This window comes from Fervidobacterium pennivorans DSM 9078 (assembly GCF_000235405.2).
Classification (GTDB): domain Bacteria; phylum Thermotogota; class Thermotogae; order Thermotogales; family Fervidobacteriaceae; genus Fervidobacterium; species Fervidobacterium pennivorans.
Map to the genome: position 1 here is coordinate 1,745,586 of NC_017095.1, position 115,343 is coordinate 1,860,928.

Consider the following 115,343-nt stretch of genomic DNA (forward strand, 5'->3'; position numbering starts at 1 on the left):
TCCAACAATTAGAGCAGGCATAGGTCCGAACTTTGGATTACCCGTTGGTATTATTGGTGGGTTGTTGGGAATGCTTATCGTCATGGAAAATCAGATAATGGGACCTATAGGTTTTTTTGTGGCAGTTGTTATTTCGATAGGCTTTAACCTGATTTTTGGTTGGATATACGCTTGGTTGCTTGACAAGGTGCGTGGTCAGGAAATGATGGTGGAAACATATGTTGGATACTCGATAGTTGCGTTTATGTCTATTATGTGGCTTGTGCTTCCTTTTAGAAATCCTGAGATGGTATGGGCAATTGGTGGCGTGGGATTGAGATATACGCTAACACTTCAGGGATACTTTGATAAAGTTTTGAACAACTTCCTAAGGTTTAGAATCTTCGGAGACCTATACTTTCCAACTGGTTTGATACTGTTCTTTGCCTTAATGTGTTTCATTGTATATTTATTCTTCAAAACACGGGCGGGATTGTCTATCGATTTGGTAGGTCAAAATGAAATGTACGCGATTAGTTCAGGTATAAAGCCAAGAGCTGCGCGAAGAAATGCGGTTATCCTGTCAACAGTTTTGGCAGGTATAGGTATCATTGTGTATGCTCAAAGCTATGGTTTTGTACAACTTTACCAGGCACCTTTGTTTATGACATTTCCCGCGGTTGCTTCAATTCTAATAGGTGGTGCTTCAATAAGGCGAGCTACTATAACAAACGTTGTAATGGGAACAGTTATCTTTCAAACTCTTCTGACTGTCGCGTTGCCAGTGCTGAGTCAAGTAACACGTGGTGATATCACCGAGGTTATGAGACTCATAGTCAGTAATGGCATGATACTCTACGCACTGACGCGCGCGCCAAAGGAGGCAAACTGATATGGAAAAGAATGTAAAAAACAGAATAAAATTAATCCTTCTGAACAATATAGTTCCCATAACTTTCTTCGTACTTACCTTAGGGGCTGTTATTGCAGCAAAGATTCCTCCTTTGTTCCTGATATCCGAAGTTGTTCGAAGACTTAGTAGAAATACATTCTTAGTCCTTGCACTTATAATACCAGTTGTTGCGGGGCTTGGCTTGAATTTTGCGATAGTCTTGGGTGCTATGGCAGCTCAAGCTGCACTCTTTTTCGTTGTGGATTGGAACATCACGGGTGTAAAAGGTGTTCTACTGTCAATGATTATCGCAAGCCTACTTTCAATCTTTCTTGGTTGGCTTGTCGGTTTAACACTAAACAGGGCAAAAGGACGAGAGATGATAACGTCCATGATTCTTGGGTTCTTTGCAAATGGTGTTTATCAGCTCATATTCTTATTCTTTATTGGTTCACTTATACCATTTTCGAAGACAGATATGCTCTTACCACAGGGTGTTGGTTTGAGGAACACCGTAGACCTTTATGGGACGGTTGCAGGTGCATTGAATGATATACTCGTTGTGAACATAAAGTTTATAAACATATTTATCATCCCGCTTCTATTTGTAGTGGGGTTGTGTTTATTCATAACCTTTCTTTTGAAGACAAAACTTGGGCAGGACTTCAAAGCAGTTGGTCAGGATATGCACATCGCAAGGACTGCCGGTATTGACGTCGACAAAACAAGAATTATAGCGGTCATCTACTCAACTGTACTTGCGGCAATTGGGCAGGTCATATATCTACAAGACATAGGAACGATAAATACATACAACAGTCATGAGCAGATAGGTCTTTTCTCAATTGCTGCGCTCTTAGTTGGTGGTGCGTCCGTTAGAAAAGCCTCTATATGGAACGCTATAATCGGCGTAATACTTTTCCATACACTCTTTGTCGTTGCACCAAGCGCAGGTAACAGATTGTTCGGGCAGCCACAGATAGGAGAGTTCTTCAGAGAATTTATGGCTTATGCTGTTATCGCATTTGCACTTGCAATGCATGGTTGGAGGGCAAGAAAGGCAAAACATTAATTGAATATCTCGAGAAACAATAACGGGGGACAAGTCCCCCGTTTTTTCATAAGTTGATTACTATTCACCGTTCAAATCATTTTCTGTACCAGTACGAAATCATAACCTTACCTGTAGAGGTTGGTAGTGCACTTATAGCAAACAAAACATCTTTTCCTGAAAGAATAATTAGATAGGAAGGTCCTGAGCTTTTTGCAAGTTCAAAGCGATACCTGTTTTTCCCAAGTTCTTTAACCGTGACATTCTCTGTTTTGAAAGTAAATCCCGAATCGAGGACTAGTTCAACCTCAACACCTTTCTTGCCCTTAGGATACTTAATCTCAATGTCATGTGGGTGTTTCTTAGGTTTTGGCAACTTCACTGATTTTCCTTCAACTAAATCATAAGTGGCTGAGATTCCAACGGAGAAATTTAAGCCAAAATTCTGGCTTAGATAAAACGAAAGTTGCAAAGTTATATCGGGCACTTTTGACTTTTGCTCTTTCGAGGCAGCAAATATCAAGATAAATGATAGTAAAAGCACCAACAGTATGGAAAGACGTTTCATAAGCAGCACCTCCTTGATTTTAGTACATAATAATTATACCACTAATGGAGGTGAAATGATATGAAGGATGAGTTCCTAACCTCAGATGGTATAAAGATTGAGTACGAGTACAACTGCCAGAAAAACGATGATTTGGATGGTGAAACTGTCGCGATAGTCTTTTTGAACGGCATATTTATGCACTATGAAAGTTGGAAAATACTTTCAAAAGGTATTCCTCAAAACATTCCAGTGTTGTTTCACAATTTCCGCTGTCAGTGGGGTTCTGGCTGTGCAGAAGATAAAGAATGTTCATTTGAAAGACATGTGGAAGATCTAAAAGAACTTTTAGATTACCTTGGCATTAAAAAGGCTAAGTTCATTGGCACATCGTATGGCGGAGAAGTTGGTATGCTTTTTGGAGCAACGTATCCAGAATACGTAGAGGCGATGATGATTATCACTTCTACAGCACGTGTTGACAAAGTCATGGAAAGCAAAGTTTTGAGATGGAAAGATGGTGCCAAAAGTAGAAACTCTGAAATTTTTGTCAACAGCTGGCTTACAGATGTGTACAGTGAAGGGTACATAAATTCTATCAACAATCTATCTCAGATTATTGCCTCAAGACTCACAGGATTTAATTACGAAGGTGCTGTGAGGTTGCTCAATGTGTTTCTTAGATTAAACGACCTAAACCTACTCGAGAAAGTCAAGAATTTTGAATTTCCGGTTTTAATTATCTCAGCTGAAGAAGATAATATAAAACCAAAGAAATTTAGCGAAGAAATTTACAGACAACTAAAAAATGCCTTGCATTTAACAATTCCAAATTCAGGACATGCAGTTGTAGTTGAAAAGCCGAAAGAGATTGGTTATTTGATAAGTACATTTGTTAGAAACTGGAAATTATAAAAATTCTTCAATGGGTTAATTAAAACGCGAACGGAGGAGATTTATTTATATGGTGTATATGAAAAAGCACGTAAGTTTTCTCTTATGTCTATTGTCTTTTCAATACTCAGTTCTTCCCATTCACCGATAGTTTCAAACATGTCCGGCACAGATATATCTAACGCTATTCCAAGAAAAGGATGGTAGTTTTGTGTGGTTGACATTCCGAGCCGTAAAAGGCGAGAGTTTGTACTTTCAGGTGGGTACACCTAAAACTGATAAGTACAAAGAATTAAAGCCAGCAGTTGCAATCGTAGGTCCGGGATTGCCAAAAACAAGCAATTTGCCATTTGAAATTCCACATGATATGGGTGCATTTCTATTTGAATCAACAGACCCACCACAAGCGTTCTATGAATCTGTGACCGATACAAATTCCTGGATTCACATTACAAAGACGATAGCTGTGCCAAAAACAGGAAAATACTACCTTGTAGGATATTTCGCGCCTAACGGACAAGTGGGAAATCTGTTTATCACTGTTAGAAAGCCGGAAAGATTCACTTAGGAGGACATTGTCAACGTTTTCAAAATCTTGCCGGAAATAAGAGCGTTTTATGGACTTTCTGGTCTGCCTGGATGAATGATGTTGTTATAGGGTTATCCATAATAGGCTTATTAGCTTTATTGGTATATTTTTTTCGCTAATTTGAAAGGAAACATGAAATAATCTCACTCATAAATATCACTGATACCTCCCAAACCGGCATTTGTATTCTGTTGCATCTTAACTTTTCGATGCCAGTAGAATATTTCTGCTATCTTTGCTCATTCTAACATCGAGTGACAATTTTCTTGTTTTAAGATGTAAATGAGTGTGTTATCTTTCAAAATAACTCCACAAGAAAGGCATGTTGACAACGTATGGTTTAAAAAACACCTACTCTAAAAACAGAGGTCCATATAAGTCTTTTATCAAATCTTTCAGAAGTTTTTGTATATTTTCATCACTTCTCTTGAACAACTTTTTCAAATCTGGATTGATTTCGTTGCTTGGACTCTCCCACGGCCTTATACCGTTCAATTTCCTGTATTCTCCTGAAATCCAAAGGTATTTATGCAATTCTGAAACAGACGTTTTAAAGTCAAGAGAATTCAAAAGCATATAAAAATCGTGATAAAAATCGCTGTAAGTTGAGTATTTCTTGCTAGCTTTAATTTCCTCGTTTAGGTGGTAAACTACCATACGGGTTGTGACGGAATTGTAGATAGGGAATTTCTCACTTAAGAAAATATGAGCTAAAGCTGAAGAAAAGCTTATGTAGTGTTTTTCTTTTCCATTGTCTCCATTATTTCTAAGTACAACAGTTGACAATTTATCCACAAATTCAGGTTCTAAAGTAATCCCTTCCTGCGAGACAACTTCTGATATATGATAGGCAACATCATACACCCTGAAGATATTGGTGTTATAAAGTGAATTTACAACCGCAACTTTGACAAGTGTGGATTGCAGTGTGAAGTCTGGGAAGGTGTTTCTAACTTTTTTAAGTGCTTTCTCAATGTTTAGAAGTTCGCTAGATAAATCGTATAACTTAACGGCCGACTCAACTTGTTCTTTAAATATCTTTATCATCTTACCACCTCTATGGTGTTTTCGACGTGCTATCACTATTCTACAACAAATAGTCTTATTTTGTTCCGGAGTATTTGCAAAAGATTGCTACAAAAAAAGCGGAGCTCTTTACCAGCCCCGCTTTGTTACCTACATTTTAGTTTGCTTTTTGATTATTTGATTATCTCTTCCCAGGCTTTGTTGTACAGATCAATATGTTCTCCAATGTAGTCTATTATTTCGCAGTTGCCAAGTTCGTCGAGCGTGTAGAGTGGCTCAACTTTTTTATATTTTTGTGCATCGGTGATAGGAGATGGTATCATCAAATAGTCAGATATCTGAGCTGCAATTTCTGGTCTCAGAATGAAGTTTATAAATTTGTATGCCAGGTCCTTGTTTTTGGCATCCTTTAGAATTACCATGTTGTCAATCCAGAGTGTTCCACCTTCCTTTGGAACAAAGAACTCAAAATTCTCTAAATCTTCTTCAGGAATCAGTTGGAACACGTTCTCAGGATATCCGTGCACAACCCAGAATTCCCCATTCACAACACCTTGTGCATAAGTTGTTGCATCAAATTTGACGATATTTTCTTTCCATTTCAATATGACTTGCTTTGCTTGTTCGATTTCGTCTGGATTTGTTGTGTTCACCGAATACCCAAGGTATTTCAACGCAGCTCCAAAAACTTCGCGCATATCGTCAAGGAGTGTCATTTTGCCTTTCAAATCAGCACGTTCGTATATACTCCAAGACTTTTCGTAGTCTTTGAGGTATTTCTTGTTCACTATCAAACCTGTAGCGCCCATCATATATGGGACTGAGTATTCGTGATTTGGGTCATATGTTGTTTTAGATAAGACGATAGGGTCGATATTTTTGAAATTTGGTATTTTGCTTAAGTCAAGTTTTTCCAAAAGTCCTTCATTAATCATCATTTTAACGTGGTCACCTGAGGGAAAAACTATGTCGTATCCTGTTCCGCCCGATTTAATCTTTGCAAACATCTCTTCGTTTGATGCATACGTGTCGTAAATGACCTTACAGTTGTACTCTTTTTCAAATTGTTGGATAACTTCTTCTGGGATATAATCTGCCCAGTTGTAGATGCGCAAAACACTTGATTTGTTGCATGAAGAAAGTAAGAAGAATACCGAAAAAACGACTATCACAAAGGCAAACAACAAGAATTTTTTCATGCCCATCCTCCTCCCCGTTAAATTTGCGACCAGAAAAGTTCATTTACTCTAATAATTATAACATAAAGTCAGAAATTTATGTAAAAGCAAAGTTGTAAAACCCAAACGTTTTGGGGTAAAATAATAAAAAACAAATAACCACATCCCACATAGTGTATGGGAACGCCGGTGCAAATCCGGGGCTGCCCAGCAACCGTGAGTGGGGACGAAATCCGCATAAAAGCCACTGGCTCAGGTTTTTGAGCTGGGAAGGCGTGGAGAGTAGGATGATCCACGAGCCGGGAGACCGACTATGTGGGAATCAATTCCCGACAGCTCGGGCTGTTTGGGAAATTTTTTCTTTGATTAATAAAAGCAGATAGTGTTAACTTGTAGTGATGAAAGAGTGTAAGTGTGAAAGAATGAGATTGATATTACCATTGTGCGTTTTCCAAAGATTCTTCACTACACAAAATCCTTGAATATATTTCGCTAAATTCTTCGTATTCTTCAGCCCTCGCTTGAGTCGGAAAAAGTCTTTCAACAATGAAAACTTAGATTCACATTGATTGTTTTTACCGAGCGGTACCACTACGTGATTGATATTTCTGAACAACAGCTTTACTGCACTTTCATATGCACCAAGTCCATCAGTAATAAGTTCAATGTTTCTAGGTTTTGAATTACCAAAGAACTTCTCGAGCAATACTTTGACTTGTCCCATATCACGATACTTTGAGACATGCCAACAAAGAATTAAGTTAGTTTCGTGATCAACTAATAGCCAAACATAGTACTTTTGTTCTTTGAACACAAGAACAGTTTCATCAGCATGAACTGAGAAAACATTTTCGATGGTAAATGTTGGAAAAAGTACAGAGAATAAAGTACACAATTTAATAACCCATTTGTATATGGTGACATGAGATACTTTGATATTAAGAGAATGAGCAAGAGAGCGATAAGACATATTGTGTTTCATATACAAAACAAAAGCCTTTAAGACGAAAAAGATAGGGAAGCGGAAATATTTAAATTTCTCAGGAATAAGGGTGACTGGTTCGGGGAGGTTAAAAGGTACTCTATCTTTGGTACGACAAGCTCTACAACGGAAGACAACGAAAGAGCGACGGACTTTGTAAATTTGCATAGATTTACCACAAGAAGTGCATTTGGGATAAGGGAAAGAGAAGTTTTTGCGTTTGTGAGAATGGGAGAGTTTGAAAGAATGATGGCAGAGTTTGCAAAGGAATTGTTGGTTACCGTATTTGTCATGACCGTTTTTGTATAAGCTGGTGGAACCGCATTTTGGACAAGAGAGCGTTGAGTTGTTCATATCGGGATACCTCCTTTGTCGAGAGTTGGTTGGGGGGTGTCCCCTCTTTATAAGGATAATGCGGTTTTTGGAAAGTTTCAATACTTTTAGTTAACATTATCTAAAAGCAAAAGGGGGGTTTACGTATGGAAAAAGGAATGTTTGAAAACGTTTTGAAAGACAGTATCATGAGACGTCTGAACAATTTGACAAAACCTATTGGTAGCCTTGGATACTTGGAAAAAATCGCTTTGAAGATGGGACTAATCCAGAACAAAGTAATACCAGACCTTCCGAAGGTTAAAAGAATTTATGTTTTTGCTGCCGACCATGGTGTGGTAGAACAGGGGGTTTCTGCTTATCCAAAACAAGTTACATACCAAATGGTTCTGAATTTTCTTAACGGCGGTGCGGCCATAAACGTATTTGGTAGACATGTTGGAGCGGATGTTTACGTGGTTGATGCCGGAGTCGATGGAGACTTTGAATTCACACATCCAAATTTAATCAATGCAAAAATTGGTTATGGTACAGCCGATTTTACAAAAGGTCCTGCAATGACAAGAACGCAAGCAATTGAGTGTATTGAAAAAGGAAAAGAGATAGCGAAGAAAGCGATAGAAGAAGGTACAGACCTTCTTGTTTTAGGTGATATGGGGATTGGTAATACTACAACTGCAACGGCTATTTCTGTAGCATTTGGATTTGATATAGACGAGATTCTGGACATAGGTACTCCTATCGATAACGATACATTAGAAAGAAAGCGTCAAGCTGTAGAAAAAGCTATAGAAATAAATAAACCCAATGCCGATGATCCTATTGATGTACTCGAGAAAGTCGGAGGTTTTTGTATTGGTCAGATGGCAGGATTTATAATTGAGGCAACAAGCAGACATATTCCGGTCGTCGTAGATGGTTTTCCGACAACTGCAGCACTTTTGCTAGCTTGGAAGCTTGAACCTAGTGTGCTTGATTTTGTTTTCGCTGGTCACAAATCTAAGGTGAAAGGGCACAAGGTTTTACTTGATGCTATGAACCTTAGACCAATTCTTGACTTAGATATGAGGCTTGGAGAAGGAACTGGTGGAGCTTTGGCAATTTCTATTATAGAAGCGGCAATAAAGATGATACGAGAAATGGCGACATTCGACGATGCGGGTGTATCGAAAGGAAGTGATTCAGTTTGATACTTATAACTGGTGGAATGAAATCAGGTAAGAGTACGTTTGCACTAAACATGGCTTTAAAATACACCAAACGAGCTTTTCTAGCAACTGGTGTTCCGTTTGATGAAGAAATGAGGTTGAGAATAGAAAAGCATAAAGCGGAAAGAAAGGAGCTTTTCGATACTTTCGAAGAACCTGTCAATGTGACGGAAGTTCTCAAAAATATAGATAACAACTACGATGTTATCCTTTTTGAATGCCTTACAACCTACCTTGGCAACCTTTATTATTATCGACTTGATGTTCAGGAGCGTATTGATGGGCTCGTTGATGTTCTAAGCAATATGAGTAGTGATGTTATCGTAGTCACCAATGAAGTTGGTTGGGGAATTATACCTGAGAATCCAATAGCCAGGCAGTATGCCGAAATACTTGGAAAAACTAATACGCGACTAGCTAAGCTCGCAAAAGAAGTTTATCTTGTTGTCTCCGGAATAGGAGTGCGTATTAAATGAGCCAACTATTAGGTACAACATCTTGGGTCATACCTGGCACTTATTACGAAAACGTTGAGTATATAACTCGAAAGTTTCGTAACTTTGAATTCATTGAGCTACTTGTTTACACTTGGGATGATGATACTTACAGGTTATTTGAGCAAGAAAAGGAGCATTTACGCAAAATTGCACTCGAAAGACAAATTAAATATACTGTCCATCTTCCAACAGATAACATTACGAACGTTTTAAATGCATTTAAATACCTTGAGATGAACTTGGATATAGTAAATTATGTGCTACATCCTTTTGAAGATTGCACGGAAAAGGATAAGAAATTATTCCGCGCTCTTTTGTCACATCCAAAGATTTCTATTGAAAATCTAAAAGAGCGAGTATTTAATCATTTACGAACAGTCTTTGACGTAGGGCACCATATTCTAGGAGCCAAAGTGGAAAACAGCTTCATTGATAACATTGTCGAAATCCATATGATGGGCGTTATTGAGGGAAAAGACCACCAAAAACTTGATTTGGAAACACTTGACAAAGTTTACCAAATACTTTCAGGTAGGCTTTTCACGGTGGAGTATCTTTGTTTTGAAATATTTGATGAAGACGAATTGGAGCAGTCCTTAGAATTGTGGGAGGAATTCAAAGACAAAATTTATAACACTGGGAGCATTGAATAACATGTGGAAAGAAGTCCTTACTGACTTTTTACTTACTTTATCATTTATCTCAAGGCTACCTGTCAAGATTAAAAATATTGACGAATGGGAAAAAAGAATAAAACGAATTCCCGTATATTTTCCCGTGATTGGATACATCCCTGGTACTATTTATTCCATTGGAGTTTTATTGGCTCATTCCTTGAGTAATTACAAATTGCTTTTCATTTTCGGAGCGATGGCTATTGGATACTATTTCTTTGACCTCTTCCATTTCGATGGTCTTCTTGATATGTTCGACGGCTTTTTAAACCAGTCAAACAAAGAACGCAGACTTGAGATAATGTCCAAAGGTAATGTTGGACCATTCGCTGTCTTTTATGGCATGCTCCACATCTTGCTCTTTTACCAACTCATGTCAACACTAAACTGGCAAGCATTCCTTTTTGCCTCTGTTTTTGGAAGATATGAAATGGCACTTTTGCTCACCTTTTCGAAACCTGCCAAACCAAAAGGATTGGGTGCTATGCTCTTTCCATACAACAAGCGATACACAGCATATTCGATGATTTTCCTGATACCGTTACTTTTCATTAGCCCGCTAATGTTTTTTATTTCTCTCGCTTTAACCATAACCACGGCATACTTAATCTCCAGAGTTTCGGAAATTAAAATCGGTGGAATCACAGGTGATGTGCTTGGTGGGAGTTGTTTAATATCCCAAATGGTAGTCTTATTAGCATTTTATATATTCCATGCCTTTGGAAGGTGAGAAGATGTATTTAATGGTTGCAGGTACAATGTCGAACGTTGGAAAATCAACGTTAGTAATGGCTTTGTGCAGATACTTTACAAGAAAAGGTCTAAACGTAGCACCTTTCAAATCCCAAAATATGTCAAGAAAGTTTATCAACATCCAAAACGGGAAAGGGAAAATAGCGATAGCCCAGTATGTTCAAGCAATTGCATGCGAAAAAGAACCTACCATGGAATTCAATCCGATATTGATAGTCCCAAAAGAAGGAAAAACACAGGTTTATTTCATGGGTGAATTCATCGACTACTTAACATCTGAGCGTTACATGTTTGATTCAAAAGAAAAATTGTTTGCGCAAATCAGAGACATGCTTGAGAAATTGTCGAAAAACCATGATTTAGTAATCATCGAAGGAGCAGGTGCGTTCGTTGAACCGAACCTCAAAGACTCAGAGATAGTAAACCTTCGAGTTGCAAAGAGTGTTGGTGCGCAAGTTATTCTTGTTTCGGACATCTCAAGGGGTGGAGCATTCGCACAAGTTGCAGGTACCATCGAACTGATGGATAACAAAGAACGAAAACTTTTAAAGGGCTTTGTATTCACCAAATTCCATGGTGACAAATCACTTCTGAAAGACGCCCCACAAATACTTGCTAAAAGATATTCCATCGAATATCTTGGAACAATACCTTACTTTGAAAACAAAATTCCAGACGAAGATTTGTTGACCAAAAAAGAAGGGGAAATCGCTTTGGATGATAAAGCGCAAATTATCAAAGAAATCGATAGAATAACAGACTTCATTATTGAACATATCGACATATCGAAAATTGAACGCATCATTTCTGAAGGGATGTAAAAATAAATGTTGGATACAATTTTTCTTTCTGGAGAGCTTTTTGCTTTACTTTTTGCCATAGTATACGATTTACTTTTCGGTGAATACCCTTCTCAAATTCACCCTGTTGTTTACATGGGATTCGTTGGTAAATGGCTTGACAAAAAACTCAACAAACCTGAAAAAAGTAACTTCCTTAGGTTTATTTTTGGCATGATAGCGCAGACTATTGAAATTGTGCTTTTTCTGGTGATAAGCTTATCACTCATGGTTATATCAAAAAGTGACAACAAAATTTCGCGAATCTTAGGTTTTTTGGGTTCAATTTACTTACTAAAATCTACATTTTCTATCCGGAGCTTGTATGAGCATGTTGCAAGATGTTACACAGATGACGTAGAACTCTTGAGGAAGAACGTTTCGCTTATTGTTTCTCGGGATGTATCAAAGCTTGATAAAGCTCACCTTTACTCTGCTGCAATAGAGAGCTTGGCAGAGAACATCTCAGATAGCATAACCGGTCCGTTGTTTTATTATTCGCTCTTTGGACTTCCCGGTGCAGTTATCTACAGGGTAGTCAACACTTACGATGCGCTCTTTGGCTACAGGAATGAGAAATACGAGTGGTTTGGAAAATCTTCAGCAAGGTTCGATGATTTATTAAACATCGTACCTTCAAGGATTACGGCTTTTGTGATTTCACTCTTCAGTCCTATCAGTTCCTGGAAATACATCTTAAAATACGGAGCAATAAAGATTAACGCGATGTATCCGATGAGTGCTTTTGCGGGAGTCTTAAAAGTGGGGATTGAAAAAATAGGATACTACAAACTTGAGGGAAAAATACCAGAAAAGGAAGATGTCAAAAAAGCACTTAAATTGTATAAAAAGGTCACTGCGATTATCTTACTCATAATAATAACGCTAACGGTGGTGGTGAAATGAATTGAAAGGCGCAAATAACTTTCGCAAGTTTCATGGCGGTATAAAAGATGAAGATATCTTAGATTTCTCAATTTCTGTGAACCCGTTTGTTCCTGGATTTATACTTCAAGTGCTGAGGAAGAAACTACAAAACCTAAGAAGATACACATACATTGAATGGGTTGAAGAGCTGTTCAGAAAATACTTTGGAAGCAACTGTGTAATCGTTGGTGGTGCAACCGAGGCGTTTCATATACTTGGTTGGACATTGATGGAAGACGCACATGTGATAATCCCTACTCCGAATTACACGGAATACGAAAGAGTTGCAACATTCAAAGCAAAGGAGATTATAAAAGTTAATTACGTTGAAGCAAAAGAAATTGAGCTTGATATTTTAAAAAATGTTTTAGAAACTACAGCAACTAAATTAAAAAAGCACAAGAAAATAATTGTGATTACAGGAAACCCGAACAACCCAACAGGTATATACAAAGATTACTCTAATTTACTCGATTGGTCACTAAACAGATATGGAACCGATGTAATATTTATTATCGACGAAGCGTTTATAGACTTTGTGCCCGAAAAAATGAGAGCAGAATTGGATGAAAAGATATATCCGAACTTAATTTTAGTCCGAAGTTTCACGAAAATTCTGGGATTGCCTGGTGTGAGGGTTGGATATGTGAAATCATCACAGTTTAAAGGATTATTTGAGAAATACCGAATGCCGTGGGCGATAGGCGGAGATGGATATACTCTTTTGGAAGCGATAGTGGAAAATAAACAAAACTACGAATACTTTGTGAGACAAACTCAACAATATTTTGCTGAGCAAAGAGAAAGATTTTCTGAATTTATTTATTACCCATCACTCACAAATTACATCGTTGCCAAAGTAGGTGATGTGAAAAAATTCATCGCCAAGCTGAACAAAGAACGCATGCACGCAAGGGAGATGTTCGATTTTGGAATAAATGATAGTGTCAGAATTGGACTTAAAAAGCCAGAAGATAACGAAAAGATGTTGGATTTTCTTATACTTTGGACAAAGGAGATGAAAGGATGAATAAATCTGTAGAACCAGACCAAAAAGGCTATATCCACGTTTACACAGGTAATGGTAAGGGAAAAACAACAGCAGCTTTCGGTTTAGCGTTGAGAGCGGTGTGCGCGGGTAAGAAAGTGTACATCGGGCAGTTTATAAAAGGCATGAAATACAGTGAACTCGATGCACCGAAATACCTGCCAAATTTGGTAATTGAACAATACGGACGAGATTGCTTTATTTTTAACTCACCTACCGAAGAAGATATCAGATTGGCAAAGCAGGGACTTGAAAAGATAGCACAAATTATCTTTTCTGGCGAATACGACGTAGTCGTTATGGACGAAGTGAACGTTGCAGTTTACTACAAACTCTTCCAGCCAGCAGATGTGGTAGAAATTTTGAAAAACAAGCCAGAACATGTGGAAATCATTCTAACTGGTAGATACGCTCCCCAAGAATTCATCGATATTGCAGACTTGGTAACCGAAATGAGAGAAATCAAACATTATTACCAAAAAGGTGTTCTTGCAAGGGAAGGGATTGAATATTGAGCTATTAGGATTTCACAAGAAAGGATTATAAAACCTTCCATTGTTCACAAATACTCCAATAGCTATAGATATGAACAATATCAATCCAGATATTCCAAGTGCAATATAGTCTTCAAACGTGAATTTCTTTGTAGTATACCATGTACGCTTTTTGTATTTGCCAAATCCTCTCAGATCCATTGCGTTACTTATCTTTTCAACACGCTCAAGGCTGGAGAAAAGTTAACGGGTCTACTCCAGAATTATTGGGTATTCTCAGAACATTTTCTTTTCCCTCGACCTTCTTTTTGTTCCTTTGAGATTACATACAGCAAACATTACCTCTTGTTTTCAAATCTTCATGTGGAAGGAAAGAAACAAACAAATGATTTATGTGCTATAATTTGAATAAGACAGTTGTACAGGTACTGTTCAAAGGAAGGGAACGTATGAGTAAGTTAACTATGATTAATTTTTTCCAAGATGAAATATTAAATTTCCCAAAAGCAAAGCCTTTTCTGAAATGGGCTGGCGGGAAGTCGCAGCTTATCGAGGAACTAGAAAAACGGCTTCCACAGCCGATATTGAGAAGCAAAACGATAGATGTATATGTTGAACCTTTTGTTGGTGGAGGAGCCTTTTTCTTCTACTTGAAAAGTAACTACATAATCAAAAAGGCGTATCTTTTTGATATAAACAAAGACCTTGTAATAGCATACAAAGTGGTGCAAATTTCTCCTCAAGCACTGGTAGAGCAACTCTATTCAATTGAAAAGAAATATTTTTCATTGTCGGAGAATGAACAGAAAAAGTTTTACTATGAGATTAGGGATTTGTACAATATGCAGAAGAAAGAATTCGATTTTTCGAATTTTAACGAAGACTGGATAGTTCGTGCAGCCTATATGATTTTTTTAAATAAGACGTGTTACAACGGTCTTTACAGACTGAATAAAAACGGAGAATTTAACGTACCGTACGGAAAATACAAAAATCCGAAGATATGTGATGAAGAAAATCTTTTCGAAGTAAGTAAGGCTTTGCAAAACACGGAAATTATTTGTGCCGATTTTGAAGAAAGTAAAAGATATATTTCTAAAGGAACACTTGTATATCTTGACCCTCCATACAGACCACTTTCGAAAACTTCAAACTTTACGAGTTATACAGAAGATGGATTTAGCGACGAAGACCAGATAAGACTTGCTAAGTATTTTAGAGAAATACACGAGCGAGGGGCTTATATCTTATTGAGTAATTCCGACCCGAAAAATTTTGACCCAAAGGATGATTTCTTTGAAAAACTTTATGAAGGCTTTATTATAGAAAGAGTTCCTGCCAAAAGATTTATAAACAGTGATGCCAGAGGCAGAGGTTCTATAATGGAATTAATAATACGAAATTATGAAGGTGGAATGGAAAATGGATAGTACATATCTGCACATTCTACAAAAGAAAGGGCTAAAGGTTTCAAATACGGAAGACCTAATGAAAATCTTTTTAGACACACTTCTTGAAACGAACAAAACATACGACTTTTTCGTAGATTGGAAGAAAGTCAGAACTTTTGTCGAAAAAAACAAAGTGGAGATAAATATACTCAACTCGTTGCTCCACTCAGAGGACTTTGATAACGAACTGAGACGAATTCTTAGAAAATATCCTGAGGTTCTCAAGGTTGTTCCTTTATTACTGGCAATTCGTGACAATTCCGTTTCAATAATTTCAGAATTTGATCTGGAAAAAACGAACGTTATTAAACTTGATTTCACAGAACGCAATTTAAGAGAAGAGGAGATTGAGATTTTTGTAGACTTCTTTAAGAAGACGGGGCTGAAAGATTTTTTCCTTAATGTTGCTGATAAAAGTTTGCTTGACTATATCCTGGGTGTTGAAGTCGGTATGGATACAAATGCAAGAAAAAATAGAAGTGGCAAAGTTTTAGAAAACTTCCTTAAACCAATTATTGAAAAAATTGCCAATGATCTAAAGTGTACTTTCCTTACGCAAGAGAAATTCTCCACTCTTGAAAAATACAGCATAAATATTAACAAACTCAAAGACAGAAAGGCGGATTTCATACTGTTAAAGCCCAGAGGAGATGGCTCATATGGAGTCGTAAACATCGAGGTTAATTTTTACAACGTTTCAGGTTCGAAACCGCAGGAGATTATAGACTCATACATTGAAAGACAAAAGGAACTGAAAGAATACGGCTATGAGTTCTTACTCATAACAGATGGTCCTGCTTGGAAAGAGCAAAAAAGCCAGCTGACCAAAGCTTTGGAGAACTTAGACTTTGTTTTGAATACTTATTTAGTTCGTCTTGGGATTTTGGAGGAAGTTATATGCATGATTTAAACGTAGAGTTCGATTTCAAACCGGAAATAACAACCGTATGGTCTTTTCCTGAACGTGGAAAATGGAGCACACATAAAGGTACATACAGAGGTAACTTTGCACCTCAAGTTGCTAGAAATCTTCTACTAAGATATACAAAAGAAGGAGATGTTATTTTGGACCCTATGATGGGTAGCGGCACAACATTAATTGAAGCAAAATTGCTGAAGAGGAGAGCAATAGGTATAGACATAAATCCCACCAGTGTAGAACTTACAAAACGTAATCTTTCATTCAACTGTCCCAATTCTTATGAACCTGAAGTTTTTATCGGTGATGCTCGGGATTTAAGTTTTATCGAAGATGAAACCGTTGATTTTGTTTTGTTACATCCGCCATATTTGAATATTATCAAGTACTCAGAAGGAAATATCAATGGTGATCTATCCAATATATCCGATGTTAAAAGATTCTGTACAGAGTTAGAAAAAGTTATTATTGAGCTTTTCAGAGTGTTAAAGCCTGGGAAGTTTTGTTCTGTTCTCATCGGTGATACAAGAAAAAATGGGCATTATGTACCACTTTCTTACTACGTTTTAACTTTATTTTTAAAAAACGGTTTTGTCTTGAAGGAAGAAATAATAAAGATACAACATAACTGTACCTCTACTCCTTATTGGCGAAAGAAAGTTTCCGAAAATAACTTTTATTTGATAATGCACGAACATTTGTTTGTTTTCAAAAAACCTGAGCTCGGTGAAAACGTTTCGAAGATCAAATATAGTGCAGGGGGTTTTGTTGATCTTCTTTTGAAATACCGGTACACAAAGAATAATAACGGATAACCTACAGTAGGTGGCTTTCGAGGGATAATACTTCAAAAGTTTAACCGTTTCTCCTAGCTCAAAGGAGCTGATTTGTATGGATAACTCTGATGAGGAATTAAAAAAAGCTATCCACACCGTCCAAATAATAGCATACGAAAAGGGTGGAGAAAAATCATTTGGTATTTTCAGCAAGCCTACGTTAGATTATTTTAAAATCGCAAGGGATTTACTAAAAACTTACGGTGACTTAAAAGTTGTTGGACAAGAGTCAAGTCAGTTTGATGCCAGAATAATCATACAAGCTGAAGAAAAAAATAACAGAATCGATGGGACAGTGACATTCGAAAAAGAAGAGAACAGCTGGAGTTCAAAATTCACAATAGACCTTTCAGCTAAGTCAAAAGGGCAACTACCTACGTTTGAGTTTGAGACAATTGTTCTGGAAATATTATCCTACATAAAAGGAAGCGATATACTTTTTGCAGTTTTAAAAGAAAAGGATCTCAACAGAAAGAAAGCAGCGATAAAAGCCATCGGAAATTTGAGTGCCCCAAAATTTATCCCTGCCTTGGTTGAAATCCTCCAAAACTCTCCCTCGGATTTGAAAAAGCTAATCATAGAAACGCTCGGAAAAATGAAGGACCCAAAGGTGGTCCCTCCGATAGCTCTATCTTTGAGAGATGGTGACCCTGTTGTGCGTGCATCTGCCAAAGTTGCGCTTTTTAACGCACTTCGTTCAGGGCTTCCTATTGATGAAACTGTGCTGTTTTTGTTAGAAGATAAGGATGCGGGAATTCGGTCTGCGATTGTTGATATTCTTGCAAATGTAAGCAACGAAACTGTTTTTGAAGCTTTGCTCAAAGCGTTAAACGATGAAAATCCTAATATTCGACTGCGCTCTGTTCAAGCGTTGGAGAAAATAAAAGACCAACGAGCTATCGGACCTCTTTCAAAACTGTTGCTGGACAAAGATGTTGGAATTAGACTTGCTGTGGTTCAGGCGATAGGAAGTATTGGGCATGAAAAAGCAGTTGAATACCTTTCGATAGCTCTGAAAGACAGTGAGTGGAAAGTGAGAAAAGCACTTGCCACAGCTCTTGCAAACACAAATAATCCCTCTGCCACACCATACCTTGTCGAGTTGCTCAAGGACGAAGCATCAGAAGTGAGAAAAGCTGCGGTTGAGGCTTTGCAGATTGTTGGTGATGAAACTTCTATTCCTGCACTTATTGAAGTGCTCAGAGATGGAGATTCGTGGGTGAGAATGACAGCTGCAGAGACGCTTGGACGGTTGGGAAGTTTGGAATCTGTTGAAAAACTTATTGAATTACTTCAGGACCAATCTGCAAACGTCAGGAAGACAGCGCTAGAAGCTCTCGGAAAAATAGGTGATTACCGAACTGTAGAACCTGTTTTACAAAGGCTCAAAGATGATGTTGCAAGCGTTCGAGAAGCTGCCGCAGAGGCTCTCGGGAAACTGCGCGATAGCCGGGCTTTAGAACCGCTCATTGAAATTTTAGAAAATCTAACAGAAGAGAACTCAGTTAAAGAAGCAGCGATAAGAGCTCTTGGGAATATAAGGGATTTTGAGTCAGTTGATGCGATTGTAAGTATGATGAACGATGAAAACCCAAACATCCGCAAAGCAGCTGTTGAAGCTCTTGGAAAAATTGGTGATATTAGGACTTTGAATTTGTTGATTAATACAGCTATTGATTATGAAGAAGAACATTCGGTAAGAAAAGCTGCAGTACTTGCATTGGGTCAATTGGGTGATGAACGTTCAGTTGAAACTCTTATCAAACTTTTAGATGACAGCGATCCAGAACTAAGGAAATCGGCGGCTTTTGCACTCGGAGAGATTGGAAGTTCCCAGGCTGTTGATTCCCTTGTTAAAAAATTCGAAGACGAAAACATTGCTGTGAAATTAGCAGCTATCGAAGCAACGGGAAAAATAAAAGACAAAAAATGTATAGATAATCTTGTCGCTACACTGAAAAGTAATCAGCCAGAAGTGAGAAAAGCTGCAATCCAAGCACTTGGGCAGATAGGTGATGAGGTTGCAATCACGTTCATTATCGAGGCATTGAATGACCCATTCGTTGACGTTAGGAAAACTGCAGCCGAGGCTCTAGGATTAATGAGAAGTAAAAAAGCTGTAGGTTCACTCTTGGAAGCGCTGAAAGACAAAGATAAAGGTGTGAGGATGGCCGTTGTCGATGCTCTAAGCAAAATTGGAGACTCAAGAGTCCTTCAAGAATTACTAGTCTTAACAATTGAAGGCAAAGATGACGGCGCAGGATACAAAAAAGGTGAAGCCCGGCAGGAAGGAGTGACAAGCGTTGAAGGACTCATGAGTGCTTTCTCGTCAGTCTTTGGACCGGAAGCAACAAAAATGCAGGCAGAGCCTTCCAAGAATGAAGGAGCGTTTAAGGAAGAAGACGCAGAAATCTTAATACGAATGGCTAGTGATAATAGATTAGATGAAGACTTACGTCAGCGAGCTATTTTTGTGCTTGGTGAGATGAAAACACCTAAAGCAATAGAAACATTAACGGAGCTACTGAAAGAAAAAAATCAATCTCTAAGAGAGTTAGCAGCCCAAGCCTTAGGAAAGATAAAAGCGCAAACTGCTTTAAAGCACCTGGGGGCTATGTTAAATGATAAAGCACCTGAAGTAAAAAAAGCAGCAATTTGGGCAATAGGAGAAATCGGAGGTATGAACGCAATAGAACACTTAAGGCGTGCTTTGAAAGATAGCGATTTTGTTGTACGTGAAGCTGCCGTTAAAGCACTTGGGGTTGTTGGAAAAGCGAACATTCATGAAGCTTACGAACTACTTGCCGAAGCCCTGAAAGATGAAGATTACCGCGTAAGAAATAGTGCAAAGATAGAGCTTCAGCTTGCTACAAAATCAGGGCTTCCTGTAACCAATGTGTTGATTCAACTTTTAAAAGACAAAAACCTTTTCGTAAGGCTTGCGGCTACGGAAATTCTTAGTTTTTCACAAGATTCTCAGGTAGTTGATGCTCTTATCGAAGCTCTAAAAAGTGAGGATGTTGCAGTTCGTAAGACGGCGGTAGAATCACTTGGCAGAATTGCACATCCAAAAGCGGTTGAGAAATTGGCAAAGCTGGTAAAGGATAAAGACCTAAGCGTGCGTTTGGCGTTAGTTAAAACTTTAGAAAATATCCATGACGAAAGCACAATTGACCCTCTCATACAAATACTCGATGACCAAAGTGACGAAATCAAATTGTTGGCACTACAAGCTCTTGGAAAATACCAAAACGAACAATTAATAAGTGCTGTCGGGGATTTATTGAAAGAGGAAAATAAAGAAATACGCTTAGCAGTTGTACAAGTACTTGATACTATAGGAAAGAGAGAAGCTTTGCGATTTTTGCTTACAGCCATAAACGACGAAGATTGGAGAGTCCGAAAAGCCGGTATTGAGGCTGTAAAAAATATATCAGAAAAAGAGAAAATAGAAGACTCAGGAATAGTAACTGAAATCATTAAGCTACTCAAAGATCAGAACTCGGCAGTTAGAAAAGCTGCTGCTGAAGCACTTTACACAATAGGCAAGTCTCAAACCCCCGGACTTTTGGAAGCATTACTCGAAACTTTGAATGATGAAGATTCGTGGGTGAGGTTGGCGAGTGTTCAAGCACTTGGAAAATTTGGCGGATGGTCAATCGTTGACCAGTTAATAAAAGTGTTGAGAGATCCTGCTCCCTACGTAAGAAGAGCTGCTGCCGAAGTGCTAGGAAAGATAGGTGATTCAAGCACAGCAAATGCATTGATAGAAGTTCTAAAAGATAAGGATTGGAAAGTTCGTAAAACAGTTGTAGAAGCACTTGGAATGGTAGGTGACGAGACCGTAGTCGATGCCCTTGTGGATATGCTCAATGATGAAAGCTCGGAAGTTAAAATAGCAGTATTGGAAGTGCTTGGAAAACTAGCTGATGCTAGTGTTCTTGATATATTGGAAGTAGCAATTAATGACAAAGATGTTGAGGTAAGAAAAAAAGCAGTTGAGGTAATTTGGAAAATAGACACTCCAAGGTCGGTTGAGCTAATAATAAGGGCTTTAAAAGATGAAGACTTGGAAGTTAGATTCAAAGCTCAAGAAGGACTGCTCCGTGTTTGTGATTTCAGTGTGCTTGAAAAAATAGAAAAACTTCTCAAAGATGAGGATCCAAACGTAAGGTGGTTGGCGGTGCAAGCGCTAAAGAAAATTGGTGGGGGATCTGTGCTCAAACCATTGATGGAAGCAGTAAACGACAATGTTTTCAGCGTCAGGTGGTTCGCAATTGAAGCACTTGGAGAAATTGGAAACCAAAAAGCAATACCGGTTCTGTCAAAATTCTTGGCGGACAGAGACTACACAATACGCCGGTCAGCGGCAGAAGCAATAGGAAGAATTGGTGGTCAAGAGGCATACAATGTCTTAAGTGAATCATTAAGCGACAAAAATCCAGAAATAAGGGAAGCAGCTGTTTGGGGAATATCAAAGTTGACAACGCACGAGCCAGAAAAAGCCATAGAACTTCTCATCAGAATGATTGACGACACAAGCCCGAATGTTAAAAGAGCAGCTGCACAAGTTCTTGCAGGTTTTAGAAACAGAAAAGCTTTGGAGGTTGTTATTGAAAAACTTAGAACTGAAGACCAAAATACAAAAAAGATAATATCCGAAGTGCTTGAAGAAACCACAGGAAAGAAATTCGGCCTGGAATATGAAATATGGAAAAAGTGGTTAGAGGAAAACCTATGAAACCAAAGTCGTTTTAAATAAATTGTGAGCTGTTGAAACCTAAGATTACTTATACCAATAGTAATATTTAGTTTTATTTTATGTAACACAAAACAGTCAATCTCAAGTGTAATATCTTGTATCAAAAATATTGATTGCAAATTCTATTTGATGCGACAAATTCGGAACTTGCTTAATTATAAAGAAATATAACAACAATATAAATGCATAATAAAATAAACACAAAAAACCACAAATCTGGCATATTATCGTCATAAACTATTAAATCCATTCCTGTAGGCTCTTGAAATCAAGGTTTTTCAAAACCACTATGTAACGCTTATGTAAACTCGCAAAATTCACCCAATTTTTGCCCCCTTATCCAAAATAAATTTTTTCCAAAAAGCTCATGTATAAATCACTTTTGATTTTTACAAATGTAACTGTCAAATTTAACAAAAATAATGGTATAATATCTATGAGGGTTTTACGGGGCTTTAGAAGTGACTATGAGGGATGGAAACTTATTGAATATTCCGGCATATACACTGTGCCAATAGCAAAAGCTTTAGAAGTGACTATGAGGGATGGAAACGTCTTAACCTCAACGACGGCATCCTCTTCAGGAATGTAGGCTTTAGAAGTGACTATGAGGGATGGAAACGGCATTCCTCTACGAGTAGTACCTATCTCATAATGCTTTAGAAGTGACTATGAGGGATGGAAACCAGTCCTTTGAGTTTGATTCCTTCTACCTCTAAAATCGCTTTAGAAGTGACTATGAGGGATGGAAACCAAGCCTCCCTTTTCTTTCTTGCCCGTTGACCCTTACCACGGCTTTAGAAGTGACTATGAGGGATGGAAACAGAAAATTTCATTTCGATACACCTCCTTTTTTCTTGAGCTTTAGAAGTGACTATGAGGGATGGAAACGCATAGGGTATCGATAGAGCATCAACAAATTCGGTAAATTGTTTATGCTTTAGAAGTGACTATGAGGGATGGAAACTTTGTGGAATTTCGTGAATACTCAACATACTCCCATCTCCCTTGCTTTAGAAGTGACTATGAGGGATGGAAACTCTTTTGCAAGATTTCTGATTTCATATAGGCTCTTTTCCAGCTTTAGAAGTGACTATGAGGGATGGAAACTCTTTGAAATATTTTTTTGCTTTTGTTGGTATTAACATTTGCTTTAGAAGTGACTATGAGGGATGGAAACCTGAAAACCCTATAAACACCGTTTTTACCTTCTACAATATAAGCTTTAGAAGTGACTATGAGGGATGGAAACAAAAAAAGAAGACGCTTTAAGCGTCTTCTCAGACTGTTGACAAAGTATAACTTGTTCAAGTATAATCTCTTCAAAAGAGGATCCTTTCCAAACAGGATCCTCTTTTTTTTACACAAATAGTAGGAGGAATATACATGCTGACCATCAACAAAGATAAATCACGCAGAGAACAAATCGAATCCGTCTCCATCGAGCAACTCGTCCCTCATGACCACCTCGTCAGAAAAATCGAATCCGCCATCAATTTCGATTTCATCTACGACCTTGTCAAAGACAAGTACTGCCTCAATAATGGCAGACCTAGTATTGACCCCGTTGTGTTAATTAAAATTACCATTATCCAATATATGTTCGGCATAAAATCCATGCGTCAAACCATAAAGGAAATACAAACAAACGTCGCATACAGATGGTTTCTCGGATTCGGGTTTTCTGATACCATCCCTCATTTCAGCACGTTCAGTAAAAACTACGAACGTAGGTTCAAAGGAACCGATTTGTTTGAGCAAATCTTCAACAAAATACTGCAGCAAGCAATCGAGCATGGCTTGGTAAATATGGATGCCGTGTTCATGGATTCAACACACATCAAAGCAAGTGCGAACAAGAAAAAGTACGAGAAGGTATTTGTAGAGGAGCAAACCAAGACATACAAACAAGCTTTAGAAGAAGAAATAAACAAAGATAGGCAAAAACACGGATTGAAGCCTTTGGATTTCACACATGAGAAAGTAAAACTGAAGGAAATAAAAATAAGCACGACAGACCCAGATAGCGGGATGATAAACAAAAATGAAAAAGAACACCAGTTCGGATATTCTGCACACATAGCATGCGATAAGAACGGGATAATACTAAGCTGTATAACAACACCAGCAAATGTCCACGACAGCATGGTGTTTGAGAACTTATTCAATAAAACAAAAAAGAACGCTGGCAAATCGAAAAGGGCAGCTTTGGATGCAGGATACAAGACTCCACCGATATGTAAGCTATTGATGGACGAAGGTATAGTCCCGTGCATGCCATACACACGTGCACAACACAAAGAAGGGTATTTCAAAAAAAGACAATTCGTATACGATGAATATTACGATTGCTACATATGTCCACAAGGGCAGATATTAGAATACTCAACAACAAACAGAAAAGGGTACAAAGAATACAAATCGGATCCGAAGGTATGTGAGAAATGTGAAGATTTAGGTAGATGTACAAGCAGTAAGAATCACACGAAGATAATCACCCGACATGTATGGGAAGAATACATGGAAGAAGTAGAGTATTTAAGGCACACGAAAGAATGTAAAGAGTTGTACAAAGAAAGAAGCAAGACGATAGAGAGGGTATTTGCGGACTTGAAGGAGAAGCACGGTATGAGGGTGACGATGCTGAGGGGGATAGAAAAGGTGCACATGCAAGTGTTATTGACTTGCACATGTTTTAACATGAAAAAATTAGCGAATTGGATATGGAAAAAGGGGAAGGGAGGTCCAGGGAAGGGCAAAAATTTGGAAGTTTTATTAGAATTTTTCTCAAAAGTTGTATTGGCGATAATAAAACCCCACCTTTCGTTTATCGAAAAGTGGGGGTTTGTCAACAATCTGATGCGGGCATAGAAATGCCCGCATTTGTTTTTTGCAAATTTAATTTTCGATTATCTTTTTCATTTCTGCAATTACAAACGGATAAAGTTCATCGATTAATTTCTTAACTTGCTCACTACTTTTTGTTCTCCAGTCCCGTTCAATTATATCCGCGACGAGTTTTGTATCTTTTTTCAAAAACGCCTCAAGCGCTTGTTTAGCTAATAAAACCCTTGGTTTTATATACCAGTTGATAACTCTTTCTGGCAGGTGTGTTTCTTCAAATTCGATATTTTCACCACTCACCCATGCGCATATTTCAACAGCAACATCATCGTCTATACCTTTTATCTTACCTTTGTTTATCATATTAACGACGAATCGCCTTTTTGTACCATTCACAACGCTATCAATAAATGGAACATGCTGTTCGCCACTTAGTTTTTCACTATCAAGTAATTCATTAACCATGTTTTTCCAATCATCTTCTAGCCAAGGCATTAAGTTCATGGAATCTTTTACTTTTTCCAACGTAAGACCATTTTCGATAGCTGTTGCAAATTGGTTGATGATTTCGACAACTTTGTATAATTGTTCTACATACCATTTCCAACCTAATTCCGAATCGGCACCACCCCATGGTTCACCATACCATCTTTTCTTTGTTTCTAAATCCCTGTGGTATTTCCATGTCGAATTTCTCACAGTATCGCCTATTGGGAATAGTCCATAAAAATCGTACATATCCCATGCAACAGGTGACAATTGGTCGTCAAATGGATTTGATGGCTTGTGTTGAATTTTACCTTTGTATTTATCGATTTCCGGGTAAAGATCTTTCCCATCTTTTGTTGTAAATTTTGTTAGCCAAATACCGTGGTTGACACCACCCACTTGCCAATCATATTCTTTCACCCCAATTAAATTGGCCAAACTCTCAACTGCATAGTGCCCGTGACAAAAGCCTACCATTTTTATTGATGTTTGCGTCGAAACCAGGGTTGTACCTTCAAACACTGGATTTGCAGCTTGCAAATACCAGGCGTTAGGTGCAAATTTTTCAATCATCTTAGCTATTTTCAAAAAAAGTGAAAATTGATTCCAATTTGTGAGGTTAAGATAGTCAGAAACGAAGTTATAATTTTGCGCATCGATACCTCTGTAGTATCCGTGCTTTTCCCCAATTTCTCTGACTTTGTCAAGGTAACTATGCCCACCAGCCATAGCTGTGTTAATTACGAAATCTGCGCCATCTATTACTTTTGTCATATCCGTTGTAGTTTCTATCTTCAAATTTGCACCGAAAACTCTTGATAATTCGTTGGCGAGTATACCAGTGTTTCTTAGCCTTGCTTCGTCGATATCCATCAGTACAACGTGTGAGCCGCTGAGTTTTGGCATTTTACAAAGGTCCGAGATAATTCTCATCGAAAAAACGGCGCTACCAGCTCCTATGATACCTATCTTCAGGTTGTTCATCGTGTTCCCCCCTTTTTGCTTCGGATAGTTTGGATAGTTTATTAGATTATACCACTTTATTTGTTATGATTTGCACCATTCAAATACTTCATCGACACTTATCGTTGCAAGTGCGATGTAATTATCGGCAGCACCGTAATAAACGTAATACTGACCGTTGTATTCAACCATCGCATCACTAAATACCACATTCGGTACTCCACCAAATATCTCCCAATCTTCTTCAGGTTCAAGTATTGGTTTTTCGCTTCTTTTCAATACTTTCGTTGGATCGTTCAAATCAAGAAGCATAAATCCGAGTCTGTATATCGGTCTTGGTGCATCTTCAACGCCATGATAGAGTAATAACCATCCATACGGAGTTTTTATCGGTGGAGCACCCGCACCAACTTTGAGATTATCCCAGTAACCTTCCCTTGGACCTGCTACTTTAACGTAATTACCCCAATTGATAAGGTCATCGGAATATGCGAACCATATATCAGGGGGGAACCTATGAATCATTATGTATTTACCATTAATTTTCTCTGGAAACAAAGCTGCATCTTTGTTGTCAATTTCATCTTTTATCACAATGCCATATCTTTCCCAAGTGATGAAATTCTTTGTTGAAGCCATTGCAACTCTTGGACCTTTCGGGGAATACGCAGTATAGAGCATATAATATTTATCTCCTAACTTCGTGATTCTTGGATCCTCCACACCGTAAAGTTCATCTTGGCAAGCCGGTGAGAAGACGGGTTTTTCCAACCTGTTGAAATGTACACCATCTGTACTAACTGCGTAACCTATCCTTGAAACCATATCCTGTCCTTGCGCTCTGTAAAGAAGATGGAACAATTCACCATCGTAAACTACTGCGCAGTTGAATACGAACTTATCTTCCCATATATGACCTGGGACTGGTGCTAATAAAGGGCTAAGCGGGTGTCTTTTCAGTTTTAAATCCATCAACATGCTCCTCCTTTCACTCAACGAGTTTATCTTAACGACATTGATATACCTTGCAAGAAGTATTGCCTTAACACAAGGAAAATTAATACCATTGGAATAGTCTGGATAACTGCACCTGCAAGTACAGGACCTATGTAACTTGCGTATTCATGATTGAAAGATGCAAGCAAAACTGAAAGTGGCATCCTGTTGTAATCTTTCATCACCATAAGTGGCCACAGGAAGTTATCCCACGTACCTATGAATGTGAACATTCCAACTATCGAAGCGGTAGACTTTGCCAGTGGTAACATAATTCTAAAAACAATCCAAAAGTTATTTGCACCATCTATCTTTGCGGCATCTATGTAATCTTTTGGGATAGTCTTGAAAGATTGTGCAAACATGAACACGCCCCATGAACTTGTCAAAGATGGTACAATAAGCGCTTGATAAGTATTAAGCCATCCAAGGTTTCTTATCAAAATGAACATAGGTATCATGAACATAAATCCCGGAAAGAGCATCTGGTATATCAGGAAATTGAAAACGTACTTACCAATTTTGAACTCTATCTTTGATACAACGTACCCTATAATTGCTGATGTGATCAAAACAGAAAACGTAACAGTCGTGGTTATGAAAAGACTATTCAAAAAAGCTCTTACAAAAGGTCTTTGGAACTTGTTGGCCATTAGGAATATAAACTTGTAATGCTCAAGGGTGAGCCTTTTTGGTAAAAATGTCGTGTATATATCCTCTGCTGGTTTAAACGAAGACATTACAAGCCATACATACGGGTAAATCCACAAGAACGCAAGTGCCAGAAGCACGACAGTGATAACCCATGAAACGATGCGTTCTCTTTTCATACGAACACCACTTCTTTCTCAAAGAACTTTCGTATAAGCATTACAAGTGCATAACTAACTAAAGCTGTTACTATTGCCACTGTAGTTGCGTACGATGGATCTATTCTCTTAAAAGCAGTGTCGTACATGTAAATCAAGAACGTAGTCGTTCTTTGCATGGGTCCGCCACCTGTAATCATGTACGGTTCGGTGAAGATACCAAACGTTAGTGTGATTGCAAGCACCGTCACGGTGATAAGCGATGGATTGAGTAACGGAAGAGTGATTTTCCAAAATATCGTCTTTTTATCGGCACCGTCAAGCTCTGCGGCTTCGTAAATCGATTGGGGTATCGAGAGCAACCCTGCGTATATTATCAACCCATAGTAACCTATGAATTTCCACGTGATGATCAGACAAATCGAAAAAACTGCCAATTGCGGATTACTGAACCAAGGGATTGTGAATCCAAATAAACTATCTACAAGTCTGTTTATTGGTCCGTTGATAGAAAATAGATTCGAAAACAAAAGCGAATAAGCAACACCTGATGAAACATTCGCAACCAAAAAGCTGAGCATGATGAAAGTCTTACCAAATTTCACCTTTGTCAATGCCATTGCAAAAAGGAGTGAAGCAAATAACACCATTGGTATCAAATAAGCAAGAAAATTCAAAGTATTAAGGGCTATCCGAATGACCAAACTATCGGTGAATATTCTAAGAAAGTTGTTCAAGAATACAAACTGTGGTTTTGAAAAATAATTCCATTTTGTGAAAGCCAAGACAACCATCCAAATGAACGGATAGCCCCAAAAAACCGCCGTGTAAGCTAAGTAAGGAAATATAACCGAATAACCAAATGCTCTTTCCTTCTTACCAAGTTTCGAGCAATTTGACATAATTTCACATCCAATCTTTTCCTCTCTTTTCCTCCAAGAATTCAAGAAATAAAATTAAAACACTCAGAATAATAATTTGTTGATTTCCTTCACAGCCTTATCAAGGATATCGAGTGGTTTACCTTTAAGATACATCAAAGGTTCTATAAGTTGTGTGGTCATAGCTTGTTGAATATCGATAGTCTTATCGATAAGTGCGGGTGGTACGGCGTATGGAACAAACTCACAGTACGCTTTGAAGAACTTGTCATCCATGTACTTTGCAAAGAGCGGATTTGTCGTTAAATCTTCCCTTGCAGGTGGCATCTTAGTCTTTTCTATCCACAGAGCATCGTTTTGTGCATTTGAAAAAACCCAAGAGATGAATTCAAAAGCTTCCTTTTTGTACTTTGATGTCGAGTAAATAACTAATCCTTTTGAATCAGCAAATGTATAAATGGGTTTATCTTTCGGATAATTATCTGGAACAGGTGGTGCTGAGAACCAGATTTCTGGAACAACTTTCGGGAATGTTTCCTTTGCCCAGTTAACTTCCCACGGACCTGTGATCTTACCAAGTATTACACCTTTATAGAATGGATTATCACCGAGCTCAACTGCTGTGTATTTCTTTTCAAACATCGTGTAAATAAATTGAACTATCTGCTTTCCAGTATCATCACCGAAGTTTACTTTTCTTTTTGCAACATCTATGTACGGTTTACCACCAGACGCTGCGTAATAATAAGTTATAAAATCGAACCATCTATCCCACCAGTTTCTTCCCACGACAACTTGCATTGTGAATTTCGTCTTTCCATCTGCAAACTTTTTACTGACTTCGTAAATATCGTTGTACGTCCTTGGTGGGTTGTTGTAACCAAGTTTCTTAAGTAAATCGCCTCTCCACCAGAACAACATCGGGTTTGAATAAATTGGGAAAACGTAATACTTGCCTTTAATCTTCCAACCTTCGATGATGTTTTTCATCTTCCTTGTTTCTATAAGCTTTTGAAAATCAGCACCAAAGGTATCCAATGGATAAATCGCACCGATATCGGCAAGTTGAGCAGCAAAGCCGCTGAAGATGTTTTCAGAAAAATCTGGTGCGTTTCCTGCGGCAATTGCTGTAAGTATCGCCTCTTCCGAACTTCCGGCTGCGGGTATAGTTTGAACTTTAATTTGTATATCTGGTCTTGCTTTATTCCATTGAGCTACGATGGTTTTCCAAAACTCTTCTTGCAAAGGATTTGGTGCAGTCCAAAAGACAAGTTCAACTGCCCACGTCAACGTAACAATCAGACCCAGTATCAAACCGATCAAAACTTTCCTCATACTGACCCCTCCTCGAGAAAGTGTGGAAACGTGTTAAATATTTAATATTTAAATATTTAATATTTAGAAGAATTTCTTTTAACAAATAACGTATACAAACACTGTTTGTATGGATGCAAACTCTGACCTGTCAATAATTCGTAAATCCTCTTTACTGCGTTTAAACCAAGTTCTGATTTCTGAACTCTCAGTGTCGATAACCCTTCTCTTTCCGCTGCTGGTATATCATCGAACCCTATAACACTGATATCTTCTGGAATCTTGTATCCCAATTCTCTGAGTTTTGAAAGCGTTCGAAGAGCTATCACATCGTTTGAACAGATTATTGCTTCAGGAACCCAATCTCTCAGCATTTTTTTTAGAACATTGTCAACATCTTCGTGCAAATCATCGTACTCGTACGTGATAGGCAATTTTCCATACCTTGTCATCGCACTTACATATCCGTTGTACCTATCTCTAAACCCGTAATACTTCAACGGGCCGTGTAAATGCACGATACGATTCAAACCCTTACTTATAATTTCCTTTGTGACAAAGAACACACCATCGTAACCATCACTCACAATGCTATTCACTCGCAATCCGTCTATATAGTGATCAACAAGCACAACTTTTGCTTTAGAGCTAAGCTTAAGTATCTGTTCTTCCGTTGCATCACTACCAACCAATATATAACCATCATGATTTGTTTTAAAATCCCAATCATCTAAACAAATCGTTTCAGTGGAGATCTTGTACATAGCCGATGCACTTTCAATAGCTTCCAAAATAATCTTGTAAAAGACCCCTATTTCCGTTGAAAGTATCTCTTGAATTCTCCTACTTACTACTATCCCAACCTCAAAATTCTTCCTTCTGGCAAGTGCTTGTGCAGAAAAATGTGGTCTATATCCAAGTTCTTTTATAGCTTTAAGCACCTTCAATTCAGTTTCTTCAGAAACATATCCAGTTCCATTGAGTACCCTCGAAACTGTGGCAATCGAAACACCTGCTTTCAACGCAACATCTTCTATCGAAACCATTGTCTTATCACTCCTTTCACTTAAAAACATAAGAACATCACTTTTAATGTTGATAAGCTGTAAGCGTTTACATACTGTCTATATTATACATTTCCGTTTTTGGAATACCAAATATTGAAAAAAGAAGAGAATTATAAAAAATATAAGTAATGTGATGATTAAACTCATTAAACACGTATAATAAACATTTTGAGTAAAATGTTCCACATATTAGAATTGAGATAATTTAAACCAAAACATTATAATATCGTTAGTATGTAAACGCTTACCTATTTTTCCATTTCCACCACATTAGAGGGAGGTGTAGGTATGAAGAGGGTACTTGGGATTTTAGTATTGTTAAGCGGTTTGGTTGTTCTTGGTGCTACCGTTACCATACCAGTTGTTGCTGGAAACGTAGAAGTCCCTGTTGTATTGCAGATGGGAAAATTAGTTGATATTCTTCCTGAAGATTTCGAACCTGACTGGACAAGCTTAAAGGTCATTGTTGACAACAAGGAAGTTCCTTATCAAATTGACGATGTTGATGGTAACAAGCGTGTATCTGCACCAGATTATTTGGTGTTTGTAGCAAAAGGTAACGGTAAGATACAAGTATCGGATCAAGCTGCAAAAGCACCAAGTTATACAAAAGCATTCACTGTTACAAAATCAGACAAGGGTTGGACAATTAAAACAACGGATAACACACTGGAGGTGTTTGTTAACGGAATTGCCAGGATCAACCAGTTTGGAAACATCAAAGCGAATTTGGTCGACGAAATAGGAATTGCGAGGATAGCAGGCTGGTCAAGGTCAACATATTTTGTTAATGGAGACATTGGTAATCAACACGATGAAGAAACATCACAAGGCTTAAGAGCAGTTGACGTGAAAGTTTTTGAACCCGGTCCGGTTGCAGTTGGAATAAAGGCGCTTTTACAATCCGATAAGTTCTTTGGACTCTTCCAAGATTTACTCATCTATGTCTTCAAAAATGGTGATATTTACGTTGACAACAATTTCCTCTTCTACAACTATGCTGATATCATGAAACTTCAGACGATGATTACAAAGCCTATCATTCCTGCATTTGACGATACAGTCCATATACTCCCCGTCTTCAGAAGATTGGCATGGGCAGACCAACTTGGCATTACTCCATACGAATACTGGCTTGAAAGGAATGCCGTTACTTGGATAAACAAGATACCGTACATCGTATTCCCAGCAGGACAGAGTATGAAACCACTCTTCTGGGGTGCAACTTACATATTTGCTTCAGCGGAAAGATGGAGAAGCAACTATTCACCAAAGGGAAAAGTTGGTATCGCAGAGATATTCCCAACAGTGCCAATGGTCAAAGCGGACTATGCAAAGTGGCTTGAGGGAGACACGTGGGTGTATGAAAGTCTTGAGTTCAGAACCGGTATATTCAAATGGGTTGCCGATGAATTCAATGCATATCCAGCCACTGAAAATGTCTATCCTGTATGGGGTACAAAGAAAGAAGCTATGCCAAATAGATACAAAGCGGGAGATAAAGTTGAACATACGATGCTTTACACACTTTACAGCGCAAACTCTGTCGAAGATGCTGTGAAACTCATTGAAGAAAAGAGTAAATCATTCAGGTCGCTTAAAATAGGCGAGTAAGAATTCACCTCTAAGGTCAGGCGAAAGCCTGACCTTTTGTGTTTATCATTCTAAACGGGGTTGGTGATGCAGATGAGAATGTACAGAGCGCTTGTGGTGATGGGAATGTTATTAGCTATCGTGGGATTTTCCAATTTGAACTTCAATATTACACATCTTGAAAGACTATCTGAGTGGTTCGCTCTTGATGGTGAGATGGTCAAGGGATACTGGGTTTACGCAGAAAACAAAGGTAATGCATTTATACCCGTTAGTGCACTAAACGAGGGAGATTTTTGTGTTGATGATGTGGCAAGAGTGGTATTGCTTTATTCCGAGGCGTATGAATTAACGAAAGATAGTAAATATCTGAATTTAGCTTTAGATGCAGCGAAGTTCGTTGTAAAGATGCAAGCAAGTGATGGAGAGTTTTACAACTTTGCATACAAAGATGGCACAATCAATAAGTACGGTATCACGAGTCAGAAATCCGCAGGTTGGTGGGCTCTGAGAGCGTTTTGGGGGTTGTCAAAGCTTGCAAAATTCACCGATGATAGTAAGATCCATGAAGCAGTCAAGAAAACGTACAACGCACTCAAAAGAAAACCACCAACTTCAGCTGATCAATTAGCACTTTACATCCTTGGGCTTTGCAATTATTACGAAGTTTACCAATCATCAGAAGTTCTCAAAGAGATAAATAAATACGCCACAGATTTACTGGATTATGAAATAAAAAACTTCGATAGTTTGAAAGGCTTTTTTACCGTTTACAAAGACAGATTGTTATGGAACGGATGGGGAAACCATTACATAGAAGCACTGCTACGTGCTTACAAAATCACAGGTAACGAGAAATTTCTTTCGGTTGCAGAAAAATCACTCATTTCACAAGCTTCTATTATGATTTCAACAGGTTTGATCTATTCAATCCAAAATTATTTCAAGTTGTACCCAGAATTAGCTTACGCACTTGAATGTACGGCAGTTCCTCTTGTTCTGTTGTACGATATCGAGAAAGATGAAAAGTACGCCTTGCTTTCCTCTTTAGCCATTTCTTGGTTGTTTGGCGGAAATAGACTTGGTGTTAGAATGTTTGGTGAAAATGGAGAAGGTTACGATGGTATGGAATATATGCATTACAACAGAAATGCCGGTGCGGAATCAACAATTTGCAGTCTCAGAACGATTCTTCATGGTATGAAATTACCAGAAACTTACCAAACATTAGCAATGAATCCAGAGTTAATTGGTCGTTCTGGTGTAATTGTACTTGAAGCAGAAGCTTTTGACATTGGCATATCTTCCGCCAAGATGGTAACAGGAGATTACGGTTCAGGTGCGAGCTTACAAATGGACGGAAAAGGGCGAATACGAAAACAAAATATTGAAAATGGAACGTATTATATTCTCTTATCTGGTAATTTTTCTAATACAACGATAACTGTATCTTCCAAAACGAGTGTTAAAAAAGACTTAACTGGTAAGGGACTCTTTGAAATTGGTATCGTTGAGATAGAAGGTAATTTATCTGTTTCAAATTCAAACAGTTGCAACATCGACCAGATAATATTGATTCCACAACAATTGGGAATCTCATTCGATAAGAAAAATCCTAAGACTGTTCTTTACGATATACCATCTCAAACATTGAAGATTAAAAATAGACAAATTTTCACATCGAAGAGCAAAGAATTTTCTTTCGAATCAATAGCTAAACTTGAATACTCCGGAACCTTTGGTTTAGTGGATCTGTCTGATTTTTACAACAACGACGGCATTGGAACACCTCAAAATCCTGCAAACTTCGATAACTTAGGTGGTGTTGTTGGAGCGTATTTACCACAAAACGAAATCGATGAAGGTATTATATACCTCAACAACGTACCATTTTACTTGAAAACAATTGGAATGGATAACATAAGATGTGATGGACAGGTTATAGTTCTTCCGGAAAAACTTTACGTGAAAAAAATATACATCCTTGCTGCCGCCAATCATGGGGATTACAATGTCAAATTCACTATAGATAACTCTGATTATGAACTAAATATACATGACTGGTGTAACTCACCAAAAGATATAGTATTTGATTACAGATATATATCTTCAGGGGAGAAGCAATACATAAAATGCGGTATAGATACGTACGTGTTAGAAATTAACGACTTTGTGAGTAAGATAATCTTACCTCAGCAAATCAATGTACACATCTTTGCATTGACGATTGAAAGATAAAATATAGCTACAATTCTTAAACCACCGGTTTGTACCGGTGGTTTTTTACATGAAAAAATTCCAAATGCATTGCACAAAATTCGCGAAATGTGAGAAAATATATTTAGTCTACCATTCTTAAAAAGGGGGTAAGTGTATGAAAGCGTTAAGAGGTATTTTGATAATTTTCCTTGTTTTGTCCATTTTCTCTTTTGCGGCGTTAAAGATTGATGGTAACAAGGTTGTATTCACATTCAGCTATCCACAGGCAAGTACAGTGCATTTGGCAGGTACATTTAACAATTGGTCGACAAACGCTAATCCGATGAGAAGAGAAGGCGATTTGTGGATAACAGAACTTGAACTTAAACCGGGTACTTACCAGTATAAGTTCGTTATCGATGGTGGTAAAGTTTGGAAAGAAGACCCAGATGCTCCAGGATACACAGATGACGGATTTGGTGGTAAAAATGGTGTGTTTACTCTTGCACAAAAAGATGGAAAACTTGTTATCGTTGCACCAGCAGCTGAAATAAAAGAAAAAGTTGAAATTAACACAGAAAGAAAGGAAAACTTTTCCATCGAAGATAATGCATATGTGGTTATAAAATTCTACAAACCAGAAGCTAAATACGTTTTCATAGCGGGGTCTTTCAACAACTGGAGTATGAGCGATACTGAATGTTACAGCTCTGGCGACGGATGGTGGGAAGCCGTTCTTGAACTTTCAGCGGGTGTTTACCAATACAAATTCGTTGTCGATGGTAAAGATTGGGTGGCTGATCCAAACGCTCCAGCCTACGTTGATGATGGTTTTGGTGGTAAGAACGGTATCTTCGAAGTGTGGAAAGAAGATGGAAAACTAAGAGTTGGTGCTCCAAAGGTTCAGAAAGAAGAAGAACAAACCAAAGTTGAATTACCTAAGGAAAATATTATCAAGTCAGTTCAATACGAAATCGATGGAAAATTATCTGATGTTGAAAAATCAACGGCGATGTACAGCGGAACAGTTATAAAACAAGCTTACGTTGCAAGAACATCAACAGCTGCGTACGTGAGCATCGTACTTGACAAACCAGCAAGAGATTACGTTGGACAAAATGTTCTCTTTGAAGTTTACACCGACGCACCAAAAATGACAGCGTCGAACAGAAAAACATCCGGTGGTACAATACTCAGTAAACCAGTTGGTTTCAGATTCTCACTCAACATGAGAACATGGCAAACAAGGAAACGTGGTACATTCTTCGCAGCTGCAGGAGACGATTCTTGGATACTCCAAGCAAATGTCTTCAAATCAGCAGTTGATGATGTTGTCGAGATTGAAATACCATACGATATACTCGGAATCAAAAGTGGGGAAAATTTCAACATTTACATCGTATGTTCTGTTGATGGAAAAGATGAAGTACTGCCGCAAGAAGGCATAGCTATAAAGACACCTACGATGCTTTCTGGAAATGTGATAGCAAAATTCGCCGATAAAATTGGCGATGATTACGGCTTTGGTACGTACGTTTATCCAAAAGATCCAGCTTTTGCGCCTTACAAAGGACTTTGGGACATAACAGAAGTTACCGTACTTGAAAATGACGAAGCGTACGTTTTCAGCATCAAATTTGCTGAAATGACCAACCCATGGGCGTCACCAAAAGGCTTTTCACACCAACTTGTGAACATTTACCTTGACACAAAGGCTGGTGGAAAGACGTCAACATACAAAGAAGGGGCAAGGGTACAATTCAAAGAACCTTGGGATTACTTCATAAAGGTTGCAGGATGGCCAGATGATAGAATAGTCTTTGCCACAGCCGATGGTAAAGAAATACCAGAAGCTATAATATACGAAGCCGATCCAGCAGATAAAGTGATACATATAATCGTATTCAAGAAATACCTTGAAGTGAAAACTGGTATAAAAGCATACATCTTATCACTTAGCCAAGACGGATATGGTACTGATCACATCAGACCTGTTTCAAAAGACCCAACACAATGGACACTCGGTGGATACCCCGTTGATTCAAAAGACTTTGCACCATACGTACTTGATACAATAGTTCCAGAAGGTCAAAAACAAGAAGACATACTTAAATCATATGTTCCAGGACAATCGTACGCAACATTGATACCAATCGTGGTAAAATGACATAAGCAAACATAATTTGAAAACCTCGCTGGTGTAAAACCAGCGAGGTTTTTGTTTTTTTGATGAATTAGAAGAGATAGTGATATAATATTTTCGAGATTTAAACTTCAAAACAAAGAGGTGAGAATAATGAAAGAACTGCCGATAGGTGTAATAGATTTCAAAGATTTAATAAATGGAAATTTTACATACGTGGATAAGACAAAGTACATATACGAACTGGTGAAAAGAGCAAAAGGATACTATTTTCTTTCCCGACCAAGGAGATTTGGGAAGAGTTTGACAGTGAGTGTACTTGAGTATTTATTCAAAGGAGAGAAAAAACTATTCGAAGGCACATGGATATACGACAAATGGAATTGGGAAAGCTTTCCTGTTGTTAGGCTGGATATGAACGAAATAGATACAACTTCACCGGAAGATACGTACAATTCTCTTTTCTTAAGATTAAAACGTATAGCCAAAGATTACGATGTTTCATGTGTTGACGGCACTATTTCCGATGTATTCTATTATCTTGTGCAGGATATAGGTCGGAAATACAACAAACCCGTTGTCTTACTCATCGATGAATACGAAAAGCCGATATTAGATCATATTTCAGACAAACAAAAGGCACACGAAATGAGAGAAATACTCAGACAACTGTACACAAAAATCAAAAGTCTTGATCAATATCTTCGCTTTGTCTTTCTCACTGGTATTACCAAATACACCAAGGCTGGTGTGTTCTCCACTTTGAACAACCTTGTTGATATATCTTTCCATGAAGATTTTTCTCAAATGCTTGGATATACACAAGAGGAAATCATTCAATATTTTCCTGAGTACATTGATATGGCTTGTCAAAAGTTAAATATGAGCAAGGATTACTTACTTGAGCAACTTGAGAAATACTATGGCGGTTTTTCTTTCGATGGAAAACACTTTGTGTTCAATCCATTTGCGGTACTTTTGTTTTTCTTTCACAAAAGCTTTCTTGTATACTGGAACGATTCAGGAGCACCGAAGTTTTTACATGATTATCTACGTGCAAGGAAAGTCAAGCTTGAAGATATCCTCAAAAAAGATTTACTCATCTCATATATCGAATTGACAAGTAGAGAAATAGAAGAGAGCGTTGCTAAATCTTTCCTTGTTCAAGCAGGATATCTGACATTTTACAAGGAAATAGACAGCGGACTGTACGGGTTAAAAATACCAAACATAGACGCTGGGCAATCATTGTCTCAGATGTTACTTGAATTGAATTACGAATTGGATATAGATGATTTAAACAGAATAGGAGTAAAGATAAAGGATGCTGTGAAAAAAGAAAACGTTGATGGGTTGATAGGTGGATTAAAAGAGATACTTGGTAAGATGAGCTATCGGTTGAGTGAGAAGATAAAACAAGTAACGAAGAATGAAGAACAAGAAGACAAATTAAGGACGATAGAATCGCACTATGAGATGGTGATAAGCGGGATATTATTTGGAAGTGGAGTGTACCATGAGATAGAAAAAGAAGTATCCGGAGGGATAATAGACATTCTGATAGAAAACAACGGGGTTGCGTATATAATTGAGCTGAAGGTTGACAAAAGTGCAAAAGAAGCGCTTGAACAGATAAAGGAAAGAAGATATTATGAAGGATTCACAAGCAAGAAATGTTATCTTATAGGTGTGAGTATAGATAGTCGGTTAAAAAACATAAAGGAATGGACCTACGAAGTTATCGAGGCAAAGTAAAAAGCGAGGTTGATAACGATGGAGAAATTTCCACCTATGCGTAGAAAAGATAGAGAATTACCAGAACAACAAACGTTTGAAATACTCAAATCCGGTGATTATGGTGTCTTAGCAACATTTAACGGCGAATATCCATATGGGATACCAGTAAACTATGCATTTGATGGAGAGTATATCTATATTCACTGTGCTAAAGAAGGTCATAAGATAGAAAACATAAAAAAATTTTCAAACGTATGCTTTACTATTGTCAAAAGCTACGAAATTTTGCCTGATGAACTATCAACTGCATATGAAAGCGTAATTGCCTTTGGAAAAGCTTCAATAGTTGAAAATGAAGACGAAAAGCGCGGAGCACTTGAACTGATAGGAAAGAAATATTCAAATAACTTAGAGAAAATAAAAGGCGAAATCGCAGATTCAATACAGAGAGTGAGCATTATAAAAATAGAAATCGAACACATATCTGGTAAATCAAGAAAAAGATAGTATATCGCAAAATGCGATATCGCATTTTGCGATATATTTTTTTCATTTGTCAGAAATTTCCATCCTGGGTGTCTATATATATGAAAAGGAAAAAATCCCAATAGACTGTTCGGTGATATGAAAAAGTAGGGCAAAAAAGTAAAATTCTTGTTCTTCATCAAGATTTGTTTCTGAAAACCTTTGTCGTTTTTCTTCGTCGGTTTTTGAAATTGGTAATTTTCGTTCTTTGATAGTCAATTTCTAAGCTTTTTTCACTAAAAAATATCTTCACTGTCTCCACATTGCTTTTTTACTTGGATTTGATTTTTCTTTACTTGTTTGTTTTACTGTAGTGCAAATAGTTCTTGATGGTGTTCAAACAAGTAATTCAGTAACGGTTTTTGTATCTTTGTCCAGTTTTTTGCTTGATGTTTTATTCTTAGTTCTCTTTTGATATTGTGCATTACCACAAACGCTTTGATGTAATAAAACACATTCGATAATTTTTTGAATCCTCTTCTAACTTGAGTAAACATTGCAAGAAGACTATTTCTTGATTCAGCTGGTTGATTTTTCTTTGAATCGATGATTTTGTGCTTGATATTGAGTTTTTCGCAAGCTACAGCATAGGAAGGTAGACCGTCAGAGTAAACAAGTTTAGGTTTACATGGAAAGATTAGTTGCAAAGCTTCAAAAGTATCACGATTAGTGGAAACAACAAAGTTAACGATTCTGTACTTACTCACGGCAAAGAAAATGTACAAATTACGTCTTTCATCACCGATTTTGATTTTCTCAAACTTCTCATCGACGTTGATAATATCAGACAGGATAGGAGAAAATACGATAGCTTTAGAAAGATTGATGATCCACTGATAAATAGTAGATACACTTGGAGAGTAACCTTGAGAAATTAAAACATTTCTAATTTGTCTGATAGACAAATTAGAATAGAAAAGCTCAAAGGCATGCAAGCAGACAGAAATAGGATACTTAGGCGAAAAACGGATAGAAGAGAAATACTCAACCAAAGAAAGAGTAAAAAGGTCAACGTTAGTTTTGAAATCACAAGTGCGACAACGGAAACGGACGTAAGAATGACGGACTTTGGAGATTTTCATGGGGCGATCACAATGAGGGCAGCGAGGATAAGGGAAATCGAAGCGTTTCTTACGCTGAGCTTTAGGGAAAGAGAAAGTGCGTTTACATTCAGAACAGATGAAACTGGTAACTTGAACCAAAGAACCATCGGGAGCACGACGATGATAGTGAGCGTTGATGTAGACTTTAGTTGGATGATCGCAGTAAGGACAGCGAGGACGATTGGAGAAGTCGGATTTACGTGGCATAGGGTAATCTACTTTCGTGAGGATGGAGGGGGGTGTACCCCTCTTTAAGAATTATACAACGAATTCGGATGGTTATCATAATTTTATCGAACAGTCTAGAACAGTCTCTAAATTTCAAATTACCCTTTTCATCTGTATAAGGTTCACTTCTGCCAAAAAATCTAACCTTTACCGCTTCTTCCGGCTTTGGAAATTCCCATGGATATCCATTCTTTAGCCAATCATCTGGGAGTTCCTTTTGAAATCCATTTTCGATAGCTTGTTTAAACAGGCCGTATTGATACCTAATCGTGTATCCGTAAGAAAGGCAACCGAGGGTGGCTAAGGAATCGAGAAAACAGGCGGCAAGTCTTCCAAGTCCACCGTTACCAAGCGCTGCATCTTCTTCCAAAAGCGCAATTTCATCGAGAGATACGTTGTATTTACTCAAAAGTTCTTTAACTTCATCTTCCGCTTTCAAGTTCAAGATATTGTTGTACAACAACCTACCTATCAAAAATTCCATCGATAGATAATTGACTATTTTCAGATCTTTCTTTTTGTAGATTATCTCTTCTGTGTTGAGCCATTTTTCGGCAATCAGGTCTCTAACAGAGTAGGAAAGTGCAAAGAATTTCTGTAGCAACGTGGAATACTCCGTTTTTTCCGCCAAGGAATGATGCATGTGGTACTTAAATTGCGTCGATAAGTCTAGTTTTTTGCTATTTCTTGCCACCATCCGCACCCCTTTTCTAAAACTTCAGAACCGTTTCCAACAAAAATCCATCTTAAAATTTACACTAAATTCGAAAAATGTCAAATACACAAGGAAAAACGAACATACTCTTGAATTCTCAAATTTTAGACGATTAAATGTTGTTTTGTGATGCTAATGCCTCCTAATCAGTTCATTTACAAATTCACTCCATTCAATATCCTTCGCCGACAACAGTAACGTGAGGTGGTACTTCAAATCGGCTAATTTGTATATCAAATGCTCTCTATCTTCTCCCATGGCTGCCAATACAACTTCGATACTTTCTTCACCGAATTTTTTGAATCGTATTATAACAAGAACCTTCTACAAGCCAAAATAATAAATAATCATAAGATTAGAAAATATATTGAGCATTAATTAATTAGATTTCTTTTTTTTTTACAATTACTCGCGATTGTCATCAAAAGAAGTTGTACTATAATAAAATTAGTCAGAACATCAAACCGGTTTGATGGATATAAATCAATATTACGGGGAGGAAGTATTATGAAGATTCAAGAAAGAAGTAGATTTCTTTTGATAATGGTAACATTATTTTTTTTGTTCATTAATGGCTCTGTCCTAAAAGCGGAAACTCTGAGATTGCAAAATAATTCGTTCAATAATTCGTTCTCTGATTATCAATTAAATTCACCTTGGCAAGGATTTATAGTGGTAGCAAAGTATGTGTATAAATTTTTTAATATCGTAGGTGTAGTAGAAACTGGAATCAAGACTGTCAGAGCAATTGGGCAAACTACAGAAGAAGCTATATGGAAGCTTTACAATGCAATTCAAGAGGAAGAGATGATGGAGTATAACAAAAAGGTTATTTCAAGTACATTGACTATAGAACAAATATATCCAATCTCTTACTTCACAATGAATAACTTTGAAAAAACCGAAAATGGAGAGTGAAATGAAACAGTCAAAGGATAGTTTTTTAAACCGATTTTTGAGCCATCGTGGTAGAATTTTTGAATATGTAATTTTCGTAACCTTATTTGTAATATTCTTTTCTTTAATAAACGGAGCACAAGAAAGCTTTGTCCCCACATATGGTGGGGTATTTTATATGTTTGTTATTGCATTTTTTGAAGAGCTTATATTCAGGAAATTTTTGTATGGTTTTTTAAGAAAAAGGAAAAATTCCATAATCGCCGCTATATTTTCGTCAGTTATCTTTTCAATTGCGCACACACAATATTATTCTTCACCTCTTTTGTTATTTAACATTTTCATTTTGGGGTTAAAGTATTGTGTAATATTTGACTATACGAATTCCGTTCTTTTTACTTCCTTAATGCACTTTTTGGAAAATGTATTTAGGCAAAAAATTCCAAAACAATTTTTCCCTATTATATCAGTTTCCTATTCAGATTCTGCAGTTATATCTTTTGTTTCGTTCTTTTTAGTTTTGTACTTTTATTATAAGAAAAATTCAACTTTACCTATTCAAAAAGAAGAAAGAAAAAAGCTCAATTTTATGGATTTTTTGCAATGGTGTTATCTTCAATCTCAGCATTTTCTCATTATTTTGTCAATTCCGTTTTTGTACGGGTATGATTTAAAAAAAGAAGAGATATTTATTGATCCTAAGTATAACAATATTCAAACGTACGTGAGCGTTCTTTTTGTTTTAACATCAGTATCGATCTTTATTTTCTACTTCTCTGAAAAATTCAAAAATTTCTTTTCGGTGTTTATGGCATACACTTACACAACATTTTGGTACATATTTTTAAACCTCTTTCTGAATGTAAAAGAAGGAAAAAACATTATAAACTTTTCTATTTTATACATATTTCTTTATGTTCACCTAAGAAAACAAAAGATTATACATAAGCTTGAATACATTCTTATTCCAAGCCTAAGCACTGTATTAATAGTAATCGAAATTGTTTTGAAAATGAAACTTAGTGTAATACTTCTATCAGTAGCAATTTTAGTAGCAATTCTCGTACGTGAAAACGGTTTGTTGTATAATTTTTTAGCTTTTACAATTTCATCACTTATTTCAAGGTTCAGTGGGGATGAATTTCAAATTTTTTACGCTTACTTTTGGGTAATTTATTCTTCAATACTGGTTTTTATTTTTTCATTGAAGTATTTAAAACTTGCATCAAATTCTTCAAAAGTTACTGTCTCCCAGGATGCCTGCTAATTAACTGGTGGTGGTGAAGACATATTTACCAGTTAATTTATTGAAAAGATGATACAAACTCCCCACTTTTCTGAATACCTCCTCAAGTAATACCACAGGATATTCGTATACATGTCCTGATACCATTATTTTGCTTTCTGTAAATTTTTCATATGGCGTCATCCCTTTCATCCCTTTTCCGTTGCTTGGTCTGGCTTTGTTCCACGTGTCTTGCCATCTTTGTGCCTTGTCTAAAAATTCAACCTTATTCTTGCATCTTTCAGCATGGTTCATCAAAAAGTATTCATCATCCGCTCTATGGCTGTTCTCTATTACTCCCATCAAGTGTTTTGCTCTCGGTGGTATTGGACTTAACTGTAAATCTAACTTTTCAAATATCTCGTTCCATTCGTTCAATTTCCTTTCGCTTCCTGCGCAAAACTCCATTCCGTTATCCATCCGTATTTTCATTCTCCATCTTACATTGTGCACTCTTAACCATAACGCTACTATCGAAATGAACATAAATCCAAACGTTGAATTTAATTCATATGAGTATGCTGTAAATCTTGTCCTGGTTGCTACGTCTATCATATTCCATTCGTATCTTGGCAATCTGTAATTTTTCATGTGCTGATATACTTCTTTGGGTAAGCTTTCTTTGTCTAATGGGAGTTTTTCGGTCTTCTTGACTTATCTTCCAAACAATCGTATACAGCTCTTCTTACTGTTGCTCTTGCAATACCTAATATCTTTGCTGTCTTTGATACATTCTGGTTGTTAGCTTCAAAAACTTTACGAACAACTTCTCTTGCTTTTTGAGGGGACAGTTTTCTTAGTTCATGATATGATTATTCATAGGCTGACCTCCCATCCTGGAAGGGATAATGTTAACTAAAAGTATTGAAACTTTCCAAAAACCGCATTATCCTTATAAATAGGGGACACCCCCAACCAACTCTTGACAAAGCAGGTTCCCCATGATGAACAACTCAACGCTCTCTTGTCCAAAATGCGGTTCCACCAGCTTATACAAAAACGGTCATGACAAATACGGTAACCAACAATTCCTTTGCAAACTCTGCCATCATTCTTTCAAACTCTCCCATTCTCACAAACGCAAAAACTTCTCTTTCCCTTATCCCAAATGCACTTCTTGTGGTAAATCTATGCAAATTTACAAAGTCCGTCGCTCTTTCGTTGTCTTCCGTTGTAGAGCTTGTCGTACCAAAGATAGAGTACCTTTTAACCTCCCCGAACCAGTCACCCTTATTCCTGAGAAATTTAAATATTTCCGCTTCCCTATCTTTTTCGTCTTAAAGGCTTTTGTTTTGTATATGAAACACAATATGTCTTATCGCTCTCTTGCTCATTCTCTTAATATCAAAGTATCTCATGTCACCATATACAAATGGGTTATTAAATTGTGTACTTTATTCTCTGTACTTTTTCCAACATTTACCATCGAAAATGTTTTCTCAGTTCATGCTGATGAAACTGTTCTTGTGTTCAAAGAACAAAAGTACTATGTTTGGCTATTAGTTGATCACGAAACTAACTTAATTCTTTGTTGGCATGTCTCAAAGTATCGTGATATGGGACAAGTCAAAGTATTGCTCGAGAAGTTCTTTGGTAATTCAAAACCTAGAAACATTGAACTTATTACTGATGGACTTGGTGCATATGAAAGTGCAGTAAAGCTGTTGTTCAGAAATATCAATCACGTAGTGGTACCGCTCGGTAAAAACAATCAATGTGAATCTAAGTTTTCATTGTTGAAAGACTTTTTCCGACTCAAGCGAGGGCTGAAGAATACGAAGAACTTAGCGAAATATATTCAAGGATTTTGTGTAGTGAAGAATCTTTGGAAAACGCACAATGGCAATATCAATCGCATTCTTTCACAATTACACTCTTTCATCACTACAAGTTAACACTATCCGTTTTAGAAGTGACTATGAGGGATGGAAACGAAACGAATCTGTCAGGATCGTGCAACAGCTCCTTGGTCAAAAGTTTTAGAAGTGACTATGAGGGATGGAAACTTTTTCTGTCTCCTCATACCCATCGTTTCTCAGCAGAAACGTTTTAGAAGTGACTATGAGGGATGGAAACAGTTAACCATTATATATGTACCTGGCAGTAACTTGTACACGTTTTAGAAGTGACTATGAGGGATGGAAACTGTCTCCAACTCGTTTTTCAGCCACTCACCAACTCTGTTTTAGAAGTGACTATGAGGGATGGAAACCCGCGTGGGGTTCCACCTCCTTTTTTAGTTTTTGTTTTTGCCAGGGTTTTAGAAGTGACTATGAGGGATGGAAACTACCTCGGCCCGTTTTTCGGGCCGGATACCTAATCTCAACTGTTTTAGAAGTGACTATGAGGGATGGAAACTTTCTCATCCATTCAGACAATTTTATGAACCTAAAGAAACCCTTCGTTTTAGAAGTGACTATGAGGGATGGAAACCAAGGCGGCATTCGTCTTTGGACCAATCGAAACCGAAGGAAATACCCGTTTTAGAAGTGACTATGAGGGATGGAAACTATCCGTTGCATAATTAATAAATAACCTCTTTGCCATAGTTTGTTTTAGAAGTGACTATGAGGGATGGAAACCCTCTTGATTTTCTAAATACTCCAACACACGCATATAGAAGTTTTAGAAGTGACTATGAGGGATGGAAACTCAGACTACCCCAAAAATCGTACTTCACATGATACAATACAAGTTTTAGAAGTGACTATGAGGGATGGAAACCAACACTGCCTCTTTTCTGAAGCCGCGGTATTCTCTCTCGACGTTTTAGAAGTGACTATGAGGGATGGAAACTCCAACTGATACAACCCCCTTCCGATTTGCTTACATAAAGTTTTAGAAGTGACTATGAGGGATGGAAACTTCACGTCTACTGATGAGAAATTTTCAAGCCCAAGTTTAATTGGTTTTAGAAGTGACTATGAGGGATGGAAACAAAGGAATGCCTTCCACGGTTCTATCAAATTTATGTCTACGTTTTAGAAGTGACTATGAGGGATGGAAACCTTAGTAGCGCTTTCATCATACTTTTTTCTTGCTAAACCTCTTTAGAAGTGACTATGAGGGATGGAAACTTTTTAACGAAAAATCTCACTTTCAACCAAACCATACTTTTAACCTTTAGAAGTGACTATGAGGGATGGAAACCTTCTGGATAAGCTGGCATTCTTGAAGCTTTGATTATTCTGTCGCTTTAGAAGTGACTATGAGGGATGGAAACAAATATATAGCAATACTTACTTCGATTGGTCTAAAGTCATCAGGCTTTAGAAGTGACTATGAGGGATGGAAACGCAACGAACCATTTGGCTTTGATTTTACCATCAATGTCACGGCTTTAGAAGTGACTATGAGGGAGGGAAACAGATCGTTTTGCTGTAATGCTTCCAACGTAGTGTAAATTTTGGTGTTTTAGAAGTGTGTATAATTGATGGAAACTTTTGAAATCAAGCGTTTCAAGCCCATTTTGAATTTTTCTTATGTTTTAGCAGTGAGTATGAAGGTTTGAAACAGCATGGGTTCCTGTGTTATAATAAAAGCGGAAAGCGAAGTTTTAGAAGTTGACTATAAGGGATGGGAACGAAGAGGCAAGAGAAGAAGATGATGAGTATAGAAAATGGTGTTTTAGAAGTGACTATGAGGGATGAAAACAATCCAATATCACTTTGCCGGTTGTTTGTCTGTGATCATTTGTTTTGGAAAAGACTGTGAGAGATGAGAAATCTGAAATGGTTAGGAGATTTTGTTTTAGAAGGGACTAAGAGAAAAGTAGCATGTGAGAATTGATAATACCAAAAAATAAATGCCCTGGTGTTTTTCACCAGGGCGATTTGGTTTATTTTGGTTACGGAATCATATTCCCGGCTGCGATGTAAAGGCTGTACCACTCTTCTCTTGTAAGATCAACATTTTGTGCTTGTGCAATCTTTTTTAATCTTTCTGGATTTGTTGTTCCAACGATTGGTTGAATCTTTGCTGGATGCCTCAAAATCCAAGCAATGGCGATTGCTTCTTTTGAAACGCTATATTTGTTTGCCAAATATTCTAATTTAGCGTTTAAATCAGGGAATAATGGGTTGTCTATAAATACCCCCTGTATGTTTCCGTATTCGTTGCCGTATTGGAATGGAGACCATGCTTGAATTGTTATTCCTTTCAGCCTGCAGTATTCAAGGATACTCCCGTCTCTATTAATTGCTTGATGGAATTTTGTGTTTGCAAATATACCAGAGTCAATCATTCCTGTATTCGTCAAGCTTAGTTGAAGTTGGTTGGTTAGTAATTTGTAGTTCACTGCACTGCTTAGCAATTCAATTTGCATGGAATTGAAATTGCTAACTCCAAAATATCTCACGTAGCCTTTTGAATGAACGTAACTGAAAGCTTCGGCAATTTCTTCAGGTTCCATTAGTGTATCTGGTCTGTGTAAAAGCAATACATCGATGTAATCTGTATCCAATCTTTTAAGAGCTTTTTCAACAGATGTGATGATGTGTTCTTTTGAAAGGTCATAGAACCCGCTTCTGATGCCACACTTTGTTTGGATTATTACTTTATCCCTTGATATTTGGAGGTTTTTCAGTGCTTGAGCAAATACTTCTTCAGATTTCCCTCCACCGTAGATATCTGCGTGGTCGAAGAAGTTGATACCAAGCTCAAGAGATGTAGCAATTAGCCTTTCTACCTCTGAGATTGGCTTATCCCAAATTCTCATACAGCCAAGCCCGATAACTGGAACATCGAGTTCGTTACCGAGTTTCATTCGCTTCATACCCAATCACCTCTCTACATTTTGTAGGCATTTTAATTATACTACCTGAAACAATTACAAGTTCTTTCCTAAAAAAGTTTGCTTTTTACATTTGATAACGCTTAAACGCTGTTTTTTTCTTAAAAAGCCTGTCTTGTATATCTTATTTTTGAATTCTAAATTTTCTTATTTGCACACCAAGAACTGGTAGTATAATAATGTATACTGATTGATGAGCCCTCTAATATTTTTATGTGTGTTAAAATATTTCTGTAAACAACGCGAGGGGTGAGGTTAAATGGAAAACTCAGGACTTAATTTAGGTGCCGAACAAAAGGTCACAGTTGCTGAGAAGGTAAGGAAGGAACCGAATAAGAATTATTTTATTTCGGCGTCTGCTGGCACAGGAAAGACATATACGCTTACGAATTATTACATAGGTATCCTTGAGCAGCATGAAAAAACAGGAGAAAGTGATATCGTTGACCGTATTGTAGCAGTTACGTTTACAAACAAGGCAGCGAATGAGATGAAGGATAGAATTGTCAAAGAGATACAAAAAAAGCTTGAAAGTTTGAGCGAGAATGATAGAGCCTATAAATACTGGAAAGATGTCTATAAAAACATGTCCAGGGCAATTATTTCTACTATTGATAGCTTTTGTAGAAGGATACTCATTGAGCAGAACATAGAAGCAGGTGTTGATCCGAATTTTAAGATAATAAACGAACTGAAGCAGAAAAAATTAATCGACAAGGCAACGCAAAGGGCGATTCAGCTCGCATTTGACGTGTATGATGCCATTGAAAGCGGGGAAAATTACACTGAGAAAGTCACAAATTATTTGTATGGTTTGACAACGGAAAGGAATAAGCGTATACGAGAACTTTCAGATGAACTTGCAAAAAGTAAGGAAGATATTTTTAGGCTGTTTGAAGTTTTTGGAGATATATCTGACGTTGCGGAGAAAATTAAATCTGTTGTTACAAATTGGCGTTTGGAGTTGAATGAATCAAAGGTTAGTGAAAGGCTCTTAGAGGTTTTCGAAGAAGCCGGCGGTGCGTTGCGGGCATTCAGAAATATTTCATTGATTGCAGCTGAGTTTTATGAGTCTGAAACGCTCGATAATTTTGAGTATGATTTCAAAGGTGTGCTTGAAAAGACGCTAAGGGTTCTCGAGAATAGTGCGACAAGGGAGTATTACCAAAAAAGATTCAAATACATCATTGTTGACGAATTTCAGGATACAAACGAGTTACAGAAAAAGATTTTCGATTTAATTCACACAGACAATAACTATATTTTCTATGTTGGTGATAGAAAGCAATCGATATATAGATTCCGTGGCGGAGATGTTTCAGTGTTTATTAAAACGATGAACGAGTTTGAGGAAAAGATAAAAAGTGGAAGAACAGACTATGAAATGCTCTCGCTTAATGTAAACTATAGGTCCCACCCCGAGCTTATAGATTATTTCAATTACATATCCGAAAACACGATTTTCAACAACCATGTATATGAGGCGCTCTCTGAAAGTCCAGAAAAATCGAAGACTACCAACAATAAATCAAAGTCGAAAAAGAAAGACAAGGATAAGTCACAGGCTAATGCGGAGGATATGGGCTTAAATGACGTATCACAAAACATTGGTGAAATACTTTCAACAGAGAGAGATGAAAATATCTACATTCATGAGGTCTTTAGATTGCGCTACCCGGAACTTTACCAAAAACTTTGGTTTATTCGAAAAGACGATGAGTCAAATGCTGCATTTTTCCCAGATTCACATGAGTTTTTACCGGGGGATTTAAGGAGGGTAAATTACGTAACTATCTCTAAAGCATCTTTTTTTGGGAATACCCAAGAAAATGATGGGAACACCGAAGAAGTTGGATTAGATGAAGATGACCAAGGTCCTGGAAAAATGAAAAAGTTGAAAGAGATGGACGAGAGAGAACTTGAAGCCTTTTATGTGGCTAAGGTTATAAAATCCCTTGTTGGTAAAGAAATGACGTTCTATGAAAAACAAGACGGAAAGTTCGTTCCCACTTCAAGAAAGATAACGTTTAAGGACTTTGCTATCCTTTCCTACAAGCTAGAAGGGATTGAGGATGTCTACAGAGAAGTTTTTGCAAAAGAAGGCATTCCTCTTTATATAGTCAAGGGTAGGGGGTTTTACCGAAGACCTGAAATAAAGGCGGTTATATCTGCATTGTATGTTATTCAAAACCCAAATAGTAACTACTACTTCACGCAGTTTTTCTTTACACCTTTCACAGATAATGTAGAACAAAATCCAGAAGTCGGAGTTCAGAATGGTAAGGTTAAGATTTTCCACAAGATAGTGACGAGATACAGAGAGTCAAAACAGCAAGGACTGAAAAAATCACTTTTCCAATGTGCGAAAGAACTTGCCGAAGAAAATGAGTTGCCTGGGAATGTTACTAAGATGATTAAGCTTGTTGCAAAATACGACGAGCTCAAATATTACCTAAGACCAGCAGAAACTTTAAAGTTGTTCGTTAAGGAGAGTGGATATTTAAGAAAAATAGCACATTATCCGAATTCTAGTCAAAGGTTGAGGAATGTTCGGAAGTTGCTTGAACAGGCTACAGAATTCGACGACCAAGCACCAACTTTCTTCGAACTGACAAGGCTCCTTGAACGTATCTCAGAAGTTCAGGAAGTTGAAGCCTCTGAGATTTCTGAAGAAGAAGATGTTGTAAGAATGATGACAGTTCATGCCTCAAAAGGTTTGGAGTTTAATATTGTCTTTCTTGTGAATAACGATGGTGTCGACAGAACCGAAGAAAAGACATTCTTTCCGGAAAGTGAAGATGGAAACGGAAGGTATGTCTATATAAGTCAGTTCCTGGACAAAGCGCTCAAAAAGTTTGAAACATCCAAAGTGACAAAGGAGTTGGAAAAAGAACTCAAAAAACTTCTAGAAGCGGAGGTCATATACGATAAAACTGAAATCTTGAGAAAAGTATATGTCGCCATTACAAGAGCGAAGGAAATGCTTTTTGTTGTGGACTTGCAAAGAAAAAACAGCAAAGGAACTCCTGCTATAAAATATCTAAACCCTAAGGGATTTGAGGAAAAAATTAAGATAATTTCAAGTCTTGAGGAGATTGATAAGCTGGCTGGTGATAATCTTGAATTTGTATCAGAAAAGGAAGAGTTTTCTAAACAAAAAAATATCCAATCTCTTCGAGATTTAGAAAACGTGGTGGATACAAGCCTTATTTTCTCAGATTTCACACCGAAAGCTTACAAACGTTATATTTCACCAACCCTGCTCTATGGTATTAAAGACGAAAAAAGTAGTCTTGAATCTGTTGATGAATCAAGTGAGGATTTTGAAAGTTCAGAGACAATTTCAATCACATCAACAAGCAATTTCGAAGCATCGAAAGCCAAAGCAAGGTTGAAGGCGTTAAATTCGCTCTTGGAGAAAGCTTCTGAAATTGCACGTGGTAAACAAATCCATTCAATGCTTGCGAGTGTAACAAAGTACGAACAGTTGAAGTTACTTGTTGAGCAGAACGTTCTTCCAGAGAATATACTCAATGTGCGTATTCTTGAATCGCTCTTCAATGAAAGTGAAAAGATATTCTCGGAATGGAGATTGGCAAAGAGCATGGAGATATACGATGAGAAGTTAAAAGAAAGAAAAAATTACATCCTCTTCGGTGTTCCAGACAAGGTCTTTTTGAAAGATGGAGAATTTTACGTTGTGGATTTCAAGAGTGCAGACTTATACGGAGAAGCAGAAGAAATCGAACGATACATGTTCCAAGTGAAATTCTATATGACGCTTCTTTCGGACCTTGGAAAAGTTCATTGTGGCTACCTCGTTAGTGTTCCAAGGGGACAGGCGTTGAGAATAGACCCACCAGGTGAAGATTTCCTCGATGAGATAATTGACAGAATTAAGCAATTCGAGGAGTTGATGAGTATATGAGCAATAAGAAAAATGGTAGGATAGCTTACGTTGTTCCTATTGACAGGAATCATTTTGAGTTCGTTGCAAATCAAATTGCAGGAATTTACGAAGAGGACCCTTTAAACTTTCTTTTCATCGGTCCTTCTGGATTTTATGTTAGACAGATTGCAGATAATGTTGCAAGGCAAATCAATAAAACCATCAACAGGGATGCGTTTAGAGTTATCAACCAATACGTTACTGAAGTACTCAGGTTGAACAATTACGATGCGGAAGTTTTTGATAGAGATTTCTACACGGTATACGTTACGGATGTTATTGATAAAATTCAAAGTGATGCGAAGTTCGCTGGTGACAGCCAAAAGCAGATTATTCTGAGGACACTTTCCAAGTCACCAACGGTAATTGAATACATTGTAGACCTTTTCGAAAAAATCTGGGAGTTGAACCTTTATGGAGAAACTGGGAAAACTGAAGCGGAACTGACAGGCACGTATGCGCTAATTCGGGATATAATGCAAAATCCAACGACGCCATTTGCTGAAATACTCAACGAAATTATCCGCAAAATGGAGCAATCTGCAGAAAAACTTAAAGGCAAGAAGATATATGACCCTATAAGTGTTTACAGATGGTATGTAGACCAGGCGGAATACGTAGAACCAAGTAGGAAATACCTTGTTCTGAGCGGATTCCTCGATATCTCCCCGCTTATTCGAAAGGCATTAATGAAAATGATGGAAAAAGCGGAGAATGTATTCTTCTTTGCTTGGCAAAAACCTGCAGATTTTTCTTTCGACCAGCTCGACGAAGTCTACAGCTTCCTTGAGTCTGCTGGATTCGAAATAAAAACAGATTTCTGTAAGCAAAAGATAATATCATTAAGAGAGTTAATTGATAATGTACGACGGATAAAAATTCCGGTTGAAAACGAACTTTACCAATACAATTATGTAGCTGCTCAGGTGAAAAAGTTACTCTTACAAGGTGAACGCCCCGATGATATAGCGATTGTTACGCCATCAGGTTCTGTAGCCAAAAGGCTTATGGAAGAGTTCAATGAAGCGAAAATCCCCTACAGATATAGTGGAAAGATACCTATTACTCAAAGCAAAGTCGTCCAAATCCTCACACAGCCTTTGGAAACGTATTTCAACGAATTTAAAACGGAAAACTTGCTTGCGATAATTGAATCTCCGTTGATACCTGAACGAAAGCTCACAATGGATGAAGTAGAAGACCTTTTCAGGCAATTCGGATATTACTCGGTAAACTTAACACTCAACATCCTGAGAGACCACGAGAAAAGATATGAGATATTCTTTAGAAGCCTGGATAACGAAATAGAAGAAATAGAACGGCAGAAAGAAAAGGGAGAAATAGAAGAAGATGTGTATTTTGAAACTGTAAAGCGCTTGGAACAACTCAAAGAATTCAGGAGCATCATCGAGAAACTCTTTATTATACTCGACGAAATAGATCAAAACAACGGTAAAACAAATTTCTTCGAATGGTATCGAATGTTTATATTGCGATATTCGAAGAACTTTGAAAAAGCTTTCGAAGAGTCAGAAAACGAAGAATCTTTCGAGCACAGAGCGGAAAGGGCTGAAGTTTCCCGCAGTCTTGGGAACGAAGTAAACGCATTTTCGAAATTTGTAGAGACGATAAACAAACTAGAAGATTACGTTGCAAAGATTGTTGAACTTGGTGAAAGAACAAAGATAGAAGGATGGAAAAAAATATACAGGCTTCTCACAGTGATGCTTAATTCTTCGGGCTACAGAGAAACTTTCAAATCTGCGAATGTTGTTGATATTGTTGACCTGTCAAATGCAAGGTTTTTGAGTAAAAAATACAAATTCTTCCTTGAGTTTACAGATGATTATTATCCGTCTATTGAAAAGATAAATCCACTACTTTTCAAAACAAACAGCGAGCGGTCAAAGATCTACGAAATGATAGAGGAGCGGGAACGTAGGTCACTTATACTTTCAGTCATGTTCAGTAATGAATCGCAGTTTGTTGTCCCTCTTGCTACGAACACTGGTGATATGCTTGTTCCTTCGAAATATCTCAGTGAATTTGTGGATTTGGCAAACGAGCGGGAAAAATTTGTTCCTGCTTTTTCGGACATATATTCCGAAATTGATTACGAAATTGAAAAGTTGAAACTCGAAAAATTAGAAAATTCATTGAATTTTGGTTTATCCGAGGCTGACTTCATACTCGGTGGAGTGGAGGTTAACGAGTTTAGCTACAACAAGATAAACACGTATATGAAATGTCCTCTACAGTTTTACTTCCAGCAGGTAGTAGATATTTACAAACCAGGAGCGGCTATTGAAAATAAAAAATCTATTAACGATGGTTTGATTGTCCACCGCGTGATGAACAAATTTTTTGGAGAGTTCTTGAAAAAGACGATTTTTGAGGTGGATGAAAAGCAAGTAATTAGCTGGATAGATGAAGAATACAGAAAACTTTATTCTGAAGGTATTTATGCACATTCCATCCCAAGACAGATGAAGGTTGAAGAAATCTCAAAAAATCTTTTGCCACTTTTAAAAGCATTTGTGCGAGATAAAAAGGTTATAAACTTAAAACAAAGAAGTATTAGTGTTTCTGAGGGGTATCTGGAAGGAGAACCGGAGAAATCAACAACTGGAAGCAAGGAAGAGCTTATTTCAGAAAAAATCCTGAGTCTTGAGAAGGAATTTACAGCACAGTATGGGAAATATTCTTTTGTCGCGAGAGTAGACCGAATTGATGAAGTTTCCGTGTTGGCAAATAAAAGTTCTGAAACTAACGGAAAGACTAATGATTTTTTAGATGATGGAAGTGATGAGGGAGAAGGATACGCAATTCTTGATTACAAATATGCAGATGTTAGAAATTCCGCTATTGAACAGCTGATGTTTTACGATTGGATTTTGCAAAAATCAAACGACAGTGCACTCAATAGTAGTGACAGAGTTTATTTCATACTTTTCTCCCTCAAACCAGACGACAAAGGAAAGTACACCTACGAGTATGAATATGCAAAACGCCAAAACGATAATGATTTACCAAAAATATTCCTACCAATTGGTAAGAAAGGAAAAATATCTGGGTATATTACTTTCGGTTATCAGGTGTTTGAAAACTGGCTTATGGAATTAATTAGTATGATAACAGAGGAAGGTAGATTTACTCCTGTTTTCTTGGAGAGTGATATGAAATCATTTGTTAAACTTGCCATGCGGTTAGTTAACGAAAAAGGACAAGAACTAATCGTTCCAAAAGGTTCAAAGGAAACGAGAAATTGCAGGAGTGCTATAAGTCGTGCCTACAACTGTCCGTATGAGCCTATATGCTCAATGTTCGAAATCTACGGAGTAAAACTGAAGAAGGGGTGATAAAATAGTATCAGCCATTATCTATTTGAGGGGGTGGTCGCTGTGAGAATATACTTCGACAAGGCGTTCCAATTACAAGAGCTTATGCAGTACGCGGCACCGAGTATTATCCAAATAGGTAACGAACTGAAGATCGATTTACATTCGACAAATGTATTGAACTTCATGATGCTTGAGCCTATCGGTGAATCTGTTGAAGAACTCATGGGTGTTGAGTTAAACTGCATAGAATATGACCCAACAGCAAGTGTCGAATTACTAGAATTTAGGAACTTAATCGAACTTGATGAGAAAAACTTTGAAAAATTCAAGGTGGCAAATGTTGTAGCTCGATACGTGAAAAATCAAAAATCTTCGAACGAGCCAAGGTTTTTGAAGGTTGAGAATTCTTTGTATGGTGTTGAAGTTGTCTTAAGTGTCGAGCAAAAGTTTTTGCTTAGCCATGCAGAGTTCTTTGCTCACAAAGGGTTTACCTTTTTACTCGATTGCATGATAGCCTCGATGCTTGGTCAACTCATGAAAAATGAACCAGTAAAAATTTCAAGCGCGGAGCCTTTGATGTATCGCTTAAATTTGGAAAATATTACTGGGGAGAAAGCTGAGGAACTTGGTCGAAGATTTTCCGAAGTTAATGCTAAGATGGTTGATACAATAGATGGTATGTTCGTTTTATTGAGAGGTATTTCCGAGAAGTTTAAAGATAGCGTTTTGGAAAAGCATCGAGAAAGTATAATCCCCATTTTGACTGAAGGTGTTGATTTAGATAAGTATATAAGTGAACTTCAAATGCTTGATGGAGTATTGAAGAGATTGAAAATGTAACTTCTAAAGAAGGGGATTGGATTTGAAATGTTGCAATATGAAAAGTTAATTACGTCTTTAAAAAAGAATGAAAAACAAAAAGTTGCGACGATTTGCTATGCAGAAAATGATGGGAAAATATTGTTTCTACTTAGGAAAAAAGAACCTTTTTCTGGGTATTTGGTGCCTCCGGGAGGACATGTAGAAAAAGGGGAAGATGTTGAATCGGCAACGAAGAGAGAATTTTTGGAGGAAACAGGACTTGAGCCTGAAAATTTGAAGTTGAAAATGGTGACTTCTGAGATAGGACCGGAGCATTATAATTGGATACTTTTTATATTTGTTGGAAAGACAAAAGGAACCGAATTTGTTGAAAGCGAAGAAGGTGAGTTAGTTTGGATAGACAAGGATAGAATACTAAACGAAAACCTTTCTCCAATAGACAAACTCCTTGTTCCGTATATACTTGATGGAACGGACATTGTGTGGAAAGCAGAGATTGAATACAATGGCGAGAAAGAAGTATTTCGGTGGCATGTAATAGAATTACAAAATTTAAATACCAAAAGATAACATTACATATAGAGAGGTGACTCGAAACGTGGAAATACAACTTTGGACTAAAGGAGAAGAAGCGGAATTCTTCAGAACCTATTTAAAGAGAGTCAAACCAGAAAAACTGTTTTATTATCTTAAAGAAGAGGATCTCTATTATGCATATTATCCTAAGAGTTACAAAGGTAAAAAAACAACACTTCAAAGCAGAAATACACTTATCGGAGAATACACTGAAGAATGGGTTTGGAAGCTTCTAAGTAAGGTTATTGAAGATGGTTCTAAAGATCCACAATTTAAAGAATTATTTAAGGACCGAAATCTGAGCGTTATTAAGCATCTTGTATGTGAAGAACTTGGACTGGGTAGTGAATCTCCTGCCGATATAGCTATTATTAGATCAGATAAAGTAGATAAAAATAAGATGAACTCCGAAGATATACTCTTGATTTTTGAAGTCAAAATGTCGATTGTTTGGAATTGGAGCTATTCATCAAAAACAAATGAGTTAGAATGCAAAGGAGATTTCACTGAACACCAAGGTAATCCTTCGTTGTTAAGATCAGACAGCATGTTGAAAGCAATTGGAAAATCTTTAAGCATTAGATTAAAAACTGCTGAGAAATCGCCAATACCCATAATTGTTTTGGGTAATACACCGATAACAGAGCATTATGCAGAAATGGTTGATAAATTTAAAGAGAAGGGAATTATTCAAGGATTCTACTCTTTGAATCCTTCAGTGGTTAAGGGTTTACAATCAGCTAATGATGTCGCACACAGTAAAGGTAGAAAAGAGGGCTATATTATAAAAACAGAACATGAGGGGTTCTTAACAGTGGAAAGTTACGAGGATTTTAAAAACAGAGTATTAACTCTTATGAAAGACTTTGTCGAAAACAAATCTGTATTCCTTTCATGCTTGATTGACAAAGTGGTTCTTGGTAGAATAATAGAAAAGGCAAGCAAAGAGGAGAACTATGAAAAAATGGCAGAAGTCTTTGTTGAGCTTCTGCAGGATGGTGAGTAGAATGCCTAAGAAAAATGGTACTATCACAAGCCCGTTTGGTGTTTCTGGAAGAAGCAACCACGATTCTACACCTTTCTATAACAGCAATTTGTATAGTGGACTACAAAAAGAAAAAAACGTAGAGTATGTCGAGAATCCATTAAACAAAGATGTTCTAAATAAAATTTTCCCTAAGAGTAGTGAAAATATGGATGAACTACCAGATAACAGTGTACATCTCATGGTCACTTCCCCACCTTACAATGTTGGCAAAGAATATGATAAGAACCTAACTTTTACCGAATACAGGGAATTTTTAAAAAGAGTTTGGAAAGAAGTATATCGTGTGCTTGTTCCTGGAGGGCGGGCATGCATAAACATAGCGAATTTGGGGCGTAAGCCATACATTCCATTGCATGCATATATTATAGAAGATATGCTTGAAATAGGATTTCTAATGCGCGGAGAAGTCATTTGGAATAAAGGTGCAACAGCTAGTTCATCTACAGCATGGGGGAGTTGGATGTCAGCAGCGAATCCAACATTAAGAGATGTGCATGAATACATTTTGATTTTTTCTAAGGAGAAGTTTTCTAGGAAAAATCCAAGTGGTAGGAAGAGTACAATAACAAAAGAGGAATTTTTGGAATTCACAAAGAGCGTATGGACGTTTTCTGCAGTATCTGCAAAAAAGATAGGACATCCAGCGCCTTTTCCAATAGAACTTCCATATCGTTGCATTCAGTTATACACGTTCGAAAGTGAAGTAGTCCTTGACCCATTTATGGGAAGTGGTCAAACAGCAATAGCTGCACTCATGACTAACAGATTCTATATAGGTTATGAAATTAATGAAGAGTACGTAAAACTTGCTAATAAGAGAATTGAAGAGATTCGTATGAAACTGGAAAATAATTTTCCACTTTTTGAATGGGCGAGGGAAAATAAGTAATAAGGCGAGTGTGCAAACTCGCCTTTTTGTTGATATTTATATCCCAACTATCAAATACTCGTTTTTCTCAGTCGAGTAATTCCCAACAATCTTTATCCTAATCGGCTTTTTAAAAATGGGTCCGTCGTAAACTACTGTATGATATTCGCCATTTTCACCTGAAAGGTCGATATTGAGTTTTTCGATAAGCTTTAATGTTTCACTTTCTTGTAGGTCTTTTCCAAGCAGTTCTTTGTATTCCTTTTTGGTTGCTATAATCTTTGCTTTAAAGCCTTCTTTCAAAAATTCTTCCAGCAATTTCTCCCTTGGCTCGAGCCATAAGGGTTCTAACGCTGTTACGTTATACGTTTTGCATACACGTTCAACCCAATCTCTGTGTTCTTGTAAGTCGATGTCTCCGAATATGCCTATGCCATTTTGTGTATGCTCTTTTAGAAATTCAAGAAACTCTTGTTCGTAAGTTTCCCAAGCGGCACATCTTATTATGGAACGTGCTCCTATACTTTCAGCCTGCGCTGTGATGATTTCTCTTGGCAAACCGTGTGCACGGGTATGAATGCAAGTTTCATCAAACATGGTGAAGAGAATGTCTACTTTTTTCAGTTCTTTTAAAGCTCTGTTCAGTGCTAAGGCGGAATCTTTTCCGCCACTCCATGAAGAGAAGATAACTTTGTCTTGTGTAAGCAATCGCGATACCTCCAAATCTTTATTCTTTACTTAAAAGTCTTATTCCATCTCTAAACTGAAATCAATGTATTTTACCTCGCTTGTGAGCCTTCCAATAGAGATTACGTCTATATATTCGCAGAGGTATTCTTCTATTTTATCAGGATTCACCCCTCCAGAAAGTTCGATTATCACATTTGGGTATTTTTCCTTTAATGCCTTTGCCACTCGACAAGCTTCTTGTGGGGAAAAATTATCAAGCATTACTATATCTGCACCTGCCTCACATGCCTCGAAAGCCATCTGCTCAGTTTCCGCTTCTACCTCTATCTTTTTACTGAACGAAAGTATTTTTTTCACTTGCTTAACGGCTTCAGAAATCGAACCATAAAGCTTTATGTGGTTGTCTTTTATCATTGCACAATCGGATAAGTTCAATCGGTGAGTATCCCCTCCACCGTGGATAACAGCAAGCTTTTGCAGTTCACCAACGAATGGAATAGTCTTTCTTGTTGCTGCAATTTTGACCTTTCCATTTGTTTTTTCAACGATATTTCTTACTTTTGTTGCCACACCGCTCATGAATGAGAGAATATTCAAAATTGTGCGCTCACATATGAGGAGGTTATAAGCATCTCCGGAAATTTTAGCGACTGAGCCTTTTTTCACAACATCTCCATCTTTACATGAAAATTGTATAGTCAAGTTAAACCGTTTGCATACATCTTGAACAATCTCCACACCTGATACGACGGCTGACGGTTCTTTGAGTAATATCTCACCTGATACATTTTTTCCTCTGAGAGGATATGATGCGAAGTCTATGAAATGCTCATCTTTTCTTATCAATTCAACAATGGCATCAACTATCTTTTCATGCACTTTTCATCACCTTCGCATCTTTTGATTCGGTTATTTCAAGCATTCTTTCGATAGCTTTTCTTGCTTTTTTGGCGATTTCTTCATCTACATGCACTTCAATTTTTTCTTCCAAAAGAGCGACGTAGGTATTTTTAAGATTGTTCTTTTTCATATTGTAACAAACCATACTGGGGACAGGAATGAATATTTTATCTGGATAGAGTTTTTGGAGTTTTGCAATCATTCCAACTTCGGTAACTACGATTAATTTCTTTGCGTTTGTGGTTGCTGGATATTTCTCCATTTGAGATGTACTACCGACAAAGTGTGCTAAGTCTCTAATGCCTTTTGGAACTTCAGGATGTGCCATTATTTCTGCATCCGGATGGAAGTTTATAAGTTGTTTCAGTTGGTCTTCTTTAACATAGTTATGGACATAGCAATAGCCTGTTTCGCCTGGAATTGGGATAATGTTTTTGCCTGTTTTTTCCGCAACATATGATGCAAGGTTTTTGTCAGGACCAAAGAGCACGGTATCCGAATCAATGGCTTTAACAATGTCAACAGCATTTGCGGAGGTGCAAACAATATCTGCGTAAGCTTTAACTTCTGTTCGGCTATTGACGTAGACAACAAACGGAGCATTGTATTTTTCTTTGAATTTGATAACATCTTCCACTGACAATGAATTTGCCATCGGGCATGTTGAGTGCCTGACTGGAACGATAATTTTTTTCTCGGGATTTAGAACTTTCATGACCTCTGCCATGAAGTCGACTCCAAGGAAAAGTATTTTCTTTGCATCTATTTTTGTGACCATCCGTGCCAGTTGGAGTGAGTCACCAAGATAATCAGCAATTTCCTGTAACTCAGGAATTTGGTAATTGTGTGCTACAATCACATACCCTTTCTCATCTGCAAGCTTTCTTATGTCCTCAGGTCTTACGCTCACTGCACTCATCAACATAGTTATCAACCCCCGATTCTGAATTTTTCCGTTCTCTTTTTCAATGCAGCGGCAAGTGACAATGGAGCGAGATAGCTTGTTTTTGGGTTTGGCGATGGTTTGTTCTTATGGATGATTTTGTATTCCCCGACAGATGAGTAGATATTAATCTCGTGTATATTTCGGTCAACGTTTGGATCAGCAACTATACGTACATTGACTTTGTTGAAATCACCAACAGCGAGTGAAAGTGTAACGGAGACGTTTGTGTTTTGAGGAAACTTAGCTATGGCTTCGCGTGCGTTACCTGTGAAGATAGTTTGTTCTTGGACTGTGTCTTCAAGTCCGAATGCTTTTGTAGGTTTGCGCGTAATTATTTCAACTCTTTCTATGAAATTGCGAATGGAGTATATTATATCCAAACCTCCAATTGCTCCCGATGGAATATAAACTGTAGAATCCGAATTTTTCAACTCTGCCATAAATCTGTCAAAAAAGTCTTCGTCAGAAAAAGCTCCAGAACTAATGATGTAAAAATCTTTTCCACTCTTTAGGATATCTAGACCATATTGCTTCACAGCTTCTACACTGGCACATTCAACAACAACATCTGCTTCATTCGGAACGGTAAAATTATTTATTCTTTCACATGGAAGGTTTGTTTGGACTACATCGTAATACCAGCATTTTTCAATATGGTCTTCGAGCTCGCTGTACACAATGTTCGCTATATTACCACCACCGATGAATAGTATTTTCATTTTTGAACGCTCCTTTCAGTCTTAAGTATAGTATCTTTACGATGTTCTAACACAATTATACCTATAATAATACCTGCTGTCAAATTCTGTAAAGTGGCTAATAAACGAAATAGATTTTTTAACTAAAACGGAACTAATTTTGCGAAATGGTTGTAGAATAGTACTATGATCTAATTTCAAAATACATTTTTTGAAGGTTAAATAGCACTATTCTCTCAATTTTTTAAGTTTCGATTACGTTAGGAGGCGATTCTATGAAAAAAGAGGAGGACATAGAATTGAGGAAAATTGAGTTAAGAAGGAGAAAAGCGCTTTCTGCTATCTTTAATATTTTAATTAGTTACGGTCTGGTTTGCGGCAGTATATTTTCGGCTTCGAACTCTCTGAAGGGCTTTCTGCTATTTTTGGCTCTTATTTTTCTTGTCGTTTCCGTTGTCAAATTTCTTTTTGTGAGAGCTTATAGAATCTTTGCACTGATTTACTTGTTTGGATTCTTGTTACTAGCAATTTATAGTTTCAAGGTTATGTTTCCTACACTTATGCTCTATTACCTTCTCATGGCTCTTGCTCACATGTTGTATTTCAAGAAAACGAAGAAAAAAATGTTCTCCATTCTTTCATCGTTATCTTTTGTTTTTTCAGTAGTTGATGCATTGTTAAATCTTCTAGGTCTGCATTTTGCTAGTTTTCTCCTACTTTTAACCCACCAATTTCTCCTTGCGTATGCCTTTTCAAATGCATGGTACATAGATGCATTCTACTTTATACCAAGGCGAAAAGAATACATAGATGAGAATATTTTGTTAAATCGCGAAATCAATTTGCCATTTGAATTGAAACAACCAGCTCGGCTATTTAAAACGTTCGGAGAGATATATTCTTCCCCGTTTGTTGATACTGAAGAAACAGTTTATATCGTGTCTGCTGATGCAACGTTTTACAAGTATGCTTTCGATGGAACGTTAGTATGGGGCATTGAGCTTGGTTCGGAGAGTTTTTCAGGACCCTTTGCTGACAAAAATGGGAATTTGTACATTGTGGATAGCGGTGGTGAAGTTAGAAAGTATACAATTAATGGAGAAAGACTCTGGAGCTCTAAGATAGGGAAGACTCTAACTTTTTCAGCAGCACTGTTTGATGATAAGGTTTATGTGATGACTTTTGATGGAAAGTTATACGAAGTAGATTCGAACGGGAAAAAAGTGGTATTAATAGATTTGTCGGAACCAGTTGAAATTACCCCGATTGTGACAGAAGATGGAATATATGTGGTAACATATGAAGGTAAACTTTACAGATTTTCAGGAGATGGAAAGAAGATCTGGAAATTCAATGTGGGAAGTGTAATGTCTGCACCGGTAACGAATGGCAAAGGTAGTGTGTATGTATGTGGTTGCGATGGATATTTGTATTCACTTAATTCAGAAAATGGAAGTATAAATTGGGTATTTAAAACAAAAGAAATGATTAAACTCTCGCCTACTTTGGATGATATGGGTAACTTGTATGTTGGTTCTGGAAAGGAAGTGTTTTGCATAAATTCAAAAGGTGAGTTAACTTGGAAGGTTAAATTAGATTGTGAAATTTCCGTTTCTCCTACCGTTCTTTCAGATGGACATATATATGTCGGTTGCAAAGGTGGAGATTACTTTGCTTGGAGAAATGATGGGAGAGTTAAATGGTATTGGAAAATGATGACGGGAGTATACGCAAAACCTGTTATGTCCAAATCTGGAAGGTTATATGTAGCATGTACGGATGGAAATGTCTATTTGTTTGAGTGAACTTGAATAAGTTTACCTAGTTGGGAGGTGATATTATTGGATAGGACGGATATATTTAGGATCGGTAGTTGGAAATGGATAATAGTCAGTTTTGGTTTCACTATTTTCTTTGGTTGGTTCATTTTCGGATCGTACAGTACAAACGCTTATATTTCGATCGGGGAAAGAGGTATTGATTCCAAGTTCTTTTTGTCTTCAGAATATATTTCACGCTATGTAGATAAAGTTAGAGAAGCTCAACCAGAAAATTTTGTTTATTTGCATGTTCTTGATTCATTTTTTGCTTTGAGTTACTTTTTTTTTCTTATGATCATCATCTGTCAGAATTTTTCTTAGGCATATAGGAATGGAGAACGAATTTTTGACATTGTTGTCACTATTTGGTGGAATGTTTGACTTGATTGAGAACATATTGCTGATTTGTGTTGTGTTTTTCAAAGAGAAAGTCCTAGTCTACCTTAGTAGGCTTTTGATTTTTGTAACGCCCTCAAAGTTTGTGGCTTTATCCATTTCGGTTGTTGTTTTAGTGATAGGTATTTTTGTAAGTTTTTTTCAAGAAAGGAGAAACTAGAATGGAAACATTACGGATTCTGACGCTGAACTTACATACGTACCAGGAAGTGGTTTTCGAAAAAGGCGATACTTTAGAGATGTTTTTGGGAAAGTATAAACCTATACAGCAAAAGATTGCGAATTTCATTGTTGAGAATGATATTGATTTTGCATTTTTTCAAGAAGCTGGGCAATACATTGACGATTTATCAGACAAAGAAGTGTTTGGAATAAAAATTAAGAAGAGCAATTACGTGAGGATTTTATCTGAACTGATTGCTGGGAAAGAGTATTACTTTGCTTGGGACATTTCACACTATGGTTTTGGTGTGTGGGAAGAAGGGCTCGGGATTATTTCCAGCAAGCTATTTGTGGAGTTCGAAAGTAGGTATGTTTCTAAAGAGAAAGATTTGAGAAGTTTTTATTCAAGGAAAATTGTTAGGGCAAGAGTTAGAGATGGTGATGACTTGATAGATCTTTATTGTGTTCATCTAAATTGGAAAGAAGTGGGATTTGTGGAAGAATTTTTAAATTTGGTAAACTGGATTGAGGAAATTGGAAACGATAGATTTGTGATTGCGGGGGATTTCAACATTCCGTATGGTTCTGAAGAATATCAGTTTGTGATTAACACTAAAATTTTTGGAAAAAGATTAATCGATACCTGGGCTATTGCCAATCCTGAAAAACCTGCTCAACCAACTTTTCGGGGAGACATACTTTCAAAAGCAAGTGAACGGATAGACTATATCTTTATTCCGGAAGGATGGGAAGTGAAGATGTCAGAGATTGTGTTTGATAAAGAAAAAGTATCTGACCATATGGGAATATTTTGCGAAGTTTTTAATAAATGCAATAGCAAAAACAAAGGGGCTTAACGCCCCTTTGCATTTTTAGATTGTCTGAATCCACAAAATCTTTGCTTTCTGTTTTCCAGGGTTTCTCATGTAATGGATGCAATCACCTGAGTAATAGAAACAGTCTCCTTCATTGGCGCGGTATCTTTTTCCATCGATGTAGATATCAACGGAACCTTCGATAACGTAACCGAATTCATCACCATCGTGGTAACCTTCTTGTTCGGTTTGCGCTCCAGGTTCTAATTCAACAATCTTGGCATCGAGTTCCTTATCTTCTACAGCATCCATGAGGATTTCGATATTCACACCCTTTGGTAGGTCGTACACAGGCACACGTTCATCCTTTTTAAATATTATCTTTTTCTGTTCATCGGAGAAGAAATGCTTCAAATCTGTTCCCAGAACGCGTAATATCCTTTCCAGTGTTTCAACCGAAGGAGAGACTTTGTCGCTTTCAAGTTGGGAGATGAAACTTCTTGATAAGTCACATCGGTCAGCCAATTCTTCTTGGGTATAGCCTCTTGCTAAACGGAGTCTTTTCAATTTACTTCCCAATTTCATCGTTTCACCCCTAATTGATTGTACGTTTCTCGTAGTATTCAAAACCATTATACAACAATCCCCAAGAAATTCAGCAAGGACGAAAAAACGGCAGGAGTACTCCTGCCGCAGGGGGTGTGAACATGTCCTTTACTCTTCTTCGATGTATTTCTTAACAAAATTTGGAAGTGCGAATGCTGCTTTGTGGATTTCTTCGTTGTAATATCTCAATGGTTCTTTGAAGTTTCTTACTTTTTCTGGGTTGTAGTCTTTTATCGGGTCCCAACCGGCCTTTGATGCATATGTATAGCTCCAAATTCCGCCTGGATATGTTGGCATAAAGCCAAGATACATCTTAACCAGCGGGAAGTTGGCTTTGATTCTCTTGTAGGCTGTCGAACCCCATTCCCAGTCGTAAGCCATACCTTCCGTTTGTGCGCAGAGAATACCATCCTCTTTAAGTGCTTCGTTACAAGCTTTGTAGAATTCAAGTGTAAAGAGGTGTCCTCCCTGTCCTGCTGTTGGGTCTGTAGAGTCGATGATAATAACATCAAATTCGTTTTTGAATTGTCTTACGAATTTTGAACCATCTTCAAAGACCAACTCCACTCTTGGGTCGTTGAGCTTGGATGCTGTGTACGGAAGGTATTCCATGGCTGCCCTAACAACCATTTCATCGATTTCGCACATGACAACTTTTTCTACACTTGGGTGTTTCAATACTTCTCTAACACTTCCTCCATCTCCGCCACCGATGACGAGTACTTTCTTTGGATTTGGGTGCATGAACATCGGTACGTGGACAAGCATTTCGTGATACATAAATTCGTCAATTTCCGTTGTCATCGTGATACCATCAAGTGCAAATACACGACCGTAGAAAGGTGATTCAAATATGTCTATCCTCTGATAAGGGCTTTGCGCAGAATAAAGCCATCTGTTTACTCTCATGAATAATCCGCCAGGGTCTCGAGAATACCATTCCATGTATAGCATATGTCTTCCTGGTTTGAGTTCCATTTCTTCCATAGGCATTCCCTCCTTTTCCTTATATTTTATTTAGCTTTCTCGTGTCAGATAATTCACATGCATCAATTAAAGACTGACAACTACCTGTTCATTTTCGTTAACAACAGCCTTATGAGATGCAGTCTCAGGAATGCCTATTTCGTCGTATCTGCCTCTTAGGTGTTCAACAACATGCACTCTCTGAGATTTGAAAACTTTCTTGAGATATGTGAAAGCCTTCCACGGATCTACATGGTCACCACATGTAAATAGGTCAACGGCTGCATAGCCGTATTCTGGCCATGTGTGAATTGTCAAGTGCGACTCACTTACAACAACTACACCGCTCACTCCATAGGGGAGGAACCGGTGGAAAGATGAGTTGACGATGGTTGCTCCGGTCTCGTAAGCTGCCTGTTTCATGTGAAACTCGATAGCATCGATGTTATCAAGTATTTCTTTGTCACAGTCGTAGAATTCCGCAATGATGTGTCTGCCCAAGCTTTTCATCGCAATCCCTCCCCGATAAAAGATTTTCTGAATGTTCACTTAAGTAGACATACTTTTTCCATATACATTGGCATGTCTATTTAAATGAACACAATGCGTCAGTATTGCGAACAATATTATATACCCTTTCTTAAGATTTTTTAGTTAAGATAATGTAACAGTTTGTGTAATTTTTGAGTGCTAAATGTGTGTTGAATAGAGAGGTAGATTATAATATTTTGCCTTGAAATTTTAAATAGAAGAATAGTTGAAAGGAGAGGTGGAGTGTGGACAGGCAAGAGAGAAACGCTATGATTCTAACAACTTTATTTATCACCGGAATTGTTGTCTCAAACGTTATCGCGGCAAAAGTTATTAAACTTGGAGTGTTTCTGTTTCCAGCATCGATTGTTAGCTACACTTTTACATTTATAATCGCAAATATGATGTCAGATGTAGTTAGTAAAGAGCGTTCAAAATTTTTAGTTTTCATGGGTTTCCTCGCTCAAGTGACTGCAAGTGGTTTAATTTTGCTGGGATTGTTTTTGCCATCGGCAGATATAAACAGAGGAGAAGCTTATCGGTTGCTTTTGGGAATTAATTGGAGGTTTACACTTGCTAGTTTGTCCGCATACGGAACTTCTCAGTTGTTGAATTACTATATTTTTAATTCTAAATTCTTCAAGAAAGCGTCTACTGCAAATTTAATTTCTGTTCTTGTTGCTCAATTTTTTGATACATTGATATTCACACTTGTTGCATTCATTGGTGTTTACGACGGTTTGTTCAATATGGTGTTGTCTCAGTATGTAATAAAGATTATAATAGTAGTGATAACCAATCCGATATTTTTGTTGACGAAAAAAATGAAAGGTTAAGACTAAAGTAATAGGAAAAAGGTTCCAAAGGAGTTGATAAGTTGTACATTTTTGAAACATATGGGTTAAAGGGTTCAAGGAATATGGCAATTGATGTTGCGCTTGGCCAATTAGCAGTCGAGTTAAACGATGTGATTCTTAGGTTCTATACATGGGAACATCCGACGCTCTCTCTTGGCAAGCATCAGAAGGCAAGCGATGTGGATTTTGATTACCTTGAAGAAAACGGATTTGATATTGTTCGAAGACCATCCGGTGGACGTGCAGTCCTACACTGGGACGAAGTGACTTATTCGATAATTATTCCTCGAGGTCATGAGCTTTTCAAACTTGGAGTACTTGAATTGTATAACCTGATTTCTAAAATCATCGTAGCTGGATTGAATAAACTGGGATATCCTGTAGAATTAACAACGGGAAAAAACAAGCCGTCCAGTCACATTTGTTTTCAAGTGCCTTCTGCCTATGAAATTACTTTGAATGGTACAAAAGTAGTCGGAAGTGCCCAAACCAGAACGCAAGATTACATACTCCAGCATGGTTCGATAGTATTAATCCCACACGAGGAAATCAAACATTGTTTTAAAAGCACAAAGAACCTTGATATACCTTTAATAGGGCTCTATGACCATGCATACAACGAATTTTCGCAGATAGTGGGAAGTTTGAAAAGAGCGTTTGAGAACTATTTTGGTAAAGGAACAGAATTTGACGAAAATTTGCAAACGAAGGTTTTGGAAATCAGCACGGGATTTGAGAAAAATTTCGTTGTTATGAAAGATGAAATTTTGGCAAAGGAATAGAGGGAAGTGGGATTATAGTCAAGGATGGGAAAAACGAAAACATCTTGATTGGTAATGAAACTCTTGGCATATTGTATGTTGTTGGAACACCGATAGGTAATCTCAAAGATATTACTCTTAGGGCTCTTGAAACTCTAAAAAGTGTAGATTTAATACTTGCGGAAGATACCCGAAGAACTTCTCATCTGCTCTCTTATTACGGTATCTCCAAACCTATGGAATCGTTTAACGAGCGAAATTCTTTCAAAAAGATGGACAACATAATTGGGCGTTTGAAATCGGGGATGAAGATTGCCCAAGTTTCTGATGCGGGAATGCCGGTGATTTCTGACCCAGGTTGGAATCTTGTTAGAAGATGTCATGAAGAGGGAATAAAAGTGGAGGTAATACCAGGACCAAGTGCTTTGACAAGTGCGGTAGCTATAAGTGGCTTTCGCGGAACTTATTTTTATTTTATTGGCTTTATGCCAAAAGATAAGAACAGAAGAAGGCTTCTGAGAAAAATCAAGGATAACGAATTGATTGAACGCTTTGCTTTTTTCGAAAGTCCAGAGAGGTTGAAAAAAACGCTGGAAGATGTATACAATATCCTTGGAGATTGCAAAATCTTTATCGCAAGAGAACTCACAAAACTACACGAACAGCACTTTTATGGAACGGTTTCTCAGGCATTGAAGCATTTTGATAAAGTCAAAGGTGAGATAACGGTTGTTGTAGAAAAGTTAGAAGCCACACAAATTCCAGAAGGTGAGGAAAGCCAGAATTTAGAAACCGGTGAATAAATACAATAGAACCATAGGAGAGAAATTATATGCTTAAAATTGAGACAGGGGAATTGAAAGGCAAGACGGTCGATACTGTTCCAGACCCAAGAACAAGATATACATCAGCGATAATTCGAAGAAGTCTGGCAAACATGGTAGATTTTGAAGGAATGACTTGTTTAGACATATGCGCAGGTAGTGGTATTGTAGGTATTGAGATGCTAAGCAACGGGGCACAGCATGTAACTTTTGTCGATATTTCTAGTTTATCTATATCAACGATAAAAAAGAACATCAGAAAGTTAGGTTTAGAAGAAAAAGTTGATATAAAAAAAATTGATGCACGCCGGTTTTTGGAATCTTATACCGGCGTTTTTGATATTATCTATTCCGACCCACCATATGAACTGGGACTTGTTGATGAAATTACCTCGCGTGTTCACAATGTCATGGGAGAAGGTTCTCTCTTTATCCTTCAGTGTTCCAAAAGAGAAAAACCGAGTGAGAGTATAATTGAAAAACTGAGAGTTGTAAAAGAAAAAGACTATGGGGATACTTTGTTGATTTTCTTTGAAAAAGCATGAAATTTGGGAAAGTTGTGATATAATTAGTTAGGGGTGTTAAATATGCCACTATCGTTTGCAAAAAAAGAGAGAGAAGTGATAGAGCGCTTACTTGCTCTATCCAAAAAGACAGTGGAAGCAAGTGTTACGCTAAGAGAATTTTTTGTCTGTTATTTTGAAAAAAGGTGTGACAAAGCTCAGAGTTATTTTCTGAGTATTAAACGCATAGAACATGAAGCTGATGAGCTCAGGCGTGAAATAATTTCTGAAGTTTATAAGGGACTGTTCTTACCCGACATGCGTGAGGTTATCCACTCATTAACAGAATCTGTTGATAAGATTGTCAACAAATGTGAATCCGTTAGCAAGATTATAGATTACCAACGCCCGAATGTTCCTGACGAACTGAAGGAAAAGATGATTAAACAGCTGGAGTGTGCTGTAAAGGCTGCAGAATCGTTTGTAAAGGCAGTTGAGAAACTTTTTGATAATCTTGATGAAGTGAAACATTACGTAGTTGAAGTGGAAGGGTTCGAACACGATGAAGACGTGCTTGAAGAAGAATTGCTAAAATCGATATTTGGTAAAGATTTGCCACTTGCCGAAAAGATGCAGTTGAAGGAATTGGTAATAAACATAGGGGACATAGTTGATAGGACGGAAGACGCCTCTGATATATTGGAGGTATTGTTATTAAAGCTCGCGTACTGAACATGCGCAGTTTTTTGTTAATATTTTCTCTGACGTTTTTAATGTCTTCAACACTCACTTTTGCTCAAGGTAATGATGATTATGGAATCTACTACGTTTACTATAATACTATAGTCCCTGTTTACAAAACGCTTTATAAAATAGATCCCTTTTTCGAGTATACCAAAGTAGTTGAATATAGATGGAAAAGATCAGAAACAAGACTTGTAGAAATTAGAAAACCAAGAAATCAAGAACCTTCGGTAATCCTTATACACGGAATTGATCCTAACGAAATAAATGGAGAATGGACAAACTACAAAAATTACTTTGTCGATACTTGGAAGAGATGTTTACCGGAAGAATATGGGCTATATATTTTTGTTTATCCATCTTTAGATATCCCGTTAGAAGAAAGTGCTAAAAAACTTGTGCAAGAAATTCAAAAGTTAGCCTTAAGCACGGAGCAAAAATGTTTTAATTTCTACGCCCACAGTATGGGTGGATTGCTTTTAAGGTATGCGTTGCAAGATAGTGGTTTTAGGAACCACGTTGCAAAGGTGATTTTTGCTGGAACTCCTCATATCGGTTCGCCATTTGCAAATTTTATTGTAATGAACAAAAAAATATTAAAGCTTAGAAATGATTGGGATTATCTCAAAATGATTTTGATTAGCGCGAACTCGGTAGGAATATTTATAGAAGCGCCAAACTATGATTATTTGCTGTATGGAAGAGAGCATCCAGGTATTCCGGAAACTGTTGAATTTATGAATTTCGCAAGTGTAATAAAAAACAACAATGACCCCATTGTTCAGAATATCTTGAGAACAGAGCCTTTTTCAAGCGTAGTCATGATTTTTCTGAATTCGGTAAGCAGGGTAATATTTCCAGAAGGGGAATTTACAAAAAACGATGGCATGGTTCCGCTGATTAGTGCGACAGCTTTTGGTAAAAGTGAAATATTTGAAGGTTTTGACCATGCGGATTTTATTTTGAGTGATATAATTGTAAAGAATGCAATAGAATTTTTCTATCCAATCGAGAAACCAGAAAAAGTTTCATGGAAGAATTGAAGAAGAAGGTGATGAACATTGCTATCCAAAACCATTAAAAGTGTTAGCTGGACTTTTATAATTTTAGTAAGCTTGTTCCTTCTCACTTCTTGTTCAATACCATTTGTTCCCGAAGTTCCGCCTGCAAGTTATTCAGTTGAGGCGGCGATAAACGTTATCGCAAATAAATACATGTTGTTAGATTCAGGATGGGTAAACGGATTTGGTGATATGGAACTTGGTGAAGGTAGGTATGCAACTTTTGATGGTGTAGATGGATTTTTAATGGTCTTTAAATACGAAGACCCAGACCAGGCTAAAGCATCGTGGGACAAGATAACAAAAAGGTATGGAAACCCTCTTAGGTTGAAGTATTTGAAAATAAATATGGGGACTTACGGTGTTTTTACAATTCGGTTAGAGAACACAGATTTGTACAGTTGGTATAAAGAGAATTGGCTCTTTGTTATCACAGGTGACAAGATTGAAAAATTCGTGATGGACGTGAACAATATCTACAAGACCATAAGAACTGCAAGATAAAGGTGCGATATGAAATCAATGAATGAGGATAAGTCAAAAAAGATGAATGTCACAAAAGAAACGAAGCACATTGACTATTCTATAATCGGGGTAGACGAGGCAGGACGTGGACCATTGTTTGGACCAGTTGTTGCAGCAGCGGTTTATTTCGATGAAGGGGTTTATGTAGAAGGCATTGCTGATAGTAAGGCTTTGAGTGAAAAACAGCGCGAAGAACTTTACAATGAAATTTTTGCGCGTGCAAAATTTGGGTTAGGACTTGCGACGCCAGAAGAGATAGATTTGTACAACATTTTCCACGCTACTGAGCTTGCGATGAATCGCGCACTTAAGATATTGAGCCAATTTGTGGAAATCAAAAATGTCTTTGTTGATGGAAAGAATTTGAAATTGGAATTCCCTGCTGTATGTGTTGTTAAGGGTGATTCAAAAATTTACCAAATATCTGCAGCATCTATTTTGGCGAAAGTTACACGTGATAAAATCATAGAGAAATTCCACTTTCAGTATCCAGAATATAACCTGATAAAGCATAAAGGTTATCCTACACAAGAACATTTAGAACTTCTAAAAAAGTATGGTCCAACACCTTTTCACAGGTTGAGTTTCGAACCAGTGATTAGTTTAGTTTCAAAAAGTCTTCTTGATGATTGGTTTGACAAAGGATTAATTACAGAACCCAGATACAGACATCTTCTTAACTTGTTGGAGGTGGATCTCTTTGGTAACACGAGAAGAGCTAAACGAAAAGCCAGAAGCGAATGAACACAATCTGTTCGAAGCAAAGGTCTTAGATAAAGGTTTTGTACGTCTCGTTGATATGATGGGCGATGATTATGCTGCAGTCAAAGCTGCCCGCGTTTCATACGGTCAAGGTTTAAAGACCCCGGAACGTGATAAGGCCCTGATATTTTACCTAATGGAGCACGGCCATGAAACTCCATTTGAACATATTGTTTTCACTTTTCATGTAAAGGCTCCACTTTTTGTTGCAAGACAATGGTTTAGGCACAGAATAGGCTCGTTCAACGAGATAAGTCAACGTTACACAGAGATAAAAGAAGAAGAGTTCTATATTCCCGAAAATGTTCGTGTTAATGTTCCTGAGGACAGACAAAAGGCAGTTCCTGTGGAAGATGAGGGACTGCTGGAAAAAGTTAAGGATTTAATGGTAAAATCTTTTGAGGAAAGCTATAAGGTTTACAAAGAATTATTGAGTCTAGGTGTTGCCCGAGAACTAGCGAGAATAGTTCTCCCGTTGTCTACTTACACGCAGTTTTATTGGACAGTCAATGCACGGAGTTTGATGAATTTTCTAAACCTTCGTGCAGATTCGCATGCACAGTGGGAAATTCAACAATATGCGATAGCAATTGCAAGGATGTTCAAAGAAAAATGTCCGTGGACATATGAAGCCTTTACAAAATACGCTTACAGAGGTGATTTACTTGAAGCTTAAAGAAGTGTTAGAGCTTGTCGAAGGTAGAGTAGTTGCACCCGAAAATGCAGATTTAGATATAGAGATTTCTAAAGTTGCGGCTTCTGACCTAATGAGTGATGTTTTAGCTCTTTCTGAGCCAGGCTCTTTGCTTGTGACAGGACTTGCAACACCGCAATGTGTGAGAACTGCAGGTGTTGTGGGAATACCAGTGGTTTTAATTGTAAGGAATAGGGATATCATGCCAGAGACAGTAAAGGCTGCAGAACTTTCTGGTGTTGTTTTGTGTGTAACGAAAAAGGGAATGTACGAAGTTTGTGGTATACTTTACTCCGCAGGTCTTCAACCTGCTTATAACCGAAGTTGAAACTTATTTATTGCTTAAGAGGTGGTAAGTTTATGTTTTTGAATTTGGAACCGCTTTACTCATCAATTGTTGAGAACATAAAGGAACGAGTTTCAAAATTACCAAAACCACCGAAGTTGGCTGCCGTTACGTGTCAGCCGGACCTTTCTACACTGAGTTATTTGAGAAGCCAGGAAAAGCAAGCAAAAAGGTTGGGAATAGAGTTCGCTGTTTACGAGGCACTGAAGGCTTCTGATTTAAAATTACTTTTACCCAAACTTTCTTCGGATGATACAGTCAATGGAATTTTTTTGACCCATCCGCTACCATCAGATATTTCAGAATTGGAAGCAGTTTCTCTGATTTCTCCTGAAAAAGACGTTGAAGGAAGGCATCCTATCAACCTTGGTAACATTATGTATGATAACCCTATTTTTCCACCATGCACCGCAGAAGCGGTTTTAAGAATAATAAAATACGTTACGAACCCAGCTGGCAAGACGATAACGATAGTTGGTAGAAGTGTCACTGTTGGAAAACCTCTAAGTATGTTACTTTTGCAAAAAGGAGTAGATGCTACTGTTACTGTGTGTCACTCAAGAACTAAAAACCTTGCTGAAATAACGAGAAACTCAGAAATCGTGGTTGTTGCTATAGGAAAAGCAAAAGCACTCGGCAAAGAATACTTTAGTCCAGGGGCACTGGTTATAGATGTAGGTATAAACGTTGAGAACAATGAAATATTTGGTGATGTGGACCCATCAGTTGCTGAGATTTGTGACCTCACACCAGTTCCTGGAGGAGTAGGTAGGATTACGACACTTGTTTTAATGGAACATACCGTTAAAGCAGCCGAAATGGCAAGAAAATATTGATATATACCTTAGGAGGTGTTTATAGTGAGATTAGTATTCGCTGGTGCACCAGACGTAGGTGCAACGACATCGACAGGAACACAAACAAGTGCTTCAGGAGCTTTGATGCAAATGTTGATAATGCTCCTGATATTCTTCGCAATGATGTATTTCTTGGTTATTTTACCACAAAGAAGAAGGGAAAAAGAATTTAGGCAGATGATTGAGAGTTTGAAAAGGGGAGACACGGTTATTACAACTGGTGGAGTTGTTGGAAAAATAGTTGATATCAAAAAAGATGTAGTGAAAATAAAGAGCGCAAATTCTACTGAACTAGAAATTCACAAGGCTTATATAGCCAAAGTCATCAAGGAAAAGGAAGAGACAAAAGAAGAAACAGAATCCAAAGACTAAACATTCGGGGGAGGGTTTACTGATGCGCTCAGATCGTGTAAGACTCATAGTCTCATTAATTCTACTTGTTGCAGCGATTGTTGCTATGCTCTTGCCAGGTGGACGCCAGGCTAAAGGTCTTGCTAAGCTTTTCAGCCGTATCAAACTCGGTTTGGACCTCAGTGGTGGTGTCAGGCTTGAGTACAAAGTAGATATCGAAAAAGGAGTGGAAAATCCTGCTGCAGTTGTGGATGATGTCTGGACAGTCCTTAGAAACAGGCTCGACTCAGCAGGATACACGGAAGCAGTTGTTAAAAAGAGTTTCAGGGAGAACAATTCATTTATTATCATAGAAATACCTGATGCAACTGATACCACAAAAGCAGAAAAGCTCGTTGGTTCAACTGGTTTGCTTTGGTTTGGCCAGGCTATCGACGAAAGAGATTACGATCCTACAGTAAATCCGGATGATGTTAATCTCGCTTTAAGAGAAGGCGCTCAGTGGTATGCAGATAAAAATGGGAAAAAGTGGTATTTGATAAAGAAGGAAATAAACAACAGAAAGGACTTGGTCCTTGTTGGTCCTAAGGTTGTCGAAGCAGTGCCGACTATAGACCAGAAAGGAGTTGCTAACTACGTTGTTTCTTTCACCCTCGACAGGCAATTTGTTGAGCTGTTCAAGAACATTACAAAAGAACTTTACGTTCCTGAACAAGTGCTAAACGCAGGCACGACTCAATATCAACTTGCATTAAAAAAGAGACTTGCAATTGTGCTTGATGACAAGGTTCAGTTTGTTGGGTTTGTCGTTAGTCCTATCGAAGATGGAAGAGGACAGATTAGAGGTAACTTCACATTCGAAGAGGCAAAAGAGCTTGCAGCGATACTTAGAAGCGGTGCATTGCCAGCAAGGCTTGAAAAGATTTCAGCGAGCCTTATTTCACCAACACTTGGAAAAGATGCCCTTGAACAATCACTCAGGGCAGGTATCATAGGTGGCATACTTGTTATGGCTTACATTTTGATCTTCTACGGTGTTATGGGTATAGTGGCAGTCATAGGTATTTTCTATGCCCTAGCGATTATCTTTGGGTTCCTTGCGGGAACTGGAGCAATATTGACACTCCCTGGTATAGCGGGTATCATCTTCACAATCGGTACATTGGTTGATGGTAACATAATCATTTACGAAAGAATCAAAGAAGAGATGAGAGCTGGGAAAACACCAAAAGCGGCTATCGAAATCGCTTTCTCGAGGTCTTTCTGGACACTATTTGACGCGAACCTTACAACTATAATCGCAGCCTTGTTCCTGTATTATTTTGGAACAGGAACTATAAAAGGATTTGCAGTAACAACCATCGTAGGTATCTTTGCAGCAATGTTCATGAACCTTGTCTTTAGTAAATTCTTACTCGATGCAATGTCCGGTGCTATCAGAGTCAGAAAAGCAGGGGGTGCTCAATAATGAAGATTGATTTTGTCGGAAAGAGATATTACTTCATAGCACTTTCTCTTGTACTTATAGTCGTTTCACTTATCAGTATATTTACAAAAGGATTCAACGTGGGCTTAGAATTCATTGGTGGCAGTGAAGTGATACTCAAAACATCAAAAGACTACACAATTGTTGATGTAAGAAACAAAATAGCTGAGCTCGGCGAAGAGTTTAAAAAAGCAAGAATAATTGAAGTTCGTGCTCTTGGTCAGGAGGAACACAGAACATTTTCGATAATTGTTTCGCCAAGAAACGAAAATGGTGCCTTGAGAACCTACAATGCAGATGAAAAAGCAGAAATTTCAAAGAAGCTAGAAGAGATTTTAGATGCAAAGGTTGTTTCTTTCAACGAAGTTAGTGGAGATGCTGCAGATGAAATTAAAAACTTGACTTGGAAAGCTGTAGTTTTCACTCTCTTGGGTATACTTGTATACGTTGCTCTCAGATTCAAATTTGCATTCGGTGTTGGGGCGGTTGTTGCTCTAATCCACGATGTAATTATTACACTTGGTTTCTTCTCTATTTTCGGTTTTGAAATGAACATAGCTGCGATAGCTGCGATTTTAACGCTTGTAGGTTACTCTGTTAACGACACCATAGTAGTCTACGACAGAGTTAGGGAGTTTGGTAGAAAGTTCAAAGGAAGAGATATGGCATCCATAGTCAACGACAGTATAAACTCGGTTATAATCAGAACAATTAACACGTCACTCACGACCTTCTTTACTGTCCTAATGCTACTCCTCTTCTCAACAGGTAGTATTAAATCTTTTGCATTCGGTATGACAGTGGGCGTTGTAGTTGGAACATATTCATCAATATTTATAGCATCGCCTATTGTTATTAGGTGGGGAAAATCAATATAAAACCAATCTGAGGAAAGCACGGGGGCACCCACGTGCCCCCCTTTTTATAATACAAAAAATAGACCTTGGAGGTGGGATTTTGATACTCTTATTTTCCTCCATAATAGCTGGTGTAGTTTTGATCATCTATCTCACACTTACCGTCCTTGATAAAAGTCCAGGAAATGAGAAGACAGAGAAAATTTCAAGAATCATTCAAAGAGGTGCCAGGTCGTTCTTATTTCAGGAATACAAGGTCTTTTTTCCCATAGTCTTTGTGCTCGCGATACTTTTTGGACTCTCCTCTGGTTGGACAAAGGCAGTTGCGTTTATAATAGGCGCTACATTCTCTGTTCTTGCAGGTTTTTTTGGAATGAGCATTGCCACAAAGTCTAACGCAAGGACAGCGTGGGGTGCGACCAAAGGTGTTGGTGAAGCACTTGATATTGCATTCTCAGGCGGAGCAGTTATGGGGCTTGCCGTTTCTGTTTTAGGTCTGCTTGGTTTGAGTGTGGTTTACCTCATATTCGGACTTGAGGCAGTCAGTTTCTACTCTCTTGGTGCTTCTTTTGTTGCATTGTTTGCTCGTGTTGGCGGTGGAATTTACACGAAGGCAGCAGACGTAGGTGCAGACATCGTTGGAAAAGTTGAGGCGAATTTGCCAGAAGATGACCCAAGAAATCCTGCAGTCATAGCTGACAACGTTGGTGATAACGTTGGTGACGTCGCTGGTATGGGAGCAGACCTTTATGAATCATATGTTGGTTCCATTTTCTCAGCAATAGCAATAGGATACGCATTATTTGGAGCCAAAGGTGTTTACAACACAATTTACATCATTTCCTTTGGTCTTATAGCTTCAATTTTAGCGATTATCCTTGTAAAGGTACTTTCAAAATTGAATACCGAACCTGCTTCTGCTTTGAGAATGGGGACCGTAGCTTCAAGTATTATCTTCTTAGTTTTCTCGTTTGCATACGCAATCATCGAGAAAAATTTAAACCTCTTTTGGACTGTCTTAACGGGAAATATAGTTGGTGTTTTGATAGGTCTCATTACTGAGTGGTACACTTCAGGAAAGAAAGTAGAGAAGCTAGCCCATTCTGCTGCAATGGGACCAGCGAACGTGATAATAAGCGGAACGGCACTTGGTATGGAATCTACCGCTGTTATCACCATATTAATAGCTCTTGGAACCTTGGTTTCTTACAAACTTGCAGGTCTTTACGGTATTGCGATGGCTGGTGTTGGTATGCTTTCAACTCTTGCAATGAACCTCTCTGTTGATGCGTACGGTCCAATAGCGGATAACGCCGGTGGGGTTGCTCAAATGGCTGGACTTGATAAAAGTGTAAGGGAAATAACTGACAAACTGGATGCGTTAGGAAACACAACTGCTGCTATGGGAAAAGGGTTTGCAATTGGTTCTGCTGCATTGACTGCGATAGCACTTTTCGCAAACTTTGGTTCTGTGGCACACGTTCAACAAATCCAACTCCAAGACCCGAACATGTTTATTGGTGCTCTCATTGGTGCAATGTTGACATTCTTCTTTTCAGCACTTACTATGAACGCTGTGGGAGATGCTGCAAATGACATGGTTGAAGAGATAAGAAGACAGATTCGGGAAGTGCCGGGCATCTTGTCTGGAACAGTCGACCCTGATTACGAAAGTTGTATAAAGATTGCTACGAAAGGTGCATTGAAAAGGATGGTATTACCTGCGGTTCTTGCTATTTTGGCACCTATAGTACTCATGATAGGTTTAGGTGTCCAAGCAGTTGTAGGATTACTCATTGGTTCAACTGTTACCGGTGTTGCCTTGGCTATCTTTATGGCGAACTCGGGTGGTGCATGGGACAACGCAAAGAAATATGTAGAAGAAGGTCATCTTGGAGGAAAAGGTTCGTTTACCCATAAAGCAACAGTTGTTGGTGACACGGTTGGTGACCCATACAAGGATACTGCAGGGCCTTCGTTGAACATTCTCATAAAGTTGATGGCAATAACATCCATAGTATTCTACTCAATTGTGGGGAGGTGGCTATAAATGAGAAGAATAGGTGTTCTTTCTGTTGGAAATGATTGTCCAGGTTTGAACCCAGCAATCAGGTCGATCGTTGTTAACGCTATAGAACAAGAAATTGAAGTGATGGGTATAAAAGATGGATTTGAAGGATTACTGAACGATAAAGTTGACATACTTGTTAGAAACAACGTATCAGGTATTCTTCACCAAGGGGGAACGATACTAGGAACTTCGCTTTTTATTCCTGAAAGGGACGAGGATTTAACTGCCATTAAAAACAAGACGATTCAATATGGCATAACTGGATACATAATTCTTGGTGGAAGAAATGCAGTTAGAGCTGCACTGAACCTACAAAGATACGGAATACCATCAATAATCGTGCCTGCAACAATAGACAACGACCTCTCATTTACAGATTTTTCCATAGGGTTCATAACAGCGCTTGAACGTGTAACACAGGCGCTTGACATTATCCATTCGACGGCGGAATCTCACCACAGGGTTATGATTGTAGAGACGATGGGCGCACCTGGTGGTTGGCTCGCAACTTTTGGTGGTCTTGCTGGAGGTGCCGATTTCGTCATAACAAGCTCGGATGTTTTAAATCCAAAAGAGCTTTTAGCAACTATCCAGCACAGATATGAGAGCGGAAAGAGATTCTCAATAGTTGTAGTAGAAGATGGTGTTAAATTACCCGAAGAGATAATCGACGAATGCAAGTGTTCCCACGAAACAGACCCGGCTGAAGTTGTTGGAATATACATAGGTAAAAAACTCAACCTCGAATGGCGATATACAAACCTTGGATACATTCAAAGAGGTGGCACACCGGCAGCAATGGACAGAATCATTGCAACACAACTGAGTGCAAGAGCTGTCGAACTTGTGAAAATGGGTAAATTTTACCATGCGGTTGGTGTAAAAGGTTTTATCGTAACAGAGGTGCCTTATAGTGAAACCCTCCTTAACGTGAGACCAGTTGACTATTACATCAAACAACTTACAAAGCTCTTCTATTAATCTTCCATATTCAGTATATCAGCGGTGGCGTTAATTAAACAACGCCATCGCTTTTTTTTTTATAAAAAAATCGAGCGAAAGAAAAAGCACAAAGTAGTGAATGACAAAATACACAAGGTAAAAACGTCTGACCACAGTATTTTCACAATTTTCGAAGATTGGAACGATAATCTTTTAAATGATATAATAACAACGATATCGGTAACGTTACCAATAAAAACAATACACATTTTTGAGTTATTAAGAAAGGAGTGTTGAGGAGATGGTAGAAAGATTGCCGTTGTGGAAAAAGTGGATGTATGCACTTGGCCAGCTTGGTTGGTCGCTTACCAGCTTTGCTATCGGAAACGCACTCGTTTATTTTTACATGCCGCCTGAGGGTGTGAATTTTCCACAGTATATAACCAGGGGAGCTGTATGGGCTGGACTGACTATTGTGGGACTTGCCTTGGGGACTTCCAGGCTTTTTGATGCGATTACAGACCCTATTGTGGCTACTATGTCAGACAGAAGTAAATTAAAACTTGGCAGAAGAAGGGGATTTCTGGCAATCAGCGTGCTTCCATTTGCGTTGTTTTCTTTTCTGCCTTTCTTTCCACCATCGGCGAGTTATACAATCAACACTATTTGGCTTTTTGCCACAGTTATCGCATTCTACTGGTTTATGACGATGTACGTAACTCCGTTCTTTGCATGGATGAGCGAACTTGGACATGACCCAGATGAGCGTCTTGGACTTAGCACGATGATTTCCATTACATGGGCTCTTGGATACGTTTTAGGAACGCAAATTTACCTTTTCCAAACCGTTTTGGAAAAACGGGGTTTTGAACCCGTTAAAGCATTTCAAACAGTTACAGTGCTTTATGGATTGATAGGTTTTATCTTTATGCTACTGCCTGTTATATTTATCGATGAAAGGCGTTACTGTGAACAACACACGGTAAATGAAGGAAGTTTAGAATCTATAGTCAACGCATTCAAAGAAAAGCACTTTGCAGTCTTTGTTATCCAGGATTTACTTTACTGGATTGGTTTAACAGGCATAAGCCTTGGGCTTGTATATTACATAACGGTCTTGTTGAAACTTCCAAAAGAGCAAGCATCTCAAGTTCAGCTCATAATGTTCCTTTTGTCTTTCTTATTCTACGTTCCTGTAAATTTCCTGGCAAAAAAATTTGGTAAGAAGAAAGTTCTTATGGTTGGGTTTATTATATTTGCTTTAAACTTTGCATTTGCCGCAGTTTTAGGTAAGTTGAATATGTCACCGTACGCCCAGAGTTATATTGTAGGGGTCCTGGCGGCAATACCACTCGCAATATTTGGAATCCTACCAAACGCAATGGTAGCTGATATCGCTGAAGCACATGGAAGAAAGACGGGTAATTACAAAGCAGGAGTTTTCTTTGGCGCTAGGACTTTTATGCAAAAAATGGGACAAACGATAGCGGGACTCGTATTTCCATCTATATACATTCTCGGAAGTAACCAAGTTAACGAATTCGGACTTAGAATCAGCGCTATAATTTCGCTAACTTTAATGATTCTTGGCTATATCGTAATGCTTTTCTATAACGAAAAGGAAATCTTAAAAACACTGGGAATTAAAGTTACGGCACAAGAGAATTAAAAGAGTGAAATGACAAATTAGGTTACATGCTTTCTTTTAAACCCAGCCCCTATATCGTTAGTAATATTCGATATAGGGGCATTTTTATTTTGTTTATGTTGCGAATATTTTCACAAGTAATCTTGACGAGAGTTGTAAGAGGTGATAAAATAGTAATAGATTTGTGAAAAATTATCACGATAAATGTAGAGGTTCTTTACTTTGAAGACAAGGAGGTAGAAGGAGGTAGAGAGTATGTTTGAAAAGAAGGTAAACATCTACAACGTGTTTGAGTTGAGATGCAAAACAACATGCTATTTTGGTGTAGGTGCGATAGATAAAATGAGGGATATTTCTGAGTATCTTTCAAAGCGCGGTATGAAAAAAGTAATTGTTGTAACGGACCCTGTTGCGTACAAGGTTACAGGGGCATGGGATGTTGTAACAAAGTACTTCAACCAATTTGGCATAGAATACGTTCTGTATGATAAAGTTACACCAAACCCAACAGTAGAGCAGATTGATGAAGCAACAAAACTTGGAAAGGAATTTGGTGCACAAGTGGTGTTTGGTATAGGGGGAGGTAGTCCGATAGATACAGCAAAAAGTGTTGCAGTGCTTTTGGAATACGAAGGAAAAACAGGAGCGGAACTTTACGAAGGAAAATTCACCCCGGAAAAGGCTAAGCCAATTATTGCTATTAACACAACACATGGTACAGGAACGGAAGTGGACAGATTCGCTGTTGCCTCGATACTTGAGAAAGAGTACAAACCAGCGATAGCCTACGACTGCATATATCCTCTCTTTTCTATCGATGACCCACAACTAATGGTTACACTCCCATACAAACAAACACTTTACACAACCATTGATGCGCTTAATCATATTACAGAAGCATCGACAACGCTCGCAAGAAACCCATATTCCATACTTCTAGCAAAAGAAACCGTGAGACTTATTGCCACTTACTTGCCACAGGCACTTAGTAATCCAAATGACCTCAACGCAAGGTATTGGCTACTTTACGCATCGGCTATCGCAGGTATTTCTTTTGACAACGGACTACTCCACTTCACACACGCACTTGAACACCCACTTAGCGCAGTAAAACCAGATCTTGCGCATGGGCTTGGACTTGCAATGCTACTTCCGGCAGTTGTGAAAGAGATTTATCCATTTGTTGCAGAGATTCTTGCGGAGGTATACGAACCGATAGTTCCAGGCCTTGAAGGAAAGCCAGGAGAAGCAGAAAAAATAGCAAAAGGAATTGAAGACTGGCTTTTCAATATGGGTATAACGGAAAAACTTGAAAGCGTAGGGTTCAACGAAGGGCATGTTGAAAAGCTCACGGAACTTGCAATGACAACCCCTTCACTTGGCTTATTGCTAAGTGTTGCACCAATAAAGGCAGAAAAAGAAGTAATAGCTCGGATATACAGGAACTCTTTAAAGAGGATGTAAAACATAACGCTCTGGCTTTCGTCCAGAGCGTTCTTTTATTTTTGTACTTTCTTGCGGTTTCATCAACTTACTCGAAGGTATGCTTTTACGTATTCATATACTTCTTCACATATTCGAAGTGCTTCGATTGGAAGCTCTTTGTGGCTGTATGGTTTTGAGATAAGCAGCTGTTTATCTTTGTACACAACACCGACAGATTTAAAGTTCATAAGTTGCTCTTTTAATTCGTAAGGAAGATTGTCAATTGTATTCTTAGGTTTAACGATGAATAATTTTATAAATGCATTTTTCTTAGAAATAAACATCTTTGAGAAAAAATTTCTTGGGACTATTGCAACTTCGGGCACGGACAGATCTATTTCTTTGATTAGCATGCAGAAGTACTTTTGATAGTAATTTCTACTCGAAACGTTCATTTCAAAATATAAGCGCTTTTCTTCATCATTCTCATTTAAGAAAACATTGCTTACACTAAGGTGATATCCTCTTAAAGTGGGATAGTATTTTGCTATACCGGTTTTTATGTGCTGTTCAAATTCTTTATCGTATCCGATATATTTGTAACCAAACCTCTCGACGTATTCTTTTGCTCCATTTTCTCTATTCTTAGATTTTCTAAGAAATAATATCAGTAATATCTCTATTAATGTACTTGTGACAATTATTATGACCACAATTGGAATGAGCATGATTTTACACCCACTCTGCTCGCGATTTTCCAGAAATGTATTCTATCGTTATCTTAATAATCGCTGTATTTTTGCATTCTTCATTTTCTTCTGTCTCATCGATATGGCTGTATTTTTTAGCAAATTGTGGTGAATACTTTTTAACGAGTTCGAAAATAGCCACTTTCTTTTCAGGACCTTCTAACAATTCGGCACTGCCAAATGCGATTGCACTTTCATATGCAGTTGTCAATTTTTCTGGCAATACTTTTGATTTTGCAATTACACTGAAGCTGACTTTCGGGTGTTTTGATATATTCTCAAGTTTTTTGCCATCTAGTGCGCAGTGGATATATATTATTCCGTCTTTATATGCATAATTAACGGGCACTCCGTATGGGTATTCCCCATCGAATGTTGAAAGCACCCCATATTCACCTTTTTCTATTATTTCTAATGCCTTTCCGATAGGAAGTTCTCTGTCTTTTCGGCGCATCATTTTAAAGCTACTAACACCCATTATTTGACGGATTTTTTCAACTATTAACCTTGGAGGGATGGAGCTTACAATAGCTATATTTTTGTTTGTGTACCTATCAAATTCTTCGTAGTTAAGACCATTGCCAAGTTCGTATTCTTTTTCATATATTTCGAAATCTTCATGTGTTTCGATTTCGACAAGGTATTTGACGGATACATTGTATGGTTTTTCGAGTTCAACGAATTCGTCGAGCACGATTTCAGCAGGTTTTTCGCTGATGAAGTATCTTACCTTTGCTGCGACAGGAGTTCTTATCAAATTATTCCATAGAGCTTCGTTAGGTCTTATTTCGTATTCTTCTTCAATTCTTTTGAAACCTTCCATCAACTCCGATTTAAAAGCAACAATCCATTTTTCGTTTCCTGTTTCATCAACCATGTATCTGACACGGCAATTTTTGATATTCTTATCCTTGGCAAAATCAAAAAAGGAGCAGTCCTGTAGATACCATTGGACCACTCCTAGTTTCCATTTTGAAATTGCTTTAAGTTTCTGGGCTTTTTCTTCACTAACGAGGTACTTTTTTTCGCGTTCAATGCTTTCACTCATCTTTAACTGTTCTCCTGTCTACATTTCTTGGCACGATTACATGATGGTTGCCGATTCTACAGGATAATCAATTTCTTCGAGCTTTTGCACTACCCCCTCAATGTTATCCGTTTCAATGACAATTTCCTTCTGAGCAACCCTAATTTCAAAGTTGGTTTCACCGATTTCCTCGAGTGCCTTCGAAATTCTCATTTTGCAGTGATTGCAAGAAATGTCAGGGACTTTCAATAAATATTGTGCCATCTTTAACCCTCCTTCAACCTTCACTTTTGAATTTCTTTCGGATGTTCATAGAATTCAAGATTACTGTTATTGAGCTCATCGCCATGGCTCCTTCTGCAATGGCTGGGTGCAAAAGACCAACCATTGCTAAGGGGATAGCCACCACGTTATACAAAAATGCAAACAAAAGGTTTGTTTTGATTGCACCAAACGTAGCTTTCGATATCGATATTACATCTGAAACTTTTGATATACCACCTTTTGTTATTATGATATCTGCACTATCTATCGCCAAGTCACTTCCACTTCCGATGGCAACCCCAATATCTGCAGCTTTCAAAGCAGCTGCATCATTAATACCATCACCAACCATAACTACTTTCTTACCCGTTGCCTGGTATTTTCTCACAATGTCCATTTTTTCTTCTGGTTTTACATTAGCATAAATTTCGTCTATGCCAACGATTTTTGCAACATGTATTGCGGTTTTTTCGTTATCACCAGTTACCATCACGGGTATTATACCATGTGATTTTAGTTCTTCGATAGCTTTTTTCGAATCTTCACGAACAGTATCTTCCAACGCGAAGAAACCTATGATTATGTCGTTTTTACACACTTCAACAATGGACATACCTCTAGAAGTGTATTCTTCGTAACTCGACACATCCTTAGGTTTTCCAATGAAGTATTCGTCAGTTCCAATTTTTGCTTTCAAACCCTTGCCGTGTATTTCTTCGAATCCGTTGATTGTTTCACATCCATCAGTTGTGTCGATTATTTCAGTTGTGTTTAAATACTCTGAAATGGCTTTAGAAAGAGGATGAGTCGATAATTGTATGATTTGTTTTACTTTTTTGCGTTCGTCAACCGGTAGGTTCTCTACCGCTACACGAGGTTTTCCATAGGTTATCGTTCCGGTTTTGTCAAAAAGAACATATCCTACATTCTTAACCGTTTGTATCGCCTCTGCGTTTTTTATCAAAAGCCCTTTCTTTGCTGCAAGAGAAGTTCCAACTATCAAAGCCATCGGAGTTGCAAGTCCAAGTGCACAGGGACACGCAATGACAACTGTTGTTAAGAAGACGAAAATTGAAAACGACAGTCTATCAATTTCATGCAATGACCATGGCAACATCAAGCGTATCGAATGCGTTAAGTCGCTTAAAGAATCAAAATTGAAATACCAGAGAAATGCACTTAGAAGAGCTAAACTGATAATTGTTGGGACGAAATAATTCGTTATCCTGTCAGCAAGTTGTTGGATTGGGACCTTTGCCCCCTGTGCTTCTTGAACAAGAGCTATCATTTTAGATAGGAACGTATCTTCACCAACTCTTGTAACCTTAATTTTCAAAACACCTGTCAAATTCAAAGCTCCCCCGACTACTTCATCGTTTACCCCCTTTTCAACAGGGATGGATTCACCTGTTATCATAGATTCATCGACAGAAGAATGCCCTTCAACAATTATTCCGTCAGCGGGTATTCTCTCACCAGGTTTAACAAGAGCTAGTAGTCCTTCCTTAACAGCCTCGATAGGAACCAATAATTCGCCTTTGTCTGTAATTATTCTTGCCTCTTTCGACTGTAGTGCCAGCAATTCCTTAACCTGTTTTGATGCTTTGTCCCTAAGGGTAGATTCTATATATCTTCCTACAAGGTGGAGAGAGACTATCATTGCACCAATCGTACCAAATGGGTGTATAGATAGACCAAAGTAAGTAGTAACATTTGTTAACCACGCAGTTACAGCTCCAAAAAATATCAAAGTATCCATATTCGAATGTTTGTGCAAGAGTGCAATTGTTGCACCGCGGATAGTGTCTCTTCCTGCATAGAAAATGACAATCGCTGAGAAAATTAGTTCTATCTCTTTGAAAAACGGGACGTGTTTTCCAGACATGTGCAGAAACATAAGGACCATGAGGGGTATAGTTATTGTAAGAGAAATGTATGTATTCTTTTTGATTCTTTTAAGCCTTTTTTTTTCGATGGCTTCAAGAGGTTCGTCTGAAACCCCGTAACCAACACTTTCGACAGCTTTCTGAAGAACTTCATCAGGTACATCTTTTTCCAACACAACGAAAGCAGTGTTTGTTGCCAAATTTACAGCTGCAAACTTAACCCCATCAACTTTTGACAGAGATTTTTCAACTATCCTTGCACAATTTGCACAAGTCATTCCGGTTATCTTTAAACTCTTTTTCTGCTCCATACATCTTACCTACGCTTTTGAAAAAATGCGTTTCAAATCTTCATCGAAGAATAGGATGATCATAGATACAAAATAAATTCCAATGAGCAACAATTCGTAAAATTCACCAGCTATTTCAAATAGATCCACAATCCCCTCGCCGAACATTTCTGCACCCAGGACTATTAGAACTACACCCAAGAACTTGAAAATCCTCTTAATGTTTATCTTGATAGCATATTTGAACATTGCAAAAACCAAGCCAACTGCCAAAACCAAGCCAATTAAGATCCCAGTTATAGTTTCGAACGAATTCTTCCCAATACTTGCGAGTGTAAATACAACCAACTCTATGCCTTCCCTCAAAACTGATATGAAGGCTAATGAAAACAAACCAATTGAAGATGAACGCCTATCGACATTTTCCTTGAGATTCTTAGCTATGTTTTTATTCTGCCTGCCAATCCAAACAACCACATATGTTATTAAGACTGATGCAATGAGTTTCATTAATGCTTCAAAAAACTCTCTTTCCGCACCTTCCGACGTACTCATTTGTAAATAACTTAGTAGACCTACTATCAAGCTTGCTATAACCCCACCAAAAGTTCCGTAAAGCACATACTTAATCAAAGTGTCCCTTCCAGATTGTTTTAAATATGTGAGTATAATACCAACTAAAAGAGCAGCCTCAAAAACCTCGCGAAAAGATAGGAAGAATGTCTGTAACAAACCAAGCACCTCCTCGACTTATTTGAATTCCCAATAAAATTATATCAAATGTATTGAATAAGTCAATAAGGTAAAACTAATTAGAAATACGAAATAATTTAGAAAAAACAAATATGGACAGAGGATACGATTTTAAGGCATTTAGACGAGGGGTTAATTGAACTGAGTAATACTAAACGTTAAGGTTAGAAGCGAGGAAGAAGTAAAGGTTGTTATTTTTTGCATAGTACATAGCAACATCGGCTTTTAATAACAAATCACCGAAGGATGTTGCATCTTTTGGATAAATTGCTATGCCGAAATTTGCGGATACGTTTATTGTATTTTCTTCATACTGTATGGGTTTTTCGAGTTCGTTAATAACTCTTTCTACAAATTGAACATACTCCTTGCAATCGTAAAGGAGATAAACAAATTCATCTCCGCCAACTCTTGCAAGAAAATCACTTTTTCGCATGACTGATGAGAGTCGCTGAGCTACCACTGAAATAACATAATCACCAGCTTTATGTCCAAATCTATCGTTAACGGGTTTAAAATTCTTCAGATCAACATATACAACGCACACCTGTTTTCCTTCCCTATTTGCTAGTGCGAGCATTCTTTCTGCTTCATTTTCAAGAGCTCTTCTATTTGGAAGGTTGGTGAGCGGGTCTCTCAAAGAGATGTATTCAAGATATTCTTTTTGTTTTTGTAGTTCATTTTCAAGCTTTATCCTTTCGAAAACAACACCAACTTGATTGGCAAAAACTGTAGCTATTCTTATTGAAAATTCATTAAAAGCTTTTTCGTCTTCAAAATTATCAAGGTTAAGGAGAGCTACTATCTCATTTTCCACAGATATCGGAACAGAGAGCATGGCTTTAATTTCTGAGATTCTTCCGTATTTCAGAAGAATTTCCTGACGCTCGTCCATAATTTTTGTAGAATCAAATTCGTCAAGATGCGTGATAATTTTCACTTGCCCGTCTAAGCTTTGTGCAAGTTCTTCAGGTTTGAATTTTACCTTCGATAACTGAGCAAAATCGTAACCTACACACGCAGCAAATTCATAGTAGTCTCCGTTTTTAATCAAAACAGAGCCGGCTTGTGCACCAGGAATAATTTCAACCGCTTTTTCAAGTATGAATTGATAACTTGGAGCAAGAATACCCTTAAGGAGCCCTTGAGTCAGTTCGGTTATCGCTTCAAGGGATTTATTCAATGTTTCTTCCATTTTTAACAGTTTTTGTGTTTTGAACTCGTTTACAAATAACGTAATCGATACAATCAGAACCAAAAAGAGCAGTATTAGGAATATTTCTTTAATAGTCAAAAATCTTTCGTATTTTAAACCATAGACAAAGTCTTTTGATAGTGTTCTATCACCAGAAGAAATTTTTATCCCTTTTATCTGATATTTTTCGAGGATATAGCTTGCGTCTAATTTGACAACAGCAAACTTATCAGGCAAATATGAATTACCGAATGAGTCCAAAATCTTAAAGCGCATCAATAACAAGGTGCCTTCTGATGTGATTTCAAAATAACCAGTTGGGGGATAACCAGAAGAGAACTCCACATAATTCACATATGGATAGTCTTTTCGTATAATTTTCTTGACGTTATTGATGAAATTGGAATCATTATTTTTGAGTGCTTCATAAAGCTCGGTCCATTGGAAATATGCAAATGAGATGTTAACCGCTTCATTTTCAATGACTATACGTGCTAACTTTTTTAAGTTTTCGTCTTCATTATAGATGAAAAAATTCATTCCTATGATGAAAGATATGATAATTGTCAAAAGAAAAATTAGAAATTTCCAATTTGCAAGTCTTAGGAAACCCATCATACCGACCTCTCATAGAATGGATTTTCATGTGATATTATACCACCTAAACAAGTAAAAATGATGAAATGTCTATAAAAATCTTAAGCTCTTGTGATAAAATATAATAAAAAAACCAGAATCCCAGCAACTAAAGAGGTGATATGAATGATATTTACTTTAACTATGAACCCATGCCTTGATAGGTACATTTATGTTGATGAATTAATTGTGGATGATACTATCCGTGCCAAGAAAGTTGTTGATTACCCAGCAGGTAAAGGAATAGACGTTTCGCGTGTAATCAGAGAACTTGGAGGAGTATCGATAGCTATTGCGCTTGTTGGTGGAGCTAACGGTAGAAGGCTTGAAGAGATGCTTGATAAGGAAGGAGTCATATACTCATCCATACGCGTTCCTCAAGAGACGAGAATGAATATTATCTTGGAAACGAGCAAAGGGCAATATCGAATAAGTATGCCCGGTGAAAAAATAGGTGTGAAGAAATTGCAGGTTGTTTTGGAAGTGCTCAATGCCTTGGTGCGCCAGGGAGATGTTGTTGTAGTGTCCGGTAGCCTTCCAAAAGGAGTTGCAGCCGAGTTCTATACTGGAATCATCTTTACTTTAAAACAATGGGGAGCAACTGTTTACTTTGACTCTGATGGAGATAAACTAAAAGCTGGGTTGATAGGCCAACCGGATTATATTAAGCCAAATTTACACGAGTTTCAAAGATTGATAGGCAAAAATGTATCCTCTAGAGAAGAAATTATCTCAGAAGCGAGAAAGGTTATAGAAATTCACGAACTGAAGGCTATTCTTTTAACTCTTGGCGGTGAAGGTGCATATTTTATTTCTAACGAAAAAGTATTGTACACAAAAACCATAAAGGTTCCTGTTAAAAGTGCAGTTGGCGCTGGTGATTCTTTCCTTGCGGGGTTTGTGTTGAAGAAAACAGAAGGTGCTTCTGATGAGGAAGCGTTGAGATGGGCGAACGCATCAGGAACAGCGGCAGTCATGACCCCTGGAACGAGGCTGTGTAGAAAATCCGATGTGGAAAAATTACTTGAGAAAGTGGAAGTGGAGAGAATAGAGTAGAATTTAAAATTATCAAAGAAGAAGGGGTGAGCCCCCTTCTTCGTTTTTGAAAGGTTTTGCTTATATTTTCCTACACCATTCCAAAACTTTTTCTACATCAATTGTTGCAAGTGCTATATAATTATCAGCAGCTCCATAGTAAACGTAATACTTGCCCTTATATTCAACCATAGCATCACTGAAGACTACGTTTGGAACTCCACCGAAAACCTCCCATTCTTCCTCTGGTTCAAGGATTGGTTCTTCACTTCTCTTAAGTACTTTCGTTGGGTCATTCAAGTCAAGCAACATGAAACCTAATCTGTATATTGGCCTCGATGCATCTTCAACACCGTGGTACAGTAACAACCATCCATATGGTGTTTTGATTGGCGGTGCACCGGCGCCGATTTTTAAGTTATCCCAGTAGCCCTGTCTGGGACCTGCTATGCTTACGTAATCTCCCCAGTTAATCAGATCATCGGAAAATGCAAGCCAGATATCTGGTTCAAACCGATGCATCATAACGTATCTTCCGTTTATCTTTTCAGGAAATAGGGCAGCATCTTTGTTATTTACCTCGTCTTTTATAACAATTCCATAACGTTCCCAAGTTATGAAATTTTTAGTTGATGCAAGTGCAACCCTCGGACCTTTTGGTGAATAAGCCGTATAAAGCATGTAATACTTATCTCCGATTTTCGTAATTCTAGGGTCTTCCACTCCATAGAGTTCTTCTTTTGACGCAGGTGTGAATACGGGTTTTTCTAATCGATTGAATCTGACACCATCTACACTTACAGCGTATCCTATGCGTGAGACCATGTCCGCACCTTGTGCTCGATAAAGCATATGGAACAACTCACCGTCAAAGACTACTGCACAGTTGAAAACAAACTTGTTCTCCCACAGATGTTCTGGAACAGGACTTAATATTGGGTTAAGTGGGTGTCGTTCAAGTCTTAACTCCACAATACTTCGCCTCCTTGTTCTTGTTGAAGATTTCACCTTAGGGACATTGATATACCTTGCAAGAAATAGTTTCTAAGTGTTAGAAAGATAATAACCATCGGTATCGTTTGAATCACTGCACCGGCAAGTACGGGTCCGATATAACTTGCATATTCGTGATTAAAAGAAGCAAGTAAAACAGACAAAGGCATCTTTTTGTAGTCTTTCATTACCATCAGGGGCCATAAGAAATTGTCCCAGACCCCTATGAAAGTGAACAATCCTACAATAGATGCTGTTGAGCGACTTAATGGTAACATGATACGTAAAACAATCCAGAAATTGTTCGCTCCGTCTATTTTTGCAGCATCGATATAGTCCTGTGGTATGCTTTTGAAATTCTGAGCGAACATGAAAATACCCCATGAACTTGTTAAAGAAGGTACGATTAACGCTTGATAAGTGTTCAACCAACCGAAGGCCCTTATCAATATAAACATAGGTATTGTGAACATAAATCCCGGGAAAAGCATTTGATAAATTATGAAATTGAATACTGCTTTACCGATTTTGAAATTTATTCTTGAGATAGCATAACCTATGAGCATCGATGTGAATATTACAGAAAAAGTTACAGTTGAAGAGATGAAGAGGCTGTTAAAAAAAGCTCTGACAAAAGGTCTCTCAAACCTGTTTGCCATGACGAAAATGAAGCGATAATGCTCTAGAGTCAATCTTTTTGGGAGAAATGTTGTAAATATGTCCTCTGCAGGTTTAAAGGACGAAATGAACAACCATAGGTAAGGGTAAATCCAGACTATTGCAAGAAACAAAAGAACAAAGGTTATAATGTACGAAGCAATCTTCTCACGCCTCATACAAAGCTCACTTCTTTCTCGAAAAACTTACGAATCAACATAACTAAGAGATAACTCAACAAAGCTGTCACGATCGCTACCGTAGTCGCATATGATGGGTCAATTCTTTTAAAAGCAGTATCATACATATAAATCAAAAATGTTGTTGTTCTTTGCATAGGACCCCCACCAGTTATTAAGTATGGTTCTGTAAAAATTCCAAAAGTAAGCATTACTGCAAGGACTGTCACAGTTATAAGTGATGGATTAAGTAGAGGTAATGTAATTTTCCAGAATATCTGGCTTTTCGTTGCCCCGTCAAGCTTTGCTGCTTCGTACAAAGATTGTGGAATTGACAAAAGACCAGCGTAAAGAATCAGACCGTAGTATCCTATAAATTTCCATGTAATTATAAGACAAATCGAAAAGACAGCTAGCTGTGGATTTGAAAACCACGGGATAGTGATACCGAATAAATCATCCAGCAGTCTGTTGATGGGTCCATTTATCGAGAAGAGGTTTGAAAATAAAAGTGAGTAGGCAACTCCAGAAGAGACATTTGCTACCAAAAAGCTTAACATTATGAATGTTTTTCCAAATCTGACTTTTGTCAGCGCGAGAGCGAAGAGCAAAGAAGCAATTAGCACCATTGGAATTAGGTACGCCAGGAAATTCAGAGTATTAAGAGCAATTCTTAAAACGGTACTATCGGTGAATATTCTTAAAAAATTCTGGAGTCCTACAAATTTTGGTTTGGAGAAATAGTTCCACTTTGTGAATGCAAGAACTACCATCCACAAGAATGGATAGCCCCAAAAAATGGCAGTATATGCCAAGTATGGAATTACTATGGAATATCCGAATAAACGTTCCTTTTTACCAAACTTTGACCTTGCCTTCAAGACACTCAACCTTTTCACATCCATTCGGAAATGTTTAGAATTTTAGGAAAATTTTTTTTAGAACAGAATCCTATTAATTTCTTTTACAGCTTTGTTCAATATATCTTCTGGGTTACCTTTGAGATACATTAAAGGTTCTATCAAATGTGTTGTCATTGCCTGTTGAATGTCGATGGTTTTATCTATCAGTGCAGGTGGAACGGCAAATGGGACGAATGATGCGTAAGCTTTGAAGAACTTGTCATTCATAAATCTAGCAAAAGCGGGATTAGTTGTCAGATCTTCTCTCGCAGGTGGCATTTGCGTTTTTTCAATCCAAAGTACATCATTCTGGACATTTGAGAAGACCCACGATATGAATTCAAATGCTGCTTTCTTGTCTTTGCAAGTTGAGTAAATAACGAGACCTTTTGTATCTGCAAATGTGTAGACAGGTTTATCTTTTGGGTAATTGTCTGGAACTGGAGGAGCAGAGAACCATATATTTGAAACCACTTTTGGGAAAGTTTCTTTAGCCCAATTAACTTCCCAGGGACCTGTTATCTTTGCAAGTATCGTTCCGTTGTAGAAAGGATTTGTGCCTAATTCAACTGCGGTCCACTTATTCTGGAACATTGTATAGATGAACTGCACAATAGCTTTTCCTGCTTCATCGCCAAAATTGACCTTACGTTTTTCCACGTTTATATATGTTTTTCCTCCGGTAGCGGCGTAGTAATATGTGATGAAATCAAACCATCTGTCCCACCAGTTTCTACCAGATATGACCTGCATTGTAAATTTCTTCTTGCCGTCCGCAAATTTCTTGCTAAGCTCATAGATTTCTCCATATGTTCTTGGAGGTTCGTTATAGCCCAAACTTTTTAAAATATCGCCTCGCCACCAAAAAATCATTGGGTTGGAGTAAATAGGGAAGACATAATATTTACCTTTGATTTTCCACTTTTCCATAATGTTCTTCATTTTTCGCGTCTCAATAAGTTTTTGGAAATCCGTTCCGAAGTTGTCAAAAGGATAAATTGCACCAATCTCGGCAAGTTGCGCAGCAAAGCCACTGAAGATATTCTCTGAAAAATCGGGAGCATTTCCTGCTGCAATTGCACTTAAGATAGCTTCTTCAGAGCTTCCAGCAGCCGGGATAGTTTGAACTTCGATTTGAACATCAGGTCGCAGTTTGTTCCATTGTGCTACGACTGTTTTCCAGAACTCTTCTTGAAAAGCGTTTGGGGCTGTCCAGAAGGTTAACTTGACTGCAAAGCTGACTAGCGAGAGCACCGCAATCAGAAACAATACAAATATCCTTTTCATACCTCATCCCTCCCTCGAGTAGTTTAAGCAGTATTTTATAAACTTCTGGCTCCTATATAACGGAACTATTCCTTTTCACATAAGTTGTGTAAATACACTGTTTATATGGATGAATAGATTGCTTACTAAGAATTTCGTTAATCCTTTTTACGGCATTTATACCTAGTTCAACCTTCTGAACGCGCATAGTAGACAAACCTTCCTTTTCGGCAGCTGGTATATCATCAAATCCGACAATACTCACATCGCCTGGAACATCGTAACCCCAGTCCTGTAACTTATGAAGTACTCTAATAGCGATTGGATCATTGGAACATATTATTACTTCGGGCACCCAATCGCGGAGAGCTCTTCTCAAGACGGAATCAATTTCCTCGTGTAGATCATCATACTCAAATGTAATTGGAAGCTTACCGAATTTTGTCATAGCGGTAACGTAACCATTGTATCTATCGCGGAAACCATAGTACTTCAAAGGTCCATGGATATGAATAATCCTGTTAAAACCACTACCAATGAATTTCTTGGTTATGTAGAATATACCATCGTAACCATCGCTGACAATACTGTCAATCCTGAGTCCGTCAATATAATGATCTACCAAAACAACTTTGCCATTTTTCGAAATTTTCTCTATCTCCTCCTCAGAGGCGTCGCTCCCAACGAGTATGTATCCGTCATATTTGTGATGTTTACCTTGAAGAACCTCATCCAATAGAAGAATATCTAATGAAATTTTGTAGATACCTGCAGTGTTTTCAATCGCGTCAAGGATTATTTTGTAGAATATGCCGACATCACTTTGGATGAGTTCTTTTATCCTTTGACTTATAACAACTGCCACGCTGAATATCTTTTTACGTGCCAAAGTTTTGGCTGAGACGTGTGGAACATATCCGAGTTCTTTGACAGCTTTTAAGACCTTAATCTCAGTTTCTTCGGAAACATACCCGGTTCCGTTTAAAACTCTAGAAACTGTTGCAGTTGAAACCCCTGCTCTTTTTGCAACATCATCTATGGAAACCATAATTTGTTCACCTCCGGAAAAAATTTTACCAAATGAAAGACATGACGAAGACATTTTGCTAATGTAAGCGTTTACACATCGAAGATATTATATCAAGTGAAAGAGATAGCTCCAAAAATTATAATACAAAGAGAAAGCAAACAAATTTAATAATAACGAAGAACATAAAAGATTTATGTTTATAATTATCCATAAACTTCATTTTTTTTTAGTTATTATACTTTCGCATAGTGTGTAGTAAAATATATAATAGACGCAGTATGTAAACGCTTACACAGTTCCTTTCCTACACTCTTCCAAGGAGGTGTTAGCATGAAAAAACTTGTTCTATTGTTGGCTATCTTGTTAAGTTTGGTAGTATTTGCTGGGTCCTTTTCAATTCCTGTGATTGCTGGTCAAGTTGAGGTACCGGTAGTTGTGCAGATGGGAAAACTGGTCGACATGCTCCCCGAAGACTTTGAACCAGATTGGACAAGTTTGAGAATCTTAGTAGAAGGTGTGGAAGTGCCTTTCCAGATTGAAGATGTTGATGGTAACGGACGTATATCTGCACCTGACTATTTGGTTTTCATCGCAAAAGGGAATACACAGATAGTTGTTCAGGATGCCCCAGGAAAAGCTGTTGTATACCCAAAGGCATTTGAAGTTGTAAAGGATTCAAAAGGGTGGACGATCAAAGCTGTTGACGAGAGTATAGAAGCCGTGGTAAATGACCACGGACTTTTGCAAGTTACCAAATTTGGCAGTGTGAAAGCAAAGTTAGTTGACGAAGTTGGAATTGCAAGAGTCAGCGGTTGGTACAATTCTACATATTACGTTGATGGAAAACTAGGAGACCACCATGAGGAAACAAGTGGAGCTTTTAGAGTAGTTTCATTGAAAGTGCTTGACCCAGGTCCTGTTGCAGTGTGTGTTGTTGCGGTTCTTAAATCTGAGAAATTCAACGGTCTAAAGCAGGAGCTTGTCACTCACCTTTTCAAAAACGGTGATATTCTTGTAGACAACAGATTCGTTTTTGAAACGTACGCCGATATGATGAAACTCCAAACAATGATTACAAGACCGATTATTCCAGCATTCGATGATACTCTACACATCCTTCCGGTGTTCAGACGACTTGTATGGGCAGACCAACTTAATATAACTCCATACGAGTACTGGTTGCAAAGAAACGCAATTACGTGGGTTGACAACATGCCGTACATCACATTCCCCGCTGGAAGTAGTATGAAACCACTTTGGTGGGGTGCTACTTATATTTTTGCTTCCATGGAAAGATGGAGAACTAATTTCTCACCGAAAGGTAAAATCGGCGTTGCTGAAATTCTTCCAGAAATCCCTGTTGTTCCTGCTGACTATAAGAAGTGGTTAGATGGCGACACATGGGTTTACGAAAGTCTCGAATTCCGTGATGGAGTATTCAAATGGATGCCTGGAGAATTCGAAGCATATCCATCAACAACAGGAGTTTATTCAATGAAAGTTGAGGATATGCCAAACAGATACAAAGCAGGAGACATTGTGCAACACTTGAGATTGTACAGCATTTATAGTGCCAAGAGTGTAGAAGAAGCTATCAAATTCATCGAGGCAAAAAGCAATTCGTTTAGGAGCTTGAAAATAGGGGAATAAAATAGCTGTACTTTGCCGGAGGCCGGTTGTCCGGCCTCTTTTATTTGATTTAGAAAAGATGTGGTTCATAGAGAGGGTGATATTCAGGATGAAGAGGGTGTTTGTTGCTTTTGTTACGGTTATTCTTTCTTACGTTTGCTTTGGAGGTATAATTTTCAACAATACACATCTTGAAAGACTTAGTCAGCAATTCACCTTAAACGGTGAGATTGTAAAAGGATACTGGGTTTATGCCAACAACAAGGGTGATTATTTCGAGGTAACAACAGCCCAAAACGAAGGAGATTTTTGCGTAGATGACGTAGCACGTGTCGTGCTTTTGTATACAGAGGCATATGAAATTCTGAAAGAGGAGAAATACCTTTCCCTTGCAATCGAAGCCTCGAAGTTTGTACTTCAAATGCAAGCAACCGATGGTGAGTTTTACAACTTTGCGTGGCAAGATGGCACAATAAACAAATATGGTGTCACTAGTGAAAAGTCCTCGTCTTGGTGGACTCTTCGTGCTTTTGCTGCACTATCAAAGCTTTCGCAATATTATAAAGATACAAAAGTTGTTAACGCAGTAAGAAAAGCTTACAGTGCAATTAAGAAATCGCCACCTGTATATGGGGACCAACTTGCGATGTATATCCTCGGGCTATCATATTATGTGATTTCAACAAAAGATGAAAATGCGAAAAAGGAACTAATGAAATACGCTAATGAACTTATTAATTATCAGTGGAAAGAATACAAATACTTACCGGGTTTCTTTTCGGTTTACCAAGACAAATTCAACTGGAATGGATGGGGTAATCATTATCCTGAGGCACTTATCGAGGCATACAAAATAGTTGGTGATAACCGTTACCTCTCAATTGCCCGTGAATCTTTAGATAGCCAGGTCCCGTTGCTTCTTTCAACAGGCTTGATTTATTCCATCGGAAGATACGTAAAACTATTTCCAGAGCTTGCTTATGCGCTTGAATGTGTTGCTGTTCCTTCAGTTAAATTATATGAAATGACGAAAGATGAGAATTACGCTTACTATTCAGCATTGTTAACCTCTTGGTTATTTGGTGGAAATAGGCTAAACATAAGGATGCTAGGTGAAAATGGAGAAGGTTACGATGGCTTAGAATACATGCACTACAACAGGAATGCAGGTGCGGAATCAACCATCTGCGCATTAAGAACATTACTATATGCAACCAAACTTCCTGAAGATTTTCAGAACCTTGCGACTAAGCCTGTTATCTTGGGTAGAAATGGAATGATAGTTTTAGAAGTTGAAGCTTTCGATCCAGGACTTTCCAGTGTCCGTTTTATCTCTGGGGATTTCGGCGGTGGTGCAGCGTTTCAAATCGAAGGCAAAGCAAAATTGAAAAAAGAGATATCGGAGATACCGGAAGGTCATTACTTTGCTTTTTTGTCTGGTGATTTTAAAAACACGACGGTGATTGTTTCTTCAAAATCGCAAGTTAAGAAAGAAATATCGGGAAGTGGTATTTTTGAAATAGGTGAAATCGAAGTTACCGGAACTATAAACGTATCTGTTTCTAGCTCATGCCTATTTGATCAAATAATACTGATTCCTCAAAATACAGGAATCACGTTTAAAATAAGCGACAAAGGGATGACATTATACTATGATTTCAATAACAGAAAAACCATAATAGTTGACGACGTTCTTTTTTTGAGCAGAGAAGATAATGTTTTTACTACTTTAACTGTTAAACTAAAGGTTGTAGACACTTTCATTGTGCTTGAGCTTCGAGAACTTTTCAATAATGATGGTTTTGCCATTCCTCAAAAACCTGGGAACTTCGATAACCTTGGAGGTATTGTGGGTGCCTACCTTCCTGAAAACGAAGTGTCAGAAGGAGTAATAGCGATTAAGGGTGTACCTTTTGAAATTGTAGCAAATGGAAATGATAACGTGCGTTGCGATGGTCAAAAGATAGTTTTCCAACAACCAATCAATTGTTCTAAGATCTACATACTAGCGGCAGCAAATCATGGTGATTACAAGGCTGACTTTCTAATAAATCAGAAAGTTTATTCAGTCAAAATCAATGATTGGTGTAATCAGCCTAATGCAGTTGAATTTGACTATCGTTATATGCAAAATGGCGAACGACAATACATAAAATGCGGTCTGAGTCTTTACGAATTGGACATCTCAAATTTAAACGAGGAATTGAAGGAGATAATTCTGCCACGTGAAATTAATGTGCATATTTTTGGAATAACTCTCAAATGATTTGCTCTGACAACTTTAGAACAAATACCAACAATCAATCTGCCGCATTTTGCGGCAGATTTTTACATCTTCTGACCTTTAAAATGCTTAATATTTGATTAGTTTTGCCTGCTTCTTTGTAATTATCAAATTTCTCGCATTGGTGACTTACCTACCTGTTCTATCCTTTTAACAAGGTTGTATAATTCTCTGGAAAACGTTCCAAGTTGTGTAACTGTTTGACTTGAATATGGGAAAATATAAGCAGGTTGAAATTCTACACCTCAAGGAAAAGGAGGGATAAAGATGGCTTGGATGAAAAGATTGGTAGTTTTTGCGCTCCTGATTAGCGTTCTTTCACTTGCAGCTTTAAAAGTCGAGGGGAACAAGGTCATCTTCACATTCACCTATCCACAAGCGAACACGGTTCATCTTGCCGGGACATTTAACAACTGGTCAACCACAGCCAACCCGATGAGAAGAGAAGGCGACACATGGATTACCGAACTCGAGCTAAAACCGGGGACTTATCAGTATAAGTTTGTCATTGACGGTGGTAAGGTTTGGAAAGAAGACCCAGATGCACCAGGTTACACAGACGATAGCTTTGGTGGAAAAAACGGTGTATTTACCCTTGCTCTTAAGGATGGAAACTTGGTTATAGTTGCTCCTGCTCCCGAGATTGCTGGAAAGATTGAAATTAACGAAGAAAGAGAAGAGAATTTCTATATTGAGGATAACGTGTATGTTGTCATCCGCTTTTATAAACCTGATGCGAAATACGTCTTCATTGCTGGTTCGTTCAATAACTGGAGTTCATCAGATACTGAGTGCTACAGTGCAGGCGATGGTTGGTGGGAAGCTGTCCTTGAGTTGACACCTGGTGTTTATCAATACAAGTTCGTAGTCGATGGAAAAGATTGGGTAACTGACCCGAATGCACCTGCGTATGTAGATGATGGATTTGGTGGAAAGAACGGAGTGTTTGAAGTTTGGAAAGAAGACGGTCTACTGAAAGTAGGGGCACCAAGAGTCCAGTTGGAAGCAGAAGAGAAGAAAGTTGAGATGCCAAAAGAAAACATTGTCAGGTCAGTTGAGTACTCAGTCGATGGTAAATTAACTGATACAGAAAAATCGACAGCTTACTTTGAGGGAACGGGAATTTTCAAAGGAGCTTATGTAGCAAGAACATCATCAGCATTTTATGTTGCCGTAGAACTTGATAAACTGGCAAAAGACTATCTCAACCAGAATATTCTTGTCGAGGTATATACCGATTCTCCGAGAATGACTTCTGCGAATACAAAGACCTACAACGGAACGGAGCTTGCCAAAAAGGTCGGCTTTAGGTTTTCCGTGAATATGAAAACATACCCAGCAAGAAAACGTGGTTCGTTCTTTGCAGCCATGGGAGATAACACATGGGTTCTCCAGGCGAATCCATTTAAGACGGCTGTTGATGAAGTGGTAGAATTCGAAATACCATACGACATAATCGGTGTGAAGAGCGGGGAGACGTTCAACGTTTTTGTTGTAGTATCTGTTGATGGGAAAGACCAGGTAGTCCCGACCGAAGGTGTTACTGTTAAGACACCAAGTATGATTTCTGGAAATGTGATTGCCAAATTCGTTGATAAAATCGGTGATGATTACGGCTTTGGAACATACACATATCCAAAAGACCCAGCGTTTGCACCTTACAAAGGACTTTGGGATATAACAGAGGTTACAGTACTTGAAAACGAAGATGCATATGTATTTGCAATTAAATTCGCGGAGATGACAAATCCATGGGCATCACCAAAGGGATTTTCACACCAACTTGTGAACATTTACCTTGATACAAAAGATGGTGGAAGAACTGACACCTACAAAGAAGGCGCAAGAGTCCAATTTAAAGAACCGTGGGATTACTTTATAAAAATTGCAGGTTGGCCAGATTACGGTCAAGTCTTTGCAACTGCCGATGGGAAAGAGATAGCAGAAGCGATAACATACGAAGCAGATCCTGCGGACAAGGTAATATACATCGTCGTATTCAAAAAATTCCTTGATGTCCAAAAAGGCATTAAAGCTTATATACTTTCAATGAGCCAAGATGGTTTTGGAACAGACCACATAAGAGCGATTACACCAAATGCATCACAATGGACACTTGGTGGTTATCCATCAGATTCCAAAGACTACGCACCTTGGGTGCTTGATATCGTTGTCCCAGAAGGATACACCCAAGAAGAAATGCTCAAATCTTACATTCCTGGTCAGGCGTATGCAACATTGATACCTGTGGTTGTCAAATAATCCTGAAGTTAAGAAAAAATAATAACCTGCCAGCTACTGCTGGCAGGTTTCATTTTTTATTTCATTAGCTGATTTCTGCATTCTTTGTCTCAATTCCGAATATCAAAACAACAACCGAGGCGATAAGTGACAAAACAGCAAGCCAAGAAAAGATTTCTAAAAGTGATTTGTTCTGCGCAAACATATAGCCAGCAAACTGTGGAGCCAGGATACCGGCGATTCTTGCAACAACTCCAGCCATACCATTTCCAGTTCCTCTCATTGAGGTTGGGTATAACTCGGGCGTGTAAGCATACACCAGCCCCCAAACACCAAGTGTGAAGAACGAAAGTAATAGGGTAACAACGATTAGCTGGACTGTGTTAGTTACTAATGCCCAAAGTATAGCAGTTACTGCCATACCTAAGAAATATAATGCAAGTGATTTCTTACGCCCAAGTCTTTCAATAAAATATGCGGCAGATAGATATCCTGGCAGTTGCGCAACCATCATGAAGAACGTGAACCAAAGCGATTTTGTTGCGCTCAGCCCTTGCTGAGCAAATATCTTTGGAGCCCAGGAAAATAATGCATAGTAAACAAAGCTAACAACAAACCAGCTTGTCCAAATCATGAGCGTTCGAGCAAAGTAAGGTTTTCTTAAGATATCTAATATTGTGATTTTACTTTCAGGAATTCGTTCAATTTCTTCTCTTAGCTGTATTTTTAATACCCTTTCTAAGCCAACCTTTCCGTGCTTTTTAAACGCGAATTTTGGAGATTCAGGTAAACTGAGTAGAACGGGAAGCAATAAAAGTCCCGATGCGAAGACCCAGTAGGTTATTCGCCAGTTGTTTTGAACTGTCAAAATAGCGACAAGTCCTATCAGTATGCTTCCGATAGCCCAGCTGGCTTCAAGTAAGACAAGGTAAGCACCTCTGAGCCCCTTCCCTAAGAATTCGGCAAAGTAAGCGTTGACAGATGGCATCAAACCACCGTAACCGATACCTGCAAGAAAACGGAAAAGCATAAAGGTGCTTGCTGAGTTCGTGAAACCAAGTGCTGTTGAGAACAGAATTGTCATCAGAAAATAGATTAAATTTGAAAGCTTTCTTCCAAACAAATCGGCAACGAAACCAACACTTAAAGCACCAACAAGCATGCCAAGAAACGTTGAACTCAAAATATTTGCAGATTGCTGGACGGTAAGTACCCACTCTTTACTAATAGAAGGAAGTGTGAATGATAGGGCAAGTACACCAGCAGCGTCGAACATCCACATAAGGGAGCTGATATAAAGTAGACTTTTCTTAGTCTTTTTACTTACGTGCAATCCGACAACAGTATCGATAGTTAGTACATCATTTGTCGGTGAGTTTTTATTCATTACAGCGCCTCCTTTCGCAAGCATTAAGACTTTTCATTTTTGGTTAGAAATCCCAAGGTGTTCAACCTTATATTACAATAAGTGTATTATTCTGTCAACTGCGTAAAAAATGAACGAACTTGGAGAGGAAATAAGGGAAGTTGTCGAACTTTTGCCACTTTTAAGGGAAGCAGATAACAAAGGAGACCGTTTGAAACTTTTCACAAGAGCTTACTCAGAATTTTAGGTTAGCAAAAATTGAAGATTAGATTGTGTAAGTAAAATTGCAAAAAAACGCAAAAACTTTAAAAATTGTCGCTCTGTATGCTTGTAAAGTGTACGGTGCTTTTTAATTAAATTGAAGCTGCGAGTTTTGTGGTAAAATATCAAAAACAAGCGAAATTACAAAGGAGCGGTCGAGGTTGAAAAAAAGTGGTGCGAAAATACAAGAACGTTCGAAAAAGATAGCTTACATAGGTTTAATCCTTGGCTTTCTTTTCGTGTTCGTTTACCTTGGTCATGCAACGCCAAGCGAGTGGACATTCCTTATACTTGCTTCTTACTTAGCTTATGCTCCATACCTTTTGTTTGATAGCTTTTTTGCAGGGTTTTGGACTGTTGTCGGTTTAAATGTACTCGCTTACCTATTTATACCGAGAATTGGATATGTTACTACGTTTACGTTCATTTCTTTTTACGTTCCAGTGAGATATATAATAATGAAGAAATTATCAGCACTGCCTTCCTGGATTTTTAAATACGTTTATTTCAATTTTGCATTTTTTGGTTGGGTTTATGTCCAAAGCAAGGTACTTGGTATCGATATACTTTCACAAACAGCAACAGGTATTGCCAAAGTGATTCCCGTGAGCGAAGCTTTGGTATTTTATGGTATAATTATCTTTGGCAACATTTTTTTCGCAGCATACGAATATCTTTTTGAAAGAGTTGTTCAAGAGATGAAAAGGTGGATTGAAAAGATATTAATAAAATGAATAATTGACAGGTTGGGGGTGTTGTACTTGGCACGTAGTTTGTATGAGCTTCTCAATGTAGAACCAGATACACCCCATATACGGATTGAGGCACTATACAGAGAGTATCTTGAAAAGTATGATCCGAAAAGATACGAAAATAGTCCACTTAAGCCTATTGCTACGGCAAAATACAATGAGCTGATTGAAGCCTATGAAGTATATAAAAGAGGGCAAGGTGATGAAATGATACCAGTTGAGTATTCAAAGTTTGGTGGTTATGCAGATTCTACATTAAAGGGTTATAGACCTGGATATTATTACAGAAGAAATGACGGTTGCTGTGACGATGTGTGTCGATGTATCGGTTGTCTTTGGGTTGGCGATACTTGTTGCGAGTGCATGGGCGGAGATTGCATTTCGTGTATGTAAATTCTTTGATTTTGTTAAGTGGGTGTTTTTATGTTTGGATATGTCAAACCAGAAAAAAGCGAACTAAAGGTTAGGGAACTGAACGAATTTCGTGCGTTTTATTGTGGAGTTTGCACAAGTTTACATAAATCGCGATACCTTGCAAAGTTGTTTCTGAGCTATGATGCTGTTTTTTTCGCACTGATTTTAACTTCGATTAGAGGCAAGATACTTGAATACAAAAAGCGTTTTTGCGGGGTTGGGTTAAGAAATATTTTGTATTACGAAAGTGAAGAGATAAGTCTTGCTGCAAGTAATTTTCTTTTGCTACTGAAATACAAACTTTTAGACGATGTGAGAGACGAAAGGAATTTTGTTGAAGCTCTGCTTTTGAACTTTTTTAAAAACATCACAGGGAGCTCCGCTACTTTAGAATCTCGCCTTCAAGCTCTTATTAGAGAACTTAGTGAGACAGAAAGAAAACGTGAACCCACCGTTGACAAGCCTGCTGAGATTTTTGGTAATATCGTTGCACTGTTTTTTGAAGATTTGGGTGAGCTGTCTTCTGAACAAAGGACGGTGTTAATACATCTTGCCAGGCATATTGGAAAATGGATATACGTGCTTGATGCGTTCGATGATTTGAAAAAGGACATAAGTAAAGGGAACTACAATCCATTGGCTATTCAGTTTGGATTTACCCATGGGATGGATATTCAAGAGTTTATTGACAAGATTAGGCCTAAGGTTAGGGAGTACTTATTCAAGATTTATGATGAAGTGGTCCTTGCTTACAATTTACTTGAGTTGAAGACATACAAAGGAATTCTTGACAATATAGTCTACCTTGGACTGTTTGAAGAGACGGAACGTGTTTTAAGCGGAAGAAAAACATGCAAAAAGCTTTATACGGCGTAATTTTTTTAATTCATCAGTTTGCAATGCTCTCTTGCACTTTTAAAATGTGAAGAGCTATGGTAAAATAAACAAGCTAGCACAAAAAGGTTGTAGAAGTTAGAGGCTTTTTTGAAAAGCCTATTTTTGTTAATCAGGAGGTTTTAGGATGATAAGATGGAACTTGTATTCTTTTGGTGAGTTTATTCCACATTGGTATAAGTGGGAAGACGGAACGAAGTTTGTTGTAGTTTACGGCACATATGAGATAGGTGATTGGGTTTTCCAAGATTCGAAATTGGAGATAGAACTAATTGAGGTTCCAGATGAGATAAGAGACCTAAGAGAAATATACGAATTCCCCTGGGAGAGATTTAAGATACTACCAACGGATAAAACGGTGGTTGTTAGTCAAGGGAACTTAGAGGATATCGCAGAAACAGAATTTGAAAAGTTTGTATTGGGACTTGATAATAAAAGTGAGGGTTAGTAAATTCATTGAGATTCTCCAGGACGATATAAAACAATAAAGCAAAAATAAAGCGGGCATGATTTCGCCCGCTTTTGTTTTATACTCACTTTTACTCAATATAGCTCAGATTTTTGTCATGATTTCTAGGATGAATTTTGCAGTCTTTCTGAGAGTTTCATCTTTTATTTGTGCCATTTCCTCTTCAGATGGTTGATAACCAATTGCTTTGAATAGATTAATCGTAAATGTCTCATAATCCGAGCAATCGGTATCAAAGAAATCGTCCAAGGGCGATTCCAGTAGAGAGATTAATTTTGTTGAAAATGGGAAGTGAATTTCTTCAATTTCGCCGTGGATGTCTTCAATGATGTGGTCTATATTCTTGTCGCCAGAGAGTATGTGTTGGTATAGCCTCAGTATTGCTGTCGAGCATGCAAGTGGAAGTCCTGCCCCCATAGTTGTTAGCGTAATTTTAGTGGCATTCTTTTCCATAATTATCGGTTCAGTGCCTGCTATGTACATACCAGCCAGGATATAGGGGAAGTAATCGGTGCTTGCCTTATTGACATCTTTCAACACAGGTTCAATGTTCAGTAGCTTTATGAATTCTTCAATGATTATTTCTCCATTATCATCGGTTGATTGTATAATAATTTCTAAGGCTTCTTCAAATGGGAAATCGACTTTTTCAAGGATTTCTTCTGATTTTTTCATTTCATTTTCGAACTCTTCATCGTAACGCTTTTTACCAACAAAGAACTGAATTCTCTCGAAGTTTTCTGGGAAATCCTCTTGCACTTTTTCAAAGGTTTCGTAAGCTTCTTCATATAGTCCAAGTCGACGTTGGAGTATGCCAAGCTCGTTGATTACTTCAGGAGCTTCGTATTGTTTAGCTAATTCAAGTAAGAGGTTGTAAGCCTCGAAATGTTTGCCAAGTTTTGTCAGAGTGTAAGCAAGGTTATACATAATCTCGGGTTTTTTAGAAATTTCCAAACCTTTTCTGAAGATTTCTTCTGCTTTTTCGTATTGTTGACGTAGGTTATACACGACTCCAAGTCTCAAGTATGCTTCTGGCATCGGCTCAAATTTTATGCCTTCGGCAGACAATTCGCGTGTCTCCAGTTTTTGAATTATCGAACGGTAAATTACCTCGGCGTCGCTCAGTTGTCCAAGTTCCATGTATATGTCCCCGATTTTTAAAAGAGGGAGTAAGAAGTTCGGGTCACTTTGGTAAGCTTTTGTGTAGGCTTCCATGGCTTCATCGTAATCTTTTTTGGCAAACAACACGTTGCCAAGTTCGTAATACGCAAGTGAGAAATTAGGATTAAGAGCTAGCGATTGTTTAAGTGCTATTTCTGCAAGGTCATAATTTGCCAATTTGGCTTGCAAGATAGCGTTGTAGAAATAGTATCGGTAATCTTCTTGGAGTTCTTTGGCTGTCTTTAGAATTTGCTCTGCTTCTTCAAACTTTTTTTCGTTGATTAGTATTTTGAACTTTTCATATAGAAAGTAAAGCAAATAAGATTTCCAGTATTCGCTCTTTTCTACCTTGTATTGTTCTTGAAGCCCTCTCAGTATCACATCGATTGGTATATTATTCTGGTCTGTTACAAGAAGAAGGTCTTCCGCAAGAATAGGTAATTTAACCGGCAAGTTCAACTTTTTTGCAACTTCCGGTTTAATGGGAAGATATACTATCGCCTTTATTTTCTCCACCTCGCTTTTTGATTAATTCTAATTATCCAAGAGATCCTAATTTTCTTCCTCCGATTATGTGGAAGTGAATATGGTGCACTTCTTGTCCTGCATCTTTGCCGTTGTTTTGAACAATTCTGTAGCTTTCCAAACCACTTGTTTTGGTTACGGTCTTTATGACTTCGAACAATTTCCACATCTTTTGACTATCCTCAACAGAAAGTTCACTAACCGTTGGCACATGCTTTTTGTAAATCACCAGTAGGTGGACAGGTGCAACAGGTCTAATGTCTTTAATGACTATGAAATCTTCATCTTCATACACTTTTTCTGAAGAGATTTCTCCGTTTATAATCTTGCAGAACACACAATCTGCCATATACAACCCCCCTCGAAACTACTAAAAAAGTTATTGTTCTTGAATTTTTGTAATCTTGTTTGTTTTGCTTTCTAACAAGTAGTATTTTGCGTTTCCAACGCTTAATTGGTTGACATTGGTTTTAAATAGGTAGGCAATTGAATAGTTTTCGACTTTTGCGTTTATTAACGACGAATTTTTAATTTTCAGAACACTACCTTTAGACAGCTGTAAGTCTGTAATTTTTGAGGATACAAGAGCAACCGATGAAAGGTCAGAGACCGAAAATTTGTCAAACCGAGAGTTGTACGAAATAACTTTTGATACTAATCCAACTTTTACGTTATTAACAGCTGCGTTGTTTATCACAACATTCCCACAATTTTGAATTTCAAGTTCTTCAATTGATGAATCGATGATATAAACTGTATAAACACCGTTGATTGATACCTTACTAAGCGAGGATTTTCTAATTACTACAAAGTTAGTTAAATTGGCATCAATGTTTCGAAGATTTGAACCGTCTACAAAAATCAGCGCACCCCTGTCTGAGGTAATATCAATTCCGGGACCAATGGCACTAACATAAGCTGAACCGTTATCGGAAACTGTGAGTTTTCCACTTCCCAAGAAGCTAACTAGTCCTGTTGTTACAAGAGCACCCTTGATATTCAGTTCGGCATTGAGAGCGGTGATGATTGTAACTCCACCTTCCAGCATAAGAGCACTTTTCTCGGGTAGTATGGTTTTGCTGATTATCTTGTAAGGTGATTTTGAAGAAAGTAGGAACTTCCTACCAGAAATATTTGTAATCGGGTTTTGTGAATCAAGTATGTCAAGTTTCTCAAGTGTTGGCGGAACAAAAGCAACATCCGTTACATTATCAAAATCATCACTCGCAACTGCCAGATAGAATTTGTCAGAAAGTTTGATTTCGTTTGATTTATCAATGGCTTTCAGGGCTCTTACCGTTGGGTCGTAAAATGTGACTGTGCTGTCAAAGACATACGTATAGACTTCCGTAATTCCATTCAGTCGAATTTTGTCGGGAGCGGTTTTTACTTCAACGGTGTATTTTTGGTCATTTATGGTTATAGTTCTCTTCCCATCAGCCAAGAGCATTCCATCGAGAAATGTGAAAGGAAAGTTTTTTCCATCAACTTTGAGTTCTTTTCCCAGTTCAATTTTGTTAATCCCCAATTTTTGTGGGACTAAAACCCCGGCAGTTGCTATGACTGCCGGGATAATTAAAATTATCAAAGGCAAAATTACAGATAATTCAAAATGCTTTTCTTTGTGAATATATCTCGCAACTCTTTCCATCTTATCATCTCTTCTTATTCTTTCTTCCTTATTTCCTTTCCCCTCTAAGCACGGCTGAACAGCGAGGACATGTTTCTGGGTGTTCTAGGTCTTTACCGGTATCTGGGTGGTATTTCCAACAGCGCTGACATTTTTGACCTTCTGCTCTTTGGACTAAAACATTTGCAAACTGACCGTTTAATCCAGAGATGTTTTCAGACAAAGTCACTTTTGAAACAATGAAGAATTCTTCAAGCAGTGACTCGTATTTTCTGAGCAAGTTTTTCAATTCTTCGTTCTTTGCTTCGATTATTACATGGGCATCGAGTGAATGACCGATAATATCAGATGCCCTGGCGTTTTCCAGTGCTTTCAGCACATCGTCCCTTATGAGTAGCAAATGATCGAATTCCTCAAGAAGCGCTTCGTCGATAAATTCTTTTCTGACTTCTGGCCAGTATTCAAGATGCACGCTTTCGTATCTCTTCAAATGGCTTTCTTGGTATGCTTCTTCTGCCGTGAATGGAATAATTGGTGCAAGAATCTTTATCAGTGCTTCAAGTATGTAGTGTAGAGCAGTTTGAGCAGACCTTCTGTAGATTGAATCTTTTGCCTCGACGTAGAGTCTGTCTTTGAGTATATCTAAATACACAGCACTTAGTTCTGTGGTGCAGTATTTGACAGTTGCGTTGTAGACTTTGGAGTATTCGAATCCTTCGTAGTATTGTGTTATCTGTTCGATGAATTTTTGAAGTCTGCCAAGTGCCCATTTGTCCAATGGGAGCAGTTTTTCGTATGGTAGCAAGTCTGCTTCTGTAAAGTCATAAAGGTTACTGAGCAAATATCTCAGGGTGTTTCTCAACTTTCTGTAGACCTCAACTTGCTGTTCTATTATGTTCTTACCAACCCTGATGTTATCAAAGAAGTCCGTGCTTGCAACCCACAATCTCAATATGTCAGCACCATACTTGTTGACAATTTCCATTGGATCAATTACGTTTCCGAGAGATTTACTCATCTTTCTGCCTTGTTCATCTTTGATGAAACCGTGCGTGACAACAGCTTTGAATGGTGCAGTTCCCGCTTTTGCAGTGGATAAGAATATGGAGCTTTGGAACCAACCTCTGTGTTGGTCATCACCTTCTAAGTATAGGTCAACTGGGAACCTCTCACCTTTGGAGCGTATCACCGCTTCCCATGAACATCCAGAATCTATCCAAACATCTAATGTATCATGTGTCTTTTCAAAATTCTTGCTTCCGCAAGCTGGGCATTTGAAATCTGCTGGAATTAGTTCGTTAACGTCAAGCTCGAACCAGGCATCTGTGCCTTTTTCTTTTACTATATTTGCAAAGTGCTCGATTACTTTTGGCTCGAGTGTAACTTCGCCACAGTCTTTACATTTTACCGCTGGAATTGGTACTCCCCAAACCCTTTGACGTGAAATCGTCCAGTCAGGTCTTTCCTGAACCATTGCGGTGATACGTGTTTCACCCCAAGCAGGATACCATTTAACTTTCTTTATCTCCTCGAGCACTTTACCTCGTAAGTTATTTTTATCAACGGAGATGAACCATTGTGGTGTGGCACGGAACATAACCGGTCCTTTACAACGCCAGCAGTGTGGGTAGCTATGGCTAATCTTTCCCGCTTTAATCAAAGAACCGTTGTTTTTTAGGTCTTCAACTATAACTTTGTTGGCATCCCATATCTTTAATCCTTCATATTTTCCTGCCTCTTTTGTGAATCTACCTTCGTCATCCACGGGCGAAAGAACTGGAAGATTGTATTTTAAACCCGTTTGATAGTCTTCTTCACCGTGTCCCGGAGCTGTATGGACACAACCGGTACCATCTTCAAGAGTTACGTAATCGGCAAGAACGACAACAGAAGTTCTGTCGTAAAGTGGGTGTTTTGTAAGTTTGCCTTCAAGTTCTTTGCCTACGAATTTTTCAACAACTTCAAAGTCAATACCAACATCTGCCGCGAACTTTTGAAGTAGGCCTTCTGCAACAATCCAGTATTCTTCGTCGACTTTTATTTTGACATATGTGTAATCTGGATGGAGCGCGATAGCAACATTTGCTGGGATAGTCCAAGGGGTTGTGGTCCAGATTACAATATACGTGTCTGGTTTATCGACCATTTGGAATTTTACATAAATTGATGGAGATTCGTGGTCGTGGTATTCGATTTCTGCTTCCGCAAGGGCTGTTCTACACGTTGGACACCAATAAACAGGCTTGTTACCACGATAGACGTTGCCGTTTTCCACCAACGTTTTAAATACATCGAGTATATGGTATTCGTAATCTGGGTCAAGTGTTATGTATGGATGTTCCCAGTCACCTTTTACGCCGAGTCGTTTGAATTCCTCTCTCTGAATGTCTACGTATTTCAGAGCAAACTCTTTGCAAAGCTTTCTTATTTCGGCTGGTGATTTTTTCTTTGCTTCTTCTCCCAAGGATGTTGTAACTCTGTGTTCAATTGGCAATCCGTGTGTATCCCATCCAGGAACGAAAGGCACTCTGTAACCGCGCATGGTTTTGTATCTGGTGACGAAATCTTTCAGTATCTTATTCATAGCGGTACCAAGATGGATGTCTCCATTTGCGTACGGAGGTCCATCGTGTAGAAGGTATGTTGGTGCATTTGCTCTTGTTTCCAAAGTCTTTTTGTAAATCTCCTTTTCTTCCCAGAATTTCAACATCTCCGGTTCCTTGTTCACAAGGTTAGCCTTCATTTGAAAGTTTGTTTGTGGTAAGTTCAGCGTTGCTTTATAGTCCAATTTGAGCACCTCCTAATGCAGTTTTATCCTATCAGCTATTTTATAATAGAAAAAAAGGGGTGATGCCCACCCCTTTCTTGAAAGGTGTGGGCACCATTCACATGTTAATCAAACGACTGATTACTTCTTTTAATTCAGTTAAATCAGCAGACTTCACAATGTAGGCATCAGCTGCCCAAGAAGCCATATCGCTTTTGTAATGAGAGTAAGCAGTCAATAGAACCAATTTTGTTTCCCGCCTGATTTCTCTCAGTTTACCCGCAAGTTCCAATCCGTTCATGCTTCCAGGCATCTCGATATCGATAGTAACAAGATCATACTGTTTTTCACCAAATTTTTTTAGCGCTTCGTCAGCATTTTCAGCTTCATCTACTTCATAACCAGCGTCCATTAATTCTTCGGCTATTAGTAATCTCATGTTGGGTTCATCTTCAACTACGAGAATTCTTTTGGGCATACTCTTACCCCCTTTCTCGGGGATATTATACCATATGAATTGTTAATATTTCAACTCATCGATAACAAGTTTCTGTTAATTACCTTTGTACATTACCATAGCTGATATAGCTTTAATATTTATCTTACCGCTAACTTGGTAGAGAACCTTTGTTCCTGCGTTATCTTTGTCAACAACGACGTTCCAAGTCCCATCCGGAAGTGTGAATTGTTGGTCTTTTGTGTCACCGTTGTAGATTACGAGTATTTCCTTCCATGGGTCTTTCTCATCTTTAAGTACAAATGCTACCATCTTTCTTGGACTTGGTAAGAATGTCAGTTTCTTTCTTATATCCTCGGCGGTCCTTTGCCTAAACGCAATGTGTGATTTTCTCAGTTCGATTAGACCTTTGTAGTAATTGAAAACATCTATAAACTCGGCTTTTCTAGCGTAGTCAAGTCCGTTTATGGAGATTGGTGATTTGTAAGAGTTCTCATCGAATTTCTTTGTTCTAGCGAAATCTTGACCTGCATGCAAGAATGGTATACCTTGTGATGTCAACAATATAGCACCAGCAAGCTTTTGAGCGTCTTTGAGCATTTCTTCAGTCCACTTTACCGTTGTATCCGCCTGTGCTGCCAGGTAGTTTTTGTCCCACAAGGTGTGGTTATCATGAACTTCGACGTAGTTGATAGTTTCCTGTGGGTCTTTCGCAAAGCTTCGAATTACTTCGTCGTATTCGATGCTACCTGCAACTCCGCGTTTTACACCTGTTTCTTTGGCAAGAGCGCCCATCAAGAAGCCCTTGACAGTTGCGTTGAAAACAGAACCACGGAGTGCATCTCTGAATTCATCGTTGAACGCGGCGATACCTGTACCACCAACATCGGCTTTTCCAAATCTAATGGGTGCTCCCCAACCGCCCCAAGGTTCACCGTAAAGAACCACAGAAGGCTCTATCTTTGAGAGTTCTGATTTTATCGCAAGCATTGTCACCTTATCCATTAATCCCATCTGGTCAAATCTGAAACCATCAATTTTGTATTCCGTGACCCACCATTTGAGTGTGTCGACTATGTATTTTCTCATCATCGGTCTTTCGCTTGCAATGACATTACCACAGCCACTTTCGTTCAAATATGCACCTGTTTTGTCAATTCTGTAGAAGTAATATGGAACTGCCTGGTCGAATGGAGACATTACACCAACGCCCCATGTATGTGGGAAGACCATATCAAGGATAACCCTTATACCATTTTCATGGAGTGCTTTAACCATTTGTTTGACTTCGATAATTCTTGTGTATGGGTTGATTGGGTCTGTT

The 115,343-nt window shown here is 38.0% G+C and carries 100 protein-coding genes, 1 pseudogene, 2 CRISPR repeat arrays and 1 riboswitch (2 of these 104 cut by a window edge); of the genes and pseudogenes, 60 read left to right on the forward strand and 41 right to left on the reverse strand.

Going from position 1 to position 115,343, the window contains the following annotated elements:
• Together FERPE_RS08300 and FERPE_RS08305 are read left to right on the forward strand one after the other, a co-directional pair.
• Positions 1-871, forward strand: the 3' portion of a protein-coding gene (locus FERPE_RS08300; RefSeq protein ID WP_014452184.1) for an ABC transporter permease subunit. Its footprint begins 194 nt before the window's first position; the window shows 871 of its 1,065 coding nt (coding positions 195-1,065); the start codon falls outside the window, past its left edge; it ends in the stop codon at positions 869-871.
• A 1-nt stretch (position 872) separates the two neighbouring features.
• Positions 873-1,943: an ABC transporter permease subunit gene (locus tag FERPE_RS08305; protein ID WP_014452185.1), complete on the forward strand. Its 1,071-nt coding sequence runs from the start codon at positions 873-875 to the stop codon at positions 1,941-1,943.
• A 76-nt stretch (positions 1,944-2,019) separates the two neighbouring features.
• On the opposite strand, the gene FERPE_RS08310 is transcribed toward FERPE_RS08305, so the two are convergent.
• Positions 2,020-2,490: a hypothetical protein gene (locus FERPE_RS08310; protein ID WP_014452186.1), complete on the reverse strand. Its 471-nt coding sequence runs from the start codon at positions 2,488-2,490 to the stop codon at positions 2,020-2,022.
• Between the two features lie 60 nt (positions 2,491-2,550).
• Here FERPE_RS08310 and FERPE_RS08315 point away from each other — a divergent pair, with 60 nt between their 5' ends.
• Both FERPE_RS08315 and FERPE_RS08320 read left to right on the forward strand, forming a co-directional pair.
• The gene (locus FERPE_RS08315; protein ID WP_014452187.1) at positions 2,551-3,384 is read left to right on the forward strand and encodes an alpha/beta fold hydrolase; all 834 of its coding nucleotides are present in this window, start codon (positions 2,551-2,553) and stop codon (positions 3,382-3,384) included.
• Positions 3,385-3,574: 190 nt separating this feature from the next.
• Positions 3,575-3,931 carry a hypothetical protein gene (locus tag FERPE_RS08320; RefSeq protein WP_041262891.1) on the forward strand — a complete coding sequence of 119 codons (357 nt, stop codon included), beginning with the start codon at positions 3,575-3,577 and terminating at the stop codon, positions 3,929-3,931.
• 372 nt (positions 3,932-4,303) lie between these two features.
• Here the strand turns inward: FERPE_RS08320 and FERPE_RS08325 are convergent, their stop codons facing one another.
• The 3 genes from FERPE_RS08325 to FERPE_RS10645 form a co-directional block, all read right to left on the reverse strand.
• The gene (locus FERPE_RS08325) at positions 4,304-4,999 is read right to left on the reverse strand and encodes a hypothetical protein (protein WP_014452188.1); all 696 of its coding nucleotides are present in this window, start codon (positions 4,997-4,999) and stop codon (positions 4,304-4,306) included.
• Between the two features lie 152 nt (positions 5,000-5,151).
• Positions 5,152-6,177, reverse strand: a complete 1,026-nt coding sequence (locus FERPE_RS08330) for an extracellular solute-binding protein (protein ID WP_014452189.1) — start codon at positions 6,175-6,177, stop codon at positions 5,152-5,154.
• A gap of 133 nt (positions 6,178-6,310) precedes the next feature.
• A riboswitch (cobalamin riboswitch) is annotated at positions 6,311-6,486 on the forward strand.
• 55 nt (positions 6,487-6,541) lie between these two features.
• Positions 6,542-7,492, reverse strand: a complete 951-nt coding sequence (locus FERPE_RS10645; RefSeq protein ID WP_014452073.1) for a DDE-type integrase/transposase/recombinase — start codon at positions 7,490-7,492, stop codon at positions 6,542-6,544.
• A gap of 125 nt (positions 7,493-7,617) precedes the next feature.
• Here FERPE_RS10645 and cobT point away from each other — a divergent pair, with 125 nt between their 5' ends.
• Genes cobT through cobO form a run of 8 tightly spaced genes read left to right on the forward strand, consistent with a single transcriptional unit; the run spans position 7,618 to position 13,932 of the window.
• Entirely contained in the window at positions 7,618-8,661 is a 1,044-nt protein-coding gene (gene cobT / locus FERPE_RS08340) for a nicotinate-nucleotide--dimethylbenzimidazole phosphoribosyltransferase (protein WP_014452190.1), read from the forward strand.
• Positions 8,658-9,155, forward strand: a complete 498-nt coding sequence (gene cobU / locus FERPE_RS08345; RefSeq protein WP_014452191.1) for a bifunctional adenosylcobinamide kinase/adenosylcobinamide-phosphate guanylyltransferase — start codon at positions 8,658-8,660, stop codon at positions 9,153-9,155. Before cobT ends, cobU begins: the two co-directional genes overlap by 4 nt.
• Positions 9,152-9,829: a cobamide remodeling phosphodiesterase CbiR gene (cbiR, locus tag FERPE_RS08350; protein ID WP_014452192.1), complete on the forward strand. Its 678-nt coding sequence runs from the start codon at positions 9,152-9,154 to the stop codon at positions 9,827-9,829. The genes cobU and cbiR overlap by 4 nt, the downstream gene beginning before the upstream one ends.
• Before the next feature lies 1 nt (position 9,830).
• Complete coding sequence (locus tag FERPE_RS08355) at positions 9,831-10,580, forward strand: adenosylcobinamide-GDP ribazoletransferase (RefSeq protein ID WP_014452193.1); 750 nt, start codon at positions 9,831-9,833, stop codon at positions 10,578-10,580.
• Positions 10,581-10,584: 4 nt separating this feature from the next.
• A complete protein-coding gene (locus tag FERPE_RS08360) occupies positions 10,585-11,424 on the forward strand; it encodes a cobyric acid synthase (protein WP_014452194.1) in 840 nt (279 codons plus the stop codon).
• Positions 11,425-11,430: 6 nt separating this feature from the next.
• Positions 11,431-12,348, forward strand: a complete 918-nt coding sequence (cbiB, locus tag FERPE_RS08365) for an adenosylcobinamide-phosphate synthase CbiB (RefSeq protein WP_014452195.1) — start codon at positions 11,431-11,433, stop codon at positions 12,346-12,348.
• 1 nt (position 12,349) lies between these two features.
• Positions 12,350-13,399 carry an aminotransferase class I/II-fold pyridoxal phosphate-dependent enzyme gene (locus tag FERPE_RS08370; RefSeq protein ID WP_014452196.1) on the forward strand — a complete coding sequence of 350 codons (1,050 nt, stop codon included), beginning with the start codon at positions 12,350-12,352 and terminating at the stop codon, positions 13,397-13,399.
• Positions 13,396-13,932: a cob(I)yrinic acid a,c-diamide adenosyltransferase gene (gene cobO / locus FERPE_RS08375; RefSeq protein ID WP_014452197.1), complete on the forward strand. Its 537-nt coding sequence runs from the start codon at positions 13,396-13,398 to the stop codon at positions 13,930-13,932. The genes FERPE_RS08370 and cobO overlap by 4 nt, the downstream gene beginning before the upstream one ends.
• A gap of 12 nt (positions 13,933-13,944) precedes the next feature.
• Here cobO and FERPE_RS10405 read toward each other — a convergent pair whose 3' ends face one another.
• Positions 13,945-14,112: a cobalt ABC transporter permease gene (locus FERPE_RS10405; RefSeq protein ID WP_082204754.1), complete on the reverse strand. Its 168-nt coding sequence runs from the start codon at positions 14,110-14,112 to the stop codon at positions 13,945-13,947.
• 248 nt (positions 14,113-14,360) lie between these two features.
• On the opposite strand from FERPE_RS10405, the gene FERPE_RS08380 reads away from it, so the two are divergent.
• The 5 genes from FERPE_RS08380 (at position 14,361) to FERPE_RS08400 (ending at position 24,750) form a co-directional block, all read left to right on the forward strand.
• Positions 14,361-15,341, forward strand: a complete 981-nt coding sequence (locus tag FERPE_RS08380) for a DNA adenine methylase (RefSeq protein ID WP_014452198.1) — start codon at positions 14,361-14,363, stop codon at positions 15,339-15,341.
• On the forward strand, positions 15,334-16,272 hold the full coding sequence (locus FERPE_RS08385) for a type II restriction endonuclease (RefSeq protein ID WP_014452199.1): 939 nt from the start codon (positions 15,334-15,336) through the stop codon (positions 16,270-16,272). The genes FERPE_RS08380 and FERPE_RS08385 overlap by 8 nt, the downstream gene beginning before the upstream one ends.
• A complete protein-coding gene (locus FERPE_RS08390; RefSeq protein WP_014452200.1) occupies positions 16,260-17,096 on the forward strand; it encodes a TRM11 family SAM-dependent methyltransferase in 837 nt (278 codons plus the stop codon). Before FERPE_RS08385 ends, FERPE_RS08390 begins: the two co-directional genes overlap by 13 nt.
• A 76-nt stretch (positions 17,097-17,172) precedes the next feature.
• Positions 17,173-21,858: a HEAT repeat domain-containing protein gene (locus FERPE_RS08395; protein ID WP_014452201.1), complete on the forward strand. Its 4,686-nt coding sequence runs from the start codon at positions 17,173-17,175 to the stop codon at positions 21,856-21,858.
• 473 nt (positions 21,859-22,331) lie between these two features.
• A CRISPR array of direct repeats spans positions 22,332-23,131; the repeat unit is 30 nt; unit sequence GCTTTAGAAGTGACTATGAGGGATGGAAAC.
• Positions 23,132-23,265: 134 nt separating this feature from the next.
• A complete protein-coding gene (locus FERPE_RS08400; protein ID WP_014452202.1) occupies positions 23,266-24,750 on the forward strand; it encodes an IS1182 family transposase in 1,485 nt (494 codons plus the stop codon).
• 27 nt (positions 24,751-24,777) lie between these two features.
• Here the strand turns inward: FERPE_RS08400 and aglA are convergent, their stop codons facing one another.
• The 6 genes from aglA to FERPE_RS08430 form a co-directional block, all read right to left on the reverse strand.
• A complete protein-coding gene (aglA, locus tag FERPE_RS08405; protein ID WP_014452203.1) occupies positions 24,778-26,196 on the reverse strand; it encodes an alpha-glucosidase AglA in 1,419 nt (472 codons plus the stop codon).
• 63 nt (positions 26,197-26,259) lie between these two features.
• A complete protein-coding gene (locus tag FERPE_RS08410; protein WP_014452204.1) occupies positions 26,260-27,147 on the reverse strand; it encodes a glycoside hydrolase family 130 protein in 888 nt (295 codons plus the stop codon).
• A gap of 29 nt (positions 27,148-27,176) precedes the next feature.
• Entirely contained in the window at positions 27,177-28,001 is an 825-nt protein-coding gene (locus FERPE_RS08415; protein WP_014452205.1) for a carbohydrate ABC transporter permease, read from the reverse strand.
• Positions 27,998-28,882 carry a carbohydrate ABC transporter permease gene (locus FERPE_RS08420; RefSeq protein WP_014452206.1) on the reverse strand — a complete coding sequence of 295 codons (885 nt, stop codon included), beginning with the start codon at positions 28,880-28,882 and terminating at the stop codon, positions 27,998-28,000. Before FERPE_RS08420 ends, FERPE_RS08415 begins: the two co-directional genes overlap by 4 nt.
• A gap of 63 nt (positions 28,883-28,945) precedes the next feature.
• Complete coding sequence (locus FERPE_RS08425; RefSeq protein ID WP_014452207.1) at positions 28,946-30,196, reverse strand: extracellular solute-binding protein; 1,251 nt, start codon at positions 30,194-30,196, stop codon at positions 28,946-28,948.
• A gap of 56 nt (positions 30,197-30,252) precedes the next feature.
• Entirely contained in the window at positions 30,253-31,221 is a 969-nt protein-coding gene (locus FERPE_RS08430; protein WP_014452208.1) for a LacI family DNA-binding transcriptional regulator, read from the reverse strand.
• Between the two features lie 309 nt (positions 31,222-31,530).
• Between FERPE_RS08430 and FERPE_RS08435 the strand changes: the two genes are divergently transcribed.
• From FERPE_RS08435 to FERPE_RS08455, 5 genes are all read left to right on the forward strand, one after another.
• Entirely contained in the window at positions 31,531-32,856 is a 1,326-nt protein-coding gene (locus tag FERPE_RS08435) for a hypothetical protein (RefSeq protein WP_014452209.1), read from the forward strand.
• A 72-nt stretch (positions 32,857-32,928) separates the two neighbouring features.
• The gene (locus FERPE_RS08440; RefSeq protein WP_245530409.1) at positions 32,929-35,073 is read left to right on the forward strand and encodes a hypothetical protein; all 2,145 of its coding nucleotides are present in this window, start codon (positions 32,929-32,931) and stop codon (positions 35,071-35,073) included.
• Between the two features lie 136 nt (positions 35,074-35,209).
• Complete coding sequence (locus FERPE_RS08445) at positions 35,210-37,201, forward strand: glucodextranase DOMON-like domain-containing protein (protein ID WP_014452211.1); 1,992 nt, start codon at positions 35,210-35,212, stop codon at positions 37,199-37,201.
• Between the two features lie 129 nt (positions 37,202-37,330).
• The gene (locus FERPE_RS08450; RefSeq protein WP_014452212.1) at positions 37,331-38,932 is read left to right on the forward strand and encodes an ATP-binding protein; all 1,602 of its coding nucleotides are present in this window, start codon (positions 37,331-37,333) and stop codon (positions 38,930-38,932) included.
• 18 nt (positions 38,933-38,950) lie between these two features.
• Positions 38,951-39,421 carry a pyridoxamine 5'-phosphate oxidase family protein gene (locus FERPE_RS08455; RefSeq protein WP_011994751.1) on the forward strand — a complete coding sequence of 157 codons (471 nt, stop codon included), beginning with the start codon at positions 38,951-38,953 and terminating at the stop codon, positions 39,419-39,421.
• Between the two features lie 323 nt (positions 39,422-39,744).
• Here FERPE_RS08455 and FERPE_RS10740 read toward each other — a convergent pair whose 3' ends face one another.
• Positions 39,745-40,344: a DDE-type integrase/transposase/recombinase gene (locus FERPE_RS10740; RefSeq protein ID WP_158510139.1), complete on the reverse strand. Its 600-nt coding sequence runs from the start codon at positions 40,342-40,344 to the stop codon at positions 39,745-39,747.
• 24 nt (positions 40,345-40,368) lie between these two features.
• On the opposite strand from FERPE_RS10740, the gene FERPE_RS10745 reads away from it, so the two are divergent.
• On the forward strand, positions 40,369-40,797 hold the full coding sequence (locus tag FERPE_RS10745) for a hypothetical protein (protein WP_236938358.1): 429 nt from the start codon (positions 40,369-40,371) through the stop codon (positions 40,795-40,797).
• Here the strand turns inward: FERPE_RS10745 and FERPE_RS08465 are convergent.
• Positions 40,739-41,464, reverse strand: coding sequence for a glycogen/starch/alpha-glucan phosphorylase (locus tag FERPE_RS08465; RefSeq protein WP_033192267.1), 726 nt, complete (start codon positions 41,462-41,464; stop codon positions 40,739-40,741). The genes FERPE_RS10745 and FERPE_RS08465 overlap by 59 nt on opposite strands.
• Positions 41,465-41,617: 153 nt before the next feature.
• Positions 41,618-41,797, reverse strand: coding sequence for a phosphoribosyl-ATP diphosphatase (gene hisE / locus FERPE_RS10855; protein ID WP_082204756.1), 180 nt, complete (start codon positions 41,795-41,797; stop codon positions 41,618-41,620).
• 195 nt (positions 41,798-41,992) lie between these two features.
• Here hisE and FERPE_RS08470 point away from each other — a divergent pair, with 195 nt between their 5' ends.
• Together FERPE_RS08470 and FERPE_RS08475 are read left to right on the forward strand one after the other, a co-directional pair.
• Positions 41,993-42,403 (forward strand): hypothetical protein, encoded by a 411-nt coding sequence (locus FERPE_RS08470; RefSeq protein ID WP_011994753.1) that lies wholly within the window; start codon positions 41,993-41,995, stop codon positions 42,401-42,403.
• A gap of 1 nt (position 42,404) precedes the next feature.
• Positions 42,405-43,649 (forward strand): CPBP family intramembrane glutamic endopeptidase, encoded by a 1,245-nt coding sequence (locus FERPE_RS08475; RefSeq protein ID WP_011994754.1) that lies wholly within the window; start codon positions 42,405-42,407, stop codon positions 43,647-43,649.
• Here the strand turns inward: FERPE_RS08475 and FERPE_RS08480 are convergent.
• Positions 43,650-44,458, reverse strand: a pseudogene (locus tag FERPE_RS08480) (transposase family protein).
• A 153-nt stretch (positions 44,459-44,611) separates the two neighbouring features.
• Between FERPE_RS08480 and FERPE_RS10655 the strand changes: the two are divergent.
• Positions 44,612-45,562, forward strand: coding sequence for a DDE-type integrase/transposase/recombinase (locus tag FERPE_RS10655; protein ID WP_014452213.1), 951 nt, complete (start codon positions 44,612-44,614; stop codon positions 45,560-45,562).
• A gap of 8 nt (positions 45,563-45,570) precedes the next feature.
• Positions 45,571-47,181: a CRISPR direct-repeat array (repeat unit 30 nt; unit sequence GTTTTAGAAGTGACTATGAGGGATGGAAAC).
• 333 nt (positions 47,182-47,514) lie between these two features.
• Here the strand turns inward: FERPE_RS10655 and FERPE_RS08490 are convergent.
• The gene (locus FERPE_RS08490; RefSeq protein ID WP_014452214.1) at positions 47,515-48,441 is read right to left on the reverse strand and encodes an aldo/keto reductase; all 927 of its coding nucleotides are present in this window, start codon (positions 48,439-48,441) and stop codon (positions 47,515-47,517) included.
• Positions 48,442-48,718: 277 nt separating this feature from the next.
• On the opposite strand from FERPE_RS08490, the gene FERPE_RS10270 reads away from it, so the two are divergent.
• Genes FERPE_RS10270 through FERPE_RS08520 form a run of 6 tightly spaced genes read left to right on the forward strand, consistent with a single transcriptional unit; the run spans position 48,719 to position 59,084 of the window.
• Positions 48,719-52,387, forward strand: coding sequence for a UvrD-helicase domain-containing protein (locus tag FERPE_RS10270; RefSeq protein ID WP_014452215.1), 3,669 nt, complete (start codon positions 48,719-48,721; stop codon positions 52,385-52,387).
• Positions 52,384-55,767: a PD-(D/E)XK nuclease family protein gene (locus tag FERPE_RS08500; RefSeq protein ID WP_014452216.1), complete on the forward strand. Its 3,384-nt coding sequence runs from the start codon at positions 52,384-52,386 to the stop codon at positions 55,765-55,767. The genes FERPE_RS10270 and FERPE_RS08500 overlap by 4 nt, the downstream gene beginning before the upstream one ends.
• Positions 55,768-55,809: 42 nt before the next feature.
• On the forward strand, positions 55,810-56,589 hold the full coding sequence (locus tag FERPE_RS08505) for a hypothetical protein (RefSeq protein ID WP_014452217.1): 780 nt from the start codon (positions 55,810-55,812) through the stop codon (positions 56,587-56,589).
• Positions 56,590-56,616: 27 nt separating this feature from the next.
• Positions 56,617-57,141, forward strand: coding sequence for an NUDIX domain-containing protein (locus tag FERPE_RS08510; RefSeq protein ID WP_014452218.1), 525 nt, complete (start codon positions 56,617-56,619; stop codon positions 57,139-57,141).
• A 28-nt stretch (positions 57,142-57,169) separates the two neighbouring features.
• Positions 57,170-58,153, forward strand: a complete 984-nt coding sequence (locus tag FERPE_RS08515; protein WP_014452219.1) for a hypothetical protein — start codon at positions 57,170-57,172, stop codon at positions 58,151-58,153.
• Position 58,154: 1 nt separating this feature from the next.
• Positions 58,155-59,084 (forward strand): DNA-methyltransferase, encoded by a 930-nt coding sequence (locus FERPE_RS08520; protein WP_041262894.1) that lies wholly within the window; start codon positions 58,155-58,157, stop codon positions 59,082-59,084.
• Between the two features lie 36 nt (positions 59,085-59,120).
• On the opposite strand, the gene FERPE_RS08525 is transcribed toward FERPE_RS08520, so the two are convergent.
• Genes FERPE_RS08525 through nadX form a run of 4 tightly spaced genes read right to left on the reverse strand, consistent with a single transcriptional unit; the run spans position 59,121 to position 62,318 of the window.
• Positions 59,121-59,771 carry a Dph6-related ATP pyrophosphatase gene (locus tag FERPE_RS08525; RefSeq protein ID WP_014452221.1) on the reverse strand — a complete coding sequence of 217 codons (651 nt, stop codon included), beginning with the start codon at positions 59,769-59,771 and terminating at the stop codon, positions 59,121-59,123.
• 39 nt (positions 59,772-59,810) lie between these two features.
• The gene (gene nadC / locus FERPE_RS08530; RefSeq protein WP_014452222.1) at positions 59,811-60,632 is read right to left on the reverse strand and encodes a carboxylating nicotinate-nucleotide diphosphorylase; all 822 of its coding nucleotides are present in this window, start codon (positions 60,630-60,632) and stop codon (positions 59,811-59,813) included.
• Entirely contained in the window at positions 60,625-61,578 is a 954-nt protein-coding gene (nadA, locus tag FERPE_RS08535) for a quinolinate synthase NadA (protein WP_014452223.1), read from the reverse strand. The genes nadC and nadA overlap by 8 nt, the downstream gene beginning before the upstream one ends.
• Before the next feature lie 5 nt (positions 61,579-61,583).
• Complete coding sequence (gene nadX / locus FERPE_RS08540) at positions 61,584-62,318, reverse strand: aspartate dehydrogenase (RefSeq protein ID WP_014452224.1); 735 nt, start codon at positions 62,316-62,318, stop codon at positions 61,584-61,586.
• A gap of 254 nt (positions 62,319-62,572) precedes the next feature.
• Here nadX and FERPE_RS08545 point away from each other — a divergent pair, with 254 nt between their 5' ends.
• Positions 62,573-64,102: an outer membrane protein assembly factor BamB family protein gene (locus FERPE_RS08545; RefSeq protein WP_014452225.1), complete on the forward strand. Its 1,530-nt coding sequence runs from the start codon at positions 62,573-62,575 to the stop codon at positions 64,100-64,102.
• Positions 64,103-64,674: 572 nt separating this feature from the next.
• A complete protein-coding gene (locus FERPE_RS08560; protein ID WP_014452228.1) occupies positions 64,675-65,532 on the forward strand; it encodes an endonuclease/exonuclease/phosphatase family protein in 858 nt (285 codons plus the stop codon).
• A 15-nt stretch (positions 65,533-65,547) separates the two neighbouring features.
• On the opposite strand, the gene FERPE_RS08565 is transcribed toward FERPE_RS08560, so the two are convergent.
• The 3 genes from FERPE_RS08565 to speD all read right to left on the reverse strand — a co-directional run bounded on the left by FERPE_RS08565 (position 65,548) and on the right by speD (position 67,572).
• The gene (locus tag FERPE_RS08565; protein WP_014452229.1) at positions 65,548-66,075 is read right to left on the reverse strand and encodes a helix-turn-helix domain-containing protein; all 528 of its coding nucleotides are present in this window, start codon (positions 66,073-66,075) and stop codon (positions 65,548-65,550) included.
• Between the two features lie 129 nt (positions 66,076-66,204).
• On the reverse strand, positions 66,205-67,083 hold the full coding sequence (gene speE / locus FERPE_RS08570; protein ID WP_014452230.1) for a polyamine aminopropyltransferase: 879 nt from the start codon (positions 67,081-67,083) through the stop codon (positions 66,205-66,207).
• 66 nt (positions 67,084-67,149) lie between these two features.
• Entirely contained in the window at positions 67,150-67,572 is a 423-nt protein-coding gene (speD, locus tag FERPE_RS08575) for an adenosylmethionine decarboxylase (protein ID WP_014452231.1), read from the reverse strand.
• 266 nt (positions 67,573-67,838) lie between these two features.
• On the opposite strand from speD, the gene FERPE_RS08580 reads away from it, so the two are divergent.
• The 18 genes from FERPE_RS08580 to FERPE_RS08665 all read left to right on the forward strand — a co-directional run bounded on the left by FERPE_RS08580 (position 67,839) and on the right by FERPE_RS08665 (position 84,346).
• Positions 67,839-68,429 (forward strand): queuosine precursor transporter, encoded by a 591-nt coding sequence (locus FERPE_RS08580; RefSeq protein WP_014452232.1) that lies wholly within the window; start codon positions 67,839-67,841, stop codon positions 68,427-68,429.
• Positions 68,430-68,470: 41 nt separating this feature from the next.
• A complete protein-coding gene (locus tag FERPE_RS08585) occupies positions 68,471-69,232 on the forward strand; it encodes a lipoate--protein ligase family protein (protein ID WP_014452233.1) in 762 nt (253 codons plus the stop codon).
• A 44-nt stretch (positions 69,233-69,276) separates the two neighbouring features.
• The gene (gene rsmI / locus FERPE_RS08590) at positions 69,277-70,014 is read left to right on the forward strand and encodes a 16S rRNA (cytidine(1402)-2'-O)-methyltransferase (RefSeq protein ID WP_014452234.1); all 738 of its coding nucleotides are present in this window, start codon (positions 69,277-69,279) and stop codon (positions 70,012-70,014) included.
• Positions 70,015-70,043: 29 nt separating this feature from the next.
• Complete coding sequence (gene rsmD, locus FERPE_RS08595) at positions 70,044-70,580, forward strand: 16S rRNA (guanine(966)-N(2))-methyltransferase RsmD (RefSeq protein ID WP_014452235.1); 537 nt, start codon at positions 70,044-70,046, stop codon at positions 70,578-70,580.
• Positions 70,581-70,622: 42 nt separating this feature from the next.
• Entirely contained in the window at positions 70,623-71,270 is a 648-nt protein-coding gene (locus tag FERPE_RS08600; RefSeq protein WP_014452236.1) for a TIGR00153 family protein, read from the forward strand.
• Between the two features lie 41 nt (positions 71,271-71,311).
• Positions 71,312-72,325, forward strand: coding sequence for an alpha/beta hydrolase (locus tag FERPE_RS08605; protein ID WP_155804145.1), 1,014 nt, complete (start codon positions 71,312-71,314; stop codon positions 72,323-72,325).
• An 18-nt stretch (positions 72,326-72,343) separates the two neighbouring features.
• Positions 72,344-72,847 (forward strand): DUF3242 domain-containing protein, encoded by a 504-nt coding sequence (locus tag FERPE_RS08610; protein ID WP_014452238.1) that lies wholly within the window; start codon positions 72,344-72,346, stop codon positions 72,845-72,847.
• 9 nt (positions 72,848-72,856) lie between these two features.
• Positions 72,857-73,612, forward strand: a complete 756-nt coding sequence (locus FERPE_RS08615) for a ribonuclease HII (RefSeq protein WP_014452239.1) — start codon at positions 72,857-72,859, stop codon at positions 73,610-73,612.
• Positions 73,613-73,667: 55 nt separating this feature from the next.
• Positions 73,668-74,306: an FAD-dependent thymidylate synthase gene (gene thyX, locus FERPE_RS08620; protein WP_052312887.1), complete on the forward strand. Its 639-nt coding sequence runs from the start codon at positions 73,668-73,670 to the stop codon at positions 74,304-74,306.
• Positions 74,296-74,652, forward strand: coding sequence for a hypothetical protein (locus FERPE_RS08625; RefSeq protein ID WP_014452241.1), 357 nt, complete (start codon positions 74,296-74,298; stop codon positions 74,650-74,652). Before thyX ends, FERPE_RS08625 begins: the two co-directional genes overlap by 11 nt.
• Before the next feature lie 32 nt (positions 74,653-74,684).
• Positions 74,685-75,506, forward strand: coding sequence for a bifunctional 5,10-methylenetetrahydrofolate dehydrogenase/5,10-methenyltetrahydrofolate cyclohydrolase (locus tag FERPE_RS08630; RefSeq protein ID WP_014452242.1), 822 nt, complete (start codon positions 74,685-74,687; stop codon positions 75,504-75,506).
• Between the two features lie 21 nt (positions 75,507-75,527).
• Positions 75,528-75,899, forward strand: coding sequence for a preprotein translocase subunit YajC (yajC, locus tag FERPE_RS08635; protein WP_169312198.1), 372 nt, complete (start codon positions 75,528-75,530; stop codon positions 75,897-75,899).
• 22 nt (positions 75,900-75,921) lie between these two features.
• Positions 75,922-77,346, forward strand: a complete 1,425-nt coding sequence (gene secD, locus FERPE_RS08640; RefSeq protein WP_014452244.1) for a protein translocase subunit SecD — start codon at positions 75,922-75,924, stop codon at positions 77,344-77,346.
• On the forward strand, positions 77,346-78,242 hold the full coding sequence (gene secF, locus FERPE_RS08645; RefSeq protein WP_014452245.1) for a protein translocase subunit SecF: 897 nt from the start codon (positions 77,346-77,348) through the stop codon (positions 78,240-78,242). Before secD ends, secF begins: the two co-directional genes overlap by 1 nt.
• 79 nt (positions 78,243-78,321) lie before the next feature.
• Complete coding sequence (locus FERPE_RS08650; RefSeq protein ID WP_014452246.1) at positions 78,322-80,271, forward strand: sodium-translocating pyrophosphatase; 1,950 nt, start codon at positions 78,322-78,324, stop codon at positions 80,269-80,271.
• Complete coding sequence (locus FERPE_RS08655) at positions 80,272-81,273, forward strand: 6-phosphofructokinase (protein WP_014452247.1); 1,002 nt, start codon at positions 80,272-80,274, stop codon at positions 81,271-81,273.
• A gap of 262 nt (positions 81,274-81,535) precedes the next feature.
• Positions 81,536-82,903: an MFS transporter gene (locus tag FERPE_RS08660; protein ID WP_014452248.1), complete on the forward strand. Its 1,368-nt coding sequence runs from the start codon at positions 81,536-81,538 to the stop codon at positions 82,901-82,903.
• 234 nt (positions 82,904-83,137) lie between these two features.
• Positions 83,138-84,346 carry an iron-containing alcohol dehydrogenase gene (locus FERPE_RS08665; RefSeq protein ID WP_014452249.1) on the forward strand — a complete coding sequence of 403 codons (1,209 nt, stop codon included), beginning with the start codon at positions 83,138-83,140 and terminating at the stop codon, positions 84,344-84,346.
• A 62-nt stretch (positions 84,347-84,408) separates the two neighbouring features.
• On the opposite strand, the gene FERPE_RS08670 is transcribed toward FERPE_RS08665, so the two are convergent.
• The 6 genes from FERPE_RS08670 to FERPE_RS08700 all read right to left on the reverse strand — a co-directional run bounded on the left by FERPE_RS08670 (position 84,409) and on the right by FERPE_RS08700 (position 91,086).
• Positions 84,409-85,035: a hypothetical protein gene (locus FERPE_RS08670; RefSeq protein WP_014452250.1), complete on the reverse strand. Its 627-nt coding sequence runs from the start codon at positions 85,033-85,035 to the stop codon at positions 84,409-84,411.
• Positions 85,036-85,039: 4 nt separating this feature from the next.
• The gene (locus FERPE_RS10750; RefSeq protein WP_014452251.1) at positions 85,040-86,104 is read right to left on the reverse strand and encodes a pyridoxamine 5'-phosphate oxidase family protein; all 1,065 of its coding nucleotides are present in this window, start codon (positions 86,102-86,104) and stop codon (positions 85,040-85,042) included.
• A 36-nt stretch (positions 86,105-86,140) separates the two neighbouring features.
• Positions 86,141-86,347 carry a heavy-metal-associated domain-containing protein gene (locus tag FERPE_RS08685; protein WP_014452252.1) on the reverse strand — a complete coding sequence of 69 codons (207 nt, stop codon included), beginning with the start codon at positions 86,345-86,347 and terminating at the stop codon, positions 86,141-86,143.
• A 13-nt stretch (positions 86,348-86,360) separates the two neighbouring features.
• The gene (locus FERPE_RS08690; RefSeq protein WP_014452253.1) at positions 86,361-88,544 is read right to left on the reverse strand and encodes a heavy metal translocating P-type ATPase; all 2,184 of its coding nucleotides are present in this window, start codon (positions 88,542-88,544) and stop codon (positions 86,361-86,363) included.
• 9 nt (positions 88,545-88,553) lie between these two features.
• The gene (locus FERPE_RS08695; RefSeq protein ID WP_014452254.1) at positions 88,554-89,255 is read right to left on the reverse strand and encodes an FTR1 family iron permease; all 702 of its coding nucleotides are present in this window, start codon (positions 89,253-89,255) and stop codon (positions 88,554-88,556) included.
• Positions 89,256-89,427: 172 nt separating this feature from the next.
• Positions 89,428-91,086, reverse strand: a complete 1,659-nt coding sequence (locus FERPE_RS08700; RefSeq protein WP_041262900.1) for a sensor domain-containing diguanylate cyclase — start codon at positions 91,084-91,086, stop codon at positions 89,428-89,430.
• Positions 91,087-91,233: 147 nt separating this feature from the next.
• On the opposite strand from FERPE_RS08700, the gene FERPE_RS08705 reads away from it, so the two are divergent.
• Complete coding sequence (locus FERPE_RS08705; RefSeq protein WP_014452256.1) at positions 91,234-92,163, forward strand: 1-phosphofructokinase family hexose kinase; 930 nt, start codon at positions 91,234-91,236, stop codon at positions 92,161-92,163.
• Between the two features lie 60 nt (positions 92,164-92,223).
• Here FERPE_RS08705 and FERPE_RS08710 read toward each other — a convergent pair whose 3' ends face one another.
• From FERPE_RS08710 to FERPE_RS08730, 5 genes are read right to left on the reverse strand one after another with little or no spacing between them, the layout of a single operon-like run.
• Complete coding sequence (locus tag FERPE_RS08710; RefSeq protein WP_014452257.1) at positions 92,224-93,114, reverse strand: glycoside hydrolase family 130 protein; 891 nt, start codon at positions 93,112-93,114, stop codon at positions 92,224-92,226.
• Positions 93,115-93,146: 32 nt separating this feature from the next.
• The gene (locus FERPE_RS08715) at positions 93,147-93,971 is read right to left on the reverse strand and encodes a carbohydrate ABC transporter permease (RefSeq protein ID WP_014452258.1); all 825 of its coding nucleotides are present in this window, start codon (positions 93,969-93,971) and stop codon (positions 93,147-93,149) included.
• Entirely contained in the window at positions 93,968-94,861 is an 894-nt protein-coding gene (locus FERPE_RS08720; protein ID WP_014452259.1) for a carbohydrate ABC transporter permease, read from the reverse strand. The genes FERPE_RS08715 and FERPE_RS08720 overlap by 4 nt, the downstream gene beginning before the upstream one ends.
• Before the next feature lie 48 nt (positions 94,862-94,909).
• Entirely contained in the window at positions 94,910-96,160 is a 1,251-nt protein-coding gene (locus FERPE_RS08725; RefSeq protein ID WP_014452260.1) for an extracellular solute-binding protein, read from the reverse strand.
• Between the two features lie 52 nt (positions 96,161-96,212).
• Positions 96,213-97,187 carry a LacI family DNA-binding transcriptional regulator gene (locus FERPE_RS08730; protein WP_014452261.1) on the reverse strand — a complete coding sequence of 325 codons (975 nt, stop codon included), beginning with the start codon at positions 97,185-97,187 and terminating at the stop codon, positions 96,213-96,215.
• Positions 97,188-97,499: 312 nt separating this feature from the next.
• Between FERPE_RS08730 and FERPE_RS08735 the strand changes: the two genes are divergently transcribed.
• From FERPE_RS08735 to FERPE_RS08745, 3 genes are all read left to right on the forward strand, one after another.
• Positions 97,500-98,819, forward strand: coding sequence for a hypothetical protein (locus FERPE_RS08735; RefSeq protein WP_014452262.1), 1,320 nt, complete (start codon positions 97,500-97,502; stop codon positions 98,817-98,819).
• A gap of 88 nt (positions 98,820-98,907) precedes the next feature.
• Positions 98,908-101,064, forward strand: coding sequence for a glycoside hydrolase family protein (locus tag FERPE_RS08740; protein ID WP_014452263.1), 2,157 nt, complete (start codon positions 98,908-98,910; stop codon positions 101,062-101,064).
• 285 nt (positions 101,065-101,349) lie between these two features.
• On the forward strand, positions 101,350-103,344 hold the full coding sequence (locus FERPE_RS08745; protein WP_014452264.1) for a glucodextranase DOMON-like domain-containing protein: 1,995 nt from the start codon (positions 101,350-101,352) through the stop codon (positions 103,342-103,344).
• Between the two features lie 64 nt (positions 103,345-103,408).
• Here the strand turns inward: FERPE_RS08745 and FERPE_RS08750 are convergent, their stop codons facing one another.
• Positions 103,409-104,710 (reverse strand): MFS transporter, encoded by a 1,302-nt coding sequence (locus FERPE_RS08750; RefSeq protein ID WP_014452265.1) that lies wholly within the window; start codon positions 104,708-104,710, stop codon positions 103,409-103,411.
• Between the two features lie 401 nt (positions 104,711-105,111).
• On the opposite strand from FERPE_RS08750, the gene FERPE_RS08755 reads away from it, so the two are divergent.
• From FERPE_RS08755 to FERPE_RS08770, 4 genes are all read left to right on the forward strand, one after another.
• Complete coding sequence (locus FERPE_RS08755; protein WP_014452266.1) at positions 105,112-105,684, forward strand: hypothetical protein; 573 nt, start codon at positions 105,112-105,114, stop codon at positions 105,682-105,684.
• Positions 105,685-105,711: 27 nt separating this feature from the next.
• On the forward strand, positions 105,712-106,095 hold the full coding sequence (locus FERPE_RS08760) for a J domain-containing protein (RefSeq protein WP_014452267.1): 384 nt from the start codon (positions 105,712-105,714) through the stop codon (positions 106,093-106,095).
• Positions 106,096-106,125: 30 nt separating this feature from the next.
• Complete coding sequence (locus tag FERPE_RS08765; RefSeq protein WP_014452268.1) at positions 106,126-106,992, forward strand: DUF5685 family protein; 867 nt, start codon at positions 106,126-106,128, stop codon at positions 106,990-106,992.
• 145 nt (positions 106,993-107,137) lie between these two features.
• Complete coding sequence (locus FERPE_RS08770; RefSeq protein WP_014452269.1) at positions 107,138-107,458, forward strand: hypothetical protein; 321 nt, start codon at positions 107,138-107,140, stop codon at positions 107,456-107,458.
• 105 nt (positions 107,459-107,563) lie between these two features.
• Here the strand turns inward: FERPE_RS08770 and FERPE_RS08775 are convergent, their stop codons facing one another.
• The 6 genes from FERPE_RS08775 to pulA form a co-directional block, all read right to left on the reverse strand.
• Positions 107,564-109,156, reverse strand: a complete 1,593-nt coding sequence (locus FERPE_RS08775) for a tetratricopeptide repeat protein (RefSeq protein WP_014452270.1) — start codon at positions 109,154-109,156, stop codon at positions 107,564-107,566.
• 22 nt (positions 109,157-109,178) lie between these two features.
• Entirely contained in the window at positions 109,179-109,514 is a 336-nt protein-coding gene (locus FERPE_RS08780; RefSeq protein WP_014452271.1) for a histidine triad nucleotide-binding protein, read from the reverse strand.
• A 30-nt stretch (positions 109,515-109,544) separates the two neighbouring features.
• Positions 109,545-110,816, reverse strand: coding sequence for a hypothetical protein (locus tag FERPE_RS08785; protein WP_014452272.1), 1,272 nt, complete (start codon positions 110,814-110,816; stop codon positions 109,545-109,547).
• Between the two features lie 28 nt (positions 110,817-110,844).
• Positions 110,845-113,583 carry an isoleucine--tRNA ligase gene (ileS, locus tag FERPE_RS08790; RefSeq protein ID WP_014452273.1) on the reverse strand — a complete coding sequence of 913 codons (2,739 nt, stop codon included), beginning with the start codon at positions 113,581-113,583 and terminating at the stop codon, positions 110,845-110,847.
• Between the two features lie 97 nt (positions 113,584-113,680).
• Entirely contained in the window at positions 113,681-114,040 is a 360-nt protein-coding gene (locus FERPE_RS08795; RefSeq protein ID WP_014452274.1) for a response regulator, read from the reverse strand.
• Positions 114,041-114,115: 75 nt separating this feature from the next.
• Positions 114,116-115,343, reverse strand: partial view of a type I pullulanase gene (gene pulA, locus FERPE_RS08800; RefSeq protein ID WP_041263510.1) — the 3' end only. Its footprint extends 1,304 nt past the window's final position; the window shows 1,228 of its 2,532 coding nt (coding positions 1,305-2,532); its start codon lies off the right edge, out of view; its stop codon occupies positions 114,116-114,118.

Coding starts and splice junctions, on each gene's coding strand:
- FERPE_RS08655 (WP_014452247.1), top strand. CDS start 80,272: ATGAGAAGAATAGGTGTTCTTTCTGTTGGAAATGATTGTCCAGGTTTG.
- FERPE_RS08360 (WP_014452194.1), top strand. CDS start 10,585: ATGTATTTAATGGTTGCAGGTACAATGTCGAACGTTGGAAAATCAACG.
- FERPE_RS08470 (WP_011994753.1), top strand. CDS start 41,993: ATGAAGATTCAAGAAAGAAGTAGATTTCTTTTGATAATGGTAACATTA.
- FERPE_RS08630 (WP_014452242.1), top strand. CDS start 74,685: ATGTTTTTGAATTTGGAACCGCTTTACTCATCAATTGTTGAGAACATA.
- FERPE_RS08690 (WP_014452253.1), bottom strand. CDS start 88,544: ATGGAGCAGAAAAAGAGTTTAAAGATAACCGGAATGACTTGTGCAAAT.
- FERPE_RS08520 (WP_041262894.1), top strand. CDS start 58,155: ATGCCTAAGAAAAATGGTACTATCACAAGCCCGTTTGGTGTTTCTGGA.
- FERPE_RS08785 (WP_014452272.1), bottom strand. CDS start 110,816: ATGGAAAGAGTTGCGAGATATATTCACAAAGAAAAGCATTTTGAATTA.
- FERPE_RS08500 (WP_014452216.1), top strand. CDS start 52,384: ATGAGCAATAAGAAAAATGGTAGGATAGCTTACGTTGTTCCTATTGAC.
- FERPE_RS08660 (WP_014452248.1), top strand. CDS start 81,536: ATGGTAGAAAGATTGCCGTTGTGGAAAAAGTGGATGTATGCACTTGGC.
- FERPE_RS08490 (WP_014452214.1), bottom strand. CDS start 48,441: ATGAAGCGAATGAAACTCGGTAACGAACTCGATGTTCCAGTTATCGGG.
- FERPE_RS08735 (WP_014452262.1), top strand. CDS start 97,500: ATGAAAAAACTTGTTCTATTGTTGGCTATCTTGTTAAGTTTGGTAGTA.
- FERPE_RS08765 (WP_014452268.1), top strand. CDS start 106,126: ATGTTTGGATATGTCAAACCAGAAAAAAGCGAACTAAAGGTTAGGGAA.
- cobT (WP_014452190.1), top strand. CDS start 7,618: ATGGAAAAAGGAATGTTTGAAAACGTTTTGAAAGACAGTATCATGAGA.
- FERPE_RS08305 (WP_014452185.1), top strand. CDS start 873: ATGGAAAAGAATGTAAAAAACAGAATAAAATTAATCCTTCTGAACAAT.
- FERPE_RS08445 (WP_014452211.1), top strand. CDS start 35,210: ATGAAAGCGTTAAGAGGTATTTTGATAATTTTCCTTGTTTTGTCCATT.
- FERPE_RS08605 (WP_155804145.1), top strand. CDS start 71,312: ATGTCTTCAACACTCACTTTTGCTCAAGGTAATGATGATTATGGAATC.
- FERPE_RS08665 (WP_014452249.1), top strand. CDS start 83,138: ATGTTTGAAAAGAAGGTAAACATCTACAACGTGTTTGAGTTGAGATGC.
- FERPE_RS08400 (WP_014452202.1), top strand. CDS start 23,266: ATGCTGACCATCAACAAAGATAAATCACGCAGAGAACAAATCGAATCC.
- FERPE_RS08455 (WP_011994751.1), top strand. CDS start 38,951: ATGGAGAAATTTCCACCTATGCGTAGAAAAGATAGAGAATTACCAGAA.
- FERPE_RS08415 (WP_014452205.1), bottom strand. CDS start 28,001: ATGAAAAGAGAACGCATCGTTTCATGGGTTATCACTGTCGTGCTTCTG.
- FERPE_RS08440 (WP_245530409.1), top strand. CDS start 32,929: ATGAGAATGTACAGAGCGCTTGTGGTGATGGGAATGTTATTAGCTATC.
- speD (WP_014452231.1), bottom strand. CDS start 67,572: ATGAAAAGCTTGGGCAGACACATCATTGCGGAATTCTACGACTGTGAC.
- FERPE_RS08395 (WP_014452201.1), top strand. CDS start 17,173: ATGGATAACTCTGATGAGGAATTAAAAAAAGCTATCCACACCGTCCAA.
- FERPE_RS08685 (WP_014452252.1), bottom strand. CDS start 86,347: ATGGCACAATATTTATTGAAAGTCCCTGACATTTCTTGCAATCACTGC.
- FERPE_RS08435 (WP_014452209.1), top strand. CDS start 31,531: ATGAAGAGGGTACTTGGGATTTTAGTATTGTTAAGCGGTTTGGTTGTT.
- FERPE_RS10405 (WP_082204754.1), bottom strand. CDS start 14,112: ATGGATCTGAGAGGATTTGGCAAATACAAAAAGCGTACATGGTATACT.
- FERPE_RS10645 (WP_014452073.1), bottom strand. CDS start 7,492: ATGAACAACTCAACGCTCTCTTGTCCAAAATGCGGTTCCACCAGCTTA.
- FERPE_RS08380 (WP_014452198.1), top strand. CDS start 14,361: ATGAGTAAGTTAACTATGATTAATTTTTTCCAAGATGAAATATTAAAT.
- FERPE_RS08615 (WP_014452239.1), top strand. CDS start 72,857: ATGAAATCAATGAATGAGGATAAGTCAAAAAAGATGAATGTCACAAAA.
- thyX (WP_052312887.1), top strand. CDS start 73,668: ATGATGGGCGATGATTATGCTGCAGTCAAAGCTGCCCGCGTTTCATAC.
- nadX (WP_014452224.1), bottom strand. CDS start 62,318: ATGAAAATACTATTCATCGGTGGTGGTAATATAGCGAACATTGTGTAC.
- FERPE_RS08315 (WP_014452187.1), top strand. CDS start 2,551: ATGAAGGATGAGTTCCTAACCTCAGATGGTATAAAGATTGAGTACGAG.
- FERPE_RS10745 (WP_236938358.1), top strand. CDS start 40,369: ATGCAAGCAGACAGAAATAGGATACTTAGGCGAAAAACGGATAGAAGA.
- FERPE_RS08410 (WP_014452204.1), bottom strand. CDS start 27,147: ATGGATTTAAAACTGAAAAGACACCCGCTTAGCCCTTTATTAGCACCA.
- speE (WP_014452230.1), bottom strand. CDS start 67,083: ATGGAAGAAATGGAACTCAAACCAGGAAGACATATGCTATACATGGAA.
- FERPE_RS08475 (WP_011994754.1), top strand. CDS start 42,405: ATGAAACAGTCAAAGGATAGTTTTTTAAACCGATTTTTGAGCCATCGT.
- FERPE_RS08740 (WP_014452263.1), top strand. CDS start 98,908: ATGAAGAGGGTGTTTGTTGCTTTTGTTACGGTTATTCTTTCTTACGTT.
- FERPE_RS10270 (WP_014452215.1), top strand. CDS start 48,719: ATGGAAAACTCAGGACTTAATTTAGGTGCCGAACAAAAGGTCACAGTT.
- FERPE_RS08430 (WP_014452208.1), bottom strand. CDS start 31,221: ATGGTTTCGATAGAAGATGTTGCGTTGAAAGCAGGTGTTTCGATTGCC.
- FERPE_RS08390 (WP_014452200.1), top strand. CDS start 16,260: ATGCATGATTTAAACGTAGAGTTCGATTTCAAACCGGAAATAACAACC.
- FERPE_RS08700 (WP_041262900.1), bottom strand. CDS start 91,086: ATGGGTTTCCTAAGACTTGCAAATTGGAAATTTCTAATTTTTCTTTTG.
- FERPE_RS08600 (WP_014452236.1), top strand. CDS start 70,623: ATGCCACTATCGTTTGCAAAAAAAGAGAGAGAAGTGATAGAGCGCTTA.
- FERPE_RS08565 (WP_014452229.1), bottom strand. CDS start 66,075: ATGAAATTGGGAAGTAAATTGAAAAGACTCCGTTTAGCAAGAGGCTAT.
- FERPE_RS08725 (WP_014452260.1), bottom strand. CDS start 96,160: ATGAAAAGGATATTTGTATTGTTTCTGATTGCGGTGCTCTCGCTAGTC.
- FERPE_RS08425 (WP_014452207.1), bottom strand. CDS start 30,196: ATGAGGAAAGTTTTGATCGGTTTGATACTGGGTCTGATTGTTACGTTG.
- FERPE_RS08330 (WP_014452189.1), bottom strand. CDS start 6,177: ATGAAAAAATTCTTGTTGTTTGCCTTTGTGATAGTCGTTTTTTCGGTA.
- FERPE_RS08670 (WP_014452250.1), bottom strand. CDS start 85,035: ATGCTCATTCCAATTGTGGTCATAATAATTGTCACAAGTACATTAATA.
- FERPE_RS08310 (WP_014452186.1), bottom strand. CDS start 2,490: ATGAAACGTCTTTCCATACTGTTGGTGCTTTTACTATCATTTATCTTG.
- nadA (WP_014452223.1), bottom strand. CDS start 61,578: ATGTTGATGAGTGCAGTGAGCGTAAGACCTGAGGACATAAGAAAGCTT.
- FERPE_RS08795 (WP_014452274.1), bottom strand. CDS start 114,040: ATGCCCAAAAGAATTCTCGTAGTTGAAGATGAACCCAACATGAGATTA.
- FERPE_RS08560 (WP_014452228.1), top strand. CDS start 64,675: ATGGAAACATTACGGATTCTGACGCTGAACTTACATACGTACCAGGAA.
- rsmD (WP_014452235.1), top strand. CDS start 70,044: ATGCTTAAAATTGAGACAGGGGAATTGAAAGGCAAGACGGTCGATACT.
- cobO (WP_014452197.1), top strand. CDS start 13,396: ATGAATAAATCTGTAGAACCAGACCAAAAAGGCTATATCCACGTTTAC.
- FERPE_RS08385 (WP_014452199.1), top strand. CDS start 15,334: ATGGATAGTACATATCTGCACATTCTACAAAAGAAAGGGCTAAAGGTT.
- FERPE_RS08745 (WP_014452264.1), top strand. CDS start 101,350: ATGGCTTGGATGAAAAGATTGGTAGTTTTTGCGCTCCTGATTAGCGTT.
- FERPE_RS08770 (WP_014452269.1), top strand. CDS start 107,138: ATGATAAGATGGAACTTGTATTCTTTTGGTGAGTTTATTCCACATTGG.
- FERPE_RS08355 (WP_014452193.1), top strand. CDS start 9,831: ATGTGGAAAGAAGTCCTTACTGACTTTTTACTTACTTTATCATTTATC.
- FERPE_RS08780 (WP_014452271.1), bottom strand. CDS start 109,514: ATGGCAGATTGTGTGTTCTGCAAGATTATAAACGGAGAAATCTCTTCA.
- cbiR (WP_014452192.1), top strand. CDS start 9,152: ATGAGCCAACTATTAGGTACAACATCTTGGGTCATACCTGGCACTTAT.
- FERPE_RS10750 (WP_014452251.1), bottom strand. CDS start 86,104: ATGAGTGAAAGCATTGAACGCGAAAAAAAGTACCTCGTTAGTGAAGAA.
- FERPE_RS08420 (WP_014452206.1), bottom strand. CDS start 28,882: ATGTCAAATTGCTCGAAACTTGGTAAGAAGGAAAGAGCATTTGGTTAT.
- aglA (WP_014452203.1), bottom strand. CDS start 26,196: ATGAACAACCTGAAGATAGGTATCATAGGAGCTGGTAGCGCCGTTTTT.
- FERPE_RS08450 (WP_014452212.1), top strand. CDS start 37,331: ATGAAAGAACTGCCGATAGGTGTAATAGATTTCAAAGATTTAATAAAT.
- FERPE_RS10655 (WP_014452213.1), top strand. CDS start 44,612: ATGAACAACTCAACGCTCTCTTGTCCAAAATGCGGTTCCACCAGCTTA.
- FERPE_RS08730 (WP_014452261.1), bottom strand. CDS start 97,187: ATGGTTTCCATAGATGATGTTGCAAAAAGAGCAGGGGTTTCAACTGCA.
- FERPE_RS08510 (WP_014452218.1), top strand. CDS start 56,617: ATGTTGCAATATGAAAAGTTAATTACGTCTTTAAAAAAGAATGAAAAA.
- secF (WP_014452245.1), top strand. CDS start 77,346: ATGAAGATTGATTTTGTCGGAAAGAGATATTACTTCATAGCACTTTCT.
- FERPE_RS08715 (WP_014452258.1), bottom strand. CDS start 93,971: ATGAGGCGTGAGAAGATTGCTTCGTACATTATAACCTTTGTTCTTTTG.
- FERPE_RS08705 (WP_014452256.1), top strand. CDS start 91,234: ATGATATTTACTTTAACTATGAACCCATGCCTTGATAGGTACATTTAT.
- cbiB (WP_014452195.1), top strand. CDS start 11,431: ATGTTGGATACAATTTTTCTTTCTGGAGAGCTTTTTGCTTTACTTTTT.
- FERPE_RS08325 (WP_014452188.1), bottom strand. CDS start 4,999: ATGATAAAGATATTTAAAGAACAAGTTGAGTCGGCCGTTAAGTTATAC.
- secD (WP_014452244.1), top strand. CDS start 75,922: ATGCGCTCAGATCGTGTAAGACTCATAGTCTCATTAATTCTACTTGTT.
- FERPE_RS08750 (WP_014452265.1), bottom strand. CDS start 104,710: ATGAATAAAAACTCACCGACAAATGATGTACTAACTATCGATACTGTT.
- FERPE_RS08545 (WP_014452225.1), top strand. CDS start 62,573: ATGAAAAAAGAGGAGGACATAGAATTGAGGAAAATTGAGTTAAGAAGG.